The 111,400-nt window shown below is 63.2% G+C and carries 103 protein-coding genes, 2 tRNA genes and 1 pseudogene (2 of these 106 only partly in view); 60 read left to right on the top strand and 46 right to left on the bottom strand.

Annotated features, from left to right (window positions below; translation table 11 throughout):
* From B7G53_RS00790 to B7G53_RS00775, 4 genes are all read left to right on the top strand, one after another.
* Nucleotides 1-420 carry the 3' end of a DNA polymerase III subunit delta' gene (locus B7G53_RS00790; protein ID WP_096662361.1) on the top strand. It extends 672 nt beyond the left edge of the window, so 420 of the gene's 1,092 nt are visible here — the last part of the coding sequence; its start codon lies off the left edge, out of view; the stop codon is at nucleotides 418-420.
* Between the two features lie 49 nt (nucleotides 421-469).
* The gene (locus B7G53_RS00785) at nucleotides 470-874 is read left to right on the top strand and encodes a PilZ domain-containing protein (RefSeq protein ID WP_096662360.1); all 405 of its coding nucleotides are present in this window, start codon (nucleotides 470-472) and stop codon (nucleotides 872-874) included.
* Between the two features lie 100 nt (nucleotides 875-974).
* A complete protein-coding gene (locus B7G53_RS00780) occupies nucleotides 975-1,772 on the top strand; it encodes a TatD family hydrolase (RefSeq protein WP_096662359.1) in 798 nt (265 codons plus the stop codon).
* The gene (locus B7G53_RS00775) at nucleotides 1,769-2,440 is read left to right on the top strand and encodes an ankyrin repeat domain-containing protein (RefSeq protein WP_096662358.1); all 672 of its coding nucleotides are present in this window, start codon (nucleotides 1,769-1,771) and stop codon (nucleotides 2,438-2,440) included. Before B7G53_RS00780 ends, B7G53_RS00775 begins: the two co-directional genes overlap by 4 nt.
* Nucleotides 2,441-3,110: 670 nt before the next feature.
* Here B7G53_RS00775 and B7G53_RS00770 read toward each other — a convergent pair.
* Together B7G53_RS00770 and B7G53_RS00765 are read right to left on the bottom strand one after the other, a co-directional pair.
* Nucleotides 3,111-4,436, bottom strand: coding sequence for an MFS transporter (locus tag B7G53_RS00770; protein WP_096662357.1), 1,326 nt, complete (start codon nucleotides 4,434-4,436; stop codon nucleotides 3,111-3,113).
* 48 nt (nucleotides 4,437-4,484) lie between these two features.
* Entirely contained in the window at nucleotides 4,485-4,763 is a 279-nt protein-coding gene (locus tag B7G53_RS00765; protein ID WP_096662356.1) for a metal-sensing transcriptional repressor, read from the bottom strand.
* Nucleotides 4,764-5,415: 652 nt separating this feature from the next.
* On the opposite strand from B7G53_RS00765, the gene B7G53_RS00755 reads away from it, so the two are divergent.
* Both B7G53_RS00755 and B7G53_RS00750 read left to right on the top strand, forming a co-directional pair.
* On the top strand, nucleotides 5,416-6,039 hold the full coding sequence (locus B7G53_RS00755; protein WP_441338952.1) for a HupE/UreJ family protein: 624 nt from the start codon (nucleotides 5,416-5,418) through the stop codon (nucleotides 6,037-6,039).
* A gap of 20 nt (nucleotides 6,040-6,059) precedes the next feature.
* Nucleotides 6,060-6,734 carry a transmembrane anchor protein gene (locus B7G53_RS00750; protein ID WP_096662353.1) on the top strand — a complete coding sequence of 225 codons (675 nt, stop codon included), beginning with the start codon at nucleotides 6,060-6,062 and terminating at the stop codon, nucleotides 6,732-6,734.
* Here the strand turns inward: B7G53_RS00750 and B7G53_RS22375 are convergent.
* The 9 genes from B7G53_RS22375 to B7G53_RS00710 form a co-directional block, all read right to left on the bottom strand.
* Entirely contained in the window at nucleotides 6,672-6,959 is a 288-nt protein-coding gene (locus B7G53_RS22375) for a hypothetical protein (protein ID WP_141396260.1), read from the bottom strand. The genes B7G53_RS00750 and B7G53_RS22375 overlap by 63 nt on opposite strands.
* Nucleotides 6,960-7,061: 102 nt before the next feature.
* Complete coding sequence (locus B7G53_RS00745) at nucleotides 7,062-8,300, bottom strand: TolC family protein (protein ID WP_096662352.1); 1,239 nt, start codon at nucleotides 8,298-8,300, stop codon at nucleotides 7,062-7,064.
* On the bottom strand, nucleotides 8,297-8,599 hold the full coding sequence (locus B7G53_RS00740; protein ID WP_096662351.1) for a DUF3240 family protein: 303 nt from the start codon (nucleotides 8,597-8,599) through the stop codon (nucleotides 8,297-8,299). The genes B7G53_RS00745 and B7G53_RS00740 overlap by 4 nt, the downstream gene beginning before the upstream one ends.
* Complete coding sequence (locus B7G53_RS00735) at nucleotides 8,592-11,675, bottom strand: efflux RND transporter permease subunit (RefSeq protein WP_096662350.1); 3,084 nt, start codon at nucleotides 11,673-11,675, stop codon at nucleotides 8,592-8,594. Before B7G53_RS00735 ends, B7G53_RS00740 begins: the two co-directional genes overlap by 8 nt.
* The gene (locus B7G53_RS00730) at nucleotides 11,675-12,805 is read right to left on the bottom strand and encodes an efflux RND transporter periplasmic adaptor subunit (protein ID WP_096662349.1); all 1,131 of its coding nucleotides are present in this window, start codon (nucleotides 12,803-12,805) and stop codon (nucleotides 11,675-11,677) included. The genes B7G53_RS00735 and B7G53_RS00730 overlap by 1 nt, the downstream gene beginning before the upstream one ends.
* Before the next feature lie 100 nt (nucleotides 12,806-12,905).
* Nucleotides 12,906-13,253: a hypothetical protein gene (locus tag B7G53_RS00725; RefSeq protein WP_141396259.1), complete on the bottom strand. Its 348-nt coding sequence runs from the start codon at nucleotides 13,251-13,253 to the stop codon at nucleotides 12,906-12,908.
* A 30-nt stretch (nucleotides 13,254-13,283) separates the two neighbouring features.
* Nucleotides 13,284-13,562 carry a metal-sensing transcriptional repressor gene (locus B7G53_RS00720; RefSeq protein WP_096662347.1) on the bottom strand — a complete coding sequence of 93 codons (279 nt, stop codon included), beginning with the start codon at nucleotides 13,560-13,562 and terminating at the stop codon, nucleotides 13,284-13,286.
* A gap of 61 nt (nucleotides 13,563-13,623) precedes the next feature.
* On the bottom strand, nucleotides 13,624-15,018 hold the full coding sequence (locus tag B7G53_RS00715; RefSeq protein WP_096662346.1) for an ATP-binding protein: 1,395 nt from the start codon (nucleotides 15,016-15,018) through the stop codon (nucleotides 13,624-13,626).
* A complete protein-coding gene (locus B7G53_RS00710) occupies nucleotides 15,015-15,680 on the bottom strand; it encodes a response regulator (protein WP_096662345.1) in 666 nt (221 codons plus the stop codon). The genes B7G53_RS00715 and B7G53_RS00710 overlap by 4 nt, the downstream gene beginning before the upstream one ends.
* A 109-nt stretch (nucleotides 15,681-15,789) precedes the next feature.
* Here B7G53_RS00710 and dsbD point away from each other — a divergent pair, with 109 nt between their 5' ends.
* The 5 genes and pseudogenes from dsbD to B7G53_RS23100 all read left to right on the top strand — a co-directional run.
* A complete protein-coding gene (dsbD, locus tag B7G53_RS00705; RefSeq protein ID WP_096662829.1) occupies nucleotides 15,790-17,577 on the top strand; it encodes a protein-disulfide reductase DsbD in 1,788 nt (595 codons plus the stop codon).
* Nucleotides 17,578-18,414: a TlpA disulfide reductase family protein gene (locus B7G53_RS00700; protein ID WP_096662344.1), complete on the top strand. Its 837-nt coding sequence runs from the start codon at nucleotides 17,578-17,580 to the stop codon at nucleotides 18,412-18,414.
* Between the two features lie 7 nt (nucleotides 18,415-18,421).
* The gene (dsbG, locus tag B7G53_RS00695; RefSeq protein WP_096662343.1) at nucleotides 18,422-19,189 is read left to right on the top strand and encodes a thiol:disulfide interchange protein DsbG; all 768 of its coding nucleotides are present in this window, start codon (nucleotides 18,422-18,424) and stop codon (nucleotides 19,187-19,189) included.
* A gap of 35 nt (nucleotides 19,190-19,224) precedes the next feature.
* Nucleotides 19,225-19,719, top strand: a complete 495-nt coding sequence (locus B7G53_RS00690) for a hypothetical protein (protein ID WP_096662342.1) — start codon at nucleotides 19,225-19,227, stop codon at nucleotides 19,717-19,719.
* 107 nt (nucleotides 19,720-19,826) lie between these two features.
* A pseudogene (locus B7G53_RS23100) lies at nucleotides 19,827-20,084 on the top strand (IS21 family transposase); the annotation flags it as partial.
* A gap of 86 nt (nucleotides 20,085-20,170) precedes the next feature.
* On the opposite strand, the gene B7G53_RS00685 reads toward B7G53_RS23100, so the two are convergent.
* From B7G53_RS00685 to B7G53_RS00670, 4 genes are all read right to left on the bottom strand, one after another.
* A complete protein-coding gene (locus B7G53_RS00685; RefSeq protein ID WP_096662341.1) occupies nucleotides 20,171-21,817 on the bottom strand; it encodes a multicopper oxidase family protein in 1,647 nt (548 codons plus the stop codon).
* 232 nt (nucleotides 21,818-22,049) lie between these two features.
* A complete protein-coding gene (locus tag B7G53_RS00680; protein ID WP_096662340.1) occupies nucleotides 22,050-22,562 on the bottom strand; it encodes a cupredoxin domain-containing protein in 513 nt (170 codons plus the stop codon).
* 372 nt (nucleotides 22,563-22,934) lie between these two features.
* Nucleotides 22,935-24,371, bottom strand: coding sequence for a heavy metal sensor histidine kinase (locus B7G53_RS00675; RefSeq protein WP_255249869.1), 1,437 nt, complete (start codon nucleotides 24,369-24,371; stop codon nucleotides 22,935-22,937).
* On the bottom strand, nucleotides 24,368-25,048 hold the full coding sequence (locus tag B7G53_RS00670; RefSeq protein ID WP_096662339.1) for a heavy metal response regulator transcription factor: 681 nt from the start codon (nucleotides 25,046-25,048) through the stop codon (nucleotides 24,368-24,370). Before B7G53_RS00670 ends, B7G53_RS00675 begins: the two co-directional genes overlap by 4 nt.
* 156 nt (nucleotides 25,049-25,204) lie before the next feature.
* On the opposite strand from B7G53_RS00670, the gene B7G53_RS00665 reads away from it, so the two are divergent.
* The 9 genes from B7G53_RS00665 to B7G53_RS00630 all read left to right on the top strand — a co-directional run bounded on the left by B7G53_RS00665 (nucleotide 25,205) and on the right by B7G53_RS00630 (nucleotide 33,622).
* Complete coding sequence (locus B7G53_RS00665; RefSeq protein WP_096662823.1) at nucleotides 25,205-25,567, top strand: DUF4148 domain-containing protein; 363 nt, start codon at nucleotides 25,205-25,207, stop codon at nucleotides 25,565-25,567.
* A 68-nt stretch (nucleotides 25,568-25,635) separates the two neighbouring features.
* On the top strand, nucleotides 25,636-25,983 hold the full coding sequence (locus tag B7G53_RS00660) for a copper-binding protein (protein WP_096662338.1): 348 nt from the start codon (nucleotides 25,636-25,638) through the stop codon (nucleotides 25,981-25,983).
* Between the two features lie 806 nt (nucleotides 25,984-26,789).
* Complete coding sequence (locus tag B7G53_RS00655; protein WP_096662337.1) at nucleotides 26,790-27,086, top strand: DUF2933 domain-containing protein; 297 nt, start codon at nucleotides 26,790-26,792, stop codon at nucleotides 27,084-27,086.
* Nucleotides 27,083-27,742 (top strand): methyltransferase family protein, encoded by a 660-nt coding sequence (locus B7G53_RS00650; RefSeq protein WP_096662336.1) that lies wholly within the window; start codon nucleotides 27,083-27,085, stop codon nucleotides 27,740-27,742. Before B7G53_RS00655 ends, B7G53_RS00650 begins: the two co-directional genes overlap by 4 nt.
* A 65-nt stretch (nucleotides 27,743-27,807) precedes the next feature.
* Nucleotides 27,808-30,165 (top strand): heavy metal translocating P-type ATPase, encoded by a 2,358-nt coding sequence (locus tag B7G53_RS00645; protein WP_096662335.1) that lies wholly within the window; start codon nucleotides 27,808-27,810, stop codon nucleotides 30,163-30,165.
* The gene (locus B7G53_RS22365; protein WP_141396258.1) at nucleotides 30,162-30,341 is read left to right on the top strand and encodes a hypothetical protein; all 180 of its coding nucleotides are present in this window, start codon (nucleotides 30,162-30,164) and stop codon (nucleotides 30,339-30,341) included. The genes B7G53_RS00645 and B7G53_RS22365 overlap by 4 nt, the downstream gene beginning before the upstream one ends.
* Nucleotides 30,342-30,583: 242 nt before the next feature.
* Nucleotides 30,584-30,940, top strand: a complete 357-nt coding sequence (locus B7G53_RS00640) for a YHS domain-containing protein (RefSeq protein WP_176491240.1) — start codon at nucleotides 30,584-30,586, stop codon at nucleotides 30,938-30,940.
* A 61-nt stretch (nucleotides 30,941-31,001) separates the two neighbouring features.
* Complete coding sequence (locus B7G53_RS00635; protein ID WP_096662333.1) at nucleotides 31,002-33,374, top strand: heavy metal translocating P-type ATPase; 2,373 nt, start codon at nucleotides 31,002-31,004, stop codon at nucleotides 33,372-33,374.
* Nucleotides 33,375-33,391: 17 nt separating this feature from the next.
* Nucleotides 33,392-33,622 carry a hypothetical protein gene (locus B7G53_RS00630; protein ID WP_096662332.1) on the top strand — a complete coding sequence of 77 codons (231 nt, stop codon included), beginning with the start codon at nucleotides 33,392-33,394 and terminating at the stop codon, nucleotides 33,620-33,622.
* 108 nt (nucleotides 33,623-33,730) lie between these two features.
* Here B7G53_RS00630 and ftsH read toward each other — a convergent pair whose 3' ends face one another.
* Entirely contained in the window at nucleotides 33,731-35,740 is a 2,010-nt protein-coding gene (gene ftsH, locus B7G53_RS00625; RefSeq protein ID WP_096662331.1) for an ATP-dependent zinc metalloprotease FtsH, read from the bottom strand.
* Between the two features lie 69 nt (nucleotides 35,741-35,809).
* The gene (locus tag B7G53_RS00620) at nucleotides 35,810-36,739 is read right to left on the bottom strand and encodes a ketopantoate reductase family protein (RefSeq protein WP_096662330.1); all 930 of its coding nucleotides are present in this window, start codon (nucleotides 36,737-36,739) and stop codon (nucleotides 35,810-35,812) included.
* Between the two features lie 218 nt (nucleotides 36,740-36,957).
* On the opposite strand from B7G53_RS00620, the gene B7G53_RS00615 reads away from it, so the two are divergent.
* From B7G53_RS00615 to B7G53_RS00605, 3 genes are all read left to right on the top strand, one after another.
* On the top strand, nucleotides 36,958-37,728 hold the full coding sequence (locus tag B7G53_RS00615; protein WP_096662329.1) for a TSUP family transporter: 771 nt from the start codon (nucleotides 36,958-36,960) through the stop codon (nucleotides 37,726-37,728).
* 279 nt (nucleotides 37,729-38,007) lie between these two features.
* The gene (locus B7G53_RS00610) at nucleotides 38,008-38,505 is read left to right on the top strand and encodes an EVE domain-containing protein (RefSeq protein ID WP_096662328.1); all 498 of its coding nucleotides are present in this window, start codon (nucleotides 38,008-38,010) and stop codon (nucleotides 38,503-38,505) included.
* The gene (locus B7G53_RS00605) at nucleotides 38,502-38,999 is read left to right on the top strand and encodes a DUF1499 domain-containing protein (protein ID WP_096662327.1); all 498 of its coding nucleotides are present in this window, start codon (nucleotides 38,502-38,504) and stop codon (nucleotides 38,997-38,999) included. Before B7G53_RS00610 ends, B7G53_RS00605 begins: the two co-directional genes overlap by 4 nt.
* Before the next feature lie 74 nt (nucleotides 39,000-39,073).
* Here B7G53_RS00605 and B7G53_RS00600 read toward each other — a convergent pair whose 3' ends face one another.
* Nucleotides 39,074-40,213: an extracellular catalytic domain type 1 short-chain-length polyhydroxyalkanoate depolymerase gene (locus B7G53_RS00600; protein WP_096662326.1), complete on the bottom strand. Its 1,140-nt coding sequence runs from the start codon at nucleotides 40,211-40,213 to the stop codon at nucleotides 39,074-39,076.
* A 237-nt stretch (nucleotides 40,214-40,450) separates the two neighbouring features.
* Here B7G53_RS00600 and trhO point away from each other — a divergent pair, with 237 nt between their 5' ends.
* Nucleotides 40,451-41,425 (top strand): oxygen-dependent tRNA uridine(34) hydroxylase TrhO, encoded by a 975-nt coding sequence (gene trhO / locus B7G53_RS00595; RefSeq protein WP_096662325.1) that lies wholly within the window; start codon nucleotides 40,451-40,453, stop codon nucleotides 41,423-41,425.
* Entirely contained in the window at nucleotides 41,425-42,087 is a 663-nt protein-coding gene (locus B7G53_RS00590) for a glutathione S-transferase (protein WP_096662324.1), read from the top strand. Before trhO ends, B7G53_RS00590 begins: the two co-directional genes overlap by 1 nt.
* A 125-nt stretch (nucleotides 42,088-42,212) precedes the next feature.
* Here the strand turns inward: B7G53_RS00590 and sbcB are convergent, their stop codons facing one another.
* Nucleotides 42,213-43,682: an exodeoxyribonuclease I gene (gene sbcB, locus B7G53_RS00585; protein ID WP_096662323.1), complete on the bottom strand. Its 1,470-nt coding sequence runs from the start codon at nucleotides 43,680-43,682 to the stop codon at nucleotides 42,213-42,215.
* Nucleotides 43,683-44,133: 451 nt separating this feature from the next.
* Here sbcB and B7G53_RS00580 point away from each other — a divergent pair, with 451 nt between their 5' ends.
* Complete coding sequence (locus B7G53_RS00580; RefSeq protein WP_096662322.1) at nucleotides 44,134-44,592, top strand: host attachment protein; 459 nt, start codon at nucleotides 44,134-44,136, stop codon at nucleotides 44,590-44,592.
* Between the two features lie 50 nt (nucleotides 44,593-44,642).
* A complete protein-coding gene (locus B7G53_RS00575) occupies nucleotides 44,643-45,071 on the top strand; it encodes a universal stress protein (protein WP_096662321.1) in 429 nt (142 codons plus the stop codon).
* Nucleotides 45,072-45,242: 171 nt separating this feature from the next.
* Here B7G53_RS00575 and clpA read toward each other — a convergent pair whose 3' ends face one another.
* From clpA to B7G53_RS22715, 4 genes are all read right to left on the bottom strand, one after another.
* Nucleotides 45,243-47,579, bottom strand: coding sequence for an ATP-dependent Clp protease ATP-binding subunit ClpA (clpA, locus tag B7G53_RS00570; protein WP_096662320.1), 2,337 nt, complete (start codon nucleotides 47,577-47,579; stop codon nucleotides 45,243-45,245).
* A gap of 82 nt (nucleotides 47,580-47,661) precedes the next feature.
* Nucleotides 47,662-48,030, bottom strand: a complete 369-nt coding sequence (gene clpS, locus B7G53_RS00565; protein ID WP_096662820.1) for an ATP-dependent Clp protease adapter ClpS — start codon at nucleotides 48,028-48,030, stop codon at nucleotides 47,662-47,664.
* Between the two features lie 223 nt (nucleotides 48,031-48,253).
* Nucleotides 48,254-49,507 carry an NADP-dependent isocitrate dehydrogenase gene (gene icd / locus B7G53_RS00560; RefSeq protein WP_096662319.1) on the bottom strand — a complete coding sequence of 418 codons (1,254 nt, stop codon included), beginning with the start codon at nucleotides 49,505-49,507 and terminating at the stop codon, nucleotides 48,254-48,256.
* A gap of 192 nt (nucleotides 49,508-49,699) precedes the next feature.
* Complete coding sequence (locus B7G53_RS22715; RefSeq protein WP_176491239.1) at nucleotides 49,700-50,092, bottom strand: hypothetical protein; 393 nt, start codon at nucleotides 50,090-50,092, stop codon at nucleotides 49,700-49,702.
* Nucleotides 50,093-50,138: 46 nt separating this feature from the next.
* Here B7G53_RS22715 and B7G53_RS00550 point away from each other — a divergent pair, with 46 nt between their 5' ends.
* Nucleotides 50,139-50,624 (top strand): DUF192 domain-containing protein, encoded by a 486-nt coding sequence (locus B7G53_RS00550; RefSeq protein ID WP_096662317.1) that lies wholly within the window; start codon nucleotides 50,139-50,141, stop codon nucleotides 50,622-50,624.
* Between the two features lie 89 nt (nucleotides 50,625-50,713).
* On the opposite strand, the gene B7G53_RS00545 is transcribed toward B7G53_RS00550, so the two are convergent.
* The 3 genes from B7G53_RS00545 to xseA all read right to left on the bottom strand — a co-directional run bounded on the left by B7G53_RS00545 (nucleotide 50,714) and on the right by xseA (nucleotide 55,313).
* Entirely contained in the window at nucleotides 50,714-52,951 is a 2,238-nt protein-coding gene (locus B7G53_RS00545; RefSeq protein ID WP_096662316.1) for an NADP-dependent isocitrate dehydrogenase, read from the bottom strand.
* Between the two features lie 426 nt (nucleotides 52,952-53,377).
* Entirely contained in the window at nucleotides 53,378-53,959 is a 582-nt protein-coding gene (locus tag B7G53_RS00540; RefSeq protein ID WP_096662315.1) for a superoxide dismutase, read from the bottom strand.
* Nucleotides 53,960-54,017: 58 nt separating this feature from the next.
* Nucleotides 54,018-55,313, bottom strand: coding sequence for an exodeoxyribonuclease VII large subunit (xseA, locus tag B7G53_RS00535; RefSeq protein ID WP_096662314.1), 1,296 nt, complete (start codon nucleotides 55,311-55,313; stop codon nucleotides 54,018-54,020).
* Between the two features lie 340 nt (nucleotides 55,314-55,653).
* Here xseA and B7G53_RS00530 point away from each other — a divergent pair, with 340 nt between their 5' ends.
* The 6 genes from B7G53_RS00530 to adk all read left to right on the top strand — a co-directional run bounded on the left by B7G53_RS00530 (nucleotide 55,654) and on the right by adk (nucleotide 59,514).
* Nucleotides 55,654-56,292 (top strand): MotA/TolQ/ExbB proton channel family protein, encoded by a 639-nt coding sequence (locus B7G53_RS00530; RefSeq protein WP_096662313.1) that lies wholly within the window; start codon nucleotides 55,654-55,656, stop codon nucleotides 56,290-56,292.
* 34 nt (nucleotides 56,293-56,326) lie between these two features.
* Entirely contained in the window at nucleotides 56,327-56,755 is a 429-nt protein-coding gene (locus B7G53_RS00525) for an ExbD/TolR family protein (protein WP_096662312.1), read from the top strand.
* 41 nt (nucleotides 56,756-56,796) lie between these two features.
* Nucleotides 56,797-57,807: a tetraacyldisaccharide 4'-kinase gene (lpxK, locus tag B7G53_RS00520; protein ID WP_096662817.1), complete on the top strand. Its 1,011-nt coding sequence runs from the start codon at nucleotides 56,797-56,799 to the stop codon at nucleotides 57,805-57,807.
* Nucleotides 57,788-57,970 carry a Trm112 family protein gene (locus B7G53_RS00515; RefSeq protein WP_096662311.1) on the top strand — a complete coding sequence of 61 codons (183 nt, stop codon included), beginning with the start codon at nucleotides 57,788-57,790 and terminating at the stop codon, nucleotides 57,968-57,970. The genes lpxK and B7G53_RS00515 overlap by 20 nt, the downstream gene beginning before the upstream one ends.
* A 10-nt stretch (nucleotides 57,971-57,980) precedes the next feature.
* Nucleotides 57,981-58,748, top strand: a complete 768-nt coding sequence (gene kdsB / locus B7G53_RS00510) for a 3-deoxy-manno-octulosonate cytidylyltransferase (RefSeq protein ID WP_096662310.1) — start codon at nucleotides 57,981-57,983, stop codon at nucleotides 58,746-58,748.
* 109 nt (nucleotides 58,749-58,857) lie between these two features.
* Nucleotides 58,858-59,514, top strand: coding sequence for an adenylate kinase (adk, locus tag B7G53_RS00505; protein WP_096662309.1), 657 nt, complete (start codon nucleotides 58,858-58,860; stop codon nucleotides 59,512-59,514).
* Between the two features lie 79 nt (nucleotides 59,515-59,593).
* Here the strand turns inward: adk and B7G53_RS00500 are convergent, their stop codons facing one another.
* Genes B7G53_RS00500 through B7G53_RS00490 form a run of 3 tightly spaced genes read right to left on the bottom strand, consistent with a single transcriptional unit; the run spans nucleotide 59,594 to nucleotide 61,484 of the window.
* Entirely contained in the window at nucleotides 59,594-60,073 is a 480-nt protein-coding gene (locus tag B7G53_RS00500) for a DUF6152 family protein (protein WP_096662308.1), read from the bottom strand.
* A 27-nt stretch (nucleotides 60,074-60,100) separates the two neighbouring features.
* Nucleotides 60,101-60,520 carry a hypothetical protein gene (locus B7G53_RS00495; protein WP_096662307.1) on the bottom strand — a complete coding sequence of 140 codons (420 nt, stop codon included), beginning with the start codon at nucleotides 60,518-60,520 and terminating at the stop codon, nucleotides 60,101-60,103.
* A gap of 4 nt (nucleotides 60,521-60,524) precedes the next feature.
* Complete coding sequence (locus B7G53_RS00490; protein ID WP_096662306.1) at nucleotides 60,525-61,484, bottom strand: asparaginase; 960 nt, start codon at nucleotides 61,482-61,484, stop codon at nucleotides 60,525-60,527.
* A 127-nt stretch (nucleotides 61,485-61,611) separates the two neighbouring features.
* Here B7G53_RS00490 and lexA point away from each other — a divergent pair, with 127 nt between their 5' ends.
* The 3 genes from lexA (at nucleotide 61,612) to B7G53_RS00475 (ending at nucleotide 64,045) form a co-directional block, all read left to right on the top strand.
* Complete coding sequence (gene lexA, locus B7G53_RS00485) at nucleotides 61,612-62,304, top strand: transcriptional repressor LexA (RefSeq protein ID WP_176491238.1); 693 nt, start codon at nucleotides 61,612-61,614, stop codon at nucleotides 62,302-62,304.
* A 331-nt stretch (nucleotides 62,305-62,635) separates the two neighbouring features.
* Nucleotides 62,636-62,854, top strand: a complete 219-nt coding sequence (locus tag B7G53_RS23095) for a hypothetical protein (RefSeq protein WP_255249868.1) — start codon at nucleotides 62,636-62,638, stop codon at nucleotides 62,852-62,854.
* 183 nt (nucleotides 62,855-63,037) lie between these two features.
* The gene (locus tag B7G53_RS00475; RefSeq protein WP_096662304.1) at nucleotides 63,038-64,045 is read left to right on the top strand and encodes a D-2-hydroxyacid dehydrogenase family protein; all 1,008 of its coding nucleotides are present in this window, start codon (nucleotides 63,038-63,040) and stop codon (nucleotides 64,043-64,045) included.
* A gap of 66 nt (nucleotides 64,046-64,111) precedes the next feature.
* Here the strand turns inward: B7G53_RS00475 and B7G53_RS00470 are convergent, their stop codons facing one another.
* A complete protein-coding gene (locus B7G53_RS00470; protein ID WP_141396256.1) occupies nucleotides 64,112-65,749 on the bottom strand; it encodes an emp24/gp25L/p24 family protein in 1,638 nt (545 codons plus the stop codon).
* Between the two features lie 384 nt (nucleotides 65,750-66,133).
* Between B7G53_RS00470 and B7G53_RS00465 the strand changes: the two genes are divergently transcribed.
* From B7G53_RS00465 to B7G53_RS00445, 5 genes are all read left to right on the top strand, one after another.
* Entirely contained in the window at nucleotides 66,134-67,654 is a 1,521-nt protein-coding gene (locus B7G53_RS00465) for a 3-hydroxyacyl-CoA dehydrogenase (protein ID WP_096662302.1), read from the top strand.
* Nucleotides 67,655-67,815: 161 nt separating this feature from the next.
* Nucleotides 67,816-68,595 (top strand): oxepin-CoA hydrolase, alternative type, encoded by a 780-nt coding sequence (locus tag B7G53_RS00460; protein WP_096662301.1) that lies wholly within the window; start codon nucleotides 67,816-67,818, stop codon nucleotides 68,593-68,595.
* A gap of 131 nt (nucleotides 68,596-68,726) precedes the next feature.
* Nucleotides 68,727-69,452 carry a Crp/Fnr family transcriptional regulator gene (locus B7G53_RS00455; RefSeq protein WP_077594314.1) on the top strand — a complete coding sequence of 242 codons (726 nt, stop codon included), beginning with the start codon at nucleotides 68,727-68,729 and terminating at the stop codon, nucleotides 69,450-69,452.
* 4 nt (nucleotides 69,453-69,456) lie between these two features.
* Nucleotides 69,457-70,557 carry a phosphotransferase gene (locus tag B7G53_RS00450; protein WP_096662300.1) on the top strand — a complete coding sequence of 367 codons (1,101 nt, stop codon included), beginning with the start codon at nucleotides 69,457-69,459 and terminating at the stop codon, nucleotides 70,555-70,557.
* A gap of 42 nt (nucleotides 70,558-70,599) precedes the next feature.
* Nucleotides 70,600-71,859, top strand: a complete 1,260-nt coding sequence (locus B7G53_RS00445) for an acyl-CoA dehydrogenase family protein (RefSeq protein ID WP_096662299.1) — start codon at nucleotides 70,600-70,602, stop codon at nucleotides 71,857-71,859.
* A gap of 85 nt (nucleotides 71,860-71,944) precedes the next feature.
* Here B7G53_RS00445 and B7G53_RS00440 read toward each other — a convergent pair whose 3' ends face one another.
* Nucleotides 71,945-72,628, bottom strand: a complete 684-nt coding sequence (locus B7G53_RS00440; RefSeq protein ID WP_096662298.1) for a hypothetical protein — start codon at nucleotides 72,626-72,628, stop codon at nucleotides 71,945-71,947.
* A 96-nt stretch (nucleotides 72,629-72,724) separates the two neighbouring features.
* Here B7G53_RS00440 and B7G53_RS00435 point away from each other — a divergent pair, with 96 nt between their 5' ends.
* From B7G53_RS00435 to B7G53_RS00420, 4 genes are all read left to right on the top strand, one after another.
* Nucleotides 72,725-73,429, top strand: coding sequence for a glutathione binding-like protein (locus B7G53_RS00435; protein WP_096662297.1), 705 nt, complete (start codon nucleotides 72,725-72,727; stop codon nucleotides 73,427-73,429).
* A gap of 85 nt (nucleotides 73,430-73,514) precedes the next feature.
* Nucleotides 73,515-73,591: transfer RNA gene (locus tag B7G53_RS00430), tRNA-Pro, on the top strand.
* Between the two features lie 72 nt (nucleotides 73,592-73,663).
* Nucleotides 73,664-73,740: transfer RNA gene (locus B7G53_RS00425), tRNA-Arg, on the top strand.
* A 70-nt stretch (nucleotides 73,741-73,810) separates the two neighbouring features.
* Entirely contained in the window at nucleotides 73,811-74,197 is a 387-nt protein-coding gene (locus B7G53_RS00420; RefSeq protein ID WP_096662296.1) for a DUF488 domain-containing protein, read from the top strand.
* Between the two features lie 72 nt (nucleotides 74,198-74,269).
* Here the strand turns inward: B7G53_RS00420 and boxB are convergent, their stop codons facing one another.
* Genes boxB through B7G53_RS00405 form a run of 3 tightly spaced genes read right to left on the bottom strand, consistent with a single transcriptional unit; the run spans nucleotide 74,270 to nucleotide 78,323 of the window.
* Nucleotides 74,270-75,694: a benzoyl-CoA 2,3-epoxidase subunit BoxB gene (gene boxB, locus B7G53_RS00415; protein WP_096662295.1), complete on the bottom strand. Its 1,425-nt coding sequence runs from the start codon at nucleotides 75,692-75,694 to the stop codon at nucleotides 74,270-74,272.
* Between the two features lie 4 nt (nucleotides 75,695-75,698).
* Complete coding sequence (boxC, locus tag B7G53_RS00410; RefSeq protein WP_441338955.1) at nucleotides 75,699-77,393, bottom strand: 2,3-epoxybenzoyl-CoA dihydrolase; 1,695 nt, start codon at nucleotides 77,391-77,393, stop codon at nucleotides 75,699-75,701.
* Nucleotides 77,394-77,426: 33 nt separating this feature from the next.
* Nucleotides 77,427-78,323, bottom strand: a complete 897-nt coding sequence (locus tag B7G53_RS00405; RefSeq protein WP_096662293.1) for a helix-turn-helix transcriptional regulator — start codon at nucleotides 78,321-78,323, stop codon at nucleotides 77,427-77,429.
* 101 nt (nucleotides 78,324-78,424) lie between these two features.
* On the opposite strand from B7G53_RS00405, the gene B7G53_RS00400 reads away from it, so the two are divergent.
* The 9 genes from B7G53_RS00400 to B7G53_RS00360 all read left to right on the top strand — a co-directional run bounded on the left by B7G53_RS00400 (nucleotide 78,425) and on the right by B7G53_RS00360 (nucleotide 89,509).
* Entirely contained in the window at nucleotides 78,425-78,913 is a 489-nt protein-coding gene (locus B7G53_RS00400) for a flavodoxin domain-containing protein (protein WP_096662292.1), read from the top strand.
* Nucleotides 78,914-78,989: 76 nt separating this feature from the next.
* Nucleotides 78,990-80,573 (top strand): benzoate-CoA ligase family protein, encoded by a 1,584-nt coding sequence (locus tag B7G53_RS00395; RefSeq protein WP_096662291.1) that lies wholly within the window; start codon nucleotides 78,990-78,992, stop codon nucleotides 80,571-80,573.
* Nucleotides 80,574-80,717: 144 nt separating this feature from the next.
* Entirely contained in the window at nucleotides 80,718-81,917 is a 1,200-nt protein-coding gene (locus B7G53_RS00390; RefSeq protein WP_096662290.1) for an ABC transporter substrate-binding protein, read from the top strand.
* An 82-nt stretch (nucleotides 81,918-81,999) separates the two neighbouring features.
* The gene (locus B7G53_RS00385) at nucleotides 82,000-82,626 is read left to right on the top strand and encodes a LysE family translocator (protein ID WP_096662289.1); all 627 of its coding nucleotides are present in this window, start codon (nucleotides 82,000-82,002) and stop codon (nucleotides 82,624-82,626) included.
* A gap of 9 nt (nucleotides 82,627-82,635) precedes the next feature.
* Entirely contained in the window at nucleotides 82,636-83,499 is an 864-nt protein-coding gene (locus B7G53_RS00380) for a branched-chain amino acid ABC transporter permease (RefSeq protein WP_096662288.1), read from the top strand.
* The gene (locus B7G53_RS00375) at nucleotides 83,496-84,509 is read left to right on the top strand and encodes a branched-chain amino acid ABC transporter permease (RefSeq protein ID WP_096662287.1); all 1,014 of its coding nucleotides are present in this window, start codon (nucleotides 83,496-83,498) and stop codon (nucleotides 84,507-84,509) included. The genes B7G53_RS00380 and B7G53_RS00375 overlap by 4 nt, the downstream gene beginning before the upstream one ends.
* On the top strand, nucleotides 84,502-85,251 hold the full coding sequence (locus B7G53_RS00370; RefSeq protein ID WP_096662286.1) for an ABC transporter ATP-binding protein: 750 nt from the start codon (nucleotides 84,502-84,504) through the stop codon (nucleotides 85,249-85,251). The genes B7G53_RS00375 and B7G53_RS00370 overlap by 8 nt, the downstream gene beginning before the upstream one ends.
* A complete protein-coding gene (locus tag B7G53_RS00365) occupies nucleotides 85,251-85,988 on the top strand; it encodes an ABC transporter ATP-binding protein (protein WP_096662285.1) in 738 nt (245 codons plus the stop codon). Before B7G53_RS00370 ends, B7G53_RS00365 begins: the two co-directional genes overlap by 1 nt.
* A gap of 131 nt (nucleotides 85,989-86,119) precedes the next feature.
* Complete coding sequence (locus B7G53_RS00360) at nucleotides 86,120-89,509, top strand: PAS domain-containing protein (protein WP_096662284.1); 3,390 nt, start codon at nucleotides 86,120-86,122, stop codon at nucleotides 89,507-89,509.
* 129 nt (nucleotides 89,510-89,638) lie between these two features.
* Here B7G53_RS00360 and B7G53_RS00355 read toward each other — a convergent pair whose 3' ends face one another.
* The 4 genes from B7G53_RS00355 to B7G53_RS00340 all read right to left on the bottom strand — a co-directional run bounded on the left by B7G53_RS00355 (nucleotide 89,639) and on the right by B7G53_RS00340 (nucleotide 95,042).
* Complete coding sequence (locus B7G53_RS00355; RefSeq protein WP_096662283.1) at nucleotides 89,639-91,222, bottom strand: sensor histidine kinase; 1,584 nt, start codon at nucleotides 91,220-91,222, stop codon at nucleotides 89,639-89,641.
* Nucleotides 91,219-91,632, bottom strand: a complete 414-nt coding sequence (locus B7G53_RS00350) for a response regulator (protein ID WP_096662282.1) — start codon at nucleotides 91,630-91,632, stop codon at nucleotides 91,219-91,221. The genes B7G53_RS00355 and B7G53_RS00350 overlap by 4 nt, the downstream gene beginning before the upstream one ends.
* A 12-nt stretch (nucleotides 91,633-91,644) precedes the next feature.
* Nucleotides 91,645-93,858 (bottom strand): PAS domain-containing sensor histidine kinase, encoded by a 2,214-nt coding sequence (locus B7G53_RS22975; RefSeq protein ID WP_217992571.1) that lies wholly within the window; start codon nucleotides 93,856-93,858, stop codon nucleotides 91,645-91,647.
* Between the two features lie 344 nt (nucleotides 93,859-94,202).
* Nucleotides 94,203-95,042, bottom strand: a complete 840-nt coding sequence (locus B7G53_RS00340) for an IclR family transcriptional regulator domain-containing protein (protein WP_303621650.1) — start codon at nucleotides 95,040-95,042, stop codon at nucleotides 94,203-94,205.
* A 115-nt stretch (nucleotides 95,043-95,157) separates the two neighbouring features.
* Here B7G53_RS00340 and pobA point away from each other — a divergent pair, with 115 nt between their 5' ends.
* Nucleotides 95,158-96,342: a 4-hydroxybenzoate 3-monooxygenase gene (pobA, locus tag B7G53_RS00335; RefSeq protein WP_096662280.1), complete on the top strand. Its 1,185-nt coding sequence runs from the start codon at nucleotides 95,158-95,160 to the stop codon at nucleotides 96,340-96,342.
* Nucleotides 96,343-96,367: 25 nt separating this feature from the next.
* Here pobA and B7G53_RS00330 read toward each other — a convergent pair whose 3' ends face one another.
* Both B7G53_RS00330 and B7G53_RS00325 read right to left on the bottom strand, forming a co-directional pair.
* The gene (locus B7G53_RS00330; protein ID WP_096662279.1) at nucleotides 96,368-96,580 is read right to left on the bottom strand and encodes a helix-turn-helix domain-containing protein; all 213 of its coding nucleotides are present in this window, start codon (nucleotides 96,578-96,580) and stop codon (nucleotides 96,368-96,370) included.
* 9 nt (nucleotides 96,581-96,589) lie between these two features.
* On the bottom strand, nucleotides 96,590-97,159 hold the full coding sequence (locus tag B7G53_RS00325; RefSeq protein WP_096662278.1) for a DUF2975 domain-containing protein: 570 nt from the start codon (nucleotides 97,157-97,159) through the stop codon (nucleotides 96,590-96,592).
* Between the two features lie 240 nt (nucleotides 97,160-97,399).
* Here B7G53_RS00325 and B7G53_RS00320 point away from each other — a divergent pair, with 240 nt between their 5' ends.
* On the top strand, nucleotides 97,400-98,317 hold the full coding sequence (locus B7G53_RS00320) for a CoA transferase (RefSeq protein WP_096662277.1): 918 nt from the start codon (nucleotides 97,400-97,402) through the stop codon (nucleotides 98,315-98,317).
* A gap of 139 nt (nucleotides 98,318-98,456) precedes the next feature.
* Nucleotides 98,457-99,953 (top strand): CYTH and CHAD domain-containing protein, encoded by a 1,497-nt coding sequence (locus B7G53_RS00315; protein WP_096662276.1) that lies wholly within the window; start codon nucleotides 98,457-98,459, stop codon nucleotides 99,951-99,953.
* A 56-nt stretch (nucleotides 99,954-100,009) separates the two neighbouring features.
* Here B7G53_RS00315 and B7G53_RS00310 read toward each other — a convergent pair whose 3' ends face one another.
* On the bottom strand, nucleotides 100,010-100,906 hold the full coding sequence (locus tag B7G53_RS00310) for a LysR family transcriptional regulator (protein ID WP_096662275.1): 897 nt from the start codon (nucleotides 100,904-100,906) through the stop codon (nucleotides 100,010-100,012).
* A 109-nt stretch (nucleotides 100,907-101,015) separates the two neighbouring features.
* On the opposite strand from B7G53_RS00310, the gene B7G53_RS00305 reads away from it, so the two are divergent.
* Nucleotides 101,016-101,762: a sulfite exporter TauE/SafE family protein gene (locus B7G53_RS00305; protein WP_096662274.1), complete on the top strand. Its 747-nt coding sequence runs from the start codon at nucleotides 101,016-101,018 to the stop codon at nucleotides 101,760-101,762.
* 110 nt (nucleotides 101,763-101,872) lie between these two features.
* On the opposite strand, the gene B7G53_RS00300 is transcribed toward B7G53_RS00305, so the two are convergent.
* Nucleotides 101,873-102,628: a hypothetical protein gene (locus B7G53_RS00300; protein WP_096662273.1), complete on the bottom strand. Its 756-nt coding sequence runs from the start codon at nucleotides 102,626-102,628 to the stop codon at nucleotides 101,873-101,875.
* Between the two features lie 469 nt (nucleotides 102,629-103,097).
* Between B7G53_RS00300 and B7G53_RS00295 the strand changes: the two genes are divergently transcribed.
* A complete protein-coding gene (locus B7G53_RS00295) occupies nucleotides 103,098-105,950 on the top strand; it encodes an ATP-binding response regulator (protein WP_096662272.1) in 2,853 nt (950 codons plus the stop codon).
* Nucleotides 105,951-106,092: 142 nt separating this feature from the next.
* Here the strand turns inward: B7G53_RS00295 and B7G53_RS00290 are convergent, their stop codons facing one another.
* From B7G53_RS00290 to B7G53_RS00270, 4 genes are all read right to left on the bottom strand, one after another.
* Complete coding sequence (locus B7G53_RS00290) at nucleotides 106,093-106,989, bottom strand: acyltransferase (protein ID WP_096662271.1); 897 nt, start codon at nucleotides 106,987-106,989, stop codon at nucleotides 106,093-106,095.
* Nucleotides 106,990-107,194: 205 nt separating this feature from the next.
* Nucleotides 107,195-107,827, bottom strand: a complete 633-nt coding sequence (locus B7G53_RS00285; protein WP_096662270.1) for a LysE family translocator — start codon at nucleotides 107,825-107,827, stop codon at nucleotides 107,195-107,197.
* Between the two features lie 22 nt (nucleotides 107,828-107,849).
* Complete coding sequence (locus B7G53_RS00280) at nucleotides 107,850-108,737, bottom strand: methyltransferase domain-containing protein (RefSeq protein ID WP_255249867.1); 888 nt, start codon at nucleotides 108,735-108,737, stop codon at nucleotides 107,850-107,852.
* Between the two features lie 899 nt (nucleotides 108,738-109,636).
* Nucleotides 109,637-111,400: the 3' portion of a YgiQ family radical SAM protein gene (locus tag B7G53_RS00270; RefSeq protein ID WP_096662268.1), read on the bottom strand. The gene runs 612 nt beyond the window's last position; the window shows 1,764 of its 2,376 coding nt (coding positions 613-2,376); the start codon falls outside the window, past its right edge; the stop codon is at nucleotides 109,637-109,639.

The raw sequence follows: 111,400 nt of genomic DNA, 5'->3' as shown, positions 1-111,400 counted from the left end.
CTGCTGGCCGCTGCCGGCGGCCGGCCCGCCGACGCGCTGGAACGCGCGCAGGCCGGACCCAGCAGCGCCATCGCCCAGCACTGGCAGGCCCTGCCCAAAGCCATGGCCCGGGGCGAGGTCGGGGCGCTCAGCGACTTCGGGCCGGCCCAGGCCGTCGATGCGCTGCAAAAGCTCTGCCACGACATGCTGGCCACCCGGGCCGGCGCCGAACCGCGGTTTTTTCGCCACGCCGACTTGCCGGTGCAGCCTGCCGGCAAACCCGGTGCGGCTGGCGCCGGCGCCGGCCCCGGCTTTGCCGCGCTGGGCGCCTGGGCCAAGGAGCTGGCAGCCACGGCGCGTACCGTGGAACACCCCTACAACCCCGGCCTGATGCTGGAGGCGCTGGTCAGCCGGGCGCAGCTGGCTCTCAATTCAAAATAAGCGCTGTTTCTTGCTGACAGCCCGGCGGTCAACCCGATAAACTAGGCGCATGAGTACAACGCCTCCTGCTGGTTCTCCCGGTGCTGCCGGTGCCACCGCCACCAGTTCCAGCGCCGCCCGGCCCAGCGTCATCCAGCTGGCGATCCGCGAAAAAGCCGCACTCTACGCCGCCTACATTCCGCTGTTCACCGAAGGCGGCGTTTTCATCCCCTCGGCGCGCGACTACAAGCTGGGCGACGACGTCTACGTGCTGATGACCCTGCCCGACGACACGCAGCGCTACCCGGTGGCGGGCAAGGTGGCCTGGGTCACCCCGGCGCGGGCTTCCGGCAACCGGACCCAGGGGGTGGGCGTGCGTTTTCCCAACGACGAAAAGTCCCGCCTGCTGAAGATCAAGATCGAGGAAATCCTCGGTGCCCACCTGGCCTCCGACCGTCCGACGCAGACGATCTAGTCCCTTGCAGGCCCTGCCTGGGCTGCTTCATTTTTGATAGCTGCCTGCGCCCGTCTGATATGGGCTACAGCCATTTTTCACATCCAACAAAGCCTTGCCGATGTTCACCGATTCCCATTGCCACCTGAGTTTTCCCGAGCTCCAGGCCCAGTTGCCGCAGATACGCGAAGCCATGGCGCAGGCCCAGGTGGACCGGGCGCTGTGCATCTGCACCACGCTCGAAGAGTTCGAGACCGTCCACACGCTGGCCACCAGCTACGACAACTTCTGGTGCAGCGTCGGCGTGCACCCCGACAACGAGGGGGTGACCGAGCCCAGCCTGGCCGACCTGGTGCAACGCGCCGCCTTGCCTAGGGTGGTGGCCATCGGCGAAACCGGGCTCGACTACTACCGCCTCGGCGAGCGCAGCATCGCCGACATGCACTGGCAGCGCGAACGCTTTCGCACCCACATCCGCGCCGCGCGCCAGACCCAAAAACCGCTGGTGATCCACACCCGCAGCGCCTCCGCCGACACGCTGGCCATCCTGAAGGAAGAGGGCGAAACCGCCGACGGAGCAGGGCGGGCCGGCGGGGTGTTCCACTGCTTCACTGAAACCGCCGAGGTGGCCCGGGCCGCGCTGGACCTGGGGTTTTACATCTCGTTTTCCGGCATCCTGACCTTCAAGAACGCCGCTGACCTGCGCGAAGTGGCCCGCTTTGTGCCGCTGGACCGCACCCTGATCGAAACCGACAGCCCTTACCTGGCGCCCATGCCTTACCGCGGCAAAACCAACAACCCGTCCTATGTTCCCTACGTGGCCAAACAGGTCGCCGAAATCCGGCAGATGCCGGTGGAAGCCATTGCCGAGGCCACCAGCCGCAACTTCGAGCGGCTATTTTCAGGAGTCATGGCATGAAAACATACCTCATCAATTACTTTAAAAAGACCGTCTATCTATATGTCATTACTGGATTTATTTCAGTCAGTGCAGGTTCGTATGAAGACTTTTTTGCAGCCATCAAGCAGGACAACCCGGGCGTCATCCGCCAGTTGCTGACCCGCGGTTTTGATGCCAACACCGTCGACCCCAAAGGCCAGCCTGGCCTGTACCTGGCGATCCAGGAGCCATCGCCCAAAGCCACCCAGGCCCTGCTGGACTGGCCCAAAACCAACGTCAACGCGCTCAACGCCAATGGCGAAAGCCCGCTGATGCTGGCCGCGATCAAGGGCCAGCTGGAAACAGTGGCCGCCTTGATCAAGCGAGATGCCGACGTCAACAAGACCGGCTGGACACCGCTGCATTACGCCGCCAGCAAGGGGCACCTGGCCATCATGAACCTGCTGCTGGAAAACCACGCCTACATTGATGCCGAATCGCCCAACGGCACCACACCGCTGATGATGGCTGCGCAATACGGCACCACGCCAGCCGTCAAACTGCTGCTGGACGCGGGCGCCGATCCCTTGCTGAAGAACCAGCAAGGCCTGACCGCCATCGACTTTGCGCGACGCGTCAGCCGCACTGAATCCATGGAGCTCATCGCGACAGCCGTGCGCAAGCGGCAAGCCACCGGCAAATGGTGAATCCAGGAAGGCGGTGAAACGGCAGCCGGACCGGGCAAGGGGTTCGGCCGGTTTTCAAGCCTGGTGCGGCTTGGCAGCGTTTTCTGCAGTTTTGATCTGCCTTGTATATGTTCCACGATGTATATTATGTTAAGCGCAGTAGCCCGGCTTTTAATACGTTTGCGTGACAAGGTATTAGCACAGCGATAACGTAAACCCAGATCCGAGTACGACGTAATCTTGCTTCTTTCTGCCCTTTTGACAGTTTCGGAGAAAAGTATGTGTGTTACGTTCCGAACGTTCATTCTTTGAAAATGTTCCCGAAATCACGATCAAGCTCTGGATCCACGAGATAAGTTAAACATCCTATTCGCCGCAGCTTTGGGCCTGGCTGATGGCTGACTGCAGTAGTTATGACCATCTCCAACGAAGTAACGTTGGCCAGCTAGTGCTTTAAAGCAGGTTTCCGAGCGACTTATGATCCACAGCGCTTCCGTTGCGTCGACTACTGGCTACCGTTACTGCACAAACCTTAGATGGTGTTGCCGAATTGCAGTTTCGCGGTGTTGTGAAGCTCTCGAAAAGGCGCCATGTTGATTTATCTGACGGCCTTTCCGACTTCTTGAAGGTTCTGCCCAGCAAGCTTCATCCGCGCACGCGGCGCCGTAAGTGCAGGCCGCGAGTTCCGACATCACCGACCCGCGCTGGGCCAGTGGGAGTGCTGGTCATCGACCACGAAAGCATGCGCATGACGCACCCGATCGCCATTGTCGACAGCACCCTGGGTGTGCGTGTGCCCGGCCGGCAAGTCCGGGTGTTCGTGCTCGATGATGTCGGGATCGTCAGATGGCCAGACCATCGTGGTGACCAAGACGGCCAATGCGCCTGCACAGCCCAGCATCACGAACGTCGCGGTCATCCCAAAGCGAGTACCGAGCCAGCCGGCCAAGGGGTATAAGAACAGCCAGCAGGCGTGAGAAAGCGCGAACTGCGCGGCAAACAACGCAGGGCGATCTTCGGGGTTCGAGGATCGCCGCAACAAGCGCCCGGAGGGCGTCTGGGCAGTGGAGTAGCCAAGACCGAGCACGAACCACAAGACCATCAGCGAAGCATGTCCTACCACCAAGGTTCCCGCGAACAGGCCCGCGACCATCACCCCAATGCCGCCCAGCATCACACTGCGATCAGTCAGTTTCTCCAACAGGCGTGGCAAAACCAGTGCAGCCACCATGGAACCGGCGCCGAAACTGGCCAACGCCAAGGCCACCGCGCTCTGGGTCAGGCCCAACCCGGCCTGAACAATCACCACCGTGTTGACAAACACCATGGAGCCTGCCGCAGCCACGGCCCCATTGACGGCAAGCAGCCCGCGCAACCGGGGCGTGGCCAGGTAGATGCGCAGCCCGCGCGTGGTCCGGTCGTAGATACCACGGCGCTGCGGCGCCGGATGCGTCGGCAGGACCACCGATACCACCAGCGCTGCCGAGGCCAGGAAGCCCACCACCGTTCCGACAAACAGATCATGAAAGCCAATCACCGTGAGCAAAGCAGCAGCCAGCATCGGACTGACCAGGCTCTCCATGTCGTACGCAAGGCGTGAGAGCGACAAGGCCTTGGTGTAGTCCTTCTCCTGCGGCAGCACGTCGGGGATGGTGGCCTGGAAGGTGGGCGTGAAGGCAGCCGACGCCGCCTGCAGCACGAAGATCAGCACGTACACCTCCCAGATCTGGGAGACAAACGGCAGCAGCAGCGCCACAGCCGCCCGCACCAGGTCCAGTGTGACCAGCATGGTGCGCCTGGGCAGACGCTCCGCAAATGCCGCTGCAACCGGCGCCACGCCAACGTACGCGATCATCTTGATGGCCAGCGCCGTGCCCAGCACCATGCCCGCGTTGTCGCCGGCCAGGTCGAATGCCAGCAGCCCGAGTGCCACCGTGGCCAGCCCGGTTCCGATCAAGGCAATCACCTGAGCGGCAAACAAATGGCGGTAGGTGCGGTGGGCAAGAATGTCAAGCATCTAGTTTCTCGGGTTTGCAATGCTCGGGAGCTGTGAGAAGCCCGAGGTTCAGAGGTAGCGCGTAATTTCCCGGAATTCGTCCAGGGAGTGGCGCTGGCCGACACCCAGAGGGCCCACGAGATCTTCAAGGCAGTGGTCCAGATGGCTCTGGATCAAGGCTTTCTTGGCTTGCTGAATCGCTTTCTCCACCGCCTGCAGCTGTTGCGCGACATCGAGACAGGTTCGTCCCTGCTCCAGCATGTCCATGGTGCTGCTCAAATGCCCACTGGCTCTGCGAAGGCGTTTGATGATGGCTGGATGGGATGCATGTGTATGCGGTTGTTTCATGACAGATTTTATCCTCCCGGGGGGGTTACTATAATCCCCATCTTTGGCCTTGAAACTCAATTGCACCCCATGACCTTGCTTGTCTCATGCTCCTTGCGCCCTGACGGGGCAGCGCTGGGCGTGCGATGGCTGGTTCTGGTGGTGATCCTGTTCGGGACGATCATCTCCTCGATTGGGAGCACGGGCTCCCATGGCCTCGCAGTCATCGCAGCAGCGCTCCACGTCGCTCCGTCTTCCTCGGCCGAGTCGCACGGACATGTGCACGAGGACAGAGGTGGCGAATTGGCCATGGTGAATCAGAGCGCAGGTGCCGACCATCCCCACCATGGGGCGGATCACTCGCACGACAAAGCCCACGCCTTGCCCGTTGCCTGGAGTTCTGCAGCACCGCAGCTTCCCCATTGGTGGGGGCTGGTGCAACCGCGGATTGAAATGGTTCAGGCGTCCCGGTTGGAACGCCCGCCCATGGGCTGAGACGCTTCCTGTCCTCGCGCTGCGCCACGCAGCGTTTCCATTTTTTCAGACCATCGGAGTCTCCATGCACAGCTATGTTCACGACAGGCTGCCACGTTCGCCATGGGCGATCTGGCAATCCCGTCTCTTGCTTCTTTCGGCATTCTTTATTTGTCTTTTCGTTGGCGGCACAGAGGCCTTGGCCCACGCAGTCACCGCAGGGGACAAGGGCTACATCCAGGAAATTTCGGGCGTCAATCTGCTGCCCTTCATGTACCTGGGCGCCAAACACATGATGACGGGCTACGACCACATCCTGTTTCTGTTCGGTGTGATCTTCTTCCTCTACCGGATCCAGCACATCGGCATCTATGTGAGCCTGTTTGCGTTGGGTCATTCCACCACCATGATCCTGGGCGTTTACTTCAACGTCGGAATCAACAGCTACCTGATCGACGCGATCATCGGTCTGTCCGTCGTCTACAAGGCCCTGGACAACATCGGTGCCTTCCAGCGATGGCTGGGGTTCCAGCCCAACACCAAGATCGCGACCCTGGTGTTTGGCCTGTTTCACGGCTTTGGTTTGGCGACCAAGATCCAGGAGTACGAGATTTCACCCGACGGACTGCTACCCAACCTGCTGGCCTTCAACGTGGGTGTGGAAATTGGACAGCTGCTGGCATTGGCGGTCATCCTGATCGGCATGAGCTACTGGCGCCGCACACCCAGCTTCATCCGCCACGCCTACACAGCCAACGTCGCCATGATGAGCGCGGGCTTCATTCTGGTGGGCATGCAGCTCACCGGCTACTTTGTGTCCTGAACACCCAAGGAATATTCAACATGTATAACAGCGATACCCCCCTGCGCGCCGAACTGCCCTCTTCCAAACAGCTTGTGCGCTCCACCATCCTGGCCGTCATTTCGGCGCTGGTGCTGCTGGTTGCGGTCGTGCTTCCGGCCGAATACGGCATCGATCCCACCGGCATCGGTCGAGTCCTGCGTATGACTGAAATGGGCGACGTCAAGCAACAGCTGGCGGCGCAGGCCGCAGCCGATGCTGCCACCGCGACATCGGCAACACAGTCACCGGAGGCCGGAGCAGCGACGGGCATGGCTGCGGTCGATGCGACCCCATCGCCCGCAAGTCCAGCGGCGGCAACTACCCCGAAGGAGACAATCCAAGCTGCCGCCCCCAAGATTGAATGGCGCGACGAGATGCCCGTTACTCTGACTCCAGGAGAGGGCACGGAAATTAAGCTGAAGATGGTCCAAGGCGCCAAGGCTCAATATTCGTGGGTCGTCGAGGGCGGTGTGGTCAACTTCGACACCCACGGTGATGCATCTGGCAAGTCGATCAGCTACGAGAAAGGCCGTGCGGTTGCGTCAGATGACGGCGTGCTGGAAGCCGCATTCACGGGCAACCACGGCTGGTACTGGCGCAATCGGGGCAAGTCAAACGTCAAGGTCATCCTGCGCACGCGCGGTGACTACACCGATATCAAAAAAATGATGTGAATATCTCACCACCGCAAACTTGACTGCACCTTTTTCCACAACGCTAAAACCCTTACGACAATCCCGAAAAGGCTCTTTGGCAGCCTGATCCGCTGAACCAACTTCGAGCACCGTGCCGGGGCGCCAACCTTCGTCCCAGTCATACTTGCCTTCGTAGATGGTCTGACAACCGCCCAGAACCAACAAAGAAGCCATCGGCAGTAAATATTTAAACGTCAGCTTCATTCTGTTTTCCTTCACAGACAGATTTTTGATAGTGAGCGTGGAGGTTGACGGCAACGCACATTCACCTCGTTGCCTTTCGTCGCTTGTGAAATCGATCTGTCGTCACTCACTGTCCAAACCCCATATCAGGTGCGCGTCAATCAGCAGCCCGTAGTAAGCTTTCAAAGCGCCAACCTGCGCGAGCAATGCGCTATTGGCTGCAGCGGTGGTCTGCCGGCGCGCCAGCAACAAAGTTTGCAAATCTCCCTCACCGAGTGCGTAAGCGCGTTGCACCAGCTTGACGTTTTCCTGCATGGCGAGAGCGCCCTCGTTGGCAATCTGCAGGCTTTCATATGTTCCCCGGGCAGTGACCAATGCCGAGGCAATCTCGGTTTCGAGCTCACGCTTCTTGAGGTCAGCGGCATTACGGGCCACTTCAACGGCCGCCAGAGCCTTGGAACTGCGTGAATCGCGCAAGCCTCCAGGCAAGGGAATACTGAGGGTGATACCTGAAATCCGTTCGCGGCCACCGGCCTCCGATGCCGTGTAAACACCAAAAGTCGGATCGGGAACCCGGTCGGCCTGCGCACGGTCGGCTTGGGCTTGCGCTATACGCAACTGGGTCTGCACAACCTTGAGTTCGTCGCTTTCGCCAATGATCCGGTCACGCCACAGGGCCTCATCCTCAGCAATCAACATGGGGGCCGGCAAAAGCACGCTTTGGCGGTTGATGCCGGGGAAGCGGACCGACAGTCGAGCCCAGGCGGCCGAAGCCTGCGTTCGAGCATCGTTGTCCATCCGCTTTTGCTCCGCCAATTCGGCGCTGGCAAGGTTGAGATCAAGTTTGGATGCGTCGCCAGCACGGAGGCGTTTGTCTACCGCCTTCAGATTTTCCTGCACCGCCACAAGATTTGAAGCTGCCAGCTCGCGACCGCGTTCTGCTGCAAGCCAATCCACCCAGAGTGAAACCAGCTCTCGGGCGGATTCATGCAATGCCTCGCCGTACCTTGCCTCGGACTCTTCGATGGTGGCCTTGCCAATGTTACGGTCAGCTGAGCCCTTGCCTGGAAGTCTGATGGTCCGCTCAATGCCGACGTTCCACTCCCGGTAGCGTGGCCCGGTGTCGAGAGATCGCCGCTGCCCCAGTGCTTTGCCAGTCCATTCGTAAGGTGACTTGTCCAGGATGCTGGCCTCTTGCCTGGCAACCTCCAAACCTGCGCGCGCCGCAGCGACACGCGGGTCCTGCTCAAGCAGGGGACGCGCGATCTCTGTAGGCAACAGCCCGGGGACGTTCGGTGGTTGTAGTGCGTGGACAGAACCAGCCACCATGATCAGGGATGCCAAGAGCAGTCGAATTTTCATGCTATTTCCCCCGACTCGATGACTGGCGTTATCCAGTAGCGCAGGCCAGCACCAGAAAATTGCTCCTGGATGTCGCCCAGCAGAGCGTGCCGGTCGGCCTCAGGAATAACAACTTGCACTTGCGTCGCAAAAGCGCGACCGAGTACCTGCTCGGTCTGGTTAAGGCTGCCGAAAGCCAAGCCATGAGCAGCCGTCGGAGCACTAGTAAATACGGCCGCGTTGGGTGACAAAAGGAGCAGGTCGAGCAGTTTTTCCTCGACGGCTGGCGGGCAAAGGATGGTCAAGCAAAGTTCAGACATCGGAAACCTTTCGTTTCGGAAATGCAAAGCGTAAATACAGGATAGGCAACAACATCAAAGTCAGAGCTGTGGCCGTGATCAATCCACCGATCACGACGATGGCCAACGGGCGTTGTATTTCGGACCCCGGGCCGGTTGCGAACAGCAGCGGGATCAAACCGAAGGCGGTAATGGAGGCGGTCATCAGCACCGGCCGCAGCCGGCGCTTCGCTCCCTGCAAAACGACCTCACTCAGTTTCATTCCTTCGCTTTGGAGTTGATTGAAATAACTCACCAGTACGACCCCATTGAGCACCGTGATGCCCAACAAAGCGATGAAGCCCACTGATGCGGGTACTGACAGGTATTCGCCGGTTACCCACAAGGCGACGATTCCACCCACCAGCGCGAACGGAATGATGCTCAAAATGAGCAGGGCCTGGCGCATTGAGCGGAAGGTTGAAAACAGCAACACAAAAATCAAGCCGAGCGCAACCGGCACAACAACAGTAAGCCGGGCCGCCGCGCGCTGCTGATTCTCAAACTGGCCGCCCCAACTGATACGGTAACCCGTGTCCAGCGGCACCTTCTGGGTCACCAGCGTCCTCGCCTCTTCGACAAAACCCACCAGGTCTCGGCCGGCTACGTTGGCAATGACCACGCTGTAACGGCTCCCCATTTCCCGGTCGATCTTGACTGGGCCCGCCGCTCGTTCAAGTTTTGCGACGCTGGTCAAGGGGACCGTATTGCCATCCTTGGTCGTAATGCGCATGGCACCGAAATCGGCTGGCGACATCCGGACGCTTTCAGCACCACGCAAGACGATGGGCGTGCGGCGGTTACCCTCAATAACAACGCCCGCTCGCTGGCCTTCAATCTGCGTACGCAAGGCGTCTTGGATTTCCTCGACGCTCAAGCCCAGCCGTCCGGCCTGCAAACGATCCACCGCTACCCGCAGGTACTGCACCCCGTCGTTCTGCACCGTGTACACGTCCTGATTTCCAGAAACGGTCTTGAGCAGCGTCTCTACCTGATTCGCATACTGGTTCAGCTTGTCCAGGTCGGGGCCGAAAATCTTGACTGCCAGGTCGCCACGCACACCGATGATCATCTCGGAAACCCGCATTTCGATGGGTTGCGTGAAGCTGTATTCGATGCCAGGCATGGGATCGAGGACTTTTCGCACTTCGTCCATCAACGCTTCCTTGGATTTCATGCGCCACTCGCCCTGAGGCTTCAATAGCAAGTAGGTATCGGTCTGGTTCAGTCCCATCGGATCGAGGCCGATCTCATCGGAACCCGCACGGGCCACGATGCCATGCACTTCCGGGATGGCCTGCATGATGGCGCGATGAATTTTCAAATCGAGGGCAGCGCTTTGCTCCAGGCTGATTGACGGGAGTTTCTCTATACCGACGATCAAGTCGCCCTCGTCCATTGTCGGCATGAAGGTCTTGCCAACCTGGGTGTAAATCAACCCGGCGGCCACTAGCATGACTGCCGCAGCCACCGCAACGACACGCTGCCGCTGCAGACCCCAGACAAGCGCTGGTTCATAGAGTTTCAAAAGCTTGCGCGGTAGCCACGGGTCTTCGTGCTTGACTTCACGCAGCAGGTAAGACGCCAAAACCGGAATGATGGTCAACGACAACACCAGCGAACCGGCCAGGGCAAAGACGATGGTCAACGCAACCGGCACAAAGTACTTGCCTTCCAGGCCCTGCAGAGTGAGCAGCGGAAGAAAGACGGTGATGATGATCAAAATCCCGGCTGTGACCGGAACCGCTACTTCACGCACCGCCCGGTAAATGGTGTGCAACCGAGGCAGCTTGCCGGCCGTGGGATCGGTCGCCAGACGCTGCACGATGTTTTCCACGACGACCACGGCGGCATCGACCAGCATGCCAATCGCAATGGCCAGGCCGCCAAGACTCATCAGATTGGCCGACATGCCGAAAGTCCGCATCAGGATGAAAGTGATCAGTGCCGCCAAGGGGAGCACCATGGCTACCGTCAGCGCCGCGCGGATGTTACCCAGAAACAACCCGAGCAATACGATAACCAAGACAGTCGCTTCAATCAGTGCAGTCGAGACCGCATTAACCGCCTTGGAAACCAGCGAAGCGCGGTCATAAAAAGTCTTGATCTCGACGCCTGCCGGCAGGGTCGGCTGGAGTTCCTCCAGCTTCTTGCGTACGCCCTGCACCACCATTTTCGCGTTGGAGCCGGCCAGACCCAGTACCAGACCTTGCACGGCCTCGCCGCGTCCACTCTGGGTAACGACACCGTAGCGTGTCACAGTACCGATCTTGACTTCTGCCAGATTACCCAGGCGAATGGGTGAGCCGTCCTTCATGACCACCACGATGGCGCGCAGATCCTCCAGGCTGGTGATGCTGCCCTCGCTGCGGACCAGCAGGACTTCATCGCCTTCACCGAGCCTGCCCGCGCCATCGTTGCGATTGTTCGCCCCGATCGCTTCTTTCAGCTGAGTGATTGTTATGCCACTCGCCGCCATGCTGGCCTGATCGGGCACCACTTCAAAGGCTCTGACAACTCCCCCTAGCGCATTCACGTCTGCAACGCCCGGCACGGTCCTCAGCGCGGGACGGATCACCCAGTCGAGTACGCTGCGCCTTTCCGCCAGTGACAGCGACTCGCCCTCCACCGTGAACATGTACATTTCTCCGAGTGGAGTCGTGACAGGGGCCATACCGCCGGAGATGCCAGTCGGCAGGTTTTCTGTCAGGCCGCCCAGGCGTTCGCTCACCTGTTGGCGCGCCCAGTAAATGTCGGTGCCGTCCTCGAAGTCAATCGTCACATCGACCAGACCGTACTTGGTGACGGAGCGGAGAATTTTGGTTTTTGGGATGCCGAGCATCTCGACTTCAATCGGCACCGCAATGCGGCTCTCGACTTCTTCCGGAGTCATCCCGGGCGCTTTCATGATGATTTTGACTTGCGTACTGGATACGTCAGGGAACGCGTCGATCGGCAAGCCGCGCAAGGCATACCAGCCCGCACCGGCCACCATCAAGGTTGCCATCAGCACAAACAGACGTTGCGCCAGGGAAAATTGAACAAGGCGGGAAAGCATTACTTGCTCCCCTTTTCATTAAGCCATGCGCCCTTGAGTGCCACCACGCCACTGATCGCGACCTCCTCGCCCGCTTTAACGGGCCCCTGAACCCGGACGCGCTGACCGGAGCTGGCCGAAACTTTGACAGCTCTCGCTTCAAATCCGTCCGGTGTGCGCACAAACACGTAGCCCTGATCTCCGTCATGCGCCACGGCCGACAGTGGAAGATCCCATCCGCCTGCGGTGGCAGCTACCGGCAGTTCGACGGTCAGCAACTCGCCTGGGCGTACCTGGCCTGCTTTGCCCTGAACAAGGGCTCGCATCACCACCATCTGACTGCCGGACGCCACCATGGCGCTGCTGCTCATGATTTGCGCCGTGATGTCGCGCCCTTGAACTTTCAGCTTGCTGCCCGGTGCCCAGCTCGCGCTTTCGGCAACTGGCACCTGAATTTCGAGCCATAGCGTATCGGTCTGGGCCAGATGCATCAAAGGAGTAGCCGAGTCAACCCGTTGACCTGGCTTGGCTTTGATCTCGGTAACAACCCCCGCCTGCGTTGCGGCCAGCACCAGGCTGTCCTGGGGATTGCCAGAGGCAGCAACCTTGTCGATGGCCGCCATCGACATACCGCTCAGTCGCAATGCTGTTTTGGCCTGCTTCAGTGTTGCCTCGGCATCCTGCAAGGCAGCTTGAGCCTCTTGCACGCGGCGCTGCGCAATCAGGCCCTCGCCAAAGAGATCCTGCTCACGCTTGGCCGCCTGCCTTGCAAGTGTTGCACGTGCGTTCGCCTGGAGCAGTTGCAACTGCAGCTGACCGAGTTCCTGGCTGGCAATGCGAACCAAGGGCGCACCTGCTCGCACCATCTGGTTTGGCTGCACCAGCAACTGAGAGATCAGGCCCGTTACCGGCGAACTGATGACCTGCTCCGCATTTGGTGGGATCACGACCTGTGCTGGAAAACTGGTTCGCACCGACTCTGCCTGGTTTTGCAATGGCGCAGTCCGGATCCCCAATGCCTGCACTTGGCTGCTGGCGACAGCAAATTTCGCCGGCCGGTCTGTCGCCTGAGCAGTCAATGCGAAGGAGTACAGCGCCGCGGCGGCACAGGCGCATACGCGCGCCTGGAAGGACGGATTATTTATGTTCATGACTAACCTCAAGTAATGTCTGGAAACGTGCCAGGCATGGCTACGCCGCTCGATGAGCCGGGAGAATAAAAGCGCGTGGGACTCCGCGGCGCAGGCGGAGTTAGATGAAGGCGGAGCTTCGGGGAGGTCGGAAGGGAGGCTCAAGCTCCGCTACTGGCAGACTGGAGGAACTTGAGGCAGGCACCAATATCTGGGCTGAAGCATCCCAGGAAAAACTTGCAGTAGCGCTCGCCAGCATGTACAGCGTACTGACAGCGTGAAACAGCTGGTGCTCCAGTTCGTCGATCGGGTCTGCCTTAGACGCTTCGCCAGGCTCAAACGAACTTGTGTGGACGCTGTCCAGAGTTGCAACGCTTGTTTGACCGTGATGGTCCAAATCGTGGACAAATTCTTTCGAATGGAATCCGCGTGCACCCATGCTCGTCAGCAGGAAGGCCAGCATCAACATCGACAGAACGGTTCGAGTAGCTCTGCGCATTTACAGATACTTGGTAATGTCCTTGAACTCCGCAATGGAAGAACGCATTGCGGCAGGACCTGCCCCTGCGACCTCTTCAAGGCAGTAATCCAGGTGGTCGTGAATTACCAACTTCTTTGCCGCACCGATGGCGCGCTCCACCGCGTGAAGTTGTTGGGCAATGTCAATGCACGATCGCTCTTCCTCGATCATGGCAATAACATTTTTCAGATGCCCATGCGCCCGCTTCAGGCGCTTGACCACATCAGGATGAGCCGTATGAAGATGGTTTTCGGACATTGCTGGATATCCTACCCCCCAGGATAGGTTAAAGTCAAGTCATCAACGTCACAGATGAAGCTCATTTGGCAGGCCATGTCGGCATTTTCGAGCCTTTTGAGGGAACCAAAACATGCTTGAAGTCCTCGCCAACAGAACCTACCATGCATGGAAGTGTCAATCTCACCTCCAGACCACCATCGCTCCGCTGCAGCAATTCGAACGATCCGCCAAAGCGCTCGGCAATGGCGGCAACGATGGACAACCCCAGACCGCTGCCTCGGCCTGATCCGCGCCGCCAGAAGCGCTGCGTCGCCAGCGCCAGTTCGTCATCGCTGAGTCCCGGCCCGCGATCGAACACGTGGAAACTGACCGTTTCCGGCGAGCGGCGTATTTCCAGCCTGACGCTGTTGGATGCAGGGGAATGGCGCAAGGCGTTGTCAAGCAGGTTGCGCAGTGCGGTGACAGCCAGCGCCTGGGGCAGTGCCAGTTCGGCACGGATGCCGTCGCTGTCGAGCGTGATCCGCTCAAGCGCATGGGGTACTGCATCGCGCATCGCGAGGCGAGCGACTTCATTGGCATCAGCGACAGAGCCGTCTTCCCACGAAAAGGCGCCCTCGACCTGCGACAGCGTCAACAACTGGGAAAGGGTGTGTTGAAGCCGCGCCACGCCCTCTTCAGCGTAATCCATGGCCACCTCGGCGTCCGTGCCCTGGGTGATGCGCGCGACCTGGAGATGGGTCTTGATCGCGGTGAGCGGCGTGCGCAATTCATGCGCAGCATCGCTGGTGAAACGGCGTTCGCGGCTGATGGTCTCGCTCATGCGCCCCAGCAGATGGTTCAGGGTATTGACCAGCGGCAGCAAGTCGCGCGACATCGGTTTGTCTGGAATCGGTGTCAACGCGTCTGGCGTCCGGCTGGCCAGCACCTGCCGCAGGCGCTCCAGCGGCAGCAAGCCGCTTCCCACGCCGAACCACAGCACCAGCAGGCTGCCGACCAGGGCGGCGACAAACGGCGTGGCCGCCGCAACCGTCACATTGCGCAGCAGCGTATCCCGTTCGGTCAGGCGGTCAGCCGTGGTAACGCGCAAACCATTTGTTTCCAGGGTATAGCTGCGCCAGTGTTCCCCCCTGAGCTCACGTTCGGAAAAGCCGAGGGCGGCCGTTGCGAGAGACTCGGGCGTGGCGCCTGGCGTACGCGCGATCACCTCGCCGCGCATGGATACCTGGCACGCCAACCCTTTTGCCGCCACCGGCATGCTCAAGGTGGATGGGCCTGCTTTCCCGGTGCGGCCATCCCAGGCAGCGGGGTTCTGCGACATCAGTCCGGCTACCATATGGGCGGACATGGCAAGACGCTGATCCAGCGTGCGCTGCATTTCCTTGTCCAGACCGTGCAACATCCAGAGCGCGACTGCGCCCCACATCAGAATCATCGAGATGCCGATCATCAGCAACAGGCGCAGCCGAAGCGTCATGCTTTCCCCGCACTGAACCGGTAACCCACGCCACGCACCGTTTCGATCACGTCGGCGCCTAACTTTCGTCGTAAATGATGGATATGCACGTTGAGGGCATTGCTTTCGATCTCTTCGCTGAAATCGTACAAACTGTCTTTGAGCTGGTCGGGGCTCAGGATGCGTCCACCCGCATGCAGCAAAGCGGCCAGCAGTGCCAGTTCGCGCCGTGACAGGGCGACCGCGCGTCCGTGCAGGGAGACTTCACCGCTGGCCGGGTCCAGGCGCAAAGGTCCGTGCGTGATGACATCCACGCTGCGCCCGGCGGCGCGGCGCAGCAAGGCTTGCAGGCGGGCCACCAGCTCGTCGAGATCGAAAGGCTTGAGAAGGTAGTCGTCCGCGCCGGCGCGCAGCCCGGCGACGCGGTCCTGCACGGCATCGCGCGCTGTCAGGATGAGAACGGGCAGCGTCATGCCCTTGGCCCGTAAGCGTTGCAGCAGGCGCATGCCGTCCTCGTCGGGCAGCCCGAGGTCAAGAATCACCACGTCACAATGGGCGGCCGACAGGGCGGCTTCGGCATGCGCCGCGGTGCGCACGCCATCGACCGTCAAGCCGTGCGCACGCAGACCCGCCAGGATGCCGTGGGCAATCAGTTCATCATCTTCAATCAGTAACACGCGCATGGCCTGTCCTCCATGCCGGATAGTATCCAGGCCTTTCATTATCCCGGCGTTAACGCAGCCTTAATCCGGGCACGCAAAGATGGGTGCTTCATTTGATGTGAAGGCATTCATGCTGCGTTTGTTGTATTTGATCGTGATGGTGCCCGTGTTGTGGGCTCTGCCGGCGCACGCCGGGCAGGAATTCCTGCCGGTGGATCAGGCTTTTCGCCTGAACGTCAGCCGGGATGGCGACGGCCAGGTGCGCCTGAACTGGGACATCGGCAAGGGCTACTACCTTTATCGCCAGCAAATGAAGGTCGAAGCCGACCCCGTCGGTGGTGCGCTGCAGGTCAAGTGGCCGGCCGGCACGCTCAAAACCGATGAAACCTACGGCGAAAGCGAGGTTTACCACGACCAGGTCAGCGTCCTGGTCAAGGCGGCCGATGCCCGGGCGCTGACCATCGGCTGGCAGGGCTGCGCCGATGCGGGTCTTTGCTACCCGCCGCAAACCCGGCGCGTCAACCTGGCCGATGTCGCGGCAACGCCGGCAGCCCCGGCCGATCCGGCCGCGACCCGCCTGAATCCGGCGCCCCCGGGCGCGCTCGGCGAAGACCAGGACCTGGCCGAACGCCTGTCGCGCATCAATATGGGCTGGATGCTTGTCGTGTTCTTCGGCCTGGGCCTGCTGATGACGTTCACGCCCTGCGTGCTGCCGATGGTGCCGATTCTCTCCAGCCTGATCGCGGGCAGCGGCGCGAGTCCCAGGCGCGGCTTTGTTCTCTCGCTGGCCTTTGTGCTGCCGATGGCGCTGACTTATGCCGGTGTCGGCGCGGCGGCGGCGCTGGCCGGCGCCAATCTGCAGGCGGTGTTGCAGAACCCCTGGGTGCTGGGCACCTTCGGTCTGGTGTTTGTCGTGCTGGCGCTGGCCATGTTCGGCTTTTATGAACTGCAACTGCCCGCCGTTTTGCGCAACCGCCTGAACAACGCCAGCCAGGGCCGGCGCGGCGGCACGGTGGCAGGCGCCGCCACGATGGGCGTGCTGTCGGCGCTGCTGGTCGGCCCCTGCATGACCGCGCCCCTGGCCGGTGCACTGCTTTATATCGGCAATACCGGCGATGTCGTGACCGGCGCCCTGGTCCTGTTTGCCATGGGCATGGGCATGGGGGTGCCGCTGTTGCTGGTCGGGACGCTGGGCGCACGGCTGCTGCCGCGTCCCGGCGACTGGATGAACCGGGTCAAGGCGCTGTTCGGCTTTGTCCTGCTCGGCACCGCCATTGTGTTCGTGGCGCGGGTATTGCCTGCGGCGCTGACGCTGGGCTTGTGGGGCGCCTGGTTGCTGGCCATCGCACTGAGTTTGCTGGCGCTGCGTCAGAAGCTCCACACTGAAAGTGCCCGCTTGATGTCCCGTTACCTGGCGCTGCTGCTTGGCCTGTGGGGCGGCGCGATGGTGATCGGCGCAGCCGGAGGCGCCCAGAATCCCCTGCAGCCGCTGGCCTTCCAGGCAAGAGGCGTCGCGCCCGCGCAGGCGGCGGTCGGCAATGACTTCATGGCCCGCTTCGGGCCGCTCAAGACACAACAAGCGCTCGAAACCCGTATCGCCGAGGCCGGACAGCGCGGGCAGTGGACGCTGGTAGATTTTTACGCTGAATGGTGCGTGTCCTGCGACGTGATCGAGCGCAAGGTATTCGCCGAGCCGCGGGTGCAACAGGCTTTGGCCGGCATGCAATTGCTGCGCCCCGACGTGACGGGCAACAATGCGGACGATCAGGCGCTGATGCGCGCCCACCAGATTCTCGGACCGCCGACCATGCTGCTGATCGGTCCCGATGGCAAGGAACGCCGTGCCGAGCGCATCATCGGCGAACTCGATGCCGACGAATTTCTCGCCCGCCTGGCGCGTGCAAAACAAGGAACCTGAATGCTCAACGTCAATCTGGGGCCCTTCTCCGTGCAAGTCAGCCATCTGCTCGTGCTGGCGTCCCTGCTGGTGGCGGCCGGAGTCGGCCACCTGGCCGGGCGGCGTCAGCAAGCGGGCATCGTCAACGTCTTGTCCGACATGGCGTGGGCCGGACTGCTGGTCGCACGCATTGCCTTCGTCGCCACATGGTTTGACCTGTACCGCGACGCACCGTGGTCCATCCTGGACATTCGCGACGGTGGCTTTTCACCATGGGCCGGCCTGGCAGCGGCCTTGCTGGTGGCGATCGTGCACGGCTGGCACCGCGCGGCGCTGCGCAAACCGTTGGCCCTGGGCTTGACCGCCGGTGCGCTGGCCTGGGCAGCGATGTCGGGTGCGCTCGGCACCTTCGACAACACCCCCAGACCGGCCCTGCCAACCGTGGCGTTGACAACGCTTGCAGGCGAGCCGACAGACCTCGCGGCGCTCGCCAAGGGCCAACCCATGGTGGTCAACCTCTGGGCCAGCTGGTGCCCGCCCTGCCGCCGCGAAATGCCCGTCCTCGCCGAGGCACAGCAGCGGGAAACCGGAATCACTTTTGTCTTCGCCAACCAGAGCGAAGACGCGGCGACCGCCCTGCGCTACCTGAGCGCCAGCGCACTGAGTCTGGCCAATGTGGTGCTCGACCCCGGCGCCGAACTGGGCCGCGCAGTCGGCTCGACGGGACTGCCGACCACGCTCTTCTACGATGCCAGCGGACAACTGGCCGATACCCACCTGGGCGAGTTGTCGGCCGCCTCGCTGGCCAGCAAATTAAACCCATTGCGCACGCGCACCACTTTCTCAACCAAGGAATAGATTTCCCATGATCAAAAAAGCAGTTGTTCAATTTGCAGTTTTTCTGGGCTTGCTCGGCATGGCGATGGGCGCACAGGCCAAAGACTGGCCCGCACCGATCAAGGCGCTGGAAGCCAAGGGGGTTGAGGTGATCGGAACATTCGATGCGCCCGGCGGACTGAGCGGCTATGCCGCCATGATCGAGCAGCAGCCGCTGGCCATCTACCTGACCGCCGACGGCAAACAGGCGATCGTCGGCTCCATGATCGATGCAAAAGGCGTGGACCTGAGCCAGGAACCGCTGAACCGGCTGGTGGCCAAACCCATGGCCGCGAAAACCTGGAAGCAGCTGGAGGGCAGCACCTGGATTGCCGATGGCGCCAAAAATGCCCCGCGCATCATTTACACCTTCACCGACCCCAACTGCCCCTACTGCAACAAGCTCTGGAACGATACCCGGCCCTGGGTGACGGCCGGCAAGGTTCAGCTGCGCCATGTCATGGTGGCCATTCTCGGGCCAACCAGCCCGGGGAAAGCGGCGGCTCTCCTGTCCGCCAAGGATCCACAGGCCGCGCTGACGCAGCATGAACAGCAACACCGCAGCGGCGGCGTGAAGCCCCTGGATCAAATTTCGCCAACAGTTCGCGCGCAACTCGACGCCAACCAGGAGTTGATGCAGCAACTGGGCTTTTCCGCCACGCCGACGACACTTTACAAAGACGCCGATGGCAACCTGAAAACCTTGCAGGGCGCACCGTCTGCGGACATGCTGAACAAAATCCTCGGGCCACGCTGAGCCTGGTCAATGAATCAACCACGACGAGGCCAGGGATGACAAGTACGCCGGACCGAAAGAGCTTGCTCCAGGGGCTTGCCAGGGAGTCGGTTCGATCCGGAACCATTGCATCGATCGCGATGATTCCTTTCGGATTTTTGTTCCAGCTTCTTGGGCTGCGCGTTGGACACTACGGGAAAAAACTGCTCGAAGCATTTTTCACCAACCTTCCCGAGATGACATTTCGAATGTTGATGTTCATCGAGCATTTCGTCATCGGCTGGCTGTCGGCCGCCCCCTTGCTCGTGCTTCTTGTCCTGCTGAAAAAAAGACTTCCCGCATGGGCTGTGGGCGCCATGTACGGCCTTGGCTACTATGTCGTCCTCAATTCTTTCGCCCTGCCACTGATTTTTGGGGATCAAACCCCCTGGGCGCTTGGCTTCTCCGTGATGTATCCGAGCTTGGTCATTCACATCGTTTTTGGAGTTTCCATCGCACTCACATCAAGGCATTTTGTATTTTGTTTACCGCGAGTAAAAACGATGACATGACTGTTGAATTCCGTCGAAAACTGACCCCGTTGGAGCGGTAATTTTCATCCAAACCTGACCCACATAGGCCCTCCCCTGCTAGTTTTAAAAGCAGGGAGAAATCAGGAGTGATAGACGTGCCGACATTGAATGTCAGCAGGCGTTGGGCACTGCGAGATCAGATGTCCATCCGCGAGATGTCAAGGCGTACAGGCCTGGCTCACAACACAGCGAAGAAGTACCTACGCTCAGATGAGACTGAGCCCAGCTATGAAAGACAGGTCAGCTCAAGCAAGCTCGAGTTCTACGCCGAGATGCTGTCCACCTGGCTGGGAATCGAGGCAACAAAATCGCGAAAACAGCGACGCACTTTGAGGCAGATCCACACAGTCAATATCCTTGAAACTGGAAATGACAGCCATCGATTCAAAAATTGCTCTGCAAAAACTCAACCCCAAAGGGGAAGTGCCCTTCACGCTTGCACGCGAAAGTTGATCATCATGCCGCCATCTTCGTGTTCCAGATTGTGGCAATGGAACACATAGATCTGGTCGCCGGGGTAATCGTGGGCGAAATCGATCGCCACCCGCACCGTTTCGCCGGGCCAGACCAGCACGGTGTCTTTCCAGCCGAGGTCGCTGACGGTGCGGCCCTGGCCGAAGCGCGCCGTGGCCGCGACCTGGGGCGGACTGCCAATGCGTTCGAGCACCTGGAACGAAAAACCGTGGATGTGCATCGGGTGTGGCATGCCCAGCGTCGGGTTGCTGATGTTCCAGATTTCCACCGCCCCGCGTTTGACGTCGAACGCGATCTCGTCCATGCGGAAGGTGCGTCCGTTGATGAGGAAACGCATCTGTCCCATCGACAGCTCGATCTTGCGCTGCGCGGCGCCGGTGGTAGGGATGGGCTTGACCTGGGACAACGTGGCTGGCAGTTTGGCGACAACGCGTTCGCCGGCCGTCACCGACAGCTTCAACACGTTGAACTCCGCGCCCAGCGGCAGCCGTGACGAGCTCATGCTGGCCATCATCCGCCCCATGCCCATGCCGCCCATGCCGCCCATGCCGCCAGCAGGCCCTTCGTTTTCCATCGCATCGAACGCCAGGCTCCTGAGGAAGATGTCCTCACCGGGCTGCGCCTGGCCCGCGTCGAACAGCACATCGAGGCGCTCGCCCGGCGCGAGAAAGGCTTCGCTCACCGTTTCCGGCCGCTCGATCAGGCCGCCATCGGTGCCGATGACGGTGAAGTCCAGCGTTGTCTTGCCCTTGACGAAGGCGAGCCGGTAGATGCGCGCATTCGACCCGTTGAGCAACCGCAGGCGGTAGGTGCGCGGTGTGACGGCCTGCACCGCGTTGGGCGTCAGATTGGCGAGCACGATGTCACCGAGCCAGCCCATCATGGCTTCATGGGCATCAGGCTTGTACAACAGCTTGCCCTGCGCGTCGAACTGCTTGTCCTGGATGACCAGGGGCAAGTCGGTGACGCCGAGTTGCAAGTCAAGCGACTTGCTCAGCCGGCGCTGGTCGTCGTCGTCCACCAGGAAGAAACTCGCCAGACCGTGGTAGGCCTGCTCGGCGGTCAGCTCGTGTGCGTGGGTGTGGTACCAGTAAGTGCCGCCGCGGTTGCTGACCTTGAAGTCATACGCGTAGCGACCACCGGGGCCGATGGTGCTTGCCGGATGGCCGTCCATGGCGGCGGGCGTGTGCAGGCCGTGCCAGTGGATGATGGTCGGCTCCTCAAGCGCGTTGTCCAGGCTGGCCGTGAAGCGCGCGCCGCTCTCGATGCGCAATATCGGGTTCTGGTAGGCCTTGCCCGCCTGCTCGGTCTGGTACAGCAGGAAGGGGGATTCGCGGCCGGGTAGCAGCGGGAAGCTCGCCGCGGTGGTGCGTATTTTCAGGGGCCCGGCGACATCGAGTACCCCGAACGGCCCGCTGCCCACAGGAATGAACAGCTTCTGCTGGAAATTTTCTGCGGCCACCGGATCGAAGGGATAGTGGCGAAACGGCCCGCCCGCCAGCGCCCCGGAACGAGGCAATCCGTAATACATCCAGGCGGCGCCCCCAGCGGCGGCCACGGTCGCCACACCGGCAAACTGAAACAGCTGTCTTCTTTGCAACATATAACTGCCCTTTACAAGCTTCTGCTATCCCGCCAGTTCACCGGATCCGACGGCAATCAATGCGTCATTCGATTAAGCAGCCAGGCGAAAAATGTCTCTGCAAATGACGCCCAATTGCTCAGCATGCGCAGAGCGCCATAGAAACCGGAGTTTTCGCTCATTTCCATTCCGGTTCAGTCCACGGACATGCCGAGCGCGCCGACCTGGCTAACGCCAGTGGCAGCCGTATAGGTCAGTGTTTGTGACCGTTAGGGCTGTCACTCTTTGGCGGTAGTTTGCTGCTTGCCACATTCACCAGCCCTTTCATACCGGCGTCAAAGTGGCCGGGCTGCAGGCAGGCGAAGTCAACCTTGCCCGCCTTTGTGAACTGCCAGATGATCTCGCCGCTCTTACCCGGCGCTACGGTGACCATGTTGTCGTCGGCGTGTTCCATCTCCGGGTTTTTCTTCATCACCTCATAGTGGTCCTGGAGATCCTTTTCGGTACCCAGCACCATTTCGTGCTTGACCTTGCCGGAGTTCTTGGCGATGAAGCGAATGGTTTCACCTTGTTTGACGTTGAAGTTTGAAGAGTGGAAGCGCATGTCATCTTTCATATCAACGATCACTGTGCGCGTGACTTTAGATGAGAGGCCGGGCTTGCCAATCGCGCCATCGCCATGGTCACCCGCGTGGTTTCCGGCCGCCATCGCGGACAAGGACAATAGGGCGCAAGGCAGAGAGAGCAGGATGTTTCTTGATTTCATTGAATACCTTTCAAGGGCGGTGGCAGGAAAAAACAATCAGTGCTTCGTATGTGGGCACTTCCTGGACATGAATTTTTCGCCCATCGGGACGAAAGTGCGTCATCCGTGTCGATCACAGGTTGAGAAACCACGAGTTTAAATATCCGAACCCTGCGCCAGACCCACCGGGAGATTACAAATTTGTAATCTCTCCGAAAACACAAGCGGCTGTAAAACAAGTAAAAAATCCCGTGTGTCTTTTTGTGGTCAAAGACGAACTCAGGCCGACCGAATACCTGCGACAGGGTCTCAGCGAATACGGCTGCGCTGCAGGCGCGGTGCTCACCGGGAATGATGACCTGCACCTCGCACTCACCCTCGTCATGCAGGACTTCAGGCCAGTTTCGGCGCAGGAAAACCGGCTACTGGAAATACCAGCGTGAAAGTCGTCTCGCCGCCCGGTCGGCTGTCTGCGATCACCTGCCCGCCATGAGCCAACATGATGGATCGCACAATTGCCAGACCCAGTCCTGTTCCGCCGTCGAGGCGGGCGCGCGCGGCATCGACGCGGTAGAAGCGATCGAAGATGCGATCCAGATGGGCTCGAGCGATCCCCTCGCCCTGGTTGGTCACCGCCAAGGTGGTGCAGTCACCGTCCGAGACGATCACTATGCGTACCTTCGAATTCGCAAAGGCATGGCGTATTGCATTGGACAATAGGTTGGTGATCGCGCGCTCAACCAACAGGCGATCGGCCATGACCATCGCGGTGCCCGTCACCTCCACCGCAATCCCTCGCTCCTCAGCAATCAGCAAGAGGTAATCGGCCACTCGTTGAGTCTCCTGGGCAAGCTCCAGAAGCTCTCCCTGAAGTAATGTTTCGCTGTGGTCTGCGCGGGCAATAAAGAGCATGTCGGCGATCAGGCGGGACAGGCGCTCAAGTTCTTCGACGTTGCCTTCCAGGACTTCTCTGAATTCAGCGGATGTGCGCTTGTGGGACAGTGCCACCTGTGTTCGCCCCATGAGCGTTGCAACCGGCGTACGCATTTCATGAGCGAGCTCACCGGAGAAATCCTGCAGTCGCCGGTAACCCGCATCGATGCGATCCATCATGCCGTTGAACTCTTCTGCAAGTTCGTAGAGTTCCGTGGGCAGACCTGAGGAAGATATTCGCTGACTGAGCGACTGTGCGCCGATGGATGCCGCCAGCCGATGGAAGCGCCGCAAAGGTGCCAGACTGGTACTCGCGATGAGCCAAGCGCCCAGCGCCACGATGAGTAGCAGTATCGGCAAGCCCAGCAGAGTTGCCTTGATGAAGTCAGCCAGTAATCGGCTGTCGTGCCGGCGATCCAGCGACAGGTAGTAACGCACAGACTTTCCATTGGCGGCCATACCGATGCCGTGAATGGCATTTAGTCGTTCACCAGTCGGCGCTCTCCACGCGTGAACGGACGTGGAACTGTTCGGGCCGGTGTCCAGCGCAGACACGGATTGCTGCGCAATCGCAGAAAAGCTCGCCACGCTTTGACCGCTAGCGGGATCTACCAGCGCCAAGTGGAGGTCATCGTGCCCAATCAGCAGATCGCCAAAGCGGTGTTTGTTCTGGTTGACCGCTTCCGGTGACGAAATTTCGGATAAAACATGCAGCACCAAGTCACGCTTGCCCAGCAGCTCTGTTACTGACCGCGCATCAAGCTGATGTGTCAGTGCATAGAACCCGACCACGATGGCTCCGCCAGTGATGAGAAGACCAAAAAAGGCGCTGGCGAGCGCAATGCGCGCAGCCAGGGAATTTCTGAGCCAAAAGCCGGGGAACAGGCGTTGCTTCACGACACGGCCCGGCGCTCCAGGACATAGCCCACGCCACGCACGGTATGAATCAATTTTTCTTGGAAAGGATCGTCGATCTTGGCGCGCAACCGTCGTATCGCCACTTCAACTACATTCGTGTCCGAATCAAAGTGAATATCCCAGACCAGCGAGGCGATTTGAGTTCTGGAGAGGACTTCGCCGGTTTTCTGGGCCAGAAGGGTCAGCAAGGCAAACTCCTTGGCTGACAGGTCGATGCGCTGGCCAGCGCGGGTCGCGCGGTGACGTACGGGATCGATCTCCAGATCCGCTGCACGCAGCACCGGCTCCCCGGTCACGGGCTGGCCGCGTTTGAGCAAGGCCCGGACTCGAGCCAGTAACTCGGGAAACTGAAACGGTTTGACCAGGTAGTCATCGGCTCCCAGGTCGAAGCCGCGCACCTTGTCGTCGGTCTTGCCGCGGGCGGTGAGCATCAAAACTGGCACTTGCTTGGAGGTACGTAGCGCCGACAGAACGGCAAATCCGTCGATCCCCGGCAGCATGACGTCCAGGATCACCAAACCATGGTCACCGTTGGCCGCCGCGTGCAGCCCGTCCGTACCGTTGTACGCCACCTCGACGGCATAACCGCTTTCGGTCAGCCCTTGGCGTAGGTAGGCGGCGGCCTTGGGTTCGTCTTCAATCACCAGAATTTTCAAAACAAGCCTCGATCGTACATAACGTATTCGTAATCTCCGGGTCAGGGTGATGTCGCAGCTGGGTTTTTACATTAACAACTGTGATGCAGAGTTTGCATCGCAGTGGCTCCAAGTGTTGGAACCACACCTTGCAATCGATATTAAAGGAGTTTGATCATGTTGTTTCGTAAAACCGTATTTGCCCTTGCCCTTGCCGGTGCAGCCATTCCCGCAGCTTTTGCCAACAGCGGCAACACCTGGGTCGGCGGCGAACGGGGCTTTGAGACCCACACGGTGCAAAGTACCAAGAGCCGCGCAGACGTGAAAAAGGAGTTGGACGCTTTCCGCAGCAACCCTACCACTGCTGAAGGCGGCTCGCTGGTCGGCGGCGAGGCAGGCTATATGCCTCCACAGCACAGCTATGCGTTCCAGAATGGCAGGCTTGTCCACACCGACAGCATTGCACACAACACCCCGAAGCCCAGCCTCGCCATGACAGATGCGGAGCGTCGCTTGTTCCGGGAGCAATCCGTCAACTGATACGGAGCGAGGAACCGAGCCGGGTGCTGGCCATCCGGACGATCTATTCATATCCTTAGGAGTTTTCCATGAAATTTAAGATCAGTGTTTTTTTGGTGACGGCCGTGCTTTCTATGAGCGCTACTGGCTTTTCCATTGCCGCGATTGACGCTCCAACCGGAGCCCAGAACACCGGTAAGGTGACTGCCACAACGAGGCTGACAGCCGGCGAGGTGCGCAAGGTGGACCTTGAACAGAGCAAGCTGACCATCAAACACGAGGCACTCGAGAACCTGGACATGCCGGGTATGACCATGGTTTTCAAAGTTCTGGATGCCGGGCTGCTCAAGGACCTCAAGCAAGGCGACAAAATCCTGTTCCGGGCTGAAAAGGGCGAAGCAGGCTTCACAGTCGTGGCGCTGGAGCAAGCCAAGTAAGGCAATGGGTCCGGGAGACAATGATTGACCGCCGACTCAAGCGTACTTCGATCGAGCCTGCCGCATCTTGATATAGTGAACTGTCGTTGATCATCGCGCCAAAAAAACTCAATCAAATCAATGGCTTGGGATTTTTTCTAGGTGATAATAGCCGCTGCCGCCGGACAGTAACGCTAGCCGCCTTTGCTTTAAAAGTGCCTTCCAAGCTAATCATGGTCAACGGGCGATCACTTTCGGCACACTCCTGGTCATTTTCACCACCCGAACTGTTGGGGGCCAGAACTACAGCCGCGTTCTCAACATCTGGTCAAGGTCACACACCTTTGTTCGACTGATGGCCAGGACTACTGCCAGATCTGCGCCCTGAAACGAAAACCCGGCAAATTATCCGCTGGCGCGATTCGTCGCTTCAATACATGCTATTTTTCTCCGTTCGTTCCACAATACTGCATGGAAATATCGCTGCCAGTCGCGGGTAATGACTTGTCTGACGACTCAATTTCCCAAGTGCGCGAACTACGGCCCAACAAGTTGATGACGCTTTCACTGAATTGATTTTTCGCTCGCTGGTACAGCAGCCTGGCAGGGCGTGGAGGTTTCAAATGAGCTCCGCTTCAAGGACCAACACAAGTGCGAACACCGAGCAATTTGTGTTGCTTGTGGGCACCTCATCCGGGCTTTCGGCCGCCGGGATTGATTTGGGGATGGTCGAAGCTGTGCCCTGCCCGCTCCCCTCCCCCGACGATGCCGCAAGCATGGGTACAGACGCGTCGCCAATGTAAGCACCTCAACCTGTGGTGATCCAAATGAACCCTGTCCACGATCCCGACCAACCCGCCGGACAGACAACCGAACTGCCGTTCTGGCGCTCCAGATATGGGATCGGTCTGGTGGTTTTCGGTGCCATCGCCGCGTACTTTCTCCTCACCGAACACCGCGCCCACTTCTCCGGTGCGTTGCCGTATCTGCTGTTGCTGGCTTGCCCGCTAATGCATGTCTTCATGCACCGTGGTCACGATGGACAGGGTCATCACCATGGCGATAACGAGCCGCACGTCGGCCCCGGAAAGTCAGATCAACCCAGGCAAGGAGGCTCATCATGACCCACGACACGCCGGCCTACGGGCTGTGGCTGCTGGTTGTTTTCAACTCGGCAATTTTCATCCTGTTTGCCTACAGTTTTTTCAAGCCCGCCACGGCGCGAGATTGGCGAACCTTTGGCGCATTCGCTGCCTTCATCGTTGCCCTGTTTGTCGAGATGTATGGTTTTCCCTTGACCATCTACGTGCTGTCGGGATGGTTGCAGACCAGGTACCCGGGGCTGGACATCCTGTCCCATGACGCCGGACACCTGTGGTCAACCTTGCTGGGAGAGAAAGGGGATCCGCACTTTGGCGTCCTGCATATTGCCAGCTACATCTTCCTGGCCTTCGGCTTTTATCTGCTGTCCAATGCGTGGAAGGTGCTGTACCACGCGCAGCGCCAGCACCTGCTGGCCACCACTGGGCCTTATGCGGTGATCAGGCATCCACAGTATGTGGCCTTTGTGCTGATCCTGCTGGGCTTCCTGTTGCAATGGCCAACGCTGCTGACCCTGCTTATGTTCCCGATTTTGCTGCTCATGTATGCGCGGCTCGCGATCACGGAAGAGGCGGAGATGCGCAAGACATTCGGCGCCGAGTTCGACGCCTACGCAGCGCGTACACCACGCTTTCTGCCGTCGTGGTCAAAACATACGCCGGCGGCCAAAGGCATGTGACTTGCGGCTCACCGTATGGCAATCCTCAGCTTTGATATCTGCGACATGAGCAACAGGGAAGCAGCATGAAAACAAGCACCATCGAAGTCGGCGAGCTGCTCTCCACCCTGAGCGCAGCGGGCGTAGAGAAACAACTCTCGATGCTCCGGGGCGTTCATCACGCCGACGTGAACTACGTCGCCGGCAGCGCCACCGTGCACTATGACGAGTCGCGGATCACTCTCGACGCTATCCGGCAACGCGTGATCGACTGCGGTTACCACTGCCGCGGCGAACTGGTGCCGGCCCATGTCTGCGCTCCGGCAGGTCACAAGGCGGCCGGGGAGACCCACGCAGGGGCAGGCGCGGCGTCAGCCGGTCAAAAGGCCGACATGATGCATGACATGGGCCATGCGCCCGGCATGTCGATGCAGGATATGGCGCGCGACATGCGCAACCGCTTCCTGGTGGCCCTGCTGTTTGCCGTTCCCGTGTTCCTGTACTCGCCGATGGGCCAGATGTTTGGTGATTTCTCGACCCCGTTCGGCATCGAACGCAAGCTGTTTCTGTTCATCGTCGCGAGCGGTGCCATTGCCTATCCGGGCTGGCCCTTCTTCATCGCTGCCTTGCGCGCTGCGCGTAACAAAGTGGCCAACATGGCAACGTTGGTCGTGCTCTCCGTCGGCACGGGCTACGTCTTCAGCGTGGGGGCCACTTTCCTTTATGAGGGCGAGGTGTTTTATGAAGCTGCGGCGGTGCTGCTGGTCTTCATCTTGCTCGGGCATTGGCTGGAGATGCGGGCGCGCGCCGGTGCCTCGGACGCGATCCGCTCCCTGATGGACCTGGCCCCGCCCATGGCCACGGTGCTGCGCGGCGGCGTCGAAACCAAGGTGCCGACCGCCGAGGTCTTGGCGGGTGAGACGGTTGTTATCAAGCCGGGTGACAGGATTCCGGTTGACGGAGATATTCTCGAGGGCGGTTCGCAGGTCGACGAGTCCATGCTGACCGGCGAATCCATGCCGGTCAAGAAGGTCGTTGGCGATGCCGTTATCGGTGCCACGATCAACAAGAGCGGCAGCTTCCGCTACAAGGCCACCAAGGTGGGCGCCGATACGGCGCTGGCGCAGATCGTCAAACTGGTTCAGGAAGCGCAGAACTCCAAGGCGCCGGGCCAGTTGCTCGCCGATCAGGCCTCGCAGTGGCTGGTGCTGGCCGCCATTGCCATTGGTCTGCTCACTTTCGGCGTGTGGTTCTGGGTCTTGGGCCAGCCCCTGCTGTTCGCGTTGACCCTGACCATCACGGTGTTCGTGATCGCATGCCCCGACGCGCTTGGGCTGGCCACGCCGATGGCCATCATGGTCGGCACCGGACTCGGGGCGATGAACGGCATTCTGTTCAAAAATGCCGCCGCACTCGAGAACGCCACCAAACTGACCGTCATCGTCTTCGACAAGACCGGCACGCTCACGCTCGGGCAGCCCGACGTCGTGGAGATGGTCACCGCGCCCGGTGTCAGCGAAGCGCAGCTGCTGGCCACGGCAGCGGCGGTGGAGAAGTTCTCCGAGCATCCGCTGGCGCTGGCGGTGCTCAAGCGGGCGGGCACCACGCCGACCGAGGTCGCGACGGGGTTTACCAACATTGATGGCCAGGGTGCCCGGGCAGCGATCAACGGCGAAATGGTGCTGCTTGGTAACCGCAAGTTGATGGAGTCCGAGAATGTCACCCTGGAGGCGCTGGCCTCCGAAGCGGCCCGGCTCCAGGGCGGTGGCCGTACCGTTGTTCATGTTGCCCGCGCGGGCAAGCTCATCGGTCTGATCGCCATCGCCGACGCGGTGCGCCCCACGTCGAGGGCGACGATCGCCAAGCTGCAGGAGCGTGGCGTCAAGGTCGCCATGCTGACCGGTGACAACCAGGTCACGGCCGAGCGCATCGGCAAGGAACTGGGCATCGACATCGTGCTGGCCGATGTGCTTCCCGGCGAGAAGGCGGCCAAGATCAAGGAACTGCAGGCGCAGGGGCACAAGGTCGGCATGGTCGGCGACGGCATCAACGATGCCCCGGCCCTGACCCAGGCCGACGTGGGCTTTGCGATCGGCGCCGGCACCGACGTGGCGATGGAAAGCGCCCAGGTCGTGCTGATGAAAAGCGACCCTTATGACATCGTCGGCGCCATCGAGCTGTCGCGCGCCACGCTGCGCAAGATGCACCAGAACTTGGGGTGGGCGGTCGGCTACAACGTGGTCGCCTTTCCGCTGGCGGCGGGGGTGTTCTACCCCTTTACGCTCTCCCCGGAGATCGCCGCGCTGTCGATGTCCGGTAGCTCGGCGGTGGTGGCCATCAATGCGCTGATGCTCAAGCGCACCAGGCTCGCCGGCATCAGGAGTGCGCGCCCCGACAGTGCACCGCCAGTGGACGCAGCGGTTTCCTCGGGAATGTCGGCATGACGGTTTCAGGACTTGCGGCGGAGATAGCCACGCAATTGATCTTGCGGGCAAGCAATCCAGCGGCGAGCAACGGTTTCAGGATCATGGGACCGCGCAACGGCGCGGCGCAGCCGCTGATCGTGGCGGTCGCGCGCATCGATTGCCATGTCCGCGATGCGCAGCACTACTTGGGTTGACCTATGTCAAACGCAAGCAAAGGGCAGCTTCCACAATTCATTGAAGGCGTATCGGGTTAGTTGCCGGGCATTCCCGATTCGCAGCCGGGTCACGCAGGCGGTCCATTTCATACCCGCGCGTGTTCCGGCATTCGATGTCCCGGCGCCGCGGCCAAGTGCGATCGAACCCAGGATCGTGCGGCCGGATGAGTCCGCCGCCCGGACTTTTCTCTGGCAACTCTGATTCACACCGGGAGAAGCACGTGGAATGGTTGCAACAAAACTGGATCAACCTGCTCGTGCTGGTGGGCGTCATCCTGTTCCTGCGCTTCAGCGGCATGGGCTGTGGTTTCGGTGGCCGCCGCGGTCTTCCGCAGCACAGGCCTGACCGTCAGGGAGATACGGACACGCCGGTCGGGTCCGCGTCGACCATGGATCCCGTCAGCCGACACCCGGTTGATCCGACTTCGACGGTGGCGACGGTTTACCAGGGTCGCGCCTACTATTTCGAGTCGCGCGAGAACCGTGACCGGTTCGAGGCGACGCCGGACCAGTACACCACGGAGCCAAAAGACGGTGACAAGGCCGCCGGGCATGACCACCGCGGAGGCTGCTGCTGAGTAACTGAACTCGCTGCCTGGCGCCAACTCGATCAACCCCAGACCTGAAAAGAACAAGACCATGAACACTGCGAGCGCCACCAATACCGGCAGCCTTGCCGGCCCCGCGTCGGACACCGATCCGGTTTGCGGGATGACCGTCCAGGCCGATAAAGCAGCGGCCCGCACGCAGTATGCGGGCAAGCTGTACCTGTTTTGTTCCACCCATTGCCAGCACCAGTTCGAGACCAACCCCCAAAAATATATCGGCACGGCCGCGGCCGCGGCAGCGTCAGATCACGGTATGCCCATGCAGACCGCGCTGCGCCGCGGTGCGCAGGGCCAGGCCAAAGATCCCATCTGCGGCATGGTGGTCGACAAGGCAACCGCCCTGCGCACCGACCGCGGCGGACGCAGCTACTACTTCTGCAGCGTCGGCTGCCAGCGCACTTTCGAATCGCCGGAGCAGGAACTGAAGTCGATGCGCACCCGGGTCGCGATTGCGCTGACCGGCGTGCTGGCACTGGCGATCATGCGCGCCGGCGCCTTCATCGCGCTGGCCGCCGGTGCGACCATCCTGACTTGGGTGCCTATCCCCGCCCTGCCCTGGTTCACCTGGGGCATGTGGCTGTTCCTGCTGGTGACGCCGGTGCAATTCATTGGCGGCTGGAGTTTCTACAAAGGCTCATGGAACGCCTTGCGCAACCGCGCCATCAACATGGACCTGCTGATTGCGCTGGGTACCAGCGTGGCCTACCTCTACAGCGTCGCGGTGCTGTTTTTCCCGTCGGTGCTGCCGGTGAAGGTGGAAGAGCGCGACGTGTACTTCGAGGTTTCGGCGGTCATCATTGCCTTCGTTCTGCTCGGCAAGTACATGGAGGAGATCATCAAGAAGCACTCCTCGGCGGCCGTGCGCAAACTGCTTGACCTGAAGCCTGCCACCGCCCAGGTCGTGCGCGACGGCGTCGAGATGGAGGTACCCGCCGAGAGCGTGATGGTGGGTGAAATCGTCGTCGTGCGGCCCGGTCAGCGCATCGCCACCGACGGGCTGGTGCTGGACGGTGCGTCCGCCGTCGATGAATCGATGCTCACCGGGGAGTCCATGCCGGTGGAAAAAGTGACAGGCGCCAAGGTCATCGGCGGTACGCTGAACCGCACCGGCTCGTTCCGCTTCCAGGCCACGCGCGTCGGTGCCGAGACGGCGCTGGCCCAGATCATCAAGATGGTCGAGGATGCCCAGACCAGCAGCGCGCCGATCCAGCGCATCGCTGACCAGGTGACGCGCTACTTCGTGCCGGCCATCGTCGGCACGGCCGTCCTCGCGTTCGCCGGCTGGTGGCTGGCCGGCAATTTCCCGCAGGGGTTGCTGGCCTTCATCGCCGTGCTGATCATCGCCTGCCCCTGCGCACTCGGCATCGCAACGCCCGCTGCGCTCATGGTCGGCGTCGGGCGCGGTGCGCAGGCGGGCATCCTGATCCGCGGCGGCGAGATCCTGGAGAAGGCACAGAAGCTCGACACGGTTGTGTTCGACAAGACCGGCACGCTCACGCGCGGCGAGCCCAACATCACCGATGTGCTGCTGCAGCCGGCGTGGACGAAAGAGCAGGCGCTGCGGCTGGCGGCGAGCCTGGAGTCCGGTTCGGAGCACCCGCTGGCTGAGGCCATCGTGCGCGGCGCGCGCGAGGCTGGTGTGGCGCCAGCGCCGGTTGAAGGGTTCGATTCAGTCCCCGGCCATGGCGTGCAAGGCCGGGTCGATGGGACGCCGCTGCTGTTGGGCAACCGGCGCTTGATGCAGCGCGAAAGTGTGGACATCTCCCATGTTCAGTCCGACATGGAACGCCTGGAGGCCGATGGCAAGACCGCCATGCTGCTGGCCAGCGGCGCACGCCTGGTGGCGGTGATCGCCGTCGCCGACACGGTCAAGCCGGAAGCGAAAGAGGCCGTTGCCGCGCTGCGGGCCGAGAAGGTGGAGGTGGTGATGTTGACCGGCGACAACCAGCGCACCGCCGCCGCCATCGGCCGCCTGCTCGGCATCGACCGCGTCATTGCCGACGTGCTGCCCTCCGACAAGGCCAAGGTAATCAAGGACTTGCAGGCGCAGGGCCGGGTTGTGGCGATGGTCGGCGATGGCGTCAACGACGCGCCGGCCCTGGCCACGGCCGACATCGGCATTGCCATCGGCTCCGGCTCCGACGTGGCCAAGGAAACCGGCGGCATCATCCTGGTGCGCAGCGATGTGCGCGACGTCGTGGCCGGCATCCGACTGTCGCGCGCCACCATGCGCACCATCAAGCAGAACCTGTTCTGGGCCTTCATCTACAACAGCATTGGCGTACCGATCGCCGCCCTGGGATTTCTTAACCCGATCATCGCCGCAGCGGCCATGGCGCTGTCGTCCTTGTCGGTCATCGTCAACTCGGCCCTGCTCAGGCGCGTCAAGCTCGATCAGGCGTAACCCTGGAGGGCAGCACCATGCACGGCTTTCTCAAGACACGTTTCGCCGATCGCTGGCTCTGGCTGTGCCCGGTCCTGAGCATCTTGCTGGCGGCGGCGGTACTGATGTATTTTGGCTTCACCTTTTGGGGCGGGCTGCTGGCAGCGCTCCTGCTGGTTTGCCCTGCCATGCTCGTTTGGGGAGCTATTGAACTCTGGCTCGACGAACGCAGCCAGCGCGCGGCCAGGAAAAAAAATGCAAACGATTGATTTCGAGATGGACAAGAAACAGGTTTTTTCGCTGTGGTGCATGATGCTGGCCCATCGTGCTGTGACCCTGACCCTGCAGGAGTTCAGCGGCACCTGGACTACCGAAAGTCATGGCGGCGGATCAACAGGCGCCAGCGGCCGGTTCTCCAGTTCAGGTGCCGGCGGCAGGCCGGTGACTTTGAGAATTTCCTCCTGGCCCAGCGTCTCGTGCTCCAGCAGCGCGGCGACCAGGGCGTCGAGTTGCGGGCGATGCTGGGCCAGCAGGCGCCTGGCTTCGTCCTGGCATTGGTTGATGATGCGTTGCACCTCGCTGTCGATGCGCTGCGCCGTGGCTTCGCTGAAAGGCCGGTCGCCGCCGAAGCTGCCGCTGATGCCCAGGTAGCGGTTCTCGCGCGGGGCCAGCTGCACCATGCCGAGTTCGTCGCTCATGCCCCAGCGCGTGACCATGTTGCGCGCGATCTGGCTCACCTGTTCGATGTCGCTTTCGGCGCCGGTGGTGCGGGTGCCGTAAACCAGCTCTTCAGCGGCGCGCCCGCCCAGCATGCCGACGATGCGCGCGCGCATGTAGGCCTCGGGGTAGTTGTAGCGGTCGGTCTGCGGTCGCTGGTAGGTCACGCCCAGCGCCTGGCCGCGCGGCACGATACTGACGCGCTGCACCGGGTCGGCGCCGGGCACGACCAGGCCCAGAATGGCGTGCCCGCTCTCGTGGTAGGCGATGCGCAGGCGGTCATCGACGCTCAGCAGCAGCGGCCGCTCCGGACCGAGCACGATTTTTTCCAGCGCGTCGAGGATGTCTTTTTGCGTCACGCTGTCCTGCCCGCGCCGCGCCGCCAGCAGCGCCGCCTCGTTGACCAGGTTCTTCAGGTCGGCGCCGGCCAGCCCCGGTGTGGACGCCGCTACATCGGCCAGGTCCACATCGGCCGCCAGCGGCACCTTGCGCGTGTGCACCTTGAGGATGGCTTCGCGGCCAACCTTGTCCGGCAGGTTGACGACGACGCGCCGGTCGAAGCGCCCGGGCCGCAGCAAGGCGCGGTCCAGCACGTCGGGCTGGTTGGTGGCGGCCAGCACAATCACGCCCTCCTGGCCCGAGAAGCCGTCCATCTCGGCGAGGACCTGGTTGAGCGTCTGCTCCTGCTCGCTTGCGCCGCCGATCGCAATCTGCCCGCGCGCCCGGCCGATCGAGTCGATCTCGTCGATGAAGATGATGGCCGGCGCGTTCTCGCGCGCCTGCTTGAACAGGTCGCGCACACGCGCCGCGCCGACACCGACGATCATCTCGACAAACTCGGAGCCGCTCATCGAAAAGAAAGGCACGCCGGCCTCCCCTGCCACCGCCCGTGCCAGCAGTGTCTTGCCGGTGCCGGGTGCGCCGACCAGCAACACGCCCTTGGGCGCACTGCCGCCCAGGCGGGTGTATTTGGCGGGCGACTTCAGGAAGTCGACGACCTCGACCAACTCGTTTTCAGCTTCGTCGATGCCGGCCACATCGGCGAAGGTGACCCGGTTCGCGCTGTCCTGGTCGTAACGCCGCGCCTTGCTGCTGCCCAGGCCGAACAGTCCGCCGCCCATCAGGCCGCCGCCGCCCTTGGCCGCGCGCCGGAACATCCAGACGTAGAAGCCGATGATCAGCAGTGCCGGCCCGAAACCGTACAGCAGTGTGGCCAGGCCATCACCTGTCTGCAGCGGGATAGCGCTGATTTCGACCTTGTGCTCAATCAGGAAGTTTTCCAGCCCCGGGTCGACGAAAGCCGGCAGCGTGGTGTCGAAGTGGGTCACCGAACGCGGCTTGGCAGGCAGCGGGACGGCCGAACTCGCCGCCCCTTCGGCCACCGCCGGCGGCCAGGTGATGGGCGCCACGAAACGGCCCTCGATGCTGACACCGCGGCTGTAGATGGACGCCACATTGCCCTTGGCCACCTGCTGGCGAAACTCGGTGTAGGGCACGGTGGCGGCCATGTCGCCACCCGGGAAGATCAGCCGTGCCAGCAGGTAGTTCGCCACCAGCATGGCCAGCAGGAAAAGCCAGGCGCTGCGCGGCGGGTTCGCGGGCGTGTCGGGCGGTGTGCCTGGACTCTGGCTCTTGTCTGGACTTTGCACTTGTTGAGGGGGCCAACGCATGATCGCTCCTTGAATGAGCCGATCTTAGCCACGCCGTGCCTGTCCCGGCGCCCAACAAGCCCGTGCTTCCTAGGGTTGTTTGCGCTCCATCAACTTCACCAGCGCCCACAACACCCGGTTCGCTGGCGTGGCCACGCCCAGCGCGGCGCCACGCTTGACGATCAGCCCGTTGAGGTAGTCGATTTCGGTGGGCTTGCCGCGCGCCAGGTCCTGCGCGGTCGATGACAACTGGCTGGGCATGCTGGCGGCGAGTTTGTCCACCGCCGCCTGCACATCGCCCGCCACCTGCACGCCTTCGGCCCGGGCCACGGCCAGGCATTCGGCCACCACGTCGCGCATCAGGTCCTGCACACCCTCGCCGGCCACCGTCTGGCCATAAGGCCGCTGGGTGATGGCCGAGACGGCGTTGTAGGCGCAATTGAGGATCAGCTTGGCCCACAAGGCGCCGCGCACGTTGTCCGAGACCTCGGTCGGCACGCCGGCGGCAACCAGCGCTTGCGCCACGGCATCGCTGGCTTGGGAGGGTTCGATCACCAGCTCGCCCCGGCCATGGTGTTTGACGTGGCCGGGGCCGGCCATTTCGGTGGCGACGTAAACCACCGCGGCGGCTACGGCGTGTTGCGGCAGCACGGTGCGCAACCGGTCGGCGTTGTCCACGCCGTTTTGCAGGCACAGCACCAGCGCATCGGGCGCCAGGTGCGGCCGTATCAGGGCGCCGGCGGCTTCGGTGTCGGTGGACTTGACGCAAAACAGCACCAGCCGGGCGCCCTGCACCGCGCCGGGCTCGCTGCTGGCGGCGAGGCGCACATGCTCGTCGAAGCTCCGGGTTTCCAGGTGCAGGCCGTCGCGGGTGATGGCTTCCACGTGTTGCGGCCTGGCGATCAGCACCACCTCGTGGCCGGCGCGCGCCAGCATGCCGCCGTAGTAGCAGCCGACAGCGCCGGCGCCCATGACGGCGACCTTGAAAGGAGTATGGGAAGGGTGGGAGTTGTTTGTCATGGGTGAATTTTTGATGGGCAGCCGTGCCAACGGCCAGGCGCGGGACAGGGCTCACGCGGGGCAAGGGATGGCGCATTCTAGAAAGACTTCGGCAAATGTGCTGAGAGAGCCGCCGCCCTGCCCCTTCGCCCTGTCCGCGCGCTGCCGGCAGGTTATCCTGCCCGCATGTGTATCAAATGTTCAAACCGGCGGGGGAACCACCCGCAGCGTGCGGGTGAATGACGGCGTGGCAGATCGCGCTTTTCCTGCTGTGTGTGGCCCTGGCGACCTGCGCCCAGAACCTCAGCGGTTTCGCCTTCGCGCTGATCCTGCTGGGCCTGGCCGGCCTGCTGGAGCTCGCCCCGCTGGCGGACCTGGCCAACGTGGCCACCGTGCTGGCACTGGCCAACGCCCTGGTCGCCTTGCGCCGCTCGGGCCGCACGCTCGATGTGCCCGCCTTCCGCGACACCGCGATGGGCAGTGCCGTGGGCATTCTGGCGGGGGTGCTGCTGGTCGGCTGGCTCAGCGCCAACGTCACCCTGGTCCTGCGTGTGCTGCTGGGGCTGACGGTGCTGGCCTGCGCCATCGTGGTGCTGTTGCAGGCTGCGGCCCTGCGTGAACGTTCATCCGCCGCCTCGTTTCGCAGCTGGGGCGTGATCTCCGGCCTGCTGACCGGCCTTTTTTCGACCGGCGGGCCGCCGCTGGTTTACCACCTGTACCGCCAGCCGATGCCGCTGCGAACGGTGCGCGACACCCTGGTTGCGACGCTGGCGGCCAGTTCGCTGATGCGGCTGGCGATGGTGCTGGGCACCGGGCAGTTCAGCGCCAACGCGCTCAAGCTGTGCCTGCTTGCCGCGCCGCTGGTGTTCGCGCTAAGCTGGTGGCTGGATCAGCACCCGCCCGGCTGGTCGCGGCCCACGGTGCTCAAACTGGTTTGTGCGCTGCTGCTGCTGACGGGTGTCGGGCTGCTGGTCCCGGCGCTGCTGCAAATCGCCAGAACCGGCCTTTAGGGCCTGTTCACACTATTTATGCAAGATGCGTTGCGAGTCAAAAAGGCCATGCGCGAGGCGCAAAATGCAGCCGGGCTGGAGCCCGGCAAGGCTTTGCAACGCTGCGCATGGCCTTTTTGGCCGCAACCCGAAGGGAACGTGGTTAAAACAGCACCACTCGTCGTTGCACTCCTGGCCCAGCCGCCCAGGCTGAGCGTCGTCGCGCGCCTAGATTGGCGCTGTTTTAACCACGTTCGCACTTGCATAAATAGTGTGAACAGGCCCTAGACCCCCCATGGAATGCCTGAACCCATGAACTACTGGCTGATGAAATCCGAACCCGGGGAATGCTCGGTCGACGACGCACTGGCGGCCCCGAAAGCCACGGTGCCCTGGGTGGGCGTGCGCAACTACCAGGCGCGCAACTTCATGCGCGACGCCATGCGTGTCGGCGACGGCGTGTTGTTCTACCACTCCAGCTGCGCTGAGCCGGGCATCGTCGGCATCGCGCGTGTGGCCTCCACCGCCTACCCCGACCCGACACAGTTCGACACGGCCTCGCCGTATTACGACGCCAAGTCCGGCCTTGATGCGCCGCGCTGGCTGCTGGTGGACGTGCAGGTGCTCCGGAAAATCCCCACCATCACCCTGCCCGCGCTGCGCGCCCGACCCGAGTTGTCCGAGCTGCTGGTGCTCAAAAAGGGCAACCGCCTGTCCATCACGCCGGTGGAGCCGCGCCACTGGCAGGCCATCACGGGCAGCGGCGTGGAGTCCCCAGCCAGGAAGGTCAGGTCATGAAAACCATGGGACTGCTTCCGGGCGTGTTGCTGGCCGTGGCCGCGTTGCTGCTGGTGGCCGGGCAACTGGGGGTTTTCGCGGGCAAGCCGCCGCAAGACCTGGGCGTGCGGAATGGCCGCCTCAAGCCGCCGTCACCCACACCGAACAGCGTGTCCAGCCAGGCCGGCGACTATGCCGACCACCCGCAGCGCAGCGAGGCCAGCATCGCCCCCTTGTCTTATACCGGTGACGCCAGGGCCGCCGTGGGCCGCCTGGCCGCCCTGCTGGAAACCACTCCTGGCTGTGTGCTGGTGAAGCGGGAGCCGGCTTACCTGTACGCGCAGTGCCGCACCCGCTGGCTGAGGTTCACGGACGATGTGGAGTTCTCGCTCGACGAAGCCGGCAGCGTGATCCAGGTGCGCTCCGCCAGCCGGCTGGGGCGCAAGGACTTTGGCGTGAACCGCGCCCGCGTCGAGGCCCTGCGCGCACGCTTCGTACAAGCCCAGCGTCCCTGAAGTGCTACCAAAACAATAGCTGTTTGCGCCCACATCTATTGGGCTGGAGCTACTTTTTTCTTGTAGCCAGGGCATCAGCCCGTTGTCGGCCGGCGGTGCTGCGCAAAAAACGTCCACATCATCAGCGTGGCGTCCGGGCCTTCCGGCGCGCTGAAATCCACACTCGCGTCGCCGCCGCTCCAGGCGTGGCCCAGGTGCTCGATCTCGCAGCTCACCAGCTGCGGTTTTCTGCCGGCGTACCAGGTGGCGCTTTCGTAGGCGTGGCGCGGATGGCGCCCGGTGGCGCGTGCCGGGTAGCGGCGCAGCACCGGATCGTGGCGGGTGATGGCTGCGGCGTTGAAGATCGTGAACTGCTCGGTCAACTGCGTCATGTTGATGCGCCGCACCACGGCATCACGCGCGCCGTGGATAAGGATCGCCGGCATGCCCGGGAAATCCGGCCGGGCCGCGGTGATGGAACGTGCCGCCTCGCTGTGGGCCGCGCCAGCGCCGTGCTGCATGGCCCGGTAGGCGCTCATGGGCGAGTCGGCCGTGCCGAACACCGGCGCCGAGTGCAGGCCCACGGCGGCCACCCGGTCGGGGTAGCGCAGCGCCAGGATGTTGGCCAGCCCGGCGCCCGCCGACAGGCCCGCCACATAGCTGCGCGCCGGGTCCAGCGCGTGCCTGGCCTGCACATGGGCCATCATGTCTGCAATCAGCCGGACATCGCCCTGCCCCTCCTGGGTGGCACGCTGGTACCAGTGCCAGCAGCGGTGCGCGTCGGCCGAGGCCGACTGGTGCGGGTAAAGGACGGCAAAACCCTTGCGCTCAGCCAGTTGGTTCATGCGTGTGGCAATGGCAAAGTCGGTGGCGGTTTGCTGGCAGCCATGCAGCATGACCACCAGCGGCCGCGGCGCCGCGCTGGCCGTGGCCGGCAAATAGAGCCAGTACGCCATGCGTCGCGCGGGCGCAAGCTGGCCGGCGGCCGGCACGGAGAAATAGGCCTTTTGCCAGGTGCCGGGCAGGCCGGACACGGCGCGTGCCGGCGGCGCGGCGGGTTTGCGCAGGGCTTTCACCGCTTTCGGCCTGATCAGCTTGACGGGTTGGGCGCGGCGCACCGGGCTGGCGGCAGCCTTGGGCACCAGACTGAGAAACAGCCGGCGGCCCTGCGCCTGCTGGGCCTTGCCCATGCGGCGCATGCTTTTGAGCCAGAGGCTGCTCAGGCTTTTGGCCATCGTGCCCGGACAACGGTGGGAAGGTGCAGCATCATCGGTCCTTCCTTGCGTGAATTGGTAAGTACACCGTCATTTTGCTGCATTGCAACAAAACCCGCTCACCCCGTTCCGACAGGACCCGCCCGCGGCGGCAACCACGGACCTTGATGCGTGTCAGTCCCGGTGCCGGCCCCAGCCGTTACGATGGAGGGTTCAAGGGGTTGCCACCCCTCTCTTTGCCCCCATCTTTGCCCTGCCATGCCTGATTTCCTGACCGCCGCCCTCTACAAATTTGTCGATCTTCCCGACTTTGCCGATCTGCAGCCGCCCCTGCAGGCCTTTTGTGAAGCCCAGGACGTGCGCGGCACGCTGCTGCTGGCCCGGGAAGGCATCAACGGCACGATCGCCGGGCCCGAAGCCGGCGTGCGTGCGGTGCTGGCGTATTTGCGCGCTGATCCGCGCCTGGCCGACCTGCCGCACAAGGAATCCTGGGCGCAGAAGCTGCCGTTTTACCGCATGAAGGTGCGCCTGAAGCGTGAAATCGTCACCCTCGGTGTGCCCGGCATCAACCCGAACGAGATGGCCGGCGAATACGTGAAGCCGCAGGACTGGAACGCCCTGATCGCCGACCCCGACGTGGTGGTGGTCGACACCCGCAACGACTACGAGTTCGGCATCGGCACGTTCGAGCGCGCGCTCAATCCCAAAACCCGGAGTTTTTCGGAACTGCCCGCCTGGGTGGAAGCGCAGTCGGCGCCGGGCGGACTGCTGGCCGCCAAGGACGGCAAAAAACCCAGGGTGGCGATGTTCTGCACCGGCGGCATACGCTGTGAAAAATCCACCGCCTTCATGCGCACCCAGGGCTTTGACGAGGTCTACCACCTCGAAGGCGGCATCCTCAAGTACCTGGAAACCGTGCCTGAAACCGAAAGCCTGTGGCAGGGCGAATGTTTTGTCTTCGACGAACGCGTCTCCGTCGTGCATGGCCTGGCCACCGGCCACTACGGCCTGTGCCGCGCCTGCCGCGACCCGATCAGCGCGGCCGACATGGCCTCGCCGCTGTACGTGCCCGGCGTCAGTTGCCCGGCCTGCCACGACAAGAAAACCGACGAACAAAAGCGCGGCTTCATTGAGCGCCAGCGCCAGGTCGACTACGCGAACCGCCGGCGCCAGCCGCACATCGGCGCGAAGCTGCCGTCGTCGTCGCCCGCCGGGGACGGCGAAGGCGCCTGATGGGCGCCCTGCCCATCCTTTATTCGTTCCGGCGTTGCCCCTATGCCATGCGTGCACGGCTGGCGCTGGCTGTGAGCGCCCAGCCGTACGAACTGCGCGAAGTGGTTCTGAGAAACAAACCCGCCGAGCTGCTGGCCGCTTCGCCCAAGGGCACGGTGCCGGTGCTGCTGCTGGCCGGCGGCGAAGTCTTGGACGAAAGCCTGGACATCATGCGCTGGGCGCTGGGCCGCCACGACCCCGCGCAGTGGCTGGCGCCGCCGGGTGCACCGCCCGACGAGATGGCCGCGCTGATCGCCGCCAACGACGGCGACTTCAAGCGCCACCTGGACCGCTACAAATACCCGCACCGTCATGCCGACGAATCCGGCGGTGCTGATGCAGCAGGCTTTGCGCTGGCGCATCGCACGCAGGCGGCGCGCTGGCTGGCGCAACTCGACGCGCGCCTGGCCGGTGGCTGGCTGCTGGGTTCCCGTGCCAGTCTGGCCGACATGGCCCTGCTGCCATTTGTGCGCCAGTTCGCCCACACCGATGCCGACTGGTTCGCCACGCAGCCGTGGCCGCGCCTGCAGGGCTGGCTGGTGGCCTTCGAGGCCAGTGCCCTGTATGCGGGCGTCATGCAAAAACAGGCGCCATGGCAACCGGCCGCTGTCGCGCAGCGGTGATACCGGTGCACCGGTCCTTTCTGGCTTGCGTGAAGAACGGTGCATCAAATCGGCCACCAGCCCTTTCGATATAAGCGCAAGCAGCTATCAATAGAGAAGCAAACCACCGCTTCCGGATGCGCCATTCACACCTCGGGCGCCACCATCTCCGCATAGTCATACAGCGCCGCCAGCACCGTTTCCCCGCGTTCGTCCGCCGTCTCCGACAGCACATCGAGTGCGGCCAGAAAGGCATCGACATTGCGCGCCCCGCCTTCGCCTTCGAGCAGCCGCGCGGCGCGGTGCGCCTCCCAGCGTTCGGCCTCTTCCGGCGAGAGTGTCGCCTCGAAATTGCGGGCGCGGTAGCGAAACACCAGCTCTTCGAGCCGGTCGTCGTCGAAGCCGGTGCGGCTGTGCGCCAGTTCGGCCGCCGGCAAGGCACGCAGCTGGTTCAGGCGACGCCGGTCGTCGTTGTTGATGAAGCCGCCGTACAGGTCTTCGTCCACGTCGGGAATGCCCTCTTTGGGCCGCGCAAAAACCTCCGGCCAGATCGCGCTCATGTCGGGCAGGCCGGCAGCTTTTTCGGCGTGGCGCAGTGCGGCCTCCATGTCCACCCCCCACCGGGCGGCCATCTCCGGGCTCAGGGTGGCCAGCTTGCGCACCACCATGGGCGACTTGTTCAGGTGCACCGACTTGATCGGCAGGCGCAGCACGCCTTCCGGCAAGTCCGCGCTTTTGCTGAACAGGCGCTGGCGCAGGGTCGCCACGTCGAGCAGCGGCAATTCGCCGGGGTCCTGCGCCAGGTCCCAGGCCAGCAGCTCGTTTTTGTTGGCGGGGTGTATGGTCAGCGGCCACATGACAGCCAGGCAGCCGCGCTCGGGCGGGAACATGCCCGACACATGCAGAAACGGCTGCGCCGTCTGCGGGCTGGTGGGCAGGCCGAGTTCGGCCGCCACCCGGTCTTTCTTGTGCAGCCCCAGGCAGAAGTCGAACAGCTTGGGCTGGGCCGTGCGGACCAGGCGGGCCAGCGCAATCGTGGCGCGCACGTCCGACAGCGCGTCGTGCGCCGTTTCGTGCAGCAGGCCGTTGGCGCGCGCCAGGTCTTCGAGCTTGAAGCTGGGACGCAAGGCACCGGCCTCGCCGGGGCGGCGTTCATCGGGTTTCATCGGCCAGGTGATGCCTTCGGGCCGCAGCGCATAAGCCATGCGCACCACGTCGAGCAGGTCCCAGCGGCCGCAGCCGTTTTGCCACTCGCGCGCGTAGGGGTCGATCAGGTTGCGCCAGAACAGGTGGCGCGTGACCTCGTCGTCGAACCGGATGGTGTTGTAGCCCACGCCAATGGTGCCGGGCTCGGCCAGCACGGCTTCGATGCGGGCGGCGAATGCATGTTCGGGCAGGCCGCGCTCCAGGCACAGCTGCGGCGTGATGCCGGTGATCAGGCAGGAGGACGGGTCGGGCAGGTAGTCGCGCGCCGGCTGGCAATAAATCATCAGCGGCTCGCCGATCTCGTTGAGTTCGGCGTCGGTGCGTATGCCGGCAAACTGCGCCGGCCGGTCGCGGCGCGTGTTCAGGCCGAAGGTTTCGTAGTCGTGCCAGAGGAAGGTGTGCGTCGCCATCGGTCGGGGCCTGTCAGCCAGGGTTGGGAGTAAAAAGTGCCGCCATCCCTTACCGGACGGTCGAAAGCAGCTATGGTTTCAGGAGCATTTCAGGCGGCCAAAGCAAAATGGCCGGTAGCGCGATGCTACCGGCCTTTTCGGCGCTTCCAGATTCTTCCGGGCGCTGTCCGGGTCGTTCCGCCATTTTTCGGCGCCCCCACAGCCGTTCGTCGACTCATGCGCGGCAGATATTGTCCTGGCTCGCAGGAACCCGGCGGCCATCCCCTCATCCGCCTCGCGCGCCAGAAATCCCCGCCCAGGACAGCGCGCCATGCAGCACCGTGAACCTTTGCGATACATCAAGCAGGCCACGGCCAGCCAGTCCTACTATTTGCAGGCGCTCCGATCAAGTGCCGGCCATGAAACCCGAACGACGCCGGTTTCACGGGCGGGAGTCTCCAAAGGAAACATCATGGACAAAACCTGGGTTCTGGTCGCCAATGCCGAGCGTGCACGCTGCTTCCAGCGTGATTCCACCAGCCATGCACTCACCGAGTTGAGCGACTTTGTGCATCCACATGCCAGCCTTGGCGGCGAGGCCCAGGGTGGCGCGCTGACAGGCGCGGCGGGTAAGGGCCACGGGCGCACCGGGCATGCCGGCACGCAGTTTGAGCCGCATACGCCAGCCCAGGCCAAGGAACGTGACAGCTTTGCCCGCCAGCTCGCCGATTACCTCAACGAGGGAGTGGCCGCGAAGCGCTGCAACGGGCTGGTGCTGATTGCCTCCAGCCCCATGCTGGGTGAACTCCGGCCCTGTTTGAGCCCTGCCACCCAGAAGGTGGTGCAGAGTGCCGTGGTCGGCGACCTGACCCGCTACGAGGGCCCCGAGTTGAAAAAACGTGTCGATGACGCCTTGCGACTGCCCGATTGAGGGAACGAGGTGCGAGGTGCTTTTTGTGCCTGACAAAAAAGGTGTGATTCATGCTGAAAATCCTGATTGCGGTAGATGGTTCCGAGCATGCTGACCGGGCGGTGGACGCCGTCGGCGCCATGGTCCGGTCTTCACTGGATGTGGAGGCCACGCTGCTCTGCGTCAGCCCGGAGCCGCTCCTGTATGGCGGCTATACCCTGGCCACCATAGAGAAAATTGAAGAGGATCAGAAAAAGCAGCAAACCGTGATCCTCGCCAAAGCCGCGGAACGCGCCAGGGCGCAGGGACTCAAGCTCGCCGAGCCCGCCCGCGCCCATGGGGTGATTGCCAACGAGATCGTGCGTATCGCCAAGGACCTGCAGGTGGACCAGATTGCCATGGGCACACGCGGTATGGGCGCCGTCGGCAGCGTGGTGCTGGGCTCGGTGGCCCAGCGCGTGATCCATCAGTCGCCGGTGCCCGTGTTGCTGGTCAAATAAACGCCCGCCTGGGCGTGTCGCCGCGGCGTGCCGAACGTGGCCGGCGACGACTCATGAAACAGGCCTCTTGCCCAATAAACACGGGCGCAAGCAGCTATTGTTTCAGGAGCAAATAAAAAAAGGCCGGGGCATGACGCCACCGGCCTTTTTTACGGCTTGCCCGCTGTTGCCTCAGTCGGTCGTTGCCTCTTCCGGCTCGGGTTTGGCTTTGCCTTCCTTCTTGGCCAGCGGCTGGATGTCGAGCACAACCTCGCCGTTTTCCACGCCTTTTTCGTCGGTGGTCACCTTCATGTCCACCGTCAGACGCCCGCCATCGACCAGGCGGCCGAACAGCAGTTCGTCGGCCAGCGCACGACGGATCGTGTCCTGGATCAGGCGCTGCATCGGGCGTGCGCCCATCAGCGGATCGAAGCCCTTCTTGGCCAGGTACTTGCGCAGCGTGTCGGTGAACGTCACGTCCACTTTCTTCTCGGCCAGTTGCGTTTCGAGCTGCAGCAGGAACTTGTCGACCACGCGCAGGATGACGGTCTCGTCGAGCGCCTTGAAGCTCACGACCGCGTCAAGGCGGTTGCGGAACTCGGGCGTGAACAGGCGCTTGATGTCGGCCATCTCGTCGCCCGCCTCGCGCGGGTTCGTGAAGCCGATGGTCGCCTTGTTCATGGTCTCGGCGCCGGCATTGGTCGTCATGACGATGATCACGTTGCGGAAATCGGCCTTGCGCCCGTTGTTGTCCGTCAGCGTGCCGTGGTCCATGACCTGCAGCAGCACGTTGAAGATGTCCGGGTGCGCCTTTTCGATCTCGTCCAGCAGCAGCACCGCATGCGGCTTCTTGGTCACGGCTTCGGTCAGCAGGCCGCCCTGGTCGAACCCGACGTAGCCCGGAGGCGCGCCTATCAGGCGGCTCACCGCGTGGCGTTCCATGTACTCGGACATGTCGAAGCGGATCAACTCGATGCCCATGATGTAGGCCAGCTGCTTGGCAGCTTCCGTCTTGCCGACGCCGGTGGGGCCGGAGAACAGGAAGGAACCAATCGGCTTGTCGTCCTTGCCCAGGCCCGAACGCGCCATTTTAACGGCGGATGCGAGCACGTCGAGGGCCTTGTCCTGGCCGAATACCACGCTTTTCAGGTCGCGCTCCAGCGTCTTGAGCTTGCCGCGGTCGTCGTTGGACACGTTGGCGGGCGGAATGCGCGCGATCTTGGCCACGATCTCCTCGACCTCGGCCTTGGTGATGGTTTTCTTGCGCTTGGACGGCGGCAGGATGCGCTGGGCAGCGCCCGCCTCGTCGATCACGTCGATCGCCTTGTCGGGCAGATGGCGGTCGTTGATGTACTTGGCGCTGAGTTCGGCCGCGGCCTGCAGGGCCGCCACGGCGTATTTCACGCTGTGGTGCTCTTCAAAACGCGACTTCAGGCCCTTGAGGATCTCGACGGTTTCCTGCACCGTCGGCTCGACCACGTCGACCTTCTGGAAGCGGCGTGACAGGGCCGCGTCTTTCTCGAAGATGCCGCGGTACTCGGTGAAGGTGGTTGCACCGATGCATTTCAGCTGGCCCGAGCTGAGCGCGGGCTTGAGCAGGTTGGACGCGTCCAGCGTGCCGCCCGAGGCCGCACCGGCCCCGATAAGGGTGTGGATCTCGTCGATGAACAAAATGCCGTTGGGCTTGTCTTTCAGTGCTTTCAACACGCCTTTGAGGCGCTGCTCGAAGTCGCCGCGGTACTTGGTGCCGGCCAGCAAGGCGCCCATGTCGAGCGAGTAGACCTGCGCTTCGCCCAGGATCTCGGGCACGTCTTTCTGCGTGATGCGCCACGCCAAGCCCTCGGCGATGGCGGTCTTGCCCACGCCGGCTTCGCCGACGAGCAACGGGTTGTTCTTGCGGCGGCGGCACAGGATCTGGATCACGCGCTCGACCTCGTAGTGGCGGCCGATCAGCGGATCGATCTTGCCTTCCTTGGCGAGCTGGTTCAGGTTCTGGGTGTACTGCTCCAGCGGCGAGGCTTTTTCGTTCTTCTCACCGCCCTCTTCGTTCTCGGCAGCGCTCTCGCCGGCCTTGGTGGGCTCGGGCGGGTCGCTCTTCTTGATGCCGTGCGCGATGAAGTTCACGACGTCCAGGCGTGTCACGCCCTGCTGGTGCAGGTAATACACGGCATGCGAGTCTTTTTCGCCGAAGATGGCGACCAGCACGTTGGCGCCGGTGACTTCCTTCTTGCCGTTGCCGGTGGACTGCACATGCATGATGGCGCGCTGGATCACACGCTGGAAACCCAGCGTGGGCTGCGTGTCGACGTCGTCGCTGCCGGCGACCTGCGGCGTGTTGTCCTTGATGAAGTTGGCCAGCGACTTGCGCAGGTCATCGATATTGGCGGAGCATGCGCGCAGCACCTCAGCGGCACTGGGGTTGTCGAGCAAGGCAAGCAGCAGGTGTTCCACGGTGATGAACTCGTGGCGCTGCTGGCGGGCCTCGACAAAGGCCATGTGCAAGCTGACTTCTAGTTCCTGGGCAATCATTGCTTTTCCTTTCGGCTTGCTGCTGGGATATCTGATGGGATCATTGTGTAACTCTTCAAGCCGATATGGGCTGTTTTTTCCATTATTCAATGGGCTCGCACACACACTGCAGCGGATGGCCATTCTTTCGCGCTGCTTCCGTGACCTGGTCGACCTTGGTCGACGCGACATCCTTGGAAAACACGCCACACACGCCTTTGCCGTCCAGGTGAATCTTCAGCATGATCTGCGTGGCCGTTTCCCGGTCCTTGTTGAAAAATTCCTGGATCACCACGACGACAAACTCCATCGGGGTGTAGTCGTCGTTGAGCAGCACGACCTGGTACATCTGCGGCGGCTCGGTCTTTTGCGGACGGCGCTCAAGCACGACCGCATCCCCGCCGTTGGCATCCTCGGGCTTGAAGGCCGGTGCCTTGGGTGGTGCGGGAGTTTTGGGAGGTTTGCTGGCCATGGAAATCATTCTAGCGACCGGAATTGTCCAGTGCGCCTGACAGGGAAATTGGTGGCGGGAACGCGACAATCAAGCGCGGACAATTGGCTTCTGGCCGGCCGGTTCAAAAGACCAAAAAAAAGCCGCCCAGCCTGAGCCGCGGCGGCTTTGCAGCATATTCTGCCTGGTTTCCCGGCCGCCCAGCCCCTGGCTGGCGCGGTGGGCTGCAAGGCAGCCTGCTTGCCTACATGTGGTCGATCATGACCTGACCGAAACCGGAGCAGCTGACCTGGGTCGCGCCATCCATCAGGCGGGCGAAGTCGTAGGTGACTTTCTTGGACTCGATCGACTTTTCCATCGAACTGATGATCAGGTCAGCGGCTTCCGTCCAGCCCATGTGGCGCAGCATCATTTCCGCCGACAGGATTTCAGAACCGGGGTTCACGTAGTCCTTGCCGGCGTATTTTGGCGCCGTGCCGTGGGTAGCCTCGAACATCGCGATGGTATCGCTGAGGTTGGCGCCGGGCGCAATGCCGATGCCGCCGACCTGGGCCGCTAGCGCATCGGAGACATAGTCGCCGTTCAGGTTCAGCGTGGCGATCACCGAGTATTCGGCCGGGCGCAGCAGGATCTGCTGCAGGAAAGCGTCGGCAATCGAGTCCTTGACGGTGATTTCCTTGCCGGTTTTCGGATTCTTGAACTTCATCCACGGGCCGCCGTCGATCAGTTCGGCACCGAACTCCCTGGCCGCCAGGGCGTAGGCCCAGTCCCGGAAGCCCCCTTCGGTGAACTTCATGATGTTGCCCTTGTGGACAATCGTCAGGCTGGGCTTGTCGTTGTCAATGGTGTACTGCAGGGCTTTGCGCACCAGGCGCTCGGTGCCCTCCCTGGACACAGGCTTGATGCCGATGCCCGAGGTGTTGGGGAAGCGGATTTTCTTGACGCCCATCTCGTCCTGCAGGAACTTGATGAGTTTTTTGGCCTTGTCGGACTCGGCCTCGAATTCGATGCCGGCGTAAATGTCTTCCGAGTTCTCGCGGAAGATCACCATGTTGGTCTTGTGCGGCTCTTTCACCGGTGAGGGCACGCCCTTGAAGTACTGGATGGGGCGCAGGCAGACATACAGGTCCAGTTCCTGGCGCAGCGCGACGTTGAGCGAGCGGATGCCGCCGCCAACCGGCGTGGTCAGCGGTCCCTTGATGGAGACCACATAGTCCTTGACCGCAGCCAGGGTTTCTTCCGGCAGCCAGACGTCGGGACCGTAGACCTTGGTGGACTTTTCACCAGCGTAGACTTCCATCCAGTGGATTTTCTTCTTGCCGCCGTAGGCCTTGGCCACGGCCGCGTCGACCACCTTGAGCATGACCGGCGTGATGTCCGCACCCGTGCCATCGCCTTCAATGAACGGAATGATCGGCTCGTCCGGAACATTCAGTGAATTGTCGGCATTGACCGTGATTTTCTGCCCCTGGGCGGGCACCTTGATGTGCTGGTACATGTGAACAAGTCTCCGGTACGCGCCAGAAATTGCAGTGATCGACTGCCGGGCGCTGTTTAGGTGATAACCCGCAAATTTTAGCCCCAAATCTTCCCTCGACAGATTTAACGGCCTGCGTGTCAACCGTTTCCAAACGGGCCTCGTTACATTCAGGTCCACGAGTTTTTCGGGGGACTTGGTTCAAAAACTTATTTAGGAAAACTCCAAATGAACAAGATTCTTGCTGCCCTGATTTCCGGCCTGTTTGCTGCAGGCGCTTTTGCCGCTTCCCACGCTGGCGCTCCTATGGCCGCCAAGCCTGCCACCCCTGCTACGGCTGCCACTCCGGCGACTGCTGCCACACCGGCGACGCCAGCGACTGCTGCAACGCCAGCCGTGCCTGCTGCCAAGGTTGATGCCAAGGCCGCCAAGGCCGAAAAAGCCGCTGCTGCCAAGAAAGCCAAAGCTGAAAAAGCTGCCGCTGCCAAAGCTGCCAAAGCTGAAAAAGCCGCTGCTGCCAAGAAAGCCAAAGAAGACAAAGCTGCTGCCGCCAAGAAGTAATTCTTCGCGCCTGTCTGAAATGCCCGCTTTGCGGGCATTTTTCATGGCCGTCGTTTATGCTGACCGTCTGACCTCTTTCCGGTGAACCCTTATGCCCTTCTTGCCCGATCTCCCGAAGCCGTCCCTGCGCGGCCTGAAGCTCGCACTTTCCTGCCTGGTGTTGACCACCGGATGCGCGCTGGCCCAAGGAACGCCGCAAACAAACCTGCCGCGGGCCAAACTGTCGGCAGGCATGCACCAGATTGATGCGCAACTGGCGCTGACGCCCGAGCAACGGCAAATCGGCCTGATGTTTCGCCGGGAGATGCCGCAAACCGAAGGCATGTTGTTTGTGTTCGAACAGCCTGCCCAGCAGTGTTTCTGGATGAAAAACACCCTGCTGCCGCTGACCGCAGCCTTTGTCGCCGACGACGGCACCATCGTGAACCTCGCCGACATGAAACCGCAGACGACAGAGTCGCACTGCTCGGAAAAACCGGTGCGTTACGTGCTGGAGATGAACGTCGGCTGGTTTGCCAAAAAAGGCATCAAGGCCGGCAGCAAACTGGCGGGACCGGTGTTCGCGCCGCCCCGCTGAACAGGCATGCGTCGCGCCATTGGCGGCACCATGAAAAAAGCCGACGTGAAGTCGGCTTTTTTGTGGGCCAGTTAAGGCGTCAAGTTTGTTTACGCGTTGAAAGCCGCCAGTGCCGCGTTCAGTGTCTTGCTCGGACGCATCACAACGTCCAGCTTGGCCAGGTCGGGCTGGTAGTAGCCGCCAATGTCCACCGCCTTGCCTTGCACGGCCTGGAGTTCGGCAACGATGGTCTGCTCGCTGGTCATCAGCTCCTTGGCCAGCGGCGCGAACCGTGCAGCCAGGGCCGCGTCTTCGGTCTGTGCGGCCAGTTCCTGGGCCCAGTACATGGCCAGGTAAAACTGGCTGCCACGGTTGTCCAGTTGGCCGGTCTTCGGCGACGGATTTTTGTTGTTGTCGAGAAGCTTGCCAGTGGCGGCATCCAGCGTTTTGGCCAGAATCTTCGCCTGGGCGTTGCCGGTCTTGATACCGAGGTCTTCCAGCGATACCGCCAGGGCCAGGAATTCGCCCAGTGAGTCCCAGCGCAGGTGGTTTTCCTCAACCAGTTGCTGAACATGCTTGGGTGCGGAGCCGCCGGCGCCGGTTTCATACATGCCGCCGCCGGCCATCAGGGGCACGATGGACAGCATCTTGGCGCTGGTGCCGAGTTCCATGATGGGGAACAGGTCTGTCAGGTAGTCACGCAGGATGTTTCCGGTGGCGCTGATGGTGTCCAGGCCGCGCACAACGCGCTCCAGCGTGTAGCGCATGGCACGCACCTGGCTCATGATCTGAATGTCCAGACCCGCCGTGTCGTGCTCGTGCAGGTACATCTTGACCTTGGTGATCATCTGCGCTTCGTGCGGGCGGTAGGAATCGAGCCAGAACACCACCGGCATGCCGGAGTTGCGGGCACGGGTCACAGCCAGCTTGACCCAGTCACGGATCGCGGCGTCCTTGACCTGGCACATGCGCCAGATGTCGCCGGCTTCCACATTCTGGCTCACCAGCACCTCGCCGGTGGCCAGGTCAGTGATGTTCGCCATGCCGTCTTCGGCGATCTCGAAGGTCTTGTCGTGCGAGCCGTATTCCTCGGCCTGCTGGGCCATCAGTCCCACGTTGGGCACCGTGCCCATGGTCCTGGGATCGAAGGCACCGTGCCACTTGCAGAAGTTGATGATCTCCTGGTAGATGCGGGCGAAAGTCGATTCGGGCATCACGGCCTTGACGTCCTTCAGGCGGCCGTCGGCGCCCCACATCTTGCCGCCGTTGCGGATGGCCGCAGGCATGGAGGCGTCCACGATGATGTCGTTGGGCGAATGGAAGTTGGTGATGCCCTTGGCCGAATCAACCATGGCCAGCTCGGGGCGGCCTTCGTGACAGGCGTGCAGGTCGCGCTTGATCTCGTCCTGCTTGCTCTGCGGCAGCGTACCGATCTTGTTGTACAGATCGACCATGCCATTGTTGACGTTGACGCCCAGCTCCTCGAACAGTTTGGCGTGTTTTTCGAACGCTTCCTTGTAGAAGATCTTCACGCAGTGGCCGAACACGATGGGATGCGACACCTTCATCATGGTCGCCTTCACGTGCAGGGAGAACATCACGCCGGTCTTGTGCGCGTCCTCGATCTCCTTCTCGTAGAACTCCACCAGCGCCTTCTTGCTCATGAACATCGAGTCGATGATCTCACGGTCCAGCAGCGCGACCTTGGGCTTGAGCACGATGGTCTTGCCGCTTTTGGTGATCAGCTCCATCTTGACGTCGCGCGCGCGGTCCAGTGTGATCGACTTTTCGCCGTGGTAGAAGTCGCCGGCGTGCATGTGCGAAACGTGCGAGCGCGAGGCCTGGCTCCAGTCGGCCATGCTGTGCGGGTTCTTGCGCGCGTATTCCTTGACGGCCTTGGGCGCGCGGCGGTCCGAATTACCTTCGCGCAGCACTGGGTTCACGGCGCTGCCGGTGCACTTGTTGTAGCGCGCGCGGATGTCCTTGTCCTCGTCGGTCTTGGGGGCTTCCGGGTAGTCCGGGATCTTGTAGCCCTTGCCCTGCAACTCCTTGATCGCGTCCTTGAGCTGAGCCACCGACGCGCTGATATTGGGCAGCTTGATGATGTTGGCTTCGGGTCTGAGCGTTAGCCTGCCCAGCTCTGACAGGTTGTCCGCAACCCGTTGTTCCTCGGTCAGGTATTCCGCAAATTGCCCCAGAATCCGACCAGCCACCGAGATGTCGCTGGTCGTCACCTTGATTCCGACCGGCGCGGTGAACGTGCGCACGATGGGCAGGAAGGCGCTGGTCGCCAGCAGCGGTGCCTCATCGGTCAGGGTGTAGATGATGGTGGGTTGCTCGGTGCTCATCGCTTATCTCCAGAAATTGTTACGGAACGCCACCGGCTGCGGCACAGCCCGGAGGTCACGGTCGAATGTTGTCTGAGGTTCCTTAGAGGAATCTGACCCACGCTGCATTTTATGCAATGCAATATCACAATGCGAAATTGCAGGTGGTTACAGCAACTTTTTTTTCCATACGGCCGAAAAAATCGGCGCCGCCAGGTCAAAAAAAGTCTGCGGCGCACCCAATGGAGATGACCCGCGAAGGCATGACGCCAGCCTGCGCGAGCGCAGGACCCGTTGACGGCCATAAAGCAAAAAGGGCTCGAAGATCAAATCTTCGAGCCCTTTTTGTTTCCAGCCTGTGCCTCAAGCGACCCAGGCGGGTTTAAAACTGGCTTGTTCTACGCGGACCCCTTTCCCGGAGGAACACAGGGAACAGCCCAATGGATGTCAGGCGAAGTTCTTCGCTGCAAAATCCCAGTTCACCAGCTTGTCGAGGAAGGTTTCGACAAACTTGGGGCGCTGGTTGCGGTAGTCGATGTAATAAGCGTGTTCCCACACGTCCACCGTCAGCAGCGCCTTGTCGGCGGTGGTCAGCGGGGTGCCGGCCGGGCCGGTGTTGACGATGTCAACCGAGCCGTCGGCTTTTTTCACCAGCCAGGTCCAGCCCGAACCGAAGTTGCCGACGGCCGACTTCACGAACGCTTCCTTGAAAGCCGCGTAGGAACCGAACTTGGCGTTGATGGCCGCAGCCAGCGCGCCGCTTGGCTCGCCGCCACCGGCCGGCTTCATGCAGTCCCAGAAAAAGGTGTGGTTCCAGATCTGGGCCGCGTTGTTGTACACGCCACCGCTGGATTTCTTGATGATCTCTTCGAGCGTCATGGCCTCGAATTCGGTGCCTTTTTGCAGGTTGTTGAGGTTGACCACATAGGCGTTGTGGTGCTTGCCATGGTGGTACTCAAACGTCTCCTGGCTGTAGTGGGGGGCCAGCGCGTCGATGGCGTACGGAAGTGGGGGGAGTTTGTGTTCCATGTTTTTTTTCCTCGTGAGGTGTTGTTGATAAAACCGGTGTCGACGGCCATTGTAAAAACTAAATCAGCCGCGGTGCAGAAACGGTCAAATCGACCTCGCCGTCGGCAAGGGTAGCGCGCAGCGCCTGGCCCGGATGGGTGGCCCGGGCGCTGGTAACCGCCTGCCCCTGCAGGTCGGCCAGCCAGGCATACCCGCGTTGCAGCACGAGCTTGGGGTCGAGCGGCGCCAGCCTGAACTGCGCCCGCTCCAGCCGCCGTTGCTGCTGCACCAGCGCGCCCACCATGGCCTGCGGAAACGCCAGCGCCAGCCCCTGGAGGCGGCTGCTTTCCCGCTGCACACCCGACTGCAGCGCATGCCGCAGGCGCTGTGTCTGGCTGGCCAACCGGGCCTGCTGGCGGGTCACCAGATGGGACGGCCGGCTCACGCGGGACGCGGCCCAGTCGAGCCGCTGGTTCTGGGCCTGCAACTGCCGCTCCACGCCATCCTGCATGCGCCCCTGCATCAGGTCCAGCGCGCCGAGCCAGACACTTTGCGGCTGGGCGCACATTTCGGCCGCCGCAGTAGGGGTGGGCGCGCGCAGGTCAGCGCAAAAATCGGCAATTGTGAAATCGGTCTCGTGGCCGACGCCGCACACCACGGGCACCGGCGAAGCGACGATCAGGCGCGCCAGTTGCTCGTCGTTGAAGGCCCACAGGTCTTCCATGGCCCCGCCGCCGCGCACCAGCAGCAGCACGTCCACCTCCGCGCGCTCGCTGGCCTTGCGCAGGGCCTGGCGCAACTCCTCGGGCGCCTGGGCGCCCTGCACGCTGGCCGGGTAAATCACCACCGGAATGTGCGGCGCGCGGCGCTGCAAGGCCGTCACCACGTCATGCAGGGCGGCTGCGCCGAGTGAGGTCACCACGCCGATGGCGCGCGGCAGCAGCGGCAAGGGCCGCTTGCGGCCGGGCTCGAACAGGCCCTCGGCCTCCAGCCTGGCCTTGAGCAACAGGAATTGCTCGAACAGGTTGCCCTGCCCGGCTTGCCGCATGGACTCGACCACCATCTGCAGCTCGCCGCGCGGCTCGTAAACGCCGAGCCGGCCACGCACTTCGACCAGCTGGCCGTCGCGGGGCGAAAAATCCAGCAGGCCGGCGGCCCGCCGGAACATGGCGCAGCGGATCTGGCCCTGCTCGTCCTTCAGGGAAAAGTAACAGTGCCCACTGGCGGCCCGCGAAAACCCGCTGACCTCCCCCTGCACAGCCACCGGGTTGAAACGTGCCTCCAGGCTGTCGGCAATCGCGCGCAGCAAGGAGCCGACGGGCCAGACCCGCACCCCCGGCGAAGCGCTCGCTGGCGTCCCCGCAGACTCAAACATGGGCAAACCCCTCAGTAACTCGGGGGTAATACTCCACAGAGCCGCATGACAGCGGGATCAAACCTCTGGTTTGCCGGGGAAGCCTAGATAAATTCATGTAACTCATTGATTTATAGGAACAATATTCCGCTTATTTTTTCATCGTTCTGTCACAGGGCCCATTTGGCGCGGCTTGGCGGCCTCCCGCCGGCTACTTGCTAACAAAGTTATCCACAAGATCTGTGGGTTAGGTCCTACAACCCTCCAACGCGCAAAGGCAGCGAATTGACAACGCCGCATCCGGGGCGCGCCCCCCGGCTGGGCCATAATCCACAGCAACTATTTGCCGGGAGACGTTTACTTGTTTTCGATCATACAAGCCGCAGGCTGGCCCATCTGGCCCCTGGTTGCCTGCTCCATCCTGGCCCTGGCCCTGGTCATCGAACGGTTTGTCAGCCTCAAAACCGGAAAAATCGCCCCGCCCCGGCTGCTGGACGAGGCCATCACTGTCTCACGCAGCACGGTGCCCGCCCCCGACGTGGTTTCGCACCTCGAACAGAACTCCCTGCTCGGGCAGGTGCTGGCCAGCGGTTTTCGTGCGCTCAACACCAACCCGCGCATCAGCGAGGACGATCTGCGCTCCACGCTCGAGGGTGCGGGCCGGCGCGCCGCCCACACGCTGGAGCGTTACCTGGCGGCGCTGGCCACCATTGCCTCGGCCGCACCGCTGCTGGGCCTGCTCGGCACGGTGATCGGCATGATCGAGATTTTTGGCTCGCAGGCCGGCGGCGGCGGCGTGGCCAATGCCGCTGGGGGCAACCCCGCGCAACTGGCACAGGGCATCTCGATTGCGCTGTACAACACCGCCTTCGGCCTCATCGTGGCGATTCCATCGCTGATCTTCTGGCGTTATTTCCGCGCCCGTGTCGATGGTTACCTGCTCACCATGGAAATTGCCTCCGAGCGGTTTGTGCGCCACCTGAACACCCTGCGCAAATGATGAATTCCCACGCCTGGCGCGGCGGAGGCGCAGCATGAATTTCCGACGCTCATCGCGTGATGAACCCGAGATCAACCTGATTCCGTTCATCGACGTGTTGCTGGTGGTGCTGATCTTCCTCATGTTGTCGACCACCTACAGCAAGTTCACCGAACTGCAGATCAAGCTGCCGGTGGCCGACGCCGACCAGCAGCGCGACTACCCCAAGGAAGTGATCGTCGCCGTCAGCAGCGATGGCCGCTACATGGTCAGCAAGGTGCCGGTCCCCGGCCGCAGCATTGAGGCCCTGGCTGCGGCCATCGTCGCGGCGGCCAAGGCCGGCAAGGACAGCGTGATCATCATCAGCGCCGATGCCAGCGCCACGCACCAGTCGGTCATCACCGTGATGGAAGCGGCCCGGCGCAGCGGCATGACGCAAATCACTTTTGCCACCCAGAGCGCGGCGCAGGCCGGCGCCCGTTAAACGTGGCGACCCGGCTGCAGCAGGCCTGGCTGCGGCGCGGCATGCTTGCCTGTCTGCTCTGGCCGCTGTCCCGGCTGTACGGCCTGCTGGCCGAATTGCGCCGGCTGGCCTTCCGGGCCGGCTACTTCAAATCTGAACGCCTGCCCGTGCCGGTGCTGGTGGTGGGCAACGTGGTGGCGGGCGGAGCCGGCAAGACCCCGGCGGTGATTGCCCTGGTGCAGCACCTGCAGGCCCGCGGCCTGCAGGTCGGGGTGGTCTCGCGCGGCTACGGGCGTAGCAGCCCGCATTGCCTGGAGGTCTTGCCGGGCACCCCCGTCGACGCGTCGGGCGACGAGCCGGCCCTGATCCGGCGGGTGACGGGTGCTCCTGTTTTTGTAGCATCCCGGCGCGTCGAGGCCGCGCGTGCGCTGCTCGCTGCCCATTGCCAGACACAGCTGATCGTCTGTGACGACGGCCTGCAGCATTACGCGCTGCAGCGTGACGTCGAGATTGCGGTGTTCGACGAGCGTGGCGTCGGCAACGGCTGGCTACTGCCGGCCGGCCCCCTGCGCGAGCCCTGGCCGGACCGCCTGCAACGCGGCGTGCGCGCCGGCGGGCGCGGCATTGACCTGGTGCTGCACAACGGCGAACACGCCGCCTTTACGGGCTCTTCGGGTTTTGGCTCGACGCGGCGCCTGGCCGACCACGCGCTGCGTGCCGACGGCAGCCGCGTGGCACTCGAGAGCCTGGCCGGCCAGTCGCTGCTGGCGCTGGCCGGCATCGCCAAACCCGAGGCGTTTTTTGCCATGTTGCGCGACCGCGGCCTGGTGCTGGCCGAAACCCGGGCATTGCCCGATCACTACAGTTTTGATAGCTATCCGCGTCCGCAGGACAAGGGCTACACCGTGATTTGCACTGAAAAAGACGCGGTCAAGCTGTTTCCGCGGCAAGCAGATGTGTTGGCTGTGCCGCTGGAGTTTTCACCCGAACCGGCCTTTTTCACAGCGCTCGATGCCTTGCTGGCCCCCCTGCTTTCTCCATTACCATCCTCCCATGGACACCAAACTGCTTGAACTGCTGGTCTGCCCCGTGACCAAGGGCCCGCTCGACTACGACCGTGAAAAACAGGAGCTGATCTCGCGCAGCGCACGTCTGGCCTACCCCATTCGCGACGGACTGCCGGTGATGCTCGAGAGCGAGGCGCGCACCCTCACAGACGAGGAACTCGGCCTGTGACCCGCCGCGCATGAGTTTTACCGTCCTGATCCCGGCCCGCCTCGCGTCCACCCGCCTGCCCGACAAACCGCTGGCCGACATCGCGGGCGTGCCCATGGTGGTCCGGGTGGCGCAGCGCGCCATCCAGAGTGGAGCGGACCGCGTGGTGGTGGCGGCCGACAGCCACCAGATCGTGGCGGCCTGCACCGCCTTTGGCGTGACCGCCGTGCTGACCCGTCCCGACCACCCGAGCGGCAGCGACCGGCTGGCCGAGGCCTGCGACCTGCTGGGACTCGCTGACGGGGAATGTGTCGTCAATGTCCAGGGCGACGAACCACTGATCGACCCGGCGCTGATTGATGCCGTGGCCCATCTGCTGGACCAGCGCAGCGACTGCGCCATGAGCACGGCCGCCCATGCCATCGCCAGCCTCGAGGAATTGCTGAACCCGAACGTCGTCAAGGTGGTGCTGGATGCACGCGACACGGCACTGTATTTCAGCCGCGCAGCTATCCCGGCCACGCGGGATTTTTCCGGCCAGGCCTGGTGGCAGGCCGGCCCGGCGGCGCAGGATCTGCCGCGCCCATTGCGCCACGTGGGCATCTATGGCTACCGCGTCGGCTTCCTGCGGCAATTTCCGGTTTTGCCGCAAGCACCGCTGGAGCGGCTCGAGCAGCTCGAGCAGCTGCGCGCACTGTGGCACGGCCACCGCATTGCCGTCCACGTCACCGCGCAGGCACCCGGGCCCGGCGTCGACACCCCCGAGGACCTGGAGCGCGTGCGACGGCTGTTTGTGTAAGCTGCGCGCAGGGGGACGCATGCTATCCTCCAGAGCAAAATAATGTGAGGCCGGGGCCGGCATCAGGCCACCCGCCTGCTGCCGAATTCATAAAAATCCAAGGATATCCATGAGACTGATTTTGTTGGGCGCGCCAGGCGCGGGCAAGGGAACGCAAGCGACCTTCATCTGCCAGAAATACGGCATTCCCCAGATTTCCACAGGCGACATGCTGCGTGCCGCCGTCAAGGCCGGCACACCGCTGGGCCTTGAGGCCAAAAAAATCATGGACGCCGGCGCGCTGGTCAGCGACGACCTGATCATCAACCTGGTCAAGGAACGTATCGCCCAGCCGGACTGCGCCCAGGGCTTTCTGTTTGACGGTTTCCCGCGCACCATTCCCCAGGCCGACGCGATGAAGTCCGCCGGCGTGAAGCTGGACTACGTGCTGGAGATCGACGTGCCGTTTGAGGCCATCATCGAACGCATGAGCGGCCGTCGTTCGCACCCGGCCTCGGGCCGCACCTACCACGTCAAGTTCAACCCGCCCAAGGTGGAAGGCAAGGACGACGTGACCGGCGAGCCGCTGATCCAGCGTGAAGACGACAAGGAAGAAACCGTGCGCAAGCGCCTCGAGGTCTACAGCGCGCAAACCCGTCCGCTGGTGGACTACTACTCGAGCTGGGCCAAGGCCGCGCCCGACGCCGCGCCCAAATACCGCGCGATCAGCGGCATGGGCGGTGTGGATGAAATCACGGCCAGGGCCTTTGCAGCGCTGTCGAACTGAGCGCTCTCACCGCACGATAAAAAAGGCCGTCGACAGACGGTCTTTTTGCTGGACGTCGCACGGCGTCACTCACCGTCACTCAGGCCGGACTGGACCTCAGGCCATACGCCTTGCCGTCGACAAACAGGTATTCGGCGCGCAATACCGCGTCCCCATTCTCGCCGGCGAAGGTGAAGCCCAGCACCGAAACCTGCGTGCCGGGCTTGATCTCCGCGACTTTCCAGGCCTGCAGCCGCGTCAGGGGCGCCAGCTCGATCTCCCAGCGCCTGTCCTGGCGCGTGGGCACGACGGCCCTGGCCAGCAACCCCTTGCCATCGACCGGGGCGCTCTGCGCCGGCAACGCGCGCTGGGCAAGGTCGGCCGGCAGTTTCAGCGTGGCCGGCAATTCAATTTCGAGTTCGACATGCGGGTTTTTCCAGAGGGACTTGAGCACCCTGCCTTCGAGGTAGATCGGCCGGTCCTGGTCAAAACCGCTCCAGCCGTGGTGCGCCTGCGCAAAAGGCATCAGGCCGACACTGGAGACGGCACCTACGGCCCCGATCACGTCACGTCGTTTCATCTGTCAACTCCTTGAGGCATGGTTTGCTTAGAGGTAGGCGATCCAGCGGCCGCACGCCAGTATGGTCAGCCAGATCAGGGTGGACACCCCCATCTGCACGCGCGCCCAGACATCGAGTTTGTCGAGCGAGCCGCGCCCGTGGAACCAGGCTGCATTACACGCCGCGGTGAATAACAGCAGCATCTTCAGGGTAAAGGCCCGGTTGGCCAGCAACTCGGCCGGCTGGGAGGCAAACATCAACAGGCCGGACGCCGCAGCGATGACGAAGCCGCTGAGGGCAAGGCCCAGGCTCAGGCGCGCCAGTTCCCTGACGGGCAAGGCCGCACCCAGGCCGAACACGCGCAATTCCAGCAGCACCAGGTTGCCGAGCAGCAACGCGATGCCGCTGATATGCACCATCTCCAGCGCCGGGTAGGCCCACAGATGGGATTTCAGGGCTGCGAACATCGCGTCAACCGTGCCCGGCCATCAATTGAAGCATCAGCTCCACCCGCGCTTTCACGGGGCTCAGGCCCTGGGAATCCGCAATGACGTCGCCGTGCCTGGGCAACACCCTGCCCTCCGGGCAACGGGTGGCGCGAACCACCCGCACGCCGGCCGCCTGCGCCTCCAGCAGCGCCGCCTCGAGGTCCTGGTGCAGCGTGCCATTGCCGGTTGCCGCTACCACCAGGCCCTGCACGCCCGCGGCCACCAGCGCCTGCACCACACCAGCGCGGGCACCCGCGTAATTCATCACGATCTCGACACGCGGCCAGTTGCAGCCGTCCTGCTGCGCTACTACTTTTTTGATAGCTGCTGGCGCTTGATGGGCGGGGGCTTCAGGCCAGTTTCTCAGCATACGCAAGCGCCCTTCCTCGACATAACCGACCGGCCCGGCATCGCCGGAGCTGAAGGCGTTGAGCCGGTAGGTATGCACCTTCTGCACGTCCAGCGCGCCGTGAATGACACCCGCACACACGGCCAGCACACCGCGTGCGCCGGGATGCGCGGCGACAGCCACCGCGTCCAGCAGGTTCTGCGGGCCGTCCGGCGCCAGCGCCGTGGCCGGTCGCATCGCACAGGTCAGCACCACCGGCTTGCCGGGATGGAGCAACGCGTGCAGGAACCAGGCGGTTTCCTCCAGCGTGTCGGTGCCGTGTGTCACGACGATGCCTTGCACATCGGGCTGCGCCAGGAAGTGGCTGACCCGCGCGGCGAGCCGGGCCCAGACGGCAAAACTCATGTCCTTGCTGTCGATTTGCGCCACCTGCTCGGTCACCAGATCGCAGGGGCCTTCGGCCAGCGCCGGCACGGCCTCGACCAGTTGGGCAATGCCCACCTGCGCGGCGGTGTAACCCGTATGGTCCGAGGCACTGGCGGCGGTGCCGGCAATCGTGCCGCCGGTACCCAGAATCACGATTTTTCTGTTCATAAGCGTTGAGACTTGCATTCTTTAAAGAACTGGATGAAAATACAGCTACTGGATATTAAAACAGCTCGCCAAGATTCCCCATCCCATTCTGGACGATGGAATCACCTGTTTGACAAGGAGCCCCGTGATGAGCAGCTTCAACGATTTTTCCGAAATGCCCAAACTGACTGCACGCCAGCAGCAGATACTTGAACTGATTCAAAGCGCCATCGCCCGCACCGGCGCCCCGCCCACGCGGGCCGAAATTGCCAACGAACTCGGGTTCAAGTCCGCCAACGCCGCCGAAGAACACCTGCAGGCGCTCGCCCGCAAAGGCGTGATCGAGCTGGTCAGCGGCACCTCGCGCGGCATCCGCCTGCGCAGCGACACCCTGCGCTCCATCAACGAATCGCGCATCAAACAGTTTTCCCTGCCGTTGCAAAGCCTGGCCCAACTCGCCCTGCCTCTGGTGGGGCGGGTTGCTGCTGGCAGCCCCATTCTCGCGCAGGAGCATGTGGACCACACCTACTATTTCGAAAGCAGCCTGTTCCAGCGCCAGCCCGACTACCTGCTCAAGGTGCGCGGCATGAGCATGCGCGATGCCGGCATCATGGACGGTGACCTGCTGGCCGTGCAGCAGACCAAGGAAGCCAAAAACGGGCAGATCGTGGTGGCGCGCCTGGGCGATGACGTCACCGTCAAGCGTTTCCGCCGCAACAAGAACCTGATCGAACTGCTGCCCGAAAACCCCGACTTCAAAACCATTGTGGTCGAGCCCGGCGATGCCTTCGAAATCGAGGGCCTGGCAGTGGGCCTGATACGCAACACCATGCTGATGTAGCCATGGTCCGGGCAGTGCGCATGCAGGGGCTACCCATTTTTTTCCGCGCAACAGGTGGCGGGCGTTTGGTCGCGTGGACCAACACCCTGGTGCGGCGGTTGTTCAGTTTGCAATCCTGCCTGTGTTTACCTCTACTTCTGGAGTTCTCATGGGAATCGCCGTTTTTTCACGTTCACCCGCTCATTCACCCCTTTTGTCCTTGCTGCTCTCGCCACTGCAGGCGCTTGCCTCTCTGCTGCGGCCGGTACAGCCAGTGACCCCCTTGCCTGCATTTGTCACAGCAGCATCACGGTGCGAGGTGACGGGTGAATTGCCAGTGGCCCTCAAAACCATGGCCACCGGCGTCCGCCACGCATCCGTGGCAGGCCACAAACCTTGTCAGACCGTGGCCAAGGCCACGTCGCCGCGCCGGCTGAAAATCGTCCGCGAATTTGAGGCCGGCGTGAGCCCTTCATGCGCCGGCCGCATGGTCATTTCGGGCCGCATGGCCGATGTCTGCGCCGAACTCGATCGCATGGCCCAACGAGAGGCAGCGGTCCAGTCCGCCTGAAGAAGCTGGCGGGCCGGGTGCCCCGGCGCCTGCCCTGTCACATGCCGTAAAAACCGTTGCCGGCACCTGCTGCCGCCCAGCCGTTGGCCACATGGCAGGACCGTTGCGTTCCTTTCCGGGACTGCGACACGCCTTCATGTCGTGCCGCGTCCCCGAGGGAAAACTTGCAGGCACAATATCGGCATGAATATTGTGATCCTTGACGACTACCAGGATGCGGTGCGCAAGCTAGCCTGTGCCGCGAAACTCGACGCTTACCAGGCCAAGGTCTACACCAACACCGTCAAGGGCATCGGCCAACTGTCCGTCCGGCTCAAGGATGCCGATGTGGTCGTGTTGATCCGTGAGCGGACGCATTTGCCACGCCAGTTGATTGAGAAACTGCCCAAGCTCAAGATGATTGCGCAGACCGGCCGCGTTGGAAGTCATGTCGATGTCGGCGCCTGTACCGAGCGCGGCATTGTCGTCGCCGAGGGCGTGGGCTCCCCCACGGCACCGGCAGAACTCACCTGGGCCCTGATCATGGCCGCCATGCGCCGGATTCCGCACTATGTCTCGCACCTCAAGCACGGCGCCTGGCAGCAGGCCGGCCTGAAAAACGCCTCGATGCCGCCCAACTTCGGCATCGGCTCGGTACTCAAGGGCAAGACCCTGGGCATCTGGAGCTACGGCAAGATCGGCCAGATTGTTGCCGGTTATGGCCGCGCTTTCGGCATGCGCGTGCTGGTGTGGGGCAGCCAGGCCTCGCGCGCACGTGCCCAGGCCGATGGTTATGAAGTGGCCCTTTCCAAGAACGAATTTTTCAGGGACAGCGATGTGCTCAGCCTGCACCTGCGGCTGCAGGACGACACACGCGGGGCCGTCACACTGGAAGACCTGGCGCTGATGAAAACCTCGTCCGTGCTGGTCAACACCTCACGCGCCGAATTGATTGAACCTGAAGCACTGATTGCCAGCCTGAACCGCGGGCGTCCGGGAATGGCGGCCGTCGATGTATTCGAGTCTGAACCCATCCTGCAGGGACATGCCTTGCTGCGCCTGGAGAACTGCATCTGCACGCCGCATATCGGTTATGTGGAGCAGGAAAGCTACGAGATGTATTTCAGCGCTGCCTTCGACAACGTGGTCAACTTCATCAAGGGCACGCCCACCAACATCGTCAACCCCGGCGCATTGCAGGTACGGCGTTGAAGCTCAAAGGGCGCAAGGCCGCGAGCGCAGGCGGCTCCGGCGGCAGGCGGTTATAGATCCGGACGCTCAGCGTCGGGATTTGTCGACATCGTCGGGCCGGTAGCCCGTGTCGTAGTCATCAAAGTCCACCAGGGAATCCAGCCCCGTCGGCCTCACGGCGTTGGGCGCAATGGACAACGGTGAGGCCGGGGAGGCCCCACCGGTGCGCTGAGCGTCCCTGCGCTGTGCCGTGTGCGGCAGTGTCGCAAGGCTGGCGGGGGAACCGGCCCGTACAGGTTCCATCCGGGACACACGCCCCGCCGCCGATGAAGTCCTGGCCGTTGCCTGGTTGCCCGCAGGCTTGCTGTCGCTGCCGCCTGACAGCCGGGTCAGGTCGATGTCCAGACCCAGGCGCGGCGAAGACCTCGGCTGCATGGCCAGATCAGGCCACTGGGCATCGCCGCCGCGGCCTGCCGAGCCGGATTCCAGTTCGATGATTTCGCGGCCCACGGCATACAGCAGCAGCAGTTCGCGATACTCCTCCAGGGCCAGCACCGCCGCGCCGTCGCCAGGCTCCCGAAACAGGGCCTCTTCAATGATCCTGAAGACCCGCCGCGTCGGCCACGCGGCCTGGATCTGCGCCAAAATGGCGGCATAAGCGGCGCCTCCCGCACTGGCCGGCACATAACGGTCGAAGGGTGCGATCCGGGTGCTGAAAACCTTGTTGACATCGTCACGCAGGTCCTCGTAGTTCTGCACATCGCCGGTCTGGTGGTAGAGATCCAGCAGGTCCAGATAAACCAGCGCACTGGTTTTGACGTTGTCGACCAGGTGCTTGCGCAACAGCGCGATGGCATTGGCCTGCTGACCCAGGGAGCTGAAAAACTCCACCTGCTGCTGAAGATCGAACAGTTCCGGAACCTTGACGGTCCGCGGTACGAAAGGCACGCTGACCGAGAAACGGGGGCGATCGCGGGGTGGCAGCGACGGGATGGATTCGGCCGCTGGATAGCGGGACGCGCGCCTGAGCTCGTCGAAAAGCGACTCATTGGCGTCGAGATCAGCGGTCCGGCTTGCAACCGCCATCGGCAAGCCTGTCGAGAGGCCGGATTCCGGGCTGAAAGTGCTGTTCTCGGAGGAAGAGACGGCGGCCGCTGCCTGGGCGGTGGAGCGCAGGTACCACAGGAAAAGCAGGCCCATGACCGCGATGGAAAAAAGTGCGGCCAGGCCATACACAACCACCCTGCCAAATCGCGCATTCTCGGCCTGCTCGAGTTGCTGCCGGTTTTCGGCCAGCGCCGCCTGGTTGCGCATCATGTCTGCACGCAACTGGCGAAGCTCTGCTTCCAGCGCCTGGACCTTGTTGCCGTCCGCTGTGCCGGCCACCGCTGACTCCGCCGGTGGTGCGCCCGCAGACAGTGGCGGCGGATCTCCCGCCACAAGCGTGGTTTGCAGAGGGGCCCCCACCGCGCGCGGTTTGGTGGCCGCCAGCACCACATAACGGCGTATGGTTTTCTGTACGCACCCGGCACGCAGATGCACGGTGACCACGGGTCCTTCGACGGGTATCGCAGAGCGGATATGGACCAGCCAGTCCGGGGCGGTGGCGCCCTTTTCCGGCGTTATCCGGACACTGGCCTTGTCGAGCGGCTTGTCCACGTAGAAAACATCGGCTTCAAGACACAGCGCCTGCGGGTCATCCCCGGAGTCAAGCATCAGCTGCATGGAAAGATCCAGCGGTTGGCCCAGCACGGCCGACCGGGTGCTGGGCCCCAATGTCACCGCCAAAGCACCCGCCGACAGACACAGCCACAGGCCCCCTGTCAGCAGGGCACGGTGTTGGAGTGGATGCAAAAAGGTGTTCACTTGGCTGATTCTGGCATGTCCGGCCCCTGCAGGAAGTGCAGGCAGAGGTCACTTGAACGAAAAAAAGACACGGCCCCGGGGCCGACCCGTCTGCCCCCGCAGCCCACGTCCCTGCACCATCGTGGCTAAAACCGACGCACAAGTCTAACTCTCGGCCCATGACCGCGCAAACGACGCGGGCCCTGCGAACGCCTCTCCAGCAGGATGTGGAACGCGGTCCGGGCTGCTGGATAATACTTTTCCATGAAACCTCTTTTTAAAACTGTTGGCCTGGTTGGCACGGGCGCCATGGGCCGGGGCATTGCACAAATCGCCGCTCAGGCGGGCAGCACCGTCAAGCTGTTCGACACCCAGGCCGGTGCCGCCGACAAGGCGCGCGACGCTCTGGCGGCGCAGTGGGACAAACTGGTGGACAAGGGCCGCCTCGACAGCGGCCTGGCCACCGGCCACAAAGCCCGCCTGCTGCGCGCTGACACACTTGAAGATCTGGCCGATTGCGACCTCGTTATCGAAGCGGTCGTCGAACGTCTGGATGTGAAGAAGTCACTGTTTTTGTCGCTGGAAAGTGTTGTTTCCGGACAAACCATCCTGGTGAGCAACACATCCTCGCTGTCCATCACGGCCATTGCCGCCGGACTCAAGCACCCGGGGCGTTTTGCCGGTTACCATTTTTTCAACCCTGTTCCGCTGATGAAGGTGGTCGAGGTGATTGCCGGCCTCAAGACGGACGCCGCAACCTGCAGCGCGCTGGCCGACTATGCGCGGCAAATGGGCCATACGCCGGTGCAGGCCCAGGACACGCCGGGCTTCATCGTCAACCACGCCGGACGGGCCTACGGCACCGAGGCCCTGCGCATTGTCAGCGAAGGCATTGCCGATTTCGCCACCATCGACCTCATCCTCAAGGACCAGGCCGGTTTCAAGCTCGGGCCGTTTGAACTGATGGACCTGACCGCGCTTGATGTCTCGCACCCGGTGATGGAGTCGGTGTACCACCAGTATTACGAGGAACCGCGCTACCGCCCCAGCGTGATCACGGCGCAGCGCCTGGCCGGCGGCCTGCTGGGCCGCAAAACCGGCGAAGGGTTTTACCGCTACACCGACGGCGCCGCACAAACCCCTGCAGAGCCGGCCGTGCCGGTGGTGGCCGAGATGCCGCCGGTCTGGGTGTCGCCGCGGGCGGCGCGCCGATCGGAGCTGCTGCAACTGCTCAAGAACCTCGGCGCCAGCATAGAGACCGGCGCGTCACCTTCGATGCATGCACTGGTGCTGGTCGCGCCCCTGGGCTTTGACATCACCACCGTGGCCGTGGTCGAACGACTCGACCCCGCACGCACGGTGGGCATCGACATGCTGATCGACGACGCAGCCTGCAAGCGCCGCGTGCTGGCGACCAACCCTGCCACCCGCAGCGACATGCGCGACGCCGCGCACGCGCTGTTTGCGCGCGACGGCAAGGCCGTCAGCGTGATCCGTGACAGCGGTGGCTTTGTCACACAGCGTGTGGTGGCCGCCATCGTCAACATTGCCAGCGACATCTGCCAGCAGGGCATCTGCAGCCCCAAAGACCTGGAGACCGCCGTCACGCTGGGCCTGGGCTATCCCATGGGTCCGCTCGCCATGGGTGACCGTTACGGTCCCACCAACATCCTCGAAGTGCTGTTCAACATGCAGACCGTGTACGGCGATCCGCGTTACCGCCCTTCCCCGTGGCTGCGCCGCCGCGGCGCGATTGGCCTGAGCCTGATGCACGAAGAGCCATGACTCCCCCCGTCGGACGCTCACTGCGTGTAGCGCCTTCCCCCCTCGAGGGGGCGGCGCCTGCGGCCTGGCGAAGCCAGTTCCGCGGCCCCTGCTTGCAGGGAAACCTGTACGGGGACGCCGTCCCTGCCTCTACCTCATTTCGCTGAACTGGAAAAACTGACATGGCAGGCGCACTCAAAAGCACCAGCGACGGCGCCACCCTGGTGCTGACCCTGAGCAACCCGGAATTCAAGAATGCACTCGGGCCGGAAATCTATGCCGCGGGCGTGGAAGCGCTGAACGCCGCCGAAAACAACCCGGAGATCCGCAGCGTGGTCATCACCGGCGAAGGCGGCCACTTCTGCGCCGGCGGCAACCTGCATCGCCTGCAGGGCAACCGGCTACTGCCCATGGAGGTGCAGGCCCAGAGCATCAATGGACTGCACAGCTGGATCGACTCGATACGCACCTTCCCGAAACCGGTGATTGCCGCGGTCGAGGGCGCCGCGGCCGGCGCCGGTTTTTCACTGGCATTGGCCTGCGACTTCGTGGTCGCGGCAGACAACGCTGTTTTTGTGATGGCCTACAGCAGCGTCGCGCTGTCGCCTGACGGCGGCGGCAGCTGGGCCCTGAGCCGGGCCCTGCCGCGCCCGCTGGTCGCGGAGTTGCTGATGTGCGGCGAGCGCATAGGCGCACCGCGGCTCCATGCGCTCGGCCTGGTCAACCGCAGCGTCGCCGCCGGTGATGCGCTCAGCGAGGCACTGAAACTGGCCGACACGCTCAATGCGCGTGCGCCCAATGTGCTGGCCAGCATCAAGGAACTCATCAATGACGCACCGGCCAACACCCTGAGCCAGCAGCTGGACGCCGAACGCGGGCATTTCGTGCGCAACCTGCACCATCCCAATGGCGGCGAAGGCATTGCGGCCTTTCTGGAAAAGCGCCCGCCGGTCTACGACTGAGCGGCCGCGGGAGTGCCGACCGTGCTTGCGCACGGGGCGGGCGGCCGGGACACCGAGGCGACAGATGGCGGCCTGTGGCATCGTCGCTGGCGCGACAATAACCCTCTTGTGAGTCACCCAAAAGACAGGCTATGGACGATCCCATTCTTACGATAGACGAAAGAGAGGCCATCAACGGTGGCCGCTGGTTTTCATCCCTATCCCCCTCACTCAGGCACGACATACTTCGATGCGCTTACGTCCAACGTTTCAAGGATGGCGAACTGATCGCCGCCCGCGGCGACCCGCCGGAACAATGGATTGCCTGCGCCAAGGGCGCGGTGCGTGTGAGTTCGACCTCGATCTCGGGCAAGCAGATCACGCTGACCTATGTGGAGCCCGGCATCTGGTTCGGCGATGTGGCGATCTTCGACGGCGACCGGCGCACGCACGACGCTTACGCACACGGCGAGACCACCATCCTGTGTGTGGCCAAGGCCGACTTCAAGAAAATCCTGGCCGCGCATGTGGAGCTTTACGAGGCCATGCTGCGCCTGCATGCGCGCCGCATCCGCCAGCTCTACGGCCTGGTGGAAGACCTCAACACCCTGCCCCTGCGTGCACGGCTGGCCAAGCAGCTGCTGCACCTGGTGCGCAGTTACGGCGTGAGCAGCCTCAGCGACGGGCGCGAGGTGCGCATCGGCTTGCAACTGGCGCAGGAAGAACTGGCGCAGCTGCTGGGTGCCTCGCGTCAACGCGTGAACCAGGAACTCAAGGCCATGGAACGCGAGGACGCCATCCGCATCGAACCGGGCGGCCTGGTGGTGCGCAACCGCGAAGCACTCATGCGTATTTCTGAAGCCGACCTGGAAAAATAAAGCCATGAGCAACTTTGACCATTTCCTGGGCACCCGCGAAGTCTCGGGCCCGCACGCTTTTGACCTGGAAGCGCTGAGCGCCTACCTCGAGAGGCACCTGCCGGGTTTCCAGGGACCGCTGAGCGCCGAGATCTTCAAGGGCGGCCAGTCCAACCCGACCTACAAGCTGATCACGCCGCAACGCTCGTACGTGATGCGCGCCAAGCCGGGGCCGGTCGCGAAACTGCTGCCTTCGGCCCACGCGGTCGAGCGCGAGTTCAAGGTCATGACCGGCCTGCAGGGCACCGACGTGCCGGTCGCCAGGATGTACTGCCTGTGCGAAGACGAGGCCGTGATAGGCCGCGCCTTCTACGTGATGGAGTTTGTCGAGGGGCGTGTCCTGTGGGACCAGGCCTTGCCAGGCATGACGAATGCCCAGCGCGGCGATATCTACCGGGAAATGAACCGCGTCATTGCCGCCCTGCACAAGGTCAAGTTCGCCGAGCGCGGCCTGGCCGACTATGGCAAACCGGGCAATTATTTCGAGCGCCAGATCGGCCGCTGGAGCAAGCAGTACGCCGCCTCCATCACCGAGCCCATCCCCGAAATGGACGCCCTCATGGCATGGCTGCCCGAGAACATTCCGGCCAGCGCGCGTGACGAAAGCATGGTGTCCATCGTGCACGGCGACTTCCGCCTCGACAACCTGATGTTCCACCCGACCGAGCCGCGCGTGCTCGCCGTGCTGGACTGGGAACTCTCGACCCTCGGCCATCCGCTGGCCGACTTCAGCTACCACTGCATGGCCTGGCACATTCCGCCCGGCGCTTTTCGCGGCATCGGCGGACTGGACGTGGCCAGCCTGGGCATTCCGACCGAGGCCGAGTACATCCGCCTGTACTGCGAACGCACCGGCTTTGCCAGTCCCGAGCTGATCAAGGCCGACTGGAATTTCTACCTCGCCTACAACCTGTTCCGGCTCGCGGCCATTTTGCAGGGCATCGCCAAGCGGGTTGAAGCCGGCACCGCGGCCAGCGCCCAGGCCGTCGCCTCCGCCAAAGGCGCTCCCGCGCTGGCACGGATGGCCTGGGACTTTGCGCAGAAGAGCCAATCACAGAGCGCCTGACCGCCCTCCCCCTTTACGACGACGCCACTCCAGGAGATAACGATGGAATTCAACTACACCCCCAAGGTCCAGGAACTGCAGGCCCGCCTGCTGGCGTTCATGGACCAGCATGTTTACCCGAACGAGGCGCGCTTTTTCCGCGAGATTGCGGAGAACCGCGCCAAGGGCAATCCGTGGATTCCGACCACCATCATCGAGGAACTCAAGCCCAAGGCCCGCGCGGCCGGTTTGTGGAATCTGTTCCTGCCACATTCGCCGCGTGCACCGGAGGGCCTGTCCAACCTCGAGTACGCGCCGCTGTGCGAAATCATGGGCCGCGTGCCATTTGCGCCCGAGATCTTCAACTGCTCGGCACCCGACACCGGCAACATGGAAACGATCGCCCGCTACGGCTCGGAAGCCAACAAGGACCGCTGGCTGGAACCCCTGCTCAAGGGCGAGATCCGTTCCGCCTTCCTGATGACCGAGCCCGAAGTGGCCTCGTCCGACGCCACCAACATCCAGTGCAGCATCGTCCGTGACGGTGACGACTATGTGATCAACGGCCTGAAATGGTGGTCGTCGGGCGCCGGCGACCCACGCTGCGCGATTTACATCGTCATGGGCAAAACCAACCCCGACGCGGGCCGCCACGAGCAGCAGTCCATGATCCTGGTGCCGGCCGATGCACCCGGCATCACCGTGATCCGACCGCTCAGCGTGTTCGGCTACGACGATGCACCGCACGGCCACATGGAGGTGCGCCTGACCAACGTGCGTGTCCCGGCAACCAACCTGCTGCTTGGCGAAGGCCGCGGCTTTGAAATCGCGCAAGGCCGCCTTGGCCCCGGACGCATCCACCATTGCATGCGCAGCATCGGCATTGCCGAACGTGCACTGGAACTGATGTGCAAGCGCCTGAACACCCGCGTCGCTTTCGGCAAGCCGGTGGCACGCCAGTCGGTCTGGCATGAACGCATTGCCGACGCACGCTGCATGATCGACCAGGCCAGGTTGCTGACGCTGAAAGCGGCCTACATGATGGACACCGTCGGCAACAAGATCGCCAAGGCCGAAATCGCCATGATCAAGGTCGTCGCGCCCAACATGGCCTGCCAGATCATCGACTGGGCCATCCAGGCGCACGGCGGCGGCGGCGTGTCCGATGACTTCCCGCTGGCCTATGCCTACGCCCACCAGCGCACCCTGCGACTGGCCGACGGCCCCGATGAAGTGCACCGCGCTTCGCTGGCCAAGCTGGAACTGGCCAAACACCTGGCCATGCCCGGCGAGGTCGAGATGCCGATCACCCGCGGCAGCTGATGGAGAAAACCGGGCGCTGGTTAGCTATAAAAATAATAGCTGAATGCGCCCGTCTTTGTTGGGCGCAAGCCATTTTTGGCTTGAATCAGAGGGGAATGTCCGTCGACAGGCCCGCCAGCGCCGACTCACAGGCGCTGGTGTACACGATCGCGGCATGTTGCAGCGTGGCAATGCTGGGCGGGCTGTACTGCATGCGCAGGTAGGCCTTGCCGCGGAGCAGCATCAGGATGAACGGGGTTTGCACATCCAGGCCCGGTGCCGGCCAGTGGAGCAGCAATTCGGCCAGGTTGCTGTCCAGCCATGCCAGGGCATTTTCGCGCCGGTCGGCCCGCACGGTGTAACGCTCCCAGAATTCGGGCACCAGGCTGCTCCAGCCGACTTCGTCGTACATCGCGAGCCAGCGCATTTCCTCAGGCAGGCTGGGGGCGGCCGTGGTCTGCAGCGTGTCGGTGTAAATCGCGTAGGCGCGTTTTTCCAGCGATTCCTTGAGGGGCCGGTTCATGATGAGCACCGCCGCATCTTCGTTGATGTCCAGCGCAGCACGGGCGCGAAGCTCCTCACCGACGATGTAGTCGCGTGAGGCCGCCCCGCTCTCCAGCTTCCAGCTCTTGCCGCGCACCTTGCCGGTCAGCACAACACCGGCGCCCTTGCCCTGGCTGGAATAACTGAAGCCGTGCGTGCTGGCCCACTCCGACACCGCGTCGGACCTCGCCGCTTCCAGCGGCCGAGTCTCGCTTCGCACCAAGACTTTTTTCAGGCGCTCAAACATGATTCCGGCTTTTCTCTTAAAGTTTGACGACTCGTCCACCCGCCAGCAAGGGCCGCGGACGGCCTCTTTGTCATCATAGTTCCAAAGGTTGCGTACATGCTCAAAGTCTATTCCTGGCCCACACCCAACGGCCACAAGGTCCACATCATGCTGGAAGAATGCGGTTTTCGCCTCGGGCGCGACTGGGAAGCGATTCCAGTCGATATCGGCGCAGGCGACCAGTTCAGGCCCGGGTTCCTGGCGATCAGCCCGAACAACAAGATTCCCGCGCTGGTGGACCCCGAGGGGCCGGACGGCAAACCCATGGCGCTGTTCGAATCCGGCGCCATCCTGCTGTACCTGGCGGCCAAAACCGGCAAGTTCCTGCCCAAGAGCGACCGGTTGAAGTTCCAGGTCCTGCAGTGGCTGATGTTCCAGATGGGCAGCGTCGGCCCCATGATCGGACAGACCCACCACTTTCGCCAGTACGCGCCCGAGAAAATAGAGTACGCAATCAACCGCTACACCAACGAGACCCGGCGGCTCTACGGTGTGATGAACCAGCAGCTGGCAGGCAGCAAGTTCATCGCCTGCAACCAGTACACGGTGGCCGACATCGCCATCTTCCCGTGGCTGCGCAACTGGGAAAACCACGGCATTGACTGGGCAGACTACCCGCATCTCAAGAAATGGTTTGACCTTATCGCTGCCCGGCCCGCCGTGCAGCGCGGCGTCAAGGTGCTGGCCGAGTTGCGCCGCCCCATCACCGACGACAAGTCGCGGGACATCCTGTTCGGTAAAACGCAATACCAGAAACACTGAATCTCCCGCCACCAACTTCAGTCCGCGAAATAATTCAGCGCAGCGCTCAGCGGGCTGCCGGTTCGGTCTATAATCTTGTTCTTGTCGGAGTGTGGCGCAGTCTGGTAGCGCACCTGGTTTGGGACCAGGGGGTCCAAGGTTCGAATCCTTGTACTCCGACCAAAAAATCCAAAAAAGCTCACTCTTGTGGGCTTTTTTCGCATCTGCGTTTACATTCGCCTGTAGCCGCTTTTTCTGCCCGTAGCTCAGTTGGATAGAGCATCAGCCTTCTAAGCTGAGGGTCGGGGGTTCGATCCCCTCCGGGCAGACCACCACACGCCACTGCCGTCATCCAAAACCGTTCAAAATGGCGCTGAATCGCCTGTGCTGAAAGGACCTCCCATGGCAGTAAAAATCATCCGGTTGGGTACCGCCCGAAGCAGCGGAGAAGGCCTGCGCATAGGCACGGTGCGGCGGCCACCGCGCGGCGTGCCCAAAAGTGAATTCGCTGCGCAGGACTGGTACGACGTCTGGTACCCCAACCTGGCCCCCAGCGCGGAGACCATGAAACTCGGCCAGGCGGTGGAAACCGACAAGGACTGGGTCGTATTCAGCAAAAAATACCGCACCGAAATGAACGAGCCCGATGCCAGCCGCAACCTGGACCTGCTGGCGGCCTTGTCGCACCAGACGAATTTTGCGATGGGTTGTTATTGCGAGAACGAAGCGCGCTGCCACCGTTCGCTGCTGCGGGATCTGCTCAAGGAGCGCGGCGCCCTGATCAGCTGATGCATCAAAAAAGCCCCGCAGCGCATGCGCGCCCGGGGCTTGTTGGCTCAGGCTTGGGCCTGAAACTTCAGATCACAGCTTCACGTATTCATACTCGACTGCGTTGGCATTGATGCCGCGGTCCGGCGGTGCGATCCAGCCGGCCATTTTACCGGGCTCGGTCACGCGCTGCATCAGGCTGTGGATAAAGGTCTTGTCTTCGTCCGTCGGCAGCCAGGCGTCTTTTTTCGCCTCAAACTCGGCGGCGCTGATCGGGTTGCCCTGCGGGTCGGTGTGGGCGGCCGACCAGGCGCCGACGCTGCGGCGAAAACGCGAGTTTGGCAGGCCCAGCTCGAAGTCCACGCCGGCTCGTTTGATCGCCATGTTCCAGCGCGTCACGCCGACATTGCAGTCTTTCACGTATTCCAGGCGGGTGATTTCGTTCATGCCGTTGCGTGTGGAAATCGTTTCGTTCTTCAGCCCGCCCTTGCCGTCCGGCACCTGGATGGTCATTTCGCTCTCGCGTTCGACGTGGTCGGCAAACTTGGCTTCGTCGGGCCGGCCCTTGATGCCGTTGCTGAAGTAGTTGGCGGCATTCGACGAGGCCTCCGAGCCGAACAGGTCCAGCGAGGAGGTGAACCAGAAGTTCATGAATTTCTGGATGGTCGGCAGGTCGATCACGCCGGCCTTGCGCAGGGTGTCCACGTTGTCGGTGTCCAGCTCCTTCATGACTTCCAGCGTGCGCTTGATCACGCGGCCGATGCCGGTCTCGCCGACAAACATGTGGTGCGCTTCTTCGGTCAGCATGAAACGCGTGGTGCGGGCCAGCGGATCAAACGCGCTTTCGGCGAACGACTTGAGCTGGAACTTGCCGTCGCGGTCGGTGAAATAGGTGAACATGAAGAAACTCAGCCAGTTGTCCATGGGCTCGTTGAAGGTGCCCAGGATGCGCGGCTTGTCGGCGTCGCCGCTGTGGCGCGTCAAGAGCTCTTCGGCCTCCTCGCGGCCGTCACGGCCGAAGTGGGCGTGCAGCAGGTAGACCATGGCCCAGAGGTGGCGGCCTTCCTCGACGTTGACCTGGAACAGGTTGCGCAGGTCGTACAAACTGGGCGCGGTGTGGCCCAGCAGGCGCTGCTGCTCGACGGACGCCGGCTCGGTGTCGCCCTGGGTCACGATCAGGCGGCGGAAAGCACTGCGGTACTCGCCCGGCACTTCCTGCCAGACGTCCTCACCCATGTGGTCGCCAAAACCGATCTTGCGGTTTTCTTCCTGGTCGGCCAGGAAGATGCCCCAGCGGTAGTCGGGCATCGGCGTGTAGCCGTAGCTGGCCCAGCCGGAAGCGTCCACGCCGACGGCGGTGCGCAGGTAGACCTCCTTGGCATTGAAGTCGCTCGGGCCCATTTCGTCCCACCAGCTCATGAAGGCCGGCTGCCAGTGCTCGAGGGCACGCTGCAGCTGGCGGTTTTCGCCGAGGTTGACGTTGTTGGGGATCAGGGCTTGCAGGTCAATGGTACTCATGGTGTTAAATCCTTTTCCAGTCGAATTTCGCTTTTTTACCGGTGCCAAAAAGTTTCAGGGCACCCTCCTCGCCCACCGCATTCGGGCGGATGAAAATCCAGTTTTGCCAGGCGCTGAGCCGACCGAACACACGGGTCTCCATGGTCTCCTTGCCGGGGAAACGCAGCGAGGCCTCCATGCCGGTCATGGCGTCGGGCGACATGGACGCACGCTCTTCCAGCATGATGCGGATCTCGTCGTCCCAGTCGATGTCGTCGGGGCTCAGGGTGACCAGACCCAGTGCCAGCGCCTGGTCGGCGCGCAGCGGGCTGTCGCCGAGTTTTTGCAACTGCGCGATGGTGGCCTCGTCTTCATAAAACCGGGTCTGCAGCCGCGTCAGGTGGTTGACGGCCGGGAACCAGCCAAAGTTGGCGGGGCTCAGCTGCAGCGCGGGTGCCGCGTCGGGCGAATCCGGCAGGTCCAGCATGTAGATGCGGTCGCAGGCCAGGGCCAGTTCGTAAAAGGTGCCAGCGAAACACGAGCCGGCATCGACCAGCGCGATCAGCGAGCGGCTGGTCACGTCCAGCCGCGCCAGCGTGCGGCGCAGCGCGCCTGTGGTTTCCTTGACCAGCCAGTGGTCCTTCAGTCTGGCCAGCACCTCGTCCATACGCATCACCTGGCCGGCGTCGCCCTGCGTCTTGATGACCCAGGTACCGACTTCGAGTTCGTTGGTGCGCAGGTTCAGGATGGCGTCGTCGAGTTCACGCTGCAGCTTCAGCGGGTACCAGCTGGCGCCCGCGGCTTCGATGGCTTCCGGCGTGGACTCGATGGCGGCGGCCGGCGCCTTGATGGTGAGGGTGGCGATGCGTTTTTCGCGGTCCACCTGCGCATCGACCACGCTGTAGTGGTAGCCGGCATCGTCGATGCGCACCGTGAGTGGCGTCAGTTCAATGCCTTTTGAGGCTGTAGCCCTTGTCGACTGGACGCGAAGCGCTTCTATTTCAGTAGCAAGCAAGGCGCCGAACTGCTGCGGCTTGGCATAGGCGTCGATCAGTTTCCAGTCTTTGGCGCGGTCGGCCCGCACGCCTTCGGAGGTGGTGCAGAAGATGTCGGCCAGGTCGCGGCGCACCTTGCGCTTGTCGGTCACGCGCGTCAGGCCACCGGTGCCGGGCAACACGCCGAGCAACGGCACCTCGGGCAGGCTCACCGTGCTGGAGCGGTCGTCGACCATCACGATGCGGTCGCAGGCCAGCGCCAGCTCGTAGCCACCGCCGGCACAGGCGCCGGTCACGGCCGCGATGGCTTTCAGGCCATCATGGCGCGAGGAGTCTTCCAGGCCGTTGCGGGTTTCATTGGTGAACTTGCAGAAGTTGACCTTCCAGCCGTGGGTGGACAGTCCCAGCATGTAGATGTTGGCGCCCGAGCACCAGATCTTTTCCTTGCCCGACTCGAACACCACCACCTTGACGGCAGGATGCTCGAAACGGATGCGGTTGATCGCGTCGTGCAGCTCGATGTCCACGCCGAGGTCGTAGCTGTTGAGCTTGAGCTTGTAGCCGGGCTTGATGCCGCCGTCTTCATTGATGTCGAGCTTGAGGCGGGCAATGTCGCCCTCCACGCTCAGGGTCCAGTGCTGGTACTTGGTCGGATGGGTGGCAAAGCTCACGAGCTCGCGCTCCTGGCCTTCGATCACCTGCTTGAATAACAGCGGTTCGGTCATGGCGTTCATCGGGGTCTCCTTTTGTTTCAGTTGTCAGGCGCCTGCGACCTGCGGAACGGCGCGTTCCAGGTCTTTCAGGCTTTGTTTGAGGGTGCGGGCGGCGGTGTCCACCACGGCGTCGGCGCGCGCATACAGCGCTTCGCGGCTGGCCAGGATGCGGCGCAGGTCTTCCATCGCCTCGTCGGTGGCGCCGCGGGTGGCACTGAAAGGCCGCATGTCGCCCTGCGCCACCACGCGTGCCATGTGTTCTTCCGGGCTGGCCTTGAGCCAGACGCAGTAAAAGCGGCTTTGCAGCAGGTCAAAGGTTTCGCGCTCGCTGACGATGCTGCCGCCGGTGGTCATGACGACACCGTCGGCATGGTCCTCGGCGATGCGGAACAGCGCGCGGCGCTCGTAGCGGCGGTAACCGGCCTGCCCGTGCAGCAGCAGGATTTCGTTCATGCTGGTGCCGGCTTCGCGTTCGATCTCGCGGTCGAGTTCGACAAAAGGCACGCCGCGCTCGGTGGCCAGCTTCAGGCCCAGTGTGGACTTGCCCGCCCCGCGCAGGCCGATCAGGGCGATGCGCCGCTCGCGGCCGAGCGCATCGCTCAGGCCGAAGGTGCTGCCGAGCAACGCGTAGGCCTGGTCCAGCTGGGTGTCGTCGAGCCGGCCCAGCAGACCCTGGACACGGGCCAGCGCCGGACGCGGTGCGTCCTGCAGCAGTTCCAGAATCGAGATGTTCAGCGCGCGGGCCGCCGCTTCCAGCGAGTTGATCGAGACATTGCCCTTGCCGCTTTCCACGTCGGCCAGGAAACGCTCGCTCAGGCCGGAGTCGCTCGCCAGCGCCTTGCGCGTCATGCCGCGGCGGGCGCGCCAGGCTCGCACCCGGGCACCCAGCTCGGCGAGCGTGGCCTTGTTCGCCTGTTCGGATAAGGATTCGACGTTGGACATCTGCGTTATTTGAAAAAAGTTTGCGTTAAATCAATATTGCACTATACTTCACACAAATCACTTGTCAAGCAGTTTATTGCATCTTTCACCGGAGATCACTGATGAAACTCAAAATTCTCGTGGGCACCATGACCAGCACGGCCGACTATGTCGCCCAAGCCATCCAGATGGATTGCGCCGATCTCGTCAGTGATATCGAGGTGCAGTTGATGGACGGCCTGGACATCAGCGTCTTTGACGGCGCCGCCGAAGAAGATGCAATATATCTCATCTGCTCTTCCACCTATGGCCAAGGCGATGTGCCGGACAACGCCCGGCTGCTGTATGACTCGCTCGATGCCCAACCCAAATTCCTGGGCCATGTGCGTTACGGCGTGATCGCCCTCGGCGACCGCACCTACCTGCAGACCTTCTGTTTCGGCGGCAAGAAGTTCGACGAGCGCCTGCAAGGCCTAGGTGCGCAGCGTATCGGCGAGGTCTGGTGCCACGACGCCAGCGCCGGCACCCTGCCCGAGACCGAAGGTGCCGCCTGGTGCCGCGAATGGCTGGCGCTGGCACTGAGCAGCACGCCCAGCACCGAAGCCGCCTGAATTTCAATAGAAAAAGCCTCAAGCCCAATAGAATCGGGCGCAAGCAGCTATAAAAAAGAGAGCATCCGGAGACCCCATGAACCTGAGCCGCGCCGACCAGTCGGTGAGCCCCCCTCGCGTTGACATTCCCCGCGACTACAACGCTGCCCATGACCTGCTGGCACGCAACACCGGCCGCGCCGGCAAGCTCGCGTTTATCGATGCCGTCAGCGGTGCGACGCTGAGCTACGGCGAACTGGACGACCAGGCCCACCGCTTCGCCAATGCGCTGCGCGCCCAGGGCTTCGCCCCCGAGAGCCGTGTGCTGCTGGCCATGCTGGACACCCCTGAATGGCCGGTGGCTTTTCTGGGTTGCATCCTGGCCGGTGTGGTGCCGGTGGCTGCCAACACCCTGCTGACCACGCCCGACTTCGACTTCATGCTGCGCGACTCGCGCGCCCAGGGCCTGATCGTGTCCCAGGCGCTGCTGCCCGCGTTTGCGCCGCTGATCGGGAGCATTCCCACGCTGCGCAGCGTGATTGTTGCCGGCACCGAAGATGCCGCACCGTATGCAAGCCTGGCCCGGATGGTACGCGCGCAGGAAGCTACCAAAACCATTGCGCCCACCTGCGCCGACGACGCCTGTTTCTGGCTGTATTCGAGCGGCTCCACCGGTGCGCCCAAGGGCACGGTGCACCTGCACAGCCACCTGATCCAGACCGCCGAACTGTACGGCCGCGGTGTGCTGGGCATCCAGGAGTCGGACGTGGTGTATTCCGCGGCCAAGCTGTTTTTTGCCTACGGGCTGGGCAACGGCCTGACCTTTCCGATGAGTGTCGGCGCCACGGCCATCCTGTTGCCGGCACGCCCGACCACGGCCGAGGTCTTCCGCATCCTGAAGGAACACCAGCCCAGCATCTTCTACGGCGTGCCGACGCTGTACGCCTCGCTGCTGGCGGACCCGGCGCGACAGCCCCGGGCTGCGCTGAAGCTGCGCGTCTGCACCAGCGCCGGCGAGGCCCTCCCCGCCGGCATCGGCCACAAGTGGGCCGCCGAGTATGGCTGCGACATCCTCGACGGCATCGGCTCGACCGAAATGCTGCACATCTTCCTGAGCAACCGGCCCGGCGAAGTACGTTACGGCAGCACCGGCAAGGCCGTGCCCGGTTATGCGCTGCGCATCGTCGGTGATGACGGCCGTGAGTGCGGCGTCGGCGAGATCGGCGAGCTGCAGATCCAGGGCCCGAGTTCGGCCCTGATGTACTGGAACAGCCGCGCCAAGACCAAGGCCACGTTTGCCGGCGAGTGGACACGCAGCGGCGACAAATACACGGTGGATGCCGATGGCTACTACACCTACAGCGGCCGCACCGACGACATGCTCAAGGTCGGTGGCATCTATGTCTCGCCCTTCGAGGTGGAGGCCTCGCTGATGACCCACCCGGCGGTGCTCGAAGTGGCGGTGGTCGGTCTGGCCGATGCCGACCAGCTGGTCAAGCCGAAGGCGTTTGTGGTGCTGAAGAAAGGCCAGGCCGCCTCGGCCGACGACCTCAAGGCGCACGTCAAGCAGCAACTGGCGCCTTACAAGTACCCGCGCTGGATAGAGTTTGTGGACGAGTTGCCGAAAACCGCGACCGGCAAGATCCAGCGCTTCAAATTGCGCCAGCAAGGCACACCCTGAGCCGGCAGGCTGGCAGGGTAATTGCTTTAGATCTAAACAATTTAATCTTCAATCTCGGGTTTTTCACTAGGGTAGCGAGCGCAGACCGCCATTACCATTGAAGCCTTCCGGCGCATCCCCTGCCGTTCCAACCAGGAGTTATCCATGACCTCACGCCTTCCTTCACGTCGTTTGATCCTGAGCCAGAGTGCGGCCGTCATCGGCGCCGCCTCCACCGGCTTGCTGCTCCCCCAGATGGCGCGGGCGCAATCGGGCAAGGTGCGCGTGGGTTTCATGCTGCCCTACACCGGCACCTTCGCGCAGCTCGGCGTGGCGATTGAAAACGGTTTCCGCCTGGCCATCGACCAGCAGGGCGGCAAGCTGGGCGGCCGCGAGATCGAATACTTCAAGGTGGACGACGAATCCGAGCCTTCCAAGGGCATTGAAAACGCCAGCAAGCTGGTGCAGCGCGACAAGGTCGATGTACTGGTCGGCACCGTGCACTCGGGCGTGCAGATGGGTATCCAGAAAGTGGCGCGCGACTCCGGCGTGCTGAGCCTGATCCCGAACGCCGGTGTGCATGCCGCCACCCGCGGCCTGTGCGCACCCAACGTCTTCCGCACCTCCTTCAGCAACTCCCAGCCTACCCGCGCGCTGGGCCAGGCCATGGTCGCCCGCGGCCACAAGAAAGCCGTCTGGATCACCTGGAAATACGCTGCCGGCGACGAGGCCTTTGAAGGCTTCAAGGAAAGCTACACCGCGGCCGGCGGCACCATCGTCAAGGAACTCGGCCTGCCCTTCCCCAACGTCGAGTTCCAGGCGCTGCTGACCGAAATCGCCGCGCTCAAGCCCGACGCCGTGGCCTGCTTCTTTGCCGGCGGCGGCGCCGCCAAGTTCATCCGCGACTATGCGGCGGCCGGCCTGAAAGGCAAGATTCCCCTGTACGGCTCGGGCTTCCTGACCGAGGGTGTGCTGGACGCCGCCGGCCCCGCAGCCGACGGCATCATCACCACCATGCATTACAGCGACTCGCTGGACACGCCGCGCAACAAGGCTTTCCGCACCGCCTATGCCAGCCGCTTCAAGATGCAGCCCGACGTGTATGCGGTGCAAGGTTACGACACCGGCCTGCTGCTGGTCCAGGGCGCCAATGCCGTCAAGGGCGACCTGAACAGCAAACCGGCCCTCTACAAGGCGCTCGAGTCCGCCGTGATCGACAGCCCGCGCGGCAAGTGGACCATGAGCAAGGCCCACAACCCGGTGCAGGACATCTACCTGCGCCAGGTCGAGAACAAGGAAAACAAGGTGATCGGCGTGGCCGCCAAGGCGCTGGCCGACTCCGGTGCCGGCTGCAAGATGGGCTGATTTTTTTTTCTGCTTCAAAATGGGAGGTTTCGGGCCTCCCATTTTTTTGCCTTGTTTCGCAGCGAAGCCTCCACTTCCCACCATGACCCTCACCACCTATTTTCTCTACCTCGCAGCAGTTGCGCTGCTGATCTTCACGCCGGGCCCGACCATGCTGATGTGCATGACGACCTCGCTGAACCACGGCCCGCGCAAGGCCATGACCTCGGTGGCTGGCAGCGTCAGCGCCGTGCTGTGCGTCATGCTGCTGTCCGCCCTGGGGCTGGGCGCGCTGCTGGCAGCATCGGAGACGGGTTTCGTGGCCGCGAAGGTACTGGGGGCGGCCTACCTGATTTACCTGGGCGTCAAAACCTTTCGCAATGACGCCTCGGTGCTGCGGGCCGATGCGGGGCCGGCTGAAACGCCGCGCCGCTCGTTTTTCCTGCGCGGCTTCCTCGTCGGTGCGAGCAACCCCAAGGCCGTGCTTTTTTTCGCCGCCTTCTTTCCCCAGTTCCTCGATCCGCAAGCGCCCTTCGCGCCACAGTTCGCCATCCTCGCGCTGACCTTCATGGCCTTCGAGTTCAGCGTGCTCAGCGGCTGCGCGCTGGGCGTGTCGCGCATTGCCCCGCTGCTGCGTTCCAGCCGCGCGGTGCGCTGGTTCAACCGGGTGTCCGGCGGGCTGTTCGCGCTCATGGGCGGGCTGTTGCTGCTCACCCGCAGGCAGGCCTGAAACTACACGATGGATCTCGCCAACTTTTTCATCCAGCTGCTCAACAGCGTCCAGTACGGCCTGCTGCTGTTCATGCTGGCCGCCGGCCTGACGCTGATTTTCGGCATCATGGGCGTGGTCAACCTCGCCCATGGCGGCTTCTACATGCTGGGTGCCTACCTGGCTTGGTCGCTCAGTGCCTATTTCGGCAGCCTGACCCTGGCCATCCTCGGCGGGGCCGTGCTGTCGGCAATTTTCGGGCTCGCGCTGGAGTGGCTGCTGTTTCGCCACTTCTACCAGCGCGACCACCTCGACCAGGTGCTGCTGACCTTCGGCCTGATCTACATCTTTGAAGAGCTGCGCTCCATTCTCTGGGGCGACGATGTCCATGGCGTGCCGATTCCCGAGCTGCTCAGCGCGTCGATCCCGCTGACCGAGAACCTGTCCTACCCGGTCTACCGCCTCTTCATGTCGGGCGTGTGTATTGCGCTGGCTGTCGGCCTGTACCTCCTGATTTCAAAAACCCGGCTGGGCATGAAAATCCGCGCCGGCGCCTTCAACCGCGACATGGCGGGCGCGCTGGGCATCAACATCAAGCTGATCCACGCGGTGGTGTTTGCCCTGGGCGTGACCCTGGCCGCGGTGGCCGGCATGATCGCTGCACCGATCGCCAGCGTCTACCCCAACATGGGCTCGCAAGTGCTGATCATGTGTTTTGTGGTGGTGGTCATCGGCGGCATTGGCTCGGTGCGCGGCGCCCTGATTGCCGCCCTGCTGGTCGGCCTGGTCGATACCTTCGGCAAGGTGCTGCTGCCGCAGGTGGCGGGCATGCTGGTCTATATGTTGATGGCGGCCGTGCTGCTCTGGAAGCCGGAAGGTTTGTTCAAGCAATGAGCACGATGAAAGCCAACCTCGAAATCCTGCCGCGCGGCGTGCAGGTCACGCTGGTGCTGGGCCTGGTCGCCCTCATCGCCTTCCCGTTTGCAGGCACCGACTTCTACACCCAGATGGTCACCCGCATGATGATCATGGCGATTTTTGCCATGAGCCTGGACCTGCTGCAGGGCGTCACCGGCCTGGTTTCGCTCGGCCACGCCGCCTACTTCGGCCTGGCCGGTTATGCACTGGCCTTCCTCATGCCGCAGGGCGAAGCCGTCAGCCTGTGGTGGACGCTGCCGGTGGCGGTGCTGGCCTCGGGGCTGGCCGCGCTCATCATTGGCTTTTTCGTCGTTCGCACCCACGGCATCTACTTCATCATGGTCACCATGGCGTTTGCGCAAATGGTGTTTTTCCTGTTTTTTGACAACAAGGTGCTGGGCGGTTCGGACGGGCTGTACATCAATTTCAAGCCCGACACCACCTTGTTCGGCTGGATGCCCTTCGACCTGGACAACAAGCGCACGCTGTATTACTTCACGCTGGCCGTGATGCTGGGGGTCTACGCCTTTTTGCGCCGCCTGCTGTGGAGCCCGTTCGGCCGCGCGCTGGCCGGCATCCGCGTCAACGAACACCGCATGCGCGCCATGGGGTTTGGCACCTTCCGCTACAAACTCGCAGCCTTCACCCTGGCCGGCGCGCTGGCCGGCCTGGCGGGCTACCTGTGGGGCACACAAACCGGCTACATCAACCCCGAACTCATGGGTTTTCACATGAGCGCACACGCCATCATGATGGTCATTCTGGGCGGCATGGGCAACTTCGCCGGCGCGATTGTCGGCGCCTTCGCCTTCGAATACCTGTTGCATGTCTTCAAGGACCTGCCGCAGGTCGGCAGCGTCAACCTCGGCAAACACTGGCAGCTGTGGATGGGCTTGTTCATCGTGCTGCTGGTGACCTTTGCGCCGCGTGGCATCCTGGGCCTGGTCGAACGCTTTGGACGACGCAAGGAAGCCGGTCATGAATGAAGTGCTCCTTTCTGCAAAAAACCTGACCAAACGCTTCGGCGGCCTGGCCGCCGTCAGCGACGTCTCGCTCGACCTGCAGCGTCGGCAGATCCACGCCGTGATCGGCCCCAATGGCGCCGGCAAATCGACGCTGACCAACCTGCTGTCCGGCGACCTGCCGCCCACCTCGGGCTCGGTACGGCTCGGCGACCGCGACATCACCGGCTGGAACCCCGAAAAAATTTCGCGCCAGGGCCTGGGCCGCAGCTACCAGAAGACCAACATCTTCCTGCCCTTCACGGTCTGGGAAAACGTCCGCCTGGCCGCGCAATCGCGCCAGCCGCATGCCCTGCACTGGTTCAGCCGTGCGACCCATTTGAAAGCAGTCAATACCCGGGCGGAAAGGGCCATCGAGCTTTCCGGCCTGCAAGACCGGAAACAGGCGATCGCCGGTGCCACCAGCCATGGCGAGCAGCGCCAGCTTGAAATTGCCATGACGCTGGCGACCGAGCCGCAGGTGCTGCTGCTCGACGAGCCGCTGGCCGGCATGGGGGTGGCCGAGGCCGAACGCATGGTCGCGCTGCTGCTCAAGCTCAAGGCCGACCACGGCATCCTGCTGGTCGAACACGACATGGACGCGGTCTTCGCGCTGGCCGACCGGCTCACCGTCATGGTCAACGGCCAGGTGATTGCCAGCGGCACACCCGCCGAGATCCGGGCCGATGCCGGCGTGCAGGCTGCCTACCTCGGGGAGGAACACTGATGGCCGACCTGCTGATCAACGCAAAGGACTTGCACACTTATTACGGCGCGAGCCATATCCTGCGCGGCATCAACTTTTCCGTCGCGCGCGGCGAAACCATCGGCCTCATGGGCCGCAACGGCATGGGCAAAAGCACCCTGCTCAAAAGCATCATGGGCCTGGTCAAGCCGCGCTCGGGCAGCCTGGACATCATGGGTCAACCGATGCTGGGCCGCGCACCGTACGAGATTTCCCAGCTCGGCATCGCCTATGTGCCCGAGGGCCGCGGCATTTTCGGCAACCTCAGCGTGGTCGAGAACCTCAAGATGGCCGCGCGCGCCGGCCGACCGGGAAGCGCCGCCGACGGCGTGGGCCGAAGGAACGACTGGACCTACGACCGGGTGCTGGAGACCTTCCCCCGGCTGAAAGAGCGCCTGGGCCACGGCGGCCAGCAACTGTCCGGCGGCGAGCAGCAGATGCTGACCATCGGCCGCGCACTGATGACCAACCCCGATGTGCTGATCCTCGACGAAGCTACCGAAGGCCTGGCGCCGCTGATTGCGCGCGAGATCTGGCGCATCTGCGGCGTGATTCGTGAGAGCGGCATCAGCAGCGTGATCGTCGACAAGAACTGGAAACATGTCACCCAGATCACCGACCGCAACGTGATTCTGGTCAAGGGCGAGGTGGTGTTTGAAGGCAGCTCGGCCGACCTGCATGCGCGGCCGGAGCTGCTGACGCAATACCTGGGCGTCTAGTACGCCGACGCAGCCCCGTAACAGAACAAGGTCGGCGCAGCAAGGGCTGCTCTCAATCGACAAAGTCCGACCCGCATGGCATCATGGTCCACGCCGGGCGTCATGTCCGGCCCCACTGAAAGGCTGGATGCATGCGTTGGCCCTGGCAAGTTGATGCGCCACTCCGGCAATCACAGACGCATGCAGACTCTGCGCAGGACTCGATCGGTCGCCCGATCGCCTGGCTGACGGGTGGCCTGATGGTGGTTTCCGCCTGCGCGGTGGCCATCGCCCTCTTTTACCTTCGCGACGAAGCCTTGCGCGCCGGGGAGAAACTGACCCAGTCGCTGGTGCAGGTGATCGAGGAACAGACCGGCCGCTCCTTCCAGACGGTGGACCAGCGCCTGCAACTTGCGACCAGCCGGCTGCAGGCATTGCAGGAAGAAAAACGGCTTGACGAACACACGGCCCGCACCATGCTGCGCGAGCAGCTCAACGGCCTGCCCTTTGTGCGCGCCATCTGGGTGCTGGATGCCGGCGGCCGCATCGTTTTCGACTCGGACCTCGGCAACATCGGAGTCAGGCTGGCAGACCGCGAGCATTTCCAGATCTACCAGCAGCGCCCATTGGCCGGTTTCCACATCAGCACACCGGTACGCAGCCGATCCACAGGCGGCTGGCTGATCAGCGCGTCCCGGCCCTTGCGGGCGGCGAACGGCAGCTTCGCGGGTGTCATCGTGGCCGCCGTGGAACCGCCCTACTTCGACAAGCTCTGGCATGGGGTGGACCTGGGCGCCGGCGGCGCGATTGCGCTGTTCCGCCGCGACGGGGTGCTGATGATGCGCAGCCCGATGGACGACAGCGCCATGGGCAAGGCCTTTCCCGACCTGCCCCTGTTTTCCGAACAGCTCCCCAAAAGCGCGCAAGGCGTTTACCAGAGCACCAGCGTGATCGATGGCCGCGTCCGCATCATCGCCTACCGTGTCATCGACACCTACCCCGAGCTGGTGATCTACGCCGGCTCTCCCTACGAGGATGTGCTCGCGCCCTGGAAGCGTTTTGCCACGCTGACCTGGCTGATCTGGCTGGCTGCCGCGGCCACGGTGGCGCTGCTGTCGCTGCTGCTCTACCGATATTCCCAACAGCGGGCACGCACCCAGTTGCGTTTTCGGCAGTTGGCGCAGGCCATGCCGCAAATCGTCTTCATCACCGATGCAAGCGGGCACATGGCGTTCGTCAATGACCAATGGACCCACGTGACGGGCCAGCCGGTGGAGGCTTCACTCCAGGGCGGTTGGTTCAAACATGTGCACCCGGATGACCTGGAAAGGACCGCCGAGGATTTCCGCTTGGCCATCGAAAGCGGGCAAGGCATTCACAACGAACATCGCCTGCTGTGCGGCGACGGCACTTACCGCTGGCAGCTGGCGCGAGTGCTTCCCAACCGCGATGACGCCGGGCGCATTGTCTCGTGGTACGGCACCTCCACCGACATTGACGACCTGAAACAGGCCGAAGCTGCGCTGCATGCACAAACCGCGCTGCTGCGCATGGCGGGGCAGTTGTCCCGGCTGGGCGGCTGGGCGGTGGAGTTGCCCGAGATGCGCTTTCTCTGGTCGGATGAAGCCTTGTTGATCCTCGAGCAGCCCCAGGGCAGCGAGCCCACCCTGGCCTCCGCGATCGGCCTTTGCACCGAACAGTCGCAGGCACTGGCCGCCCGGGTGGCACAGGAATGCGTGGAAAGCGGCACGCCTTTCGATGTCGAGGTGGAGATGGTGACCGGCACCGGCCGCCACATCTGGGTGCGCTCGATGGGCCAGGCCGTGCGGGACGACCATGGCAGCATCATCCGCATGCAGGGGGCGCTGCAGGATGTCACCGAACGCGTCAAGGTCGAGCATGAGCTTCAGGCCCATCTGCAAACCTTGCAGCGTGCCGCAGAGGCGGCGCAGGCCATCACCCAGCACCACACGCTGGAGGGGGTGATGCAGGAAGTGGCGGAGCAGGCGCGCAGCATCATCGGCGCCCACCAGGCAGTCATCAGCCTGCGTCGCGGCCCCGAAAAAGGCCAGGCCATCACCGCGCTGTCGCTGTCCGACAAATACGCGAACTACCGCCATCTGATCGACCCGCCCGATGGCAGCGGAATCTCCGCCGTCATCGGCGAGACCAACCGGCCCATGCGCCTGACGCAGGCCGAGCTCCAGGCCCACCCGCGCTGGCGCGGCTTCGGCGCGTATGCAGACCAGCACCCGCCCCTGCGCGGCTGGCTCGCCGTGCCGCTCACGGGACGTGACGGCAGCAACGTCGGCCTGCTGCAGTTGTCGGACAAACACGAGGGCGACTTCACCCGGCAGGACGAATACGTTGTCACCGAACTCGCCGAGCTGGCCCTGATCGCGATCGACAACGTCAACCTGCTGGCCCAGGTCCAGGAGTTCAACAGCGGCCTGGAGGAAAAAATCGCCCAGCGCACACGTGAACTGTCGCGCCAGGAAGCCCTGCTCAGGGCGCTGGCCGAGCAGGCACCGTATCCGATCTGGACGATTGACCCGGAGGGCAATGCCACCTTTATCAGCCAGGCCTGGTACGAACTTTTCGGCGGCGCAGCGCCCGACTGGCACGGCACGGCCTGGATGGGTCTGGTGCACCCGGACGATTTGTCCGGCATGCTTGAAGCATGGCATGGCCACCGCCAGACGCGCACGCCCTACGCCGGAACACGGCGGCTGCGCACGCCGGACGGCAGCTACCGCCTCATGTCCTACCGCGTGTCGCCGGTGCTCAACGACGCCGGCGAGGAGTTGTTCTGGGTCGGCATTGATGTGGACATCACGGAAATCAAGGCGACCGAGACCGCCTTGCGGCTGTCGAACGCGGAGCTGGAAGCCTTTTCCTACTCGGTCTCGCACGACCTGCGCTCACCGCTGACCACGGTGGACGGCTTCAGCCGCCTGTTGCTCAATGAGCTGCAGGGCCAGGAGTCCGTGAAGGTCCAGCACTACCTGGACCGCATCCAGGCCGGCGTCGAAAAAATGGGGCACCTCATCGAAGGCCTGCTGTCCCTGGCCCATGTGACACGGCAGGCCATCGAATACGCGCCGGTGGATCTGAGCGCCATCAGCACCGAGATACTCGCGCGCCTGCAGTCCGCAGACCATTCGCGCCATGTGGTGTTCAGCGTCGCGCCTGACTTGCTGGTGCACGGCGACAGCCGGTTGTTGCACGCCGTGATGGAAAACCTGCTAAGTAACGCCTGGAAATTCAGCGCGCGCTGCGCCAACGCAGAAATATCGGTCGGCCGGCTGTCGCCGCGCGGCGCCTTTTTTGTGCGCGACAACGGCGCCGGCTTTGATATGGCTTATGCGGACAAGCTGTTCGGCACCTTCCAGCGCTTGCACGATGTCGCGGAGTACGCGGGAACTGGCATCGGCCTGGCGACGGTTGCGCGCGTTATTTCTCGCCATGGTGGCCGCATCTGGGCCGAGTCGGCGCCGGGACAGGGCGCGACTTTTTTCTTCACGCTGCCGGCAGTGGCATGACGCCGCGCCGCGCGATCGCCGGAAAAACCGCACCCGCATCATCCCGGATGCCCGATCACAAGCTGACGGTGACGAACGGCGATGCGATGTCTGAAGGCGGCTCGTCCGAGCCGCGCGCGGCAGCAATGGTCAGTGCAAAGCCTCGGGGTCCAAAACGTCTGCCAGCCCGCCAATCGTGAAATAAAAGCTGGCGCCCAGGCCCGGCGCGGACTCGGCCCAGATACGGCCGCCGTGCCGCGTGACGATCCTGTGCACCGTCGTCAGGCCGATGCCCGTGCCGGCAAATTCCGAGGCGGTGTGCAAGCGCTCGAAAGCGCCGAACAGTTTGTCCGCATAAGCCATGTCAAAGCCAGCGCCGTTGTCCTGCACAACATACACCTGTTCGCCGTCCGGCCGGGTCTCGCACCTGAACGCAATCAGGGTCTGCGGCTGTCTGCCGCTGAACTTCCAGGCATTGCCCAGCAGGTTGTCGAGCACCCGCTGCAGCAGGCGCGGGTCGCCCTGGGCCAGCAGCCCGGGCTGGATATCGAGCGAGACCCTCCGTTCGGGCTCGCGCTCCCGGTAACCGTCGAAAACCGCGTGAGCGATGGCGCTCAGATCGACACTGTCCCAGCGCAGGCTGGTGCGCGAGACCTGGGCCAGCGAGAGCAAGGCGTCGATCAACTCGCCCATCTGCGAGACGCCGGCACGTATGCGCGACAGGTAGTGTCTGCCGCGGTCACTGGACGCACTGGCGTCAAGCTCCTTGCCGAGCAGGTTGCTGAATCCGTCAATGGCGCTGAGCGGCGTGCGCAGGTCGTGCGACACCGAGTATGAAAAGGCCTCCAGCTGCTTGTTGGCCGCCTGCAGTTGCTCCGTGCGTTGCCGCACACGCTCTTCAAGTTCCGCATTGAGGCGCAAAATTTCCTCTTGCGCCTGTTTGCGCACACTGATGTCGCGCACCACCAGGACGATGATCCAGTCCGCGCCGACGCGTTTGGCGTGCTGGTGCACTTCGACCTGCACCTCGGTGCCATCCTTGCGCCGCACCTGGGTTTCCGTCAGCTCGTCCGTACCTTGGCCGGCGATGATGGCATCGTACATAGCCCCCAGTTGTTCAACCGTAGCCGTGCCCAACCCCGTCGGTCCCATCTCGAGCAATTCTTCACGCGTATAGCCGAGCGTGGCGCAGGCCGTCGCGTTGACGTCGACAAAGCACATGTTGGAGCGGTTCACCAGCACGATTGCATTGGCGGTTGCGTCCATCGCACTGCGAAAGCGTTGCAACTCGGCCGTGCGCGCCTGCACCTGTTGCTCCAGGAGCAAGCCATGGTTCTGAAGATGATCGTTGAACTCTTTCAGACGCAACAGATTGCGCACCCGCAACCTCAGCTCGGCGTGGTCAACGGGTTTGGTCAAAAACTCCTCTGCCCCGGCATTCAACCCCGCCAGGCGGGCGCTGCTGTCGCCGAGCGCTGTCACCATGATGATCGGAATGCTCGCGGTGGCGGGATTGGCCTTGAGCAGGCTGGCCACCTGGTGGCCGTCCATGCCCGGCATCATGACGTCGAGCAAAATCAGGTCGGGTGCCTGCAGCGCAATCGAGGCCAGCGCCTCTTCGCCACTGGCGGCGCTGAGCGTGAGATAACCTTCTGGCCGCAGCAGCGCTTCGAGCAGCTTGCAGTTCTGGCGTTCGTCGTCGACGATGAGGATAGTGGCAGGGGAACGGGTCATGGGGGCCGATGCAAGGAGTTTGCTGTGCTGGCCGCTGGCGATTTTCCAGCAGTCAAGAGGGTGTCGATCACTGCATACAGTTCCTGGTAGCGCAAGGGCTTGGCGATATACGCGTCGCAACCGGCTGCCCGGGTTTTTTCCTGGTCTTCTTTCATCGCCATCGCGGTCAGCGCAATAACGGGAATCGCGGCGGTGGCCGGATCGTGTTTGAGCAGGGCCGTTGCCGCCAGGCCGTCCATGCCTGGCAGCTGGATGTCCATCAGGATCAGGTCGGGCCGATCGGCGCGTGCCAGCGTCAAGCCGGTTTCGGCATCGACGGCGCAGAGCACCGCATGGCCGGCGTTGCGCAGCAAAAGACAGGCCAGCTTCATGTTCGCCGCGTTGTCTTCAATGATCAGTATGCTGGCCATCCGGTGCCCTTTCTAATGTGGCTGCAACGTGGCCAGGGGTGGTCCGGCTGCGGCCAGGATCGCGGCGCCAGTGCTGTCCGGCTGGACGGGCATGGCGTGGGCCGGTAGCCGCAGCGGCAACCAGGCGGCGAAGCGCGAACCCTCGCCCTCTGCGCTGGCCACGGCCACGGTGCCCCCGTGCAGTTCGGCCAGTTGCTTGACCATCGCCAGACCGAGACCGGTGCCCTCGAATTTGCGCGCCAGGCTGCTGTCGATCTGGCTGAAGGCCAGGAACAGTTTCGCCATGTTTTCCTTCGAAATGCCGATGCCGCCGTCGCTGACGCTTATTTCGAGAAATTCGTTGCACTCGCTGTCGGCCAGGGGGAAGCCGTGCACCGGCCAGGCGCCGGGCAGCGTGCCAACGATGCCGCGCGAGACGCGCCGCGCGCACAAGGTCACGCGTCCGCCGTTGGCGCTGAATTTGACGGCGTTGGACAGCAGGTTGTAGACAATTTGCTTGGTCTTGCGCATGTCCAGCAGGGTCAGGCCCAGGTCGCCGGCTGTTTCGAGTTCGAGCTGGATGCGCTGGGCCAACGCCTTCTCCTTGACGATGGACAGGCTGTTCGACAGCAGGCTGTTCAAGTCGCCCGCCTCCAGCTCGAGTGTCATCATGCCCGCCTCGACCTTCGACAAATCCAGAATGTCATTGATCAGGGACAGCAGGTGCTGCCCGCTGGTGAAAATATCGCCGATATATTCGTGCTGGGTCTCGCTCATCCGGCCCATCAGGCCATCCTTGAGCGCCTCTGAAAAACCGATGATGGCGTTCAGCGGCGTGCGCAACTCGTGCGACATGGTGGCCAGGAATTCCGACTTCATGCGGCTGGCATGCTCCAGCTCGATATTTTTCTCCTGCAAGGCGCGCTCGAAGCGCTTGAGCTCGGTCACATCGCGTGCCGCCGCAACGACCCCTTGCAGCTTGCGGTCGCGGTCGTGGAAGGTCGCGGCGTTGTAGGAAACCACAGTTTCTTCGCCATTCTGGGCGCGCACGGTCAGTTCGTAGTTGCTGACCTTGTTCTCCGTGAGGGCGCGTTTGATCGCCGCGTCGGCCCGCACCGGGTCGGTGAAGAATTTCTTGCAGGGCGCGCCGATCAATTCATCGCGCGTGCGCCCGGTGAGCGCCATCATCTGCTGGTTCACGTCCGAGATGATGCCCTGCGGATCGGTCGTCATGAGCGCGTCAATATTCGATTCGATCAGGGAGCGGGTGTAGAACTGCTGGTCGCGCAGCCGTTGATCGAGCAGCGCCTGGGCCGCCTCGATTTGTTTGCGGGCCGTATTGTCGGTGCCGATCAAGAGATAGCCAAGGATGTTTTCCTGCGCATCGCGCAGTGCGGTGACCGAGACGATGGCGGGAAAGCGGCTGCCATCCTTGCGGATATAGGTCAGCTCGTAAATATCCTCGATGCCGCGCGAGGCCTTGAACACCAGCGCCTCAAAACCCGGCGTGATCGGGGTCGCCAGCTCGAGGCTCAGGCTTTGAGCGCGCGCGATCACTTCCTGCGGATCGGAAATGTCGGCCGGCGTGATCTTGTTCAGGACGTCGGCGGCGGCGTAACCGAGCATGCGTTCGGCGCCGACATTGAAAATCTGGATGACGCCCTTTTCGTCGGTAGCGATGCTGGAGAAGTTGGCGCTGTTGAAGATCGCATTTTGCAGGGCCCCTGCTTTAAGGAGTGCCTCCTCCGCCTGCTTGCGGGCGGTGTTGTCGGTGCCGATCAGCAGGTAGCCGATGATCACCGCCTGATCGTCGCGCAGTGCCGTGACGGACACGACCGCCGGAAAGCGGCTGCCGTCCTTGCGGATGTAGGTCAACTCATAGATGTCCTCGATCCCGCGCGAGGCCTTGAAGACCAGCGCCTCAAAACCCGGCGTGATGGGCGTATCGAGCTCCAGGCTCAGGGCCGCTGCCCGTGCGATCAGTTCTTTGGGGTCCGAGATATCGGCCGGCGTGACCTGGTTGACGACATCCGATGCGGCATAGCCCAGCATGCGTTCGGCGCCGACATTGAAAATCTGGATGACGCCTTTTTCATCGGTGGCAATGCTGGAGAAGTTGGCGCTGTTGAATATGGCGTCCTGCAAAGCGCCCGTCTTGATCAGCGTTGCCTGGCGCCGAAATTCCATGACGCCGTCGGCCCCGCCCTGTTTTTCGCCAACGTCATCAAAAGCACCGGTTTTCAGCATACTTCCTTTCGCGCAAACAATCACACGTCAGCAAGCGGCTTGGCAAAACGGCACGCGGCTGTAAAACAGACTCACGGATGACCACCTGGATCGGCACGGAGGCCCGAAGAGGCTGGTGACAAGGAGAAGATGACGTAAGGAATAGTATCCGGAAACCTCGGGCGCGGAGCACCAAGCCGGCAGCACGCTGCGCCGGAGAAAGCCTACAAACGGCGTAGGACACCAGGCCGTTCCCGGTGACGCTGCGCTCCACGCGCGCGCGCACGGCGGTCGATTCGCACCGGACAGGCGCCTGCCCAGACACCAGCGTACGGGAAGACGCCAGGGCCTCTGCTGGACGGGGTTTACATCAGCGGCCGCAGTTCGCGCGCCGCGTCGAACAGCAGCGGCAGCAGGTCACGCTGCATCTGCTGGGCGCTCAGCCGCTGCGGCGACGCAACAATGTTGAGCGCGGCCACCGTTCGGCCCTGCATGTTGCGCAGCGGCACGGCGAGCGCATGCACGCCGAGTTCGTGTTCTTCCACCGCCAGGCAGCAGTCGTCGGTGCGCACCTGCTCGATCACCGCGCGAAACTGCTTGATGTCGATGATGGTGCGGGTGGTCAGGCGCGGCAGGGTGCGGCCCTTGAGCCACTGTGTCAGGCCGGTTTTGGGTTTGGCGGCCAGCAGCACCCGCCCGGTGGAGGTGGCATGGGCCGGCAGGCGCGCGCCCAGGTGCAGCCCGTAGGCCAGCACGCGCACGGCACCGTCTGATCCGTTCTTCCATTCGTAACCGCTGCGCCCGACGATCACCACCTCGTCGCCGTCGAGCACACCGGCTGAAAACGACTCCTGGGTCTGCGCCGCCAGGCGGTTCAGCGTCGGCTGCACCGCACGCGGCAGACGCGCCGACGCCAGGTAGCTGCCTGAAAAGCGCAATACCTTGGGGGCCAGCCAGAAATAACTGCCATCGGTCTCCAGGTAACCCAGGTGCGCCAGCGTCAGCAGGTGGCGGCGCGCGGCGGCGCGGGTGATGCCGGCACGTTCGGCGGCCAGCGTCGCGTTCAGCCGCTGGCGCTGCGTGTCAAAACTCTCCAGCACCGCCATGCCCTTGGCCATGCCTTCGATCATGTCTGCCTTGGCAATGGGCCGGCTGGTCTGCAGGACCGCGCCCATCTGCTCGGAGGGGGGAGAATGTCTGCTCATTGCGCGATCATCGCACAAATGGCCTGCAGATCGTGCACCGCCCGCGTGGCCATCTGGCAAGCACCGGGCATGAGGCCTACGCTAGCAACTCAGTCAAAACGACGTGGAGAATGACATGCGTACCCAGGTTGCCATCATCGGTGCAGGCCCCTCCGGCCTGCTGCTCGGCCAGTTGCTGCACAAGGCCGGCATCGACGCGGTCATTGTCGAGCGCCAGAGCGGCGACTACGTGCTGGGCCGCATCCGCGCCGGCGTGCTGGAGCAGGTCTGCATTGACCTGCTCGACGAAGCCGGCGTCGGCCGGCGCATGCACCAGGAAGGCCTGGTGCACGGCGGTTTCGACATGCTGTTCCAGGGCGAGCGCCACCGCATCGACATGAACGGCCTGACCGGTGGCAAAAACGTCATGGTTTACGGCCAGACCGAAGTCACGCGCGACCTGATGGCTGCGCGCCAGGCGGCCGGCCTGACCACCGTTTACGAGGCCGGCAATGTGGCCGTGCACGACTTCGACACGAAGAAACCGCGCGTGAGTTACGAGAAAGACGGCCAGACGCATGAGATCGAATGCGACTTCATCGCCGGTTGCGACGGCTTTCACGGCGTGTGCCGCGCCAGCGTGCCGGAGGGCTCGATCACCGAGTACGAAAAGGTCTACCCCTTCGGCTGGCTGGGCGTGCTTTCCGACACCCCGCCGGTGCACCATGAACTCATCTACGTCAACAGCACGCGCGGCTTTGCATTGTGCTCGCAGCGCAGCGCCACGCGCAGTCGCTACTACCTGCAGGTGCCGCTGACCGACAAGGTCGAGGCCTGGTCGGACGATGCCTTCTGGAACGAGCTGCGCCTGCGCCTGGACGCGAACGGCCGCGACAAACTCGTCACCGGCCCATCGATTGAGAAAAGCATCGCCCCGCTGCGCAGCTTCGTCGCCGAGCCCATGCGTTTTGGACGCCTGTTCCTGGCCGGCGACGCCGCCCACATCGTGCCGCCCACCGGCGCCAAAGGGCTGAACCTGGCCGCCACCGATGTGAAATACCTCTCCAGTGCGCTGATCGAGTTCTACGCCGACAAAACCGAAGCCGGCATCGACAGCTACTCCGAGCGCTGCCTCAGGCGCATCTGGCGGGCCGAGCGTTTCTCATGGTGGTTCACCAGCCTGATGCACCACTTCCCGGAAAACGGCCCCATCGGGCAAAAGCTGCAGGACGCCGAGCTCGACTACATCGTGCACTCGGAAGCCGGTGCCCGCTCGGTCGCCGAAAACTACGTCGGCCTGCCGCTCGATTTCGGCAACTGAAGCGGGCCGGCGTCACCGCCGTCCGTCAGCCGCCATCGGCCTCATGCACCAGCAGGTCGCCGGGCTGGCAGTCGAGAAACTCGCAGATCTTCTGCAGGGTGTCGAAACGCACGCCCTTGACCTTGCCCTGCTTGAGCAGCGACAGGTTGGCTTCCGTGATGCCGACGTAGGCGGCCAGGTCCTTGGACCTGGCCTTGCGCTGCGCCAGCATCACGTCGAGTTTGACGACGATGCCCACAGGAAAACTTCAGCCGAACCGGGCGTTTTCTTCGGCGAGGGCCACGGCCTTGGCCATGACGGCAGAAATCTGCCACACCATGCCGGCAAACAGCAGCGTCAGCAACTCGTTGCTGCCCAGGCCAAAGGCCAGCGCCTTCTGTCCGGCCGGCGCCCCCGCCGTCAGCACCATGCTGATCAGCATGGCCACGAACAGACCGGCCACCACCGAGGCAAAAATGCCGGCGGCAAAACCACGCAGGTAACGCACGGTGCGCAGGCTCAGGTACTCGGCCTGCGAAAACCCCGAAAAGCAGCGCATCGCGCACACCAGGCCGTAAGACGTGCAGCATACCGGCACCATGCCCAGCACCACCGCCAGCACGCGCTGCCACAGGTCCACGTCCAGCATGACCAGTTGCAGCGCCGACAGCTGGACGCCTGCACGAAGCAGCAGGCCCTCGGTCGGCGTGGTGACCAGTTGGTACAACACGGCCAGCGGCAAAGCCACCGTCAGCAAAGCACAAACCCAGGCAAACGCGCTGTTCAGGCGCTGCACGTCCGGCCCCGACAAGGCCGCCGCAGTCAGTGTGTTTTTCATGAGAGACACCCTTTCTAGAGGCCGCCAGTATCTCTCATTTATTTCTGTTAAACAATAATTAATTTCTGTAAAGCAGTATTTTTTACAAAACAAAAGCTAGTCTTCCCGGCCCTGACCTCAGGGCCTGTCCGCGGCATGGCGCGGCGCCCTCCGTTTAGGGTAAATTGCCAGCACACTTCGCCGCCCCTTTTTCCCTTCTCGCCCTTCTTCATCCTGCCCGCCCTTCACCCAGGTCCATCCATGCCATCCAGCGCCACGCCAGCCAAACACCCTGCCCTCCAGTCCCTGCAAGGCCTGCGCATCCTGAGCCTGGCGCTCAACCTGCCCGGCCCGGCCGCGCTGATGCGTTGCCGGCAGATGGGTGCAACCTGCATCAAGCTCGAGCCACCCGCGGGCGACCCCATGGGGCTCTACAACAAGCCGGCCTATGCGCAACTGCATGAGGGCGTGAAGGTGCTGTCGGCCGACCTGAAAACCGAAGCCGGCCAGAAGGTGCTGCACCGCGAACTTGAGAAAACCGACGTGCTGCTCACCTCCTTCCGTCCTTCAGCGATTGACAAGCTGGGCCTGGGCTGGAAAAAAATCCATTCGCTTTACCCCGCGCTGTCGCATGTCGCCATCGTTGGCGCGCCAGGTGCGCTGGGCGAAGAGCCCGGCCACGACCTCACCTACATGGCCCACAACGACCTGGTGACCGGGCTGAACCTGCCACCCACGTTGTACGCCGATATGAGCGGCTCGCTGATGGCCAGCGAGGCCGTGCTGCAAGCGGCCCTGCGCCGGCAGGAGCCGTATGCCGGCTCGGGCGACCCGCATCCGCGCGGGGCCTTCATCGAAGTGGCCCTGTCCGAGGCCGCGGCCTACCTGGCGCTGCCGCGGCAGTGGGGCCTGACGCAGCCCAGCGGCTCGGTCGGCGGTGCGCATGCCGGCTACCGGGTCTACCCCTGCCGGGACGGCCGTGTGGCGGTGGCGGCGCTGGAGCCGCACTTTGCCGCCGCCCTGTGTGCGGCGGCGGGCGTGGAGGCGGCAACCATTCAGGCCATGTTTGCACCCGCCACACACCAGGCGATAGCGGCATTCATGCTCACACAGACACGCGCGCAGCTCGACCAGCTGGCAACGGCAAAAGACATTCCCCTGCATACGCTATTGAATTAATAGCTACCGGCGCACGTACAACATAGGCTAGAGGCCAATTTGGCTTCAAAAAAGCCGGGCAAGGGCCGCCTGCTGCATGCCATTGCATGGCGCCTGCGGGCGCGTAGGATGGAGGGACTGTCCTGCCGCAGGCCCCACCATGACCGAGTTCGAACTCAAGCTTGAAATCCCGCCCGCCCGGCTGGCTTCGGTGGAAGCGGCGCTGCGCCGCGGCATGACACGCACCCAGCGCCTGCGGGCGCGCTACTTCGACACGGCCGACGGTGCACTGGCGGCGCAGGGCGTGGTGCTGCGCCTGCGCAAGGAAGGCCGGCAATGGGTGCAGACGGCCAAGGCCCCGGGCAGCCGGCCGCTGGAGCGGCTGGAGCACAACGTCGCGCTGGGCAGCCAGACCGCGCCCCTGCCCGAGCTGTCACGCCACGACGGCACGCCGGTCGGCGAACGCATCCGCCAGGCCCTGAAAAAACACCAACCCGGCGCGGCGGCGCCCGACCTGACCCTCGTCTATGCCACCGACATGGCTCGCCTCACGCGAACCGTGCGGGCGCGCGGCGCGGTGGTCGAGCTTGCGCTGGACCAGGGCCACATCGCCGCCGGCGACAGGACGCGGCCTGTGCGCGAGCTGGAACTCGAACTCAAGCAAGGCCAGGCCGCCGGCGCTGTGGCACTGGCCACCACCTGGTGCCTCAGACATGGCCTGTGGCTCAGCAGCGTGAGCAAGTCCCAGAAAGGCCAGCGCCTGGCGCTGGGCCAGGACTTCGGCGCAGCCGTGGACGCAGAAGCGCCGCGCTTTCCCCGCCACGCCTCGGGCCGCGAGGTAGCCGCCGCCGTCGTAGCCGCCTGCCTGAACCAGGTGCTGGCCAACGCCAGCGACGTGGCCGCCGGCTGCACCGCCGAAGAAAACATCCACCAGCTGCGTGTGGGTCTGCGCCGGCTGCGCACCGCGCTGCAGGAACTCGAGGCCCTTGCCGGCGGCTGGGGCGATCAGGGCGATGCCTGGAAGGCGGTGCTGGCCAGCGTGTTCCGCGAACTGGGCCAGCACCGCGACCGCGACTACCTGCTCGGCAAGCTGCAGGGCCAGATCGAAGCCGCAGGCGGGCCTCCCGTGGACTGGCAAGGCGCACTGGGCCCGCTGCCCAGCCCCGCCGATGTGGTGCGCGCGCCGGCCTTCCAGCAGGCGCTGCTGGGCCTGATTGGTTTTGTGCACACCGCCCCGAGTGAAGCCGCGCCTGCGCCTGACGACACAGCGCCGAAAAAATTCCTGCGCCAACGCCTGAGGCGCCTGCACCAGCAGGTGCTGGCGCGCGGCCGCCAATTCACCGCCCTGCCCGAGGCCGAACAACACGCCCTGCGCAGGCGCGTCAAACGCCTGCGTTATCTGGCCGAGTTCGCGCAACCCCTGTTTGCCAGGCGCAAGGCCGCCGCCTACCTGACGGCCCTCAAGCCGCTGCAGGACGCGCTCGGCATCTACCACGACGAAGTGGCGGCGCTGCAGGTCTGGCAAGGCCTGTCGGTCCACGATCCGCGCGCCCTGTTCGGTGCCGGCTGGCTCAGCGCGCGCCGCGAGGTGCATGTGCAGGCCTGCCAGCAGGCCTGCGACCTGTTGGCCCGGCAGATACGGCCGTTCTGGGACTAGACATGAGGTTCATGACACGTAGACGTCATTCAAAAAGAACGCTTCCTTTTTGATTTCTATTTTTCAATTGAAGTTGTTTCTAAAAACCGAAACAACCGCCCAGCGGGCTGCGACTCCACCAGATCCACCGGCGCACACAACACCAGCGACCGCTTGGCCCACCCATCCGACAAGGGCCGCACAGTCAGCCGCCTGCCGCCCTCACTCTTCCCCAACACGGCAGCCGGCACCACCGCCGCGCCTACGCCCTGCTCCACCAGCGTACACATCGCCTCGAAGCTACCGAGGTTGGCACGAACCCGCATGGGTTTGCCCAGCTGCGCGGCCTGCAGGCTCAGGTAGGTGTGCAGGGCGCTGGAAGCGCTGTACCCCACCAGCTCAAGATCGAGCACCTGCTCAAAAGCCACCGAGCGGCTGCGCGCCAGCGCATGGCCACGCGGCAGCACGAGCACCAGCGGATCTTTGCAGAAAAAAGCTGTTTGCAGCCCGGTCATGTCTTCTGCATCCGACGCAATGCCGATGTCGGTGGCGCCCTGCCTGACCGCCTGCACGGTGAGGGGGCTGGCGCTTTCTTCCACCACGGTGTCGATGGACGGGTGCTTGCGCAGGAAGGCCGCCAGCAGCGGCGGCAGGTGCTGCACCAGGGCCGAGGTGTTGCACATGAGGTGGATTTTTCCGAGGGCGCCGCGGCCATGCAGGGCCAGCTCGCCGCGCAGCTGGGCCATCTGCGCCAGCACGGCGTGGGCGTGGCGCAGCAGTGCCTCGCCGGCGGCCGTGGGTCGCACACCGCGTGAATGGCGCGCCAGCAGTGCCACACCGGCTTGCGCTTCCATGCCGCGCAGGCGGGCACTGGCGGCGGCCAGCGTGAGGTGTGAACGGCTGGCGGCGGCCGTCATGCTGCCGGCCTCGCAGGCATGCACAAAAAGCTGAAGGTCGGTCCAGTCAAAACGCATTGAGGTCACCGGTGGCTACACACAGCGCTGAGCCTACCTCAAGCAAAGACAGATGGTCAGGGCGGCGGCGTCGGGCGACACTGCAAGCCCGCATTCCCCAGGAGCACGCATGTTTGTCCCCGACGTCCACGAGTTCATGCTGGTGAGTTTTGTCTTTCTCGCGGCGGGCGGTGTCAAGGGCGTGCTGGGCATGGGCCTGCCGACGGTGGCCATGGGTCTGCTGGGGTTGATGATGCCGGTGGCCGAAGGCGCGGCCCTGCTCGTGCTGCCTGCGCTGGCGACCAACCTGTGGCAGATGTCGCGCGGCGGGCACCTGCGGGCGCTGCTCAAGCGGCTGTGGCCCATGATGGCCGGCGTCTGCTTCGGCGTCTGGCTGGGGCGCGGCTGGATGGCCACACCGGGCGGGCACGCCATGCTGTGGCTGGGCCTGAGCCTGGTCGCCTACGCGCTGGCCGGGCTGGCGGGCTTGCGCCTGCCACCGCCCCGGCCGCAGCGGGAAGCGGGCCTGTCCGGCCTCATCGGCACGCTGACCGGCCTGCTGACGGCGGCCACCGGCGTGTTTGTGCTGCCGGCCGTGCCCTGGTTGCAGGCGCTGGGGCTGAAGAAGGACGAGATGGCACAGGCACTGGGCTTGTCGTTCACGGTCTCCACGCTCGCACTGGCCGTGGCACTGGCCGGCAGCCGCCACCTGAATGCGGACTCGGCTGCACAGTCATTGCTGATGCTGCTGCCTGCCATGCTGGGCATGTGGCTGGGCCAGAACCTGCGCGACGAACTGAGCCAGAACGGCTTCCGCGCCTGTTTCATGGGCGGCTTGCTGGTGCTGGGCGGCTGGCTGGTGTGGCGTGGCTGGTGACGCCAGCATGCTCCTTATTTGATAGCTGCTTGCGCTCGCAACATAAGGGCTGGAGGCCGTTTTGACTCATGACAAAACCGCTGAGGGGCAAACTCAACGGCGCCGACGACTCAACGGCTTTGCCCGGCCAGCTGGGCCTTGAGCGCGGCATTTTCCGCCGTCAGTTCGCTGATGGTCTGCCGGAGCCGCGCAATCACTCCCTCGGGTGACTCCGGTTCGGTGCGCGCCACGGCGCGTGTTTCGCGCACCTGGCGGGCGGCCTGCTGCAGCTCCTTGCGGCCACCGGCGGCGGCGGCCACCTGCACCTCGACCGGCAGCGAGGCCACGCTGGCAGCGGCGTTGATGGAAATCGTGCCGGACTTCACCGCCGCCATCAGTTCGGGGGCGGCCGACTTCTGGATCTTCTCGATCTGGCTGATGGTGTTGCTGCTGATGCGGGCTGCCTTGGCCAGAGCGTCGCGCGTCAGCAGGGGTTCGGGCGCCGGGGTCGGGGCGCCTTGCGCCTGGTCGGACGCGGAAGAGCCATCCGCCGTGGTTTGCGCGCGCGCCGCCAGGATGTCCTTTTTGCGCAGGGCCAGCACACCACGCTGGAAGTCAGACACACTGCGCCGCCCCAGGTGCTGGTCGATCATCCACAGGTGCACGTCGTCCATGGATTTGAAATGGCTGTTCTGCACGGTGTTGAAAGAGATGCCGTGCTGGGTACAGATGCTGTGGCGGTTGTGGCCGTCCACCAGCACGTCGCCCCACAGCACCAGCGCATCGCGGCAACCTTCGGCCAGCAGGCTGCGCTCCAGGGCCTCGCGTTCGTCGGCGGTCAGCGGATCGATGTAGGCAAGCAATTCTTGGTTGACCGTGATGTTCATGGTGAGTTCGTCAGGGATGGCTGTGAAAAAACGACTCCAGCCCTCCACGCATGGCGGGTTGGGTCGTCGAAAAAGGGAAGTCACGCGGCAGCAGCGGGGTGCGGCCCGGTGCGTGACAGTCGGCGGGGGCAGACTGCAGGAAGCGCCCCGGGCAAGATCATAGCGAGGACCAACCGCGGGCTGGGCGCACCCGGAAAGCCTTCGCGCAGTTGCTTCCGGCGCCTGCGCAGGTACCGGGACCTGCAGCGCGTTTGTGCCGCGGGACCAGAATTATGAAGAAAATGGCCTGCAGCCCTTTACAGACAAGCGCCAAGAGCTATCGAAACAATAGCGAATCAGCCAACAAACGCCGCGCAGACTGCGCGCCCGGCGCTTTTTCTGACACGTTTTTGGGTGTGAAGGCGCTGCACCAGCGCTGCAACACTGGATAATCAAATCCCCGACACGGAGAGAGAACCCCTTGTTTTCAATGCGCCAAGACCGCCGGATCAGCCTGATCGGCGGGATCATCTTTCTGGTGACAACCCTGACAGCAGGCATCGCCGTGTATGCCGTCATGGAGCGGCAGACAGAGTCGGTTCTCAGCCGTGGCCTGCAGGCAGCCCTGCAAAGCAATGTCCGCCTGTTTGAAAGCCAGACCCACCAGGCCCTGACCGATGCGCGGACCGCGGCGACGCGTCCTTTCCTGGTGCAGACCCTGCAGATTCTCGGGTCCACGCCGGACGATGCCGCGGCAACGCTGGCGATGCAGCGGGCTGCCACCTCGTTTCTGTCCACTGGTTTCAATGGTTTGTCCTTTCATGACGCGCGGGGACGTGAAGTGGCCCGTGCCGGCAGTTTTTCGCGCGGTGGCGAGCAACACGTCCTGCTGAGCCAGAAAGACCACGCGGTCCTGTTGTGGAACGGCAAATTCATTGTCCAGACGCACCTGGACATCCTCGACCCCCAGGGCCTTCGCGTGGGCGAGGTCAGGACGGAGGTCGCCCTGCCCTTGTTGACCCGGGTCTTTGGCGATGTGGCCGCCATAGGCCAGAGTGCCGAATTCGCGATCTGCGCGCCGCTGGACGACGGCAAGGACATGAACTGTTTTCTGGGACGCGTGTCCGGCATAGAGTTCAAGCGCCTTGCGCGTGTCGTCGAGGGCAAGGCCCTGCCCATGAACCACGCCCTGCTTGGAAAGACCGGCATCATCGTCGCCCGGGACTACCGGCGCGAACAGGTGGTGGCGGCCTATACGCCCATTGCGCCTTTCGCTTTCGGGATGGTGCTCAAAATCGACCAGAAGGAGCTGTACGCGCCCATCCTCGCGCAGCTCAAGTACATCCTGCCCCTGCTGGCTGCGCTGGCGATTGTGGGCATGCTGCTGCTCAATGTTCTGGTCGCGCCGCTCGTGCGCAAACTGGTTCTCTCGGAAAAAGCCGCGCGTGATGCCAATGCCCTGCTGCGCAACAACGAAACGCAGTTGCGCGATATCACCGACACCTTGCCGGCCCTGCTTGCCTACGTCGATGCGGAGCAGCGCTTCCGCTTTCATAACCGGGCCTATGAAGAGGCGCTGGGGCTGTCCTCGGAGCAGATCGAGGGAAAACACCTGCGCGAAGTCCTGGGCGAGAAAATTTATCAAGCCACGACCCCCCAGATTGAACAGGTAATGGCGGGTTACCCGGTAGTCTATGAACGCACCCGGAAAAACCCTCGCGGCGACCCGCGTGACTATGTCGTCAACTACTTCCCGCGGTATGGCGAAGGTGAAGACGAGGGTCGGGTCATCGGCTTTTATTCCATGGCGACCGACGTCACCGAACTCAAACGCCTGGACCGCATCAAGAGCGAGTTCGTCTCCACCGTGAGCCACGAGTTGCGCACCCCGCTGACCTCCATCCGGGGCTCGCTGGGCCTGATCGCCGGCGGCGTGGCCGGCCAGGTGCCCGACGCCGTCAAGTCGCTGGTGGAGATTGCCAAGAATAACTGCGAGCGCCTGATCCGCCTGATCAACGACATCCTGGACATCGAGAAGATCGAGTCCGGACAAATGCAGCTCGACCTGCAGGAGCTGGCGCTCAAACCACTGCTGGTGCAGGCGCTGGCCGCCAACGAGGGTTTTGGTGCCGCGAAAAACGTGCACCTGAAGCTGTTCTGTACCGACGAGCCCCTGCACGTCCGCGCGGACAGCGACCGCCTGACCCAGGTCGTGACCAACCTGTTGTCCAATGCCATGAAGTTTTCGTCACCCGGTGGCACGGTGGAAGTGCATGTGTCGCGCGCCGGCCTGGGCGTGCGGGTCGAGGTGCGCGACCGCGGCCCGGGCATTCCCGACGAGTTTCGCAAGCGCATTTTCCAGAAATTCTCACAGGCCGACTCGTCCGACACGCGCCAGAACAGCGGCACCGGGCTGGGCCTGAATATTTCGAGGGCGATCATCGAACGCCTGGGCGGCACCATGGGTTTCGAGAGTGACGCCAGCACGGGCACCACCTTCTTCTTCGAGTTGCCGCAATCGCCATCGCCGCAACCAGGCAACCTGCCCGTGGCAACACCTGCCGCCTCCACCACCAAGCCGGCCGGCGTCCGCCCGCGCATTCTCGTGTGCGAAGACGACCGCGACATCGCCCACCTGATCGGCCTGATGCTGGAAAAAGGCGGTTTTGACGTGGACCGGGCCTATACCGCCGCCACAGCACTGGCCTTTCTGGAAAAAACCAGCTACGCCGCGATGACGGTGGACCTGGGGCTGCCCGACCAGGACGGCATCACCCTGGTCCTCACCTTGCGCCGGCAGGCGCACACGCGCAATCTGCCCATCGTCGTGGTTTCGGCCTCGGCCAGCGAAGAACGGATCGAGTGCAACAGCCTGCCGCTGGAGGTCTCGGACTGGCTGGACAAGCCGATCGACGAGAACCAGCTGGTCCTCGCACTGCGCCATGCCATCGGCAGCATGGCCGAAGGCAAGCCGCGCATCCTGCATGTCGAGGACGACGTCGACATCCAGCGCATCACGGCCGCCATTGCCCAGGACTTCGCGGTCTTCGAGTTTGCCGCCTCACCCGAGGAAGCGCGTGCGCGGCTGCATGAGCAGCACTTTGACTTGGTGCTGCTGGACCTGGCCTTGCGTGGTGGGTCAGGCTGGGAGGTGCTGGCAGACGTCGAGGCGCTGGACCAGCCGCCACCCGTGGTGGTGTTCTCGGCCACGGCACTGAGCCGTGCCGAGGCCGACCGCTTCGCGGCCGTGTTGGTCAAAGCGCAGACCTCGAACGCCGAAGTGTTGCAGACCCTGCAGCGCGTGCTTGCCGAGACGCACCCGGCCGGCGCGGCGCCGGCCTGAGCGAACAGTCCGTCGCCAGGACCTCTCCGGCGGTCATGGCGTTTCTGTCTGCCAGCAACTCCTGAATTGATAGCTACCGGCGACCGTCCGACAGGGGCCGGTTGCCGTTTTTCCCTGCAAGCTGAAACTCAGCCCTGGAATCTCAGCCCTGCTGGAGCAGCATGCCGATCTGCTGGTCCTTGCGCTCCCACAGGTCGGTGAGCCACTGCTGGAAACGCATGCGAAACACCGGATCAGCGGCGTAGTCGCCCTCGCTGAACTCGGGCGGAATCGGCAGCTGTTGCGCGCGCACGATGATTTTCGGCGCCTGGCCGCAGAGAAACTGCCAGAAGGACGGCGCACCGGCCGGGTAGACGATGGTCACGTCGATCAGCGAGTGGAATTTTTCACCCATGGCGTTGACCGCCAGCGCCAGCGCGCCGGCCTTGGGCTTGAGCAGGTGCCGGTAGGGCGAGGCCTGTGACGCGTGTTTGGCGGGCGTGAAACGTGTGCCCTCGGCGAAGTTCATCACGCTGGTGGGCACCAGCGCAAACTTCTCGCACGCGCGTTTGGTGGCTTCGCGGTCCTGCAGGCGCCGCTCGGGGTGTTTGCGCAGGTCGGCCTTGGTGTGGCGCTTCATGAAGGGAAAGTCCAGCGCCCACCAGGCCAGGCCGATGACCGGCACCCAGATCAGCTGCTGCTTGAGAAAAAACTTCAGCATGGGAATGCGCCGGTTCAGCACATGCTGCAGCACAAAGATGTCCACCCAGGACTGGTGGTTGGCATTGACCAGGTACCAGCCCTCGTAACGCAGCGCGTCCACGCCGGCCACGTCCCACACGGTACGCTGCGTCAGCCGCATCCAGCCGCTGTTGCAGGCAATCCAGGCGGTGGCAATCGCGTTGAGCAGCGGGTCGATGCGCACACGCACCGCCTTGAACGGCAACACCAGCTTGACCAGCGACGCGGCGAACAGCAGCGAGCACCAGAACAGCGTGTTGATGGCCAGCAACAACAGCGCAATCACACCGCGAAGAAAGGAAGGCAGGAATCGGAGCATGGGCAGTTCAAAACTTGGATTGTTGCGCGTCCGGGCATGCCCGGCCTTGTGGAAGGTCAAAAGCAGCGTAATGGGAGGCCGGTGACGGTGTGGAGAGCTCCTGTTTTAATAGCTGTTTGCGCCCGCTGTATAAGGGCTGAAGGCCGATTTTTCTTGAAAACATCCCAAGAACCACCGACTGACAGGCTTTGGGTCCCCGTGCACTTCAAGGCATGCGGGCGCGCAGTTCCTGCAGGGTTCCCACGATCAGCCGCAGGCCGAAGGCGCCGACGACAGCCCCGGACGCCTTGGTGAGGCGAGCGAAGTTGCGCAGATAGGCGCGCTGGACGGCCTTTTGTGAAAAGGCAAAGGCCAGGCTGGTGTGCCAGACGACGGAGTTGAAATAGACAAGGGCGACCGCGCTGGCGACATGCACCCAGGACGGCGACGGCGGCAAGGCCGTCGCGAACACGCTTCCATAGAACAGAGCGATTTTGGGATTGAGCGCACTGGTCATGAAGCCCACGCGAAACGCCGCGTTGTTGCTCAGGGTACCCTGCGGCTCCGCCGCCACCGAAGCGCCCGAACGCCAGAGATTGAAGGCCAGGTACAGCAGGTACAAGCCACCCGCAACCTGCACCGCCTGCCGCAACATCGGCTGCGTCGAGAACACAACACCAATCCCCATGACCGCGAGCGTCGCCCACGCGAAGGTGGCGGTGGTCATGCCTGCAACAGCGGCCAGCGCCGTGGCGCGACGTTGCCCGCCGGCGAGCTGCGCCAGCAAGACGACGTTGAAGCCGGGGACCAGAAGAACCGCCCAGTGGAGCAACGCGATGGCAATCAGGGATGGAAGCATCTGTGTGCCCTAGCGTTCGGCGTCAGCCGCACCCGCTTGCGGGCGTCGGTTGCACGCCGGGGCCAGGCAGCGCCCATTTGTTTGCGATGACTTGTGCGAGAACAATCCGCCCCTCTTCAAGATTTCGTCGTTGGTTCTGGGCCATCGCTTGAAAATCAGCTCCGAGCAGGACGTGAAATCCAAGCGGCGGCAAGCCTTCCTTGCGGATCTTCTCTGCCAGCGACACGAACCAGGCGCGCGCCGCATCAGTCGTGTCCGACCAGTGGGTCACCATGAACCCGGCAGCTTCGAGAAGCGTACGCAGCTCATCCGGCCGCACCAGGAAGCTCGTTTCAGGCGTGCGCGCCCAAGGAACAGGAAAGAGAACAGGACCTGACGGACCGGCGAGAATATCGTAGATTGCGAGCGTGCCGCCCGGCTTCAGAACCCGGTGCATCTCCTGGTACAGCCGGGATTTATCCGGGATGTTCATCGCCACGTGCTCGGTCCAGACCACGTCGAACGACGCGTCATCGAACGGTAGATTGGTCGCGTCGCCCTGGCGATAGTCGACGAGGTCCGCGAGGCCGATCTTCGCGGTGAGTACCGCAGCGGCGCCGCAGTATTCCTCAGTGAGGTCGATGCCGGTGACACGGCAGCCGAACTCCTTTGCCAGGCATCGAGACGTCCCGCCGACACCGCTACCGACATCCAGCACACGCTTCGCCGCATCGAGGCCAGCAGCCCGCGCAAGTTCGAGCGTCGCTGCCCGGCCGCGGATATGAAACTCGTCGACCGGCGCCAAGTCCTCGAGCGTGAGGCGATTTACGTCTTTACCCGACTTTTCCAGCGCCGCGAGGATGATGTTCCCCAAATCGGAACGGGCGTAGTGTGTCTGGATTGCTTCGTTGACTCGAGTCGGTATGGACATGAGCACACTCCGTATGTTGACGCTGCCTAACGAAATGACAGGAGCAAGGCGTCCTTGTCGATTGCCAAGTTAAATTTCATGCTGCTTCCGATACGATCCAATATGTCGTCCTCCAACTTCGATGAGCAGCCAAAGCGAAATTGGCGCGCAAATCCATGCCAGTAACTGGCACCAAAACAAGCCAAACCCTAGCGCCGGCAAAATGTTCACACCTCCCGCAAAACATGGCTGGAGGCTTTTGAGATTACCTTCACATCCGAAATGACCGTACGCCCAAACTGCCATTTGCCACCAGCCCACGGTAAGGATCGCGGGGAGCAATGCCAAAAAATATTTTGTACGCAGCCTCATATGAAATTTAACGCAATGTAGACCGCAAACCCTGCGGTGTAACTCGGCGGCTGCGGCTTGATCTGGGAAACCCCGCAGCGTAAATGCTTGTCGCGATCCGGTTTTCAGACATCTGTTGTTCAACCTGCACAATGAAATGGAACCACAAACCCGGCAAATCGAAATTGTAGTGACTGCCCGGAAAACGCCCTCAAACACGCCGGCCCCGTGCGCCGCCAGCCAGCGCCACGCGCTTCCCCCTGAGCGTGGCTGTTTGCTGCTGCAAGGCGCGGTCCTGGCGCATGAGTCTGGCTTAAAACCGAGGCGGAAGCAATGATGACCACAGGCTCAGTCGCTATTTATTTCATAGCTGCTGGCGGCCGCCGAATAAGGGCTGATGCCCGATTTTTCTTGAAATTATGCGAGAAAAGCGGCTCAGCCAGGTTGTTTCTGCTTTGGCTTTGCCAATGCGGACTTTGATCCGCAATCCATGCCTGTCGCCCTGCCTATGGTTCGTGCCGCATGGATCCGGGTCAGGCCCGGGATGACATGCGGGGGACGTATCGCGGTCAGCGCGCCTTGCGCAATGGCTTCCCGCCGGGCTTGCCCGAGCCGTTGTCGCGCGGCGGCAGGCCGGTGTGCTGGGTCAGAATGCGGCCCTTGACGGGCGTCACGGGTTTCAGCGCCACGGTGGTCGAGTTCTTCTTGCGCGCGCTCACGTAGCCACCGTCCGTCATGGGCTGGAAGGTCGGGATCAGGTGGTGCTTGCCGTTGCCGATCAGGTCGGCGCGGCCCATAGCTTTCAGTGCCTCGCGCAGCAGCGGCCAGTTGTTGGCGTCGTGGTAGCGCAAAAAGGCCTTGTGCAGGCGCCGCCGCTTGTCGCCGCGCACGATGTCCACCGTCTCGCTCTCGCGCGTGATCTTGCGCAGCGGGTTCTTGTTGGTGTGGTACATCGTCGTGGCGGTGGCCATGGGTGACGGGTAAAAGGTCTGCACCTGGTCGGCGCGGAAGCCGTTTTTCTTGAGCCAGATCGCCAGGTTCATCATGTCTTCGTCGCTGGTGCCGGGGTGGGCGGCGATGAAGTAGGGAATCAGGAACTGCTTCTTGCCGGCTTCGAGGCTGTACTTCTCGAACATCTGCTTGAACTTGTCGTAGCTGCCGATGCCGGGCTTCATCATCTTGGTCAGCGGGCCCTGCTCGGTGTGCTCGGGCGCGATTTTCAAATAACCGCCGACGTGGTGCGTGACCAGCTCTTTCACGTACTCGGGGCTTTGCACGGCCAGGTCGTAACGCAGGCCCGAGCTGATCAGGATCTTCTTCACGCCCTTGAGCGCCCGCGCGCGGCGGTACATCTTGATCAGCGGGTTGTGGTCGGTGTTGAGGTTCTGGCAGATGCCGGGGTAAACGCAGCTCGGCTTGCGGCAGGCCGACTCAATCTCGGGCGACTTGCAGCCGATACGGTACATGTTGGCGGTCGGCCCGCCCAGGTCGGAGATCGAACCGGTGAAGCCCTTGACGGTGTCGCGGATGGCCTCGATCTCGCGGATCACGGAATCTTCAGACCGGCTCTGGATGATGCGGCCCTCGTGCTCGGTGATGGAGCAGAAGGTGCAGCCACCGAAGCAGCCGCGCATGATGTTCACGGAAAAGCGGATCATCTCCCAGGCCGGAATCTTGGTCGCGCCGTCGTGGCTGCCGGCTTCGTCCTGGTAGGCCGGGTGCGGGGCACGGGCATACGGCAGATCGAACACATAGTCCATCTCGGCCGTGGTCAGCGGAATCGGCGGCGGCGTGATCCAGACGTCGCGCGCGGTGGCGCCTTCGCCATGCGCCTGCACCAACGCACGCGCGTTGCCGGGGTTGGTTTCGAGGTGCAGCACGCGATTCGCGTGGGCGTAGAGCACGGCATCGCTCTTGACCTGTTCGTAGGACGGCAGGCGGATCACCGAGCGGTCGCGTGGCGGCACCTTGATCCTGCCCTGCATGTGGGACAAAGCGGGGTTGGGCACGAAGGTCAGCGGTTTGATGGCGGGGTTGGCTTGCGGCACTTTGGCAAGAACCGGAGAACTTGCGGACTCTGCCTGTGCCGCAACCTCAGCCGCCTCGTCCTCGCGCGCGCAGCTGGCGCCCTGCTCTTTGGCCTGCTCCGAAATCATCAGGTAGGGGTTGACATGCGCCTCGACCCGGCCCGGCGCATCGACGCTGGTGGAATCGATCTCGAACCAGCCCTGCGCGGTTTCGTCGCCGGTGCGGCGGATGAAGGCCGTGCCGCGGATGTCGGTCATGGTCGCGACCGGTTCCTTGGCGGCAATGCGGTGGGCAATTTCGACAAT

The sequence above is a fragment of the Polaromonas sp. AET17H-212 genome (assembly GCF_002379085.1).
Taxonomy (GTDB): Bacteria; Pseudomonadota; Gammaproteobacteria; order Burkholderiales; family Burkholderiaceae_C; genus Polaromonas.
This window is presented reverse-complemented; position numbering and strand designations above follow the sequence as displayed.

What these genes read in the sequence shown, in the direction of transcription:
- B7G53_RS00785 (WP_096662360.1), top strand. Translation starts at nt 470, where the DNA reads ATGAGTACAACGCCTCCTGCTGGTTCTCCCGGTGCTGCCGGTGCCACC.
- B7G53_RS00780 (WP_096662359.1), top strand. Translation starts at nt 975, where the DNA reads ATGTTCACCGATTCCCATTGCCACCTGAGTTTTCCCGAGCTCCAGGCC.
- B7G53_RS00775 (WP_096662358.1), top strand. Translation starts at nt 1,769, where the DNA reads ATGAAAACATACCTCATCAATTACTTTAAAAAGACCGTCTATCTATAT.
- B7G53_RS00770 (WP_096662357.1), bottom strand. Translation starts at nt 4,436, where the DNA reads ATGCTTGACATTCTTGCCCACCGCACCTACCGCCATTTGTTTGCCGCT.
- B7G53_RS00765 (WP_096662356.1), bottom strand. Translation starts at nt 4,763, where the DNA reads ATGAAACAACCGCATACACATGCATCCCATCCAGCCATCATCAAACGC.
- B7G53_RS00750 (WP_096662353.1), top strand. Translation starts at nt 6,060, where the DNA reads ATGTATAACAGCGATACCCCCCTGCGCGCCGAACTGCCCTCTTCCAAA.
- B7G53_RS22375 (WP_141396260.1), bottom strand. Translation starts at nt 6,959, where the DNA reads ATGAAGCTGACGTTTAAATATTTACTGCCGATGGCTTCTTTGTTGGTT.
- B7G53_RS00745 (WP_096662352.1), bottom strand. Translation starts at nt 8,300, where the DNA reads ATGAAAATTCGACTGCTCTTGGCATCCCTGATCATGGTGGCTGGTTCT.
- B7G53_RS00740 (WP_096662351.1), bottom strand. Translation starts at nt 8,599, where the DNA reads ATGTCTGAACTTTGCTTGACCATCCTTTGCCCGCCAGCCGTCGAGGAA.
- B7G53_RS00735 (WP_096662350.1), bottom strand. Translation starts at nt 11,675, where the DNA reads ATGCTTTCCCGCCTTGTTCAATTTTCCCTGGCGCAACGTCTGTTTGTG.
- B7G53_RS00730 (WP_096662349.1), bottom strand. Translation starts at nt 12,805, where the DNA reads ATGAACATAAATAATCCGTCCTTCCAGGCGCGCGTATGCGCCTGTGCC.
- B7G53_RS00725 (WP_141396259.1), bottom strand. Translation starts at nt 13,253, where the DNA reads ATGTTGATGCTGGCCTTCCTGCTGACGAGCATGGGTGCACGCGGATTC.
- B7G53_RS00720 (WP_096662347.1), bottom strand. Translation starts at nt 13,562, where the DNA reads ATGTCCGAAAACCATCTTCATACGGCTCATCCTGATGTGGTCAAGCGC.
- B7G53_RS00715 (WP_096662346.1), bottom strand. Translation starts at nt 15,018, where the DNA reads ATGACGCTTCGGCTGCGCCTGTTGCTGATGATCGGCATCTCGATGATT.
- B7G53_RS00710 (WP_096662345.1), bottom strand. Translation starts at nt 15,680, where the DNA reads ATGCGCGTGTTACTGATTGAAGATGATGAACTGATTGCCCACGGCATC.
- dsbD (WP_096662829.1), top strand. Translation starts at nt 15,790, where the DNA reads ATGCTGCGTTTGTTGTATTTGATCGTGATGGTGCCCGTGTTGTGGGCT.
- B7G53_RS00700 (WP_096662344.1), top strand. Translation starts at nt 17,578, where the DNA reads ATGCTCAACGTCAATCTGGGGCCCTTCTCCGTGCAAGTCAGCCATCTG.
- dsbG (WP_096662343.1), top strand. Translation starts at nt 18,422, where the DNA reads ATGATCAAAAAAGCAGTTGTTCAATTTGCAGTTTTTCTGGGCTTGCTC.
- B7G53_RS00690 (WP_096662342.1), top strand. Translation starts at nt 19,225, where the DNA reads ATGACAAGTACGCCGGACCGAAAGAGCTTGCTCCAGGGGCTTGCCAGG.
- B7G53_RS00685 (WP_096662341.1), bottom strand. Translation starts at nt 21,817, where the DNA reads ATGTTGCAAAGAAGACAGCTGTTTCAGTTTGCCGGTGTGGCGACCGTG.
- B7G53_RS00680 (WP_096662340.1), bottom strand. Translation starts at nt 22,562, where the DNA reads ATGAAATCAAGAAACATCCTGCTCTCTCTGCCTTGCGCCCTATTGTCC.
- B7G53_RS00665 (WP_096662823.1), top strand. Translation starts at nt 25,205, where the DNA reads ATGTTGTTTCGTAAAACCGTATTTGCCCTTGCCCTTGCCGGTGCAGCC.
- B7G53_RS00660 (WP_096662338.1), top strand. Translation starts at nt 25,636, where the DNA reads ATGAAATTTAAGATCAGTGTTTTTTTGGTGACGGCCGTGCTTTCTATG.
- B7G53_RS00655 (WP_096662337.1), top strand. Translation starts at nt 26,790, where the DNA reads ATGAACCCTGTCCACGATCCCGACCAACCCGCCGGACAGACAACCGAA.
- B7G53_RS00650 (WP_096662336.1), top strand. Translation starts at nt 27,083, where the DNA reads ATGACCCACGACACGCCGGCCTACGGGCTGTGGCTGCTGGTTGTTTTC.
- B7G53_RS00645 (WP_096662335.1), top strand. Translation starts at nt 27,808, where the DNA reads ATGAAAACAAGCACCATCGAAGTCGGCGAGCTGCTCTCCACCCTGAGC.
- B7G53_RS22365 (WP_141396258.1), top strand. Translation starts at nt 30,162, where the DNA reads ATGACGGTTTCAGGACTTGCGGCGGAGATAGCCACGCAATTGATCTTG.
- B7G53_RS00635 (WP_096662333.1), top strand. Translation starts at nt 31,002, where the DNA reads ATGAACACTGCGAGCGCCACCAATACCGGCAGCCTTGCCGGCCCCGCG.
- B7G53_RS00630 (WP_096662332.1), top strand. Translation starts at nt 33,392, where the DNA reads ATGCACGGCTTTCTCAAGACACGTTTCGCCGATCGCTGGCTCTGGCTG.
- ftsH (WP_096662331.1), bottom strand. Translation starts at nt 35,740, where the DNA reads ATGCGTTGGCCCCCTCAACAAGTGCAAAGTCCAGACAAGAGCCAGAGT.
- B7G53_RS00620 (WP_096662330.1), bottom strand. Translation starts at nt 36,739, where the DNA reads ATGACAAACAACTCCCACCCTTCCCATACTCCTTTCAAGGTCGCCGTC.
- B7G53_RS00615 (WP_096662329.1), top strand. Translation starts at nt 36,958, where the DNA reads ATGACGGCGTGGCAGATCGCGCTTTTCCTGCTGTGTGTGGCCCTGGCG.
- B7G53_RS00610 (WP_096662328.1), top strand. Translation starts at nt 38,008, where the DNA reads ATGCCTGAACCCATGAACTACTGGCTGATGAAATCCGAACCCGGGGAA.
- B7G53_RS00605 (WP_096662327.1), top strand. Translation starts at nt 38,502, where the DNA reads ATGAAAACCATGGGACTGCTTCCGGGCGTGTTGCTGGCCGTGGCCGCG.
- B7G53_RS00600 (WP_096662326.1), bottom strand. Translation starts at nt 40,213, where the DNA reads ATGGCCAAAAGCCTGAGCAGCCTCTGGCTCAAAAGCATGCGCCGCATG.
- trhO (WP_096662325.1), top strand. Translation starts at nt 40,451, where the DNA reads ATGCCTGATTTCCTGACCGCCGCCCTCTACAAATTTGTCGATCTTCCC.
- B7G53_RS00590 (WP_096662324.1), top strand. Translation starts at nt 41,425, where the DNA reads ATGGGCGCCCTGCCCATCCTTTATTCGTTCCGGCGTTGCCCCTATGCC.
- sbcB (WP_096662323.1), bottom strand. Translation starts at nt 43,682, where the DNA reads ATGGCGACGCACACCTTCCTCTGGCACGACTACGAAACCTTCGGCCTG.
- B7G53_RS00580 (WP_096662322.1), top strand. Translation starts at nt 44,134, where the DNA reads ATGGACAAAACCTGGGTTCTGGTCGCCAATGCCGAGCGTGCACGCTGC.
- B7G53_RS00575 (WP_096662321.1), top strand. Translation starts at nt 44,643, where the DNA reads ATGCTGAAAATCCTGATTGCGGTAGATGGTTCCGAGCATGCTGACCGG.
- clpA (WP_096662320.1), bottom strand. Translation starts at nt 47,579, where the DNA reads ATGATTGCCCAGGAACTAGAAGTCAGCTTGCACATGGCCTTTGTCGAG.
- clpS (WP_096662820.1), bottom strand. Translation starts at nt 48,030, where the DNA reads ATGGCCAGCAAACCTCCCAAAACTCCCGCACCACCCAAGGCACCGGCC.
- icd (WP_096662319.1), bottom strand. Translation starts at nt 49,507, where the DNA reads ATGTACCAGCACATCAAGGTGCCCGCCCAGGGGCAGAAAATCACGGTC.
- B7G53_RS22715 (WP_176491239.1), bottom strand. Translation starts at nt 50,092, where the DNA reads ATGAAAAATGCCCGCAAAGCGGGCATTTCAGACAGGCGCGAAGAATTA.
- B7G53_RS00550 (WP_096662317.1), top strand. Translation starts at nt 50,139, where the DNA reads ATGCCCTTCTTGCCCGATCTCCCGAAGCCGTCCCTGCGCGGCCTGAAG.
- B7G53_RS00545 (WP_096662316.1), bottom strand. Translation starts at nt 52,951, where the DNA reads ATGAGCACCGAGCAACCCACCATCATCTACACCCTGACCGATGAGGCA.
- B7G53_RS00540 (WP_096662315.1), bottom strand. Translation starts at nt 53,959, where the DNA reads ATGGAACACAAACTCCCCCCACTTCCGTACGCCATCGACGCGCTGGCC.
- xseA (WP_096662314.1), bottom strand. Translation starts at nt 55,313, where the DNA reads ATGTTTGAGTCTGCGGGGACGCCAGCGAGCGCTTCGCCGGGGGTGCGG.
- B7G53_RS00525 (WP_096662312.1), top strand. Translation starts at nt 56,327, where the DNA reads ATGAATTTCCGACGCTCATCGCGTGATGAACCCGAGATCAACCTGATT.
- lpxK (WP_096662817.1), top strand. Translation starts at nt 56,797, where the DNA reads ATGCTTGCCTGTCTGCTCTGGCCGCTGTCCCGGCTGTACGGCCTGCTG.
- B7G53_RS00515 (WP_096662311.1), top strand. Translation starts at nt 57,788, where the DNA reads ATGGACACCAAACTGCTTGAACTGCTGGTCTGCCCCGTGACCAAGGGC.
- kdsB (WP_096662310.1), top strand. Translation starts at nt 57,981, where the DNA reads ATGAGTTTTACCGTCCTGATCCCGGCCCGCCTCGCGTCCACCCGCCTG.
- adk (WP_096662309.1), top strand. Translation starts at nt 58,858, where the DNA reads ATGAGACTGATTTTGTTGGGCGCGCCAGGCGCGGGCAAGGGAACGCAA.
- B7G53_RS00500 (WP_096662308.1), bottom strand. Translation starts at nt 60,073, where the DNA reads ATGAAACGACGTGACGTGATCGGGGCCGTAGGTGCCGTCTCCAGTGTC.
- B7G53_RS00495 (WP_096662307.1), bottom strand. Translation starts at nt 60,520, where the DNA reads ATGTTCGCAGCCCTGAAATCCCATCTGTGGGCCTACCCGGCGCTGGAG.
- B7G53_RS00490 (WP_096662306.1), bottom strand. Translation starts at nt 61,484, where the DNA reads ATGAACAGAAAAATCGTGATTCTGGGTACCGGCGGCACGATTGCCGGC.
- lexA (WP_176491238.1), top strand. Translation starts at nt 61,612, where the DNA reads ATGAGCAGCTTCAACGATTTTTCCGAAATGCCCAAACTGACTGCACGC.
- B7G53_RS23095 (WP_255249868.1), top strand. Translation starts at nt 62,636, where the DNA reads ATGGCCACCGGCGTCCGCCACGCATCCGTGGCAGGCCACAAACCTTGT.
- B7G53_RS00475 (WP_096662304.1), top strand. Translation starts at nt 63,038, where the DNA reads ATGAATATTGTGATCCTTGACGACTACCAGGATGCGGTGCGCAAGCTA.
- B7G53_RS00470 (WP_141396256.1), bottom strand. Translation starts at nt 65,749, where the DNA reads ATGCAGCTGATGCTTGACTCCGGGGATGACCCGCAGGCGCTGTGTCTT.
- B7G53_RS00465 (WP_096662302.1), top strand. Translation starts at nt 66,134, where the DNA reads ATGAAACCTCTTTTTAAAACTGTTGGCCTGGTTGGCACGGGCGCCATG.
- B7G53_RS00460 (WP_096662301.1), top strand. Translation starts at nt 67,816, where the DNA reads ATGGCAGGCGCACTCAAAAGCACCAGCGACGGCGCCACCCTGGTGCTG.
- B7G53_RS00455 (WP_077594314.1), top strand. Translation starts at nt 68,727, where the DNA reads ATGGACGATCCCATTCTTACGATAGACGAAAGAGAGGCCATCAACGGT.
- B7G53_RS00450 (WP_096662300.1), top strand. Translation starts at nt 69,457, where the DNA reads ATGAGCAACTTTGACCATTTCCTGGGCACCCGCGAAGTCTCGGGCCCG.
- B7G53_RS00445 (WP_096662299.1), top strand. Translation starts at nt 70,600, where the DNA reads ATGGAATTCAACTACACCCCCAAGGTCCAGGAACTGCAGGCCCGCCTG.
- B7G53_RS00440 (WP_096662298.1), bottom strand. Translation starts at nt 72,628, where the DNA reads ATGTTTGAGCGCCTGAAAAAAGTCTTGGTGCGAAGCGAGACTCGGCCG.
- B7G53_RS00435 (WP_096662297.1), top strand. Translation starts at nt 72,725, where the DNA reads ATGCTCAAAGTCTATTCCTGGCCCACACCCAACGGCCACAAGGTCCAC.
- B7G53_RS00420 (WP_096662296.1), top strand. Translation starts at nt 73,811, where the DNA reads ATGGCAGTAAAAATCATCCGGTTGGGTACCGCCCGAAGCAGCGGAGAA.
- boxB (WP_096662295.1), bottom strand. Translation starts at nt 75,694, where the DNA reads ATGAGTACCATTGACCTGCAAGCCCTGATCCCCAACAACGTCAACCTC.
- boxC (WP_441338955.1), bottom strand. Translation starts at nt 77,393, where the DNA reads ATGACCGAACCGCTGTTATTCAAGCAGGTGATCGAAGGCCAGGAGCGC.
- B7G53_RS00405 (WP_096662293.1), bottom strand. Translation starts at nt 78,323, where the DNA reads ATGTCCAACGTCGAATCCTTATCCGAACAGGCGAACAAGGCCACGCTC.
- B7G53_RS00400 (WP_096662292.1), top strand. Translation starts at nt 78,425, where the DNA reads ATGAAACTCAAAATTCTCGTGGGCACCATGACCAGCACGGCCGACTAT.
- B7G53_RS00395 (WP_096662291.1), top strand. Translation starts at nt 78,990, where the DNA reads ATGAACCTGAGCCGCGCCGACCAGTCGGTGAGCCCCCCTCGCGTTGAC.
- B7G53_RS00390 (WP_096662290.1), top strand. Translation starts at nt 80,718, where the DNA reads ATGACCTCACGCCTTCCTTCACGTCGTTTGATCCTGAGCCAGAGTGCG.
- B7G53_RS00385 (WP_096662289.1), top strand. Translation starts at nt 82,000, where the DNA reads ATGACCCTCACCACCTATTTTCTCTACCTCGCAGCAGTTGCGCTGCTG.
- B7G53_RS00380 (WP_096662288.1), top strand. Translation starts at nt 82,636, where the DNA reads ATGGATCTCGCCAACTTTTTCATCCAGCTGCTCAACAGCGTCCAGTAC.
- B7G53_RS00375 (WP_096662287.1), top strand. Translation starts at nt 83,496, where the DNA reads ATGAGCACGATGAAAGCCAACCTCGAAATCCTGCCGCGCGGCGTGCAG.
- B7G53_RS00370 (WP_096662286.1), top strand. Translation starts at nt 84,502, where the DNA reads ATGAATGAAGTGCTCCTTTCTGCAAAAAACCTGACCAAACGCTTCGGC.
- B7G53_RS00365 (WP_096662285.1), top strand. Translation starts at nt 85,251, where the DNA reads ATGGCCGACCTGCTGATCAACGCAAAGGACTTGCACACTTATTACGGC.
- B7G53_RS00360 (WP_096662284.1), top strand. Translation starts at nt 86,120, where the DNA reads ATGCGTTGGCCCTGGCAAGTTGATGCGCCACTCCGGCAATCACAGACG.
- B7G53_RS00355 (WP_096662283.1), bottom strand. Translation starts at nt 91,222, where the DNA reads ATGACCCGTTCCCCTGCCACTATCCTCATCGTCGACGACGAACGCCAG.
- B7G53_RS00350 (WP_096662282.1), bottom strand. Translation starts at nt 91,632, where the DNA reads ATGGCCAGCATACTGATCATTGAAGACAACGCGGCGAACATGAAGCTG.
- B7G53_RS22975 (WP_217992571.1), bottom strand. Translation starts at nt 93,858, where the DNA reads ATGCTGAAAACCGGTGCTTTTGATGACGTTGGCGAAAAACAGGGCGGG.
- B7G53_RS00340 (WP_303621650.1), bottom strand. Translation starts at nt 95,042, where the DNA reads ATGAGCAGACATTCTCCCCCCTCCGAGCAGATGGGCGCGGTCCTGCAG.
- pobA (WP_096662280.1), top strand. Translation starts at nt 95,158, where the DNA reads ATGCGTACCCAGGTTGCCATCATCGGTGCAGGCCCCTCCGGCCTGCTG.
- B7G53_RS00325 (WP_096662278.1), bottom strand. Translation starts at nt 97,159, where the DNA reads ATGAAAAACACACTGACTGCGGCGGCCTTGTCGGGGCCGGACGTGCAG.
- B7G53_RS00320 (WP_096662277.1), top strand. Translation starts at nt 97,400, where the DNA reads ATGCCATCCAGCGCCACGCCAGCCAAACACCCTGCCCTCCAGTCCCTG.
- B7G53_RS00315 (WP_096662276.1), top strand. Translation starts at nt 98,457, where the DNA reads ATGACCGAGTTCGAACTCAAGCTTGAAATCCCGCCCGCCCGGCTGGCT.
- B7G53_RS00310 (WP_096662275.1), bottom strand. Translation starts at nt 100,906, where the DNA reads ATGCGTTTTGACTGGACCGACCTTCAGCTTTTTGTGCATGCCTGCGAG.
- B7G53_RS00305 (WP_096662274.1), top strand. Translation starts at nt 101,016, where the DNA reads ATGTTTGTCCCCGACGTCCACGAGTTCATGCTGGTGAGTTTTGTCTTT.
- B7G53_RS00300 (WP_096662273.1), bottom strand. Translation starts at nt 102,628, where the DNA reads ATGAACATCACGGTCAACCAAGAATTGCTTGCCTACATCGATCCGCTG.
- B7G53_RS00295 (WP_096662272.1), top strand. Translation starts at nt 103,098, where the DNA reads ATGCGCCAAGACCGCCGGATCAGCCTGATCGGCGGGATCATCTTTCTG.
- B7G53_RS00290 (WP_096662271.1), bottom strand. Translation starts at nt 106,989, where the DNA reads ATGCTCCGATTCCTGCCTTCCTTTCTTCGCGGTGTGATTGCGCTGTTG.
- B7G53_RS00285 (WP_096662270.1), bottom strand. Translation starts at nt 107,827, where the DNA reads ATGCTTCCATCCCTGATTGCCATCGCGTTGCTCCACTGGGCGGTTCTT.
- B7G53_RS00280 (WP_255249867.1), bottom strand. Translation starts at nt 108,737, where the DNA reads ATGTCCATACCGACTCGAGTCAACGAAGCAATCCAGACACACTACGCC.